We start from the raw sequence: 112885 nt of genomic DNA, 5'->3' as shown, positions 1-112885 counted from the left end.
TCGTCGCCGGCTTCTACGAGCTCTGGGGCGCGACGCCGGCCGTGGTCACGGCCTGGAGCCAGGGGGTCAACCAGTCGGCCCAGGGCACCGACAAGGTCGCCGCCATCCTGCACTGCCATCTGGCGACGGGCCGCATCGGCCAGCCGGGCTGCGGGCCCTTCTCGCTGACCGGCCAGCCCAACGCCATGGGCGGGCGCGAGGTCGGCGGCCTCGCCAACATGCTGGCGGCCCATATGGGCTATGCCCCGGCCGAGATCGACCGCGTCCGGCGCTTCTGGAATGCGCCGCGGATGGCGCAGGCCGAGGGCCTGAAGGCGGTCGCGATGATGGAGGCGGTCGAGGCCCGGCGCATCCGCGCGCTCTGGGTGATGGCCACCAACCCGGCCGTCTCGCTGCCGCGGGCCGACCGGGTGCGGGCGGCGCTCGGCCGTCTCGACCTCTTCATCGTCTCGGAGAACGTGCTCTCGAACGACACGCTCTCGGCCAAGCCGCATTTCATCCTGCCGGCGGCGGCCTGGGGCGAGAAGGACGGCACCGTCACCAATTCGGAGCGCCGCATCTCGCGCCAGCGCGCCTTTCTGCCGCTCCCCGGCGAGGTCAGGCCGGATTGGTGGATCCTCTGCGAGGTCGCCCGGCGCCTCGGCTTCGGCGACGCCTTCGCCTATGCCGGCTCCAATGACATCTACGCCGAGCATGCCGCGCTCTCGGCCTTCGAGAATGACGGCTCGCGCGATTTCGACATCGGCGCCCATGCCGGCCTGTCGAAGCGCGACTACGACGCGCTGGAACCGGTGCAGTGGCCGGTGCCGGCCGGCCGGCCGCTCGGCACGTCGCGCCTGTTCGCGCAGGGCGGGTTCTTCACCGCCGATGGTCGCGCACGGATGGTGCCGCTGGCCGTCCCGGCGCTCGCGAACGCCACGAGCGACGCCTTCCCGATGCTGCTGAACACCGGCCGCGTCCGCGATCACTGGCACACGATGACGCGCAGCGGCCTCAGCCCGCGCCTCAGCGCCCATATCGCCGAGCCGACGGTCCAGGTGAATCCGGCAGATGCGGCGCGCTTTGGCCTGTCGGACGGTGGCTTCGCCTGCATCGGCAACGCCTTCGGCACCGTCGTGCTCAAGGTCGCGCTCGACCCCGGCGTCCAGCCCGGGTCCCTCTTCGCGCCGATCCACTGGTCCGCCGAGACGGCCTCCCAGGCCCGCATCGGCGCCGCCGTCCAGGCGGACTGCGACCCCTTCTCCGGCCAGCCCGAGATGAAGGCGACGCCGTCTTCGATCGCGCCCGTCGCCTACGCATCGCAGGGCTTCGTGCTCTCGCGCGACGGCTTTGCCCTGCCGGAGGGAAGCTGGTGGGCGAAGCTCGCCGTCGCGGGCGGGCAAGGCCAGCTGTTTGCAACCGATTCCGGACCGGCCGAGCTGATGGGCGCGATCCGCAGTGCCTTCGGCGAGGACGGCCTGACCGAGATGGTCGATCTCGATGGCGGTACTTATCGCTGCGCCGTCCTGCGCGAGGGCCGGCTGGTCGCGGCGCTCTTCCTGGCCCCTTTCGGCCGCCTGCCGCTCTGGGACACCGTGAAGCGCGCCTTTGCCGATCACGCGGCGCTGCCGGACAACCGGCTGGCTCTGCTGGCCGGCCGCAGCCTCGACGGCGCGGCCGATCCCGGCCCGACCGTCTGCGCCTGTTTCGGCGTCGGGTTGAGCGCGATCCGGGCCGCCTTCGCGGGCGGCGCGACAAGCCCCGAAGAGATCGGCCAACAGCTCAAGGCGGGGACCAATTGTGGGTCCTGCCTCCCCGAAATCCGCCGCATCGGCGCGCAGGCGCGCGCCACGGTCGCGGCATGAAGCCCCTGCGATGCGACAACCAGAGGAGAATCTGATGGGTCGGGCCGTCCTGAAGGAAGTGGAGACGGGCGCGACGGTGGTCGCCCTGCCCGGTGCCAAGCCCGGCGTGGTGCCGCTGCCAGCGCCGGCCCGCAAGCCGCTCTCGTCCAGGCTGCTGCCCTGGCTGAGAGCGATCCTCGTCAATGTGCTGCCACCTTTGGTCACCGTCGCGCTGATCGCGCTGTTCTGGCAGATCGCCGCGTCGGGCCCGCAATCCTCGTTGCCGCCGCCGACCAAGATCTGGGAGGAGGCCAAGGATCTGATCGTCGAGCCGTTCTACTGGGCGGGCTCCCAGGACATCGGGCTGGGCTGGCGCATCCTGGTCTCGCTGCAGCGCGTCGCCATCGGCTTCAGCCTGGCGGCGATCGTCGGCGTGCTGCTGGGTGCGCTCGTCGGCCAGTCGGTCTGGGCGATGCGCGGGCTCGACCCGATCTTCCAGGTGCTGCGCACCGTGCCGCCGCTCGCCTGGCTGCCGCTCTCGCTGGCGGCGTTCCGCGACAGCCAGCCCTCGGCGATCTTCGTGATCTTCATCACCGCGATCTGGCCGGTGATCATCAACACCGCAGTGGGTATCCGCAACATCCCGCAGGACTACCGCAATGTCGCGCAGGTGCTGCGGCTGAACCAGGTCGAGTTCTTCTTCAAGATCATGGTGCCCTCGGCGGCGCCCTACATCTTCACCGGCCTTCGCATCGGCGTCGGCCTGTCCTGGCTCGCCATCGTCGCGGCGGAAATGCTCACCGGCGGCGTCGGCATCGGCTTCTTCATCTGGGATGCGTGGAACTCCTCGCGCCTGTCCGACATCATCGTGGCGCTCGTCTACATCGGCGTGGTCGGCTTCCTGCTCGACCGGCTGGTCGCCTTCGTCGGCGCGATCGTCACCCGCGGCACGATCGTGAACTGAAAGGGATCGACGATGAGCTATCTCAAGATCGACCATGTCGACAAAACCTTCCAGCGCGGCGCGACCTCGACCCCCGTTCTCAAGGACATCAGCCTCGACATCGAGAAGGGCGAATACGTCTCGGTGATCGGCCATTCCGGCTGCGGCAAGTCGACCCTGCTCAACATCATCGCGGGGCTGACGCCGATCACGAGCGGCGCGGTCCTGCTCGAAGGCCGGGAGGTCCGCGATCCCGGCCCCGAGCGCGCCGTGGTGTTCCAGAACCACTCGCTGCTGCCCTGGCTCACCGTCTACGACAATGTCGCGCTGGCCGTGAACAAGGTCTTCGGCGGGCGCAAGTCGAAGGCCGAGCGGCATGACTGGATCATGCATAATCTCGACCTCGTCCAGATGGGGCACGCCAGGGACAAGCGCCCGGCCGAGATCTCCGGCGGCATGAAGCAGCGCGTCGGCATCGCGCGCGGCCTGTCGATGGAACCGAAGATCCTGCTGCTCGACGAGCCTTTTGGGGCGCTCGACGCATTGACCCGCGCCCATCTGCAGGATTCGATCATGCAGATCCACGCCACGCTCGGAAACACGATGATCATGATCACCCATGACGTCGACGAGGCGGTGCTGCTCTCGGACCGCATCGTGATGATGACGAACGGCCCCTCGGCCCGCATCGGCGAGGTGCTCGACGTCCGGCTCGCCCGCCCGCGCAAGCGGCTCGATCTGGTCTCCGACCGCACCTACATCGCCGCGCGCGAGGCGGTGCTGAAATTCCTCTACGAGCGCCACCGCTTCGTCGAGGCGGCGTGAGCCCTTGATGCCACCCTCCGCGTCATCCCGGACGCAGCGAAGCGGAGCTCCGGGATCCATCATTGAGCGCCGTCGAGCCCTCCTATGGATCCCGGGTCAAGCCCGGGATGACGGTTCAGGTTGGGGAGATGGGTTCACCCCACGACCCGGAAAAGCGAAACCATGAGCGACGACTTCACCCCCGAGCAGAAGCGCTATCTCGAAGGCTTCATGTCCGGCATGCAGTCCGCCCGCACGGCGCGGGGCCTCGGCCCGCTCGGCGGCAAGGCGACGCCGTCGGCCGCGCCGTCAGGCCCCGATCGCGAGCATCTGGAGGCGCAGGCGCGCCAAGTCGCGGCCGGCGGCAAACTCGTCGACCAGGAGAAATGGAAGGCTGCCGAGCATCCTTTCGACGCCTATGCCCGCTTCAAGCAGCAGGCGGGGGCCGGCCTCTATCCCAAGCCGGACGACAATTTCCGCTGGCGCTATCACGGGCTGTTCTATGTGGCGCCCGCGCAGAACAGCTATATGTGCCGCCTGCGCATCCCCAATGGCATCCTGACCTCCTGGCAGTTCGAGGGCGTCGCCGATCTGGCCGAGCGCCTGGGTGGCGGCTACAGCCATGTCACCACCCGCGCCAATCTCCAGGTCCGCGAGATCACGGCCGAGAACGGGCCGGCCTTCCTCGAAGGGCTCGTCGATCTCGGCCTCACCGCGAAGGGCTCCGGCGCCGACAACATCCGCAACGTCACCGGTTCGGCCACCGCCGGCATCGACCCGCTCGAACTGCTCGACACGCGGCCCCATGCCCGCGCCTGGCACCACCATATCCTGAACGACCGCTCGCTCTACGGCCTGCCGCGCAAGTTCAACGTCGCCTTCGACGGCGCCGGATCGATCGCAACGCTGGAGGACACCAACGACATCGGCTTCCAGGCGATCGAAGTGCTGGAGGGCGCGAGCTTCGAGGGACAGCCCGTGGCGCCCGGTATCTGGTATCGCCTCGCGCTCGGCGGCATCACCGGCCACAAGGATCTCGCCCGCGACACCGGCGTCGTCGTCGCGCCCGCGGATGCGATCGCGGTCTCAGACGCGATCCTGCGCGTCTTCATCGCCAACGGTGACCGCACTGACCGCCATCGCTCGCGGCTGAAATATGTCCTCGACGCCTGGGGCTTCGAGCGCTTCCTCGCCGCGGTTGAGGAGAGGCTGGGTCGCCGCCTGATCCGGGTCGAGACCGCCTTCGTGGCGCCGCGGCCCGTCTATGACCGGCTCGCCCATGTCGGCGTGCATCGCCAGCTCCAGCCGGGCCTCAACTGGGTCGGCGTGGCGTTGCCCGTCGGCAAGCTCACCGTGGCGCAGATGCGGGTCATCGCCGCCCTCGCGCGCCAATGCGGCGATGGCGACATCCGCCTGACCGTCTGGCAGAACCTGCTGATCTCCGGCGTGCCGGATGAGAAGATCGAGGACGTGCTGGCGCATCTCCAGGCGGCCGGGCTCTCGGCCGAGACCTCGGCGCTGCGCGCCGGGCTGATCGCCTGCACCGGTGCCACCGGCTGCAAATTCGCCGGCGCCTATACCAAGGAGGATGCGCTCGCCATCGCCGCGCATTGCGAGCCGCGGCTCACACTCGACCAGCCGGTGAACATCCATCTCACCGGCTGCCACAACTCCTGCGCCCAGCACTATATCGGCGATCTCGGCCTGATCGGCGCCAAGGTCCCGGTCGGCGAGGACGGCGACACGGTGCCGGGCTACCATGTCTTCGTCGGCGGCGGCTTCGGCATCGAGGGCGGCATCGGCCGCGAGTTCCGCACGAATGTGAAGGCGGAGGAGGCGCCGGCTCTGGTCGAGGCGATCCTGCGCACCTGGCAGACGCACCGCGCCGCGCCCGACGAGAGCTTTGTCGCCTTCGCCCGCCGCCATGAGATCGCCGCGCTGCAGGCCCTCGTCGCGCAGACGGGAGATGCGGCATGACCATCCAGACCCTGTCCCCCATCGTCCAGGTCCTGCCGGAGACGGCCCCTTTCAGCGAGGCGCAGCGCTCCTGGCTCAACGGCTTCTTCGCCGGGCTGCTCTCGCTCGACAATGCCGGCGTGACCGCGCTCTCCCCGACCGAGAACGCCGCTGTCATGGCCGAGACCGATGATGGGGCCCCCTGGCACGACCCTTCGCTCGCGATCACCGAGCGCATGCAGCTCGCTGAGGGCAAACCGCTTCCCCGCCGGCTCTTCGCCGCCATGGCCCAGCAGGATTGCGGCCAGTGCGGCTATGTCTGCGAGACCTATTCGGCCGCGATCGCCTCGGGAGCCGAGGCGCGGCTCAATCTCTGCGCGCCCGGCGGCAAGGATACGCTGCGCCAGCTCAAGACGCTCATGGATGAGGGCGGACCGGCCGCTCCTGCCGCGCCTGCATCCCCCTCTGCGCCCGCGACGCTCGGCCCTCTCGGCCGCTGCCGCGAGAACCCGGCACTCGCCACCTTCCTGTCCCGCCGCAAGCTCAATGGCGAGGGCTCGCAGAAGGAGACCTGGCATGTCGAGTTCGATCTCTCCGGCTGCGGGCTCGACTATGTCGTGGGGGATGCCTTCGGCGTCATCGCCCGGAACGATCCGCGGCTGGCCGACGCCGTCATCGCTCTTCTGGGTGCGCGCCCCGATGCCGATGTCGGCGGCGTCCCGTTGCGCGACGCGCTGATCGCGCAGCGTGCACTCGGCCCCGCGCCCGACGCGCTGTTCCAGCTCATCTCCTATGTCACCGGCGGCGAGACGCGGGCCAAGGCGAAGCGGCTCGCCGCGGGCGAGGATCCCGATGGCGATCTCGACCGGCTCGACGTGCTCGGCACGCTGCACAAATTCGCGCAGGCGCGGCTCTCGCCGGAGGCCTTTGTCGAGGCGCTCGATCCCCTCCAGCCACGGCTCTACTCGATCTCGTCCTCGCACAACGCCACGCCGGGTCGCGTCTCGCTGACGGTGGATGCGGTGCGCTACCGCATCGGCACGCGCCCGCGCTGGGGCGTGGCCTCGACCTTCCTCGCCGAACGCGTCGCGCCCGGCGATACGGTGCCGGTCTATGTCCAGCGCGCGCATGGCTTCGGCCTGCCGGCAAATCCGGATACGCCGATCATCATGTGCGGGCCGGGCACTGGCATCGCGCCGTTCCGCGCCTTCCTGCACGACCGGCGGGCGACGAAGGCGCCGGGCCGCAACTGGCTGTTCTTCGGCCATCAGCGCCGCGCCAGCGATTTCTTCTACGAGGACGAGCTGGGCGCGATGAAGGAAGAGGGCCTGCTGACTAACCTCACCCTCGCCTGGTCGCGCGACGGCGACGAGAAGATCTACGTCCAGGACCGGATGCGCGAGCGCGGCGCGGAGCTCTTCGCCTGGCTGGAACAGGGCGCCCATTTCTATGTCTGTGGCGACGCCAAGCGCATGGCCAAGGATGTCGAGCTGGCGTTGGTCGACATCGTCGCCGCCCATGGCGGGCGCTCCGCGGAGGCGGCCCAAGCCTATCTCGCCGGACTTAAGAAAGCCGGCCGCTACCAGGCCGATGTGTACTGAACCGGCGTCGCCGGCCTTCGTTTCCGCGCGCCACGGGATCCAGGCTTCCAGACCTGCGTGAGCCTCGTCATCCGTGCGGATGGACGGCCCGTCATGCTAGCGGCCCAGATCCTGGGCCCGTGAGGCGGCCGCGGATTTCAAGCCAGCTTTCGGCGTCGGGCGCGCAGAGCAGCCCGGTCGAGGGCTTGCCTGGCCGGTAGAGGCTGCCATCGAGCATGCGGGCGTGGCCGCCGGCTTCGCCGAACAGCAGCACGCCGGGCGCATGGTCCCAGGGGTTCAGCCCGCCATAGAGCAGGAAGTCGCAGCGCCCCGCGGCGGCGAGGCGGTATTCCTGGCCGCAGCAGCGCAGCGATGCCACGCTGGCGAAGGCGGGGAAGCGGGCCGGCAGCGCGCTGCGCAGCGGCTCGGGGAAGTACTGCCAGCTCGCCATGCCGTTCATCGCCGCCAGGGCCACCGGCCTGCAGACGCGCAGATCGCGGGACGTGCCCGCTGAGCCCTCCAGCCATGCCCCCTCGCCCCGCAAAGCCAGCGCGCTGTCGTTCAGGACGGGGTCGTGGATCACCGCTCCCGCAGTCTCGCCCCTGACGATGGCGGCGGCCATGACGGCGAAGAGCGGCAGGTCGGAGGCGTAGTTCAGCGTGCCGTCGACCGGATCGATCACGAAGGCGAGTTCCGCCTCCGCCAGCCGCCCCAGCACGGCCGGGTCGCGCGTGGCAGCCTCTTCGCCGACGAGCAGCGCGCCGGGGAAGGCCCGCTCGAGCTCGGCGAAAATGAAACGCTCGGCCGCCTCGTCGGCCTCCGTCACGAGATCGCCCGGCGCCGCCTTCTCGCGCACCTCGCCGGCGGCGAGCTTGCGGAAGCGCGGCATGATCTCGCGCCGTGCCGCCTCGGCGAGGATGCCGTTCAGGCGATCGAGATCGCGCCGCGTGATCGTCACTGCCCTCTCCCGGTCCGGCCCTCAGCCGACATCGAACTCGACCAGGATCGGCTGGTGGTCGGAGGCACGCGTGTCGATATCGCAGACAATCCGTCGGGCGCGGGCCGCGAGATCGGGGGTCGCCAGCACATAGTCGAGGCAGCCCGGCGGGCCATAGGTCTGGTCGACGATGAAGGCGGTGGGCGGCGGCGGGGCATCGTCCATCAGTTCCGGCCAGAGATCGCGCAGCGGCGGCGTGCCGTCCTCGAAGGGCGCCATCAGCCGCGCCAAGGCGGAATCGTCCGGCCGCATGTTGAAATCCCCGGTCAGGATCGCGCTCGCCGTGCTCGGCGTCGGCGCATAGGTGTGCGGCCCCGGCGCGCGCGGCGTGCGGGCGCGCGACGCGGCCATGCGGTGCGCCTCCCGGATGCCTTCGACCTGCGCCGCCCGCAGCACCGGCGAGGAGTATTCGAGATGCGTCGTCATCAGCCGCACCGGCCCCAGCGGCGTCTCGGCGACCGCCTCGACCAGCACACGCGGCATGTTGCGCGTCGCCGCCGCCTCCCAGGGCAGGAGATGGCGCAGGGCCTGCGCGACGCGGTAGCGGGTCAGGATCAGGTTGCCGAAGCGCTTGCGCCCGCCCCGGCCGTCGTCGACATCGACGCCGATGCCCTCGATCGCGGTGAAGCCCGGCAGCATGTCGGCGAAGAGGGCGAACTGGTCGGTGTCGTCATTGCCGTCGAGGTCGGGGAAGTTCGCCGCAACCTCCTGCAGGCAGAGCACGTCGAAATCGGCCATCGCGCGGGCATGGTCGATGATGCGGCGGGGATCGACGCGATCGTCGGTGCCGCGCGCCCACTGGATGTTCCAGGTGATCAGCTTCATCGCAGCCGCGCCTTCGTCACTTGATGCCGGCGCGCATGAAGCTCTGCACGAACTGGCGCTGGAAGAGCAGGAAGCCGATCAGCAGCGGGGCCGAGGTCATCAGCGTCGCCGCGCAGATCACCGCCCAGTCGATGCCCTGGTCGCTCGACGAGAACACCTGCAGGCCCACCGTGAGCGGGCGCGACTCGACCGAGTTCGTCACCAGCAGCGGCCAGAGGAAGTTGTTCCAGTGATAGCTGACGGAGACCAGCCCATAGGCGATGTAGGTCGGCTTCGCGAGCGGGACATAGACCTTCATCAGCACCTGCAGCGGGCTCGCGCCCTCGACACGGGCGGCGTCGTCGAGTTCCTTCGGGACGGTCTTGAAGGTCTGCCGCAGCAGGAAGATGCCGAAGGCCGAGGCGATGTAGGGCAGCGCGATGGCGGGGATCGTGTCGATCAGATCGAGCCTGGCCAGCGTGCGGTAGTTCTCGACGATCAGCGCATCGGGCATGATCATCAGCTGCGCCAGGATGAGCGCGAAGGCGATGTCGCGGCCCCAGAAATCCTGCCGCGCCAGCGCATAGGCCGCCAGCGTCCCCAGCACGAGCTGGAAGGCCAGGATCATCGTCACCAGGATGAAGGTGTTGAGGAAGTAGCGGGCGAAGGGTGCCGCCGCCCAGGCCCGGGTGAAGTTGTCGAGCGTCAGCGGCGCCGTCAGCACGAAGCGGGTGGTGTACTCGGCCGGATGGATCGCCGCCCAGACGGCATAGGCCAGGGGCAGCACCCAGAGCAGCGCGAGCAGGATCGCCCCGGTCGATTCCAGCGTCAGAGCCAGGCCCTTGGGGGCGTAGGGGTCCGAGTGCGCCGCGGTGACGACCGGCTGGGGAGCGGGCGCGCTCATCGATAATGCGTCCTGCGCTCGAGAATGCCGTACTGGACGAAGGCGACCAGCGCCAGCAGCGCCAGCAGCACGCAGGTCAGCGTCGCCGCATAGGCCGTATCCCAGAAGCTGAAGCCGACCTGGTAGATGTAGAACAGCAGCAGCGTCGTCGCGTTGTCGGGCCCGCCCCGGGTCATGACGAAGATGTGGTCGACCATGCGGAAGGCGTTGATCACGGCATTGATCAGCACGAACAGCGTCGTCGGCATCAGCAGCGGAAACTGGATGCGCCGGAAATAGGTCCAGCGCGAGGCGCCCTCGATCGCTGCCGCTTCGCCGAGGCTGGGCGGCAGCGCCTGCAGGGCCGCCAGATAGAAGATCATGAAGAAGCCGGCTTCCTTCCAGATCGCGACGACCGTGATCGCCGCCAGCGCCGTGTCCTGCGAGCCCAGCCAGTTGGTGCTGCGCCCGCCGAACAGCCCGACGATCTGCTCCAGCAGCCCGTACTGCGGCGTGAAGAAGAACAGCCAGATATTGGCGACCGCGATCATCGGCAGGATCGTCGGCGTGAAGAACGCCATCCGCACCCAGGTCCGCCCGACGATCTTGTCGTTGACCCAGACCGCCATCAGGAGCGCGAGCGCGATCGAGGTGGGGATGGTGCCGAGCGCGAACCAGAGATTGTTCGACATCGCCTTCCAGAAGATCGGATCGGCGAGGAGCTGCTCGTAATTGTCGAGCCCGACGAAGCGCGCCGGGCGGCGCGCCTTGGGTGTCGAGTAGAAGCTCTCGACGAGAGTCGCGACCGCCGGCCAATGCGTGAAGAGAGCCAGGCAGGCCATGGCCGGCAGCAGAAGCAGCCAGCCATGGACCGTGGCGGTCGCGCGGGAGTTCATCGCGAGGCGGATCCCGTCTCTCAGCGATAGGGCTTCAGGATGCGTTCGGCCTCGGCCTGCGCATCCTCAAGCGCCTTCTGGGGCGGCTTCGTCCCGGTCAGCGCGGCCTGCAGCCCGTCATTGAGCGCCTTGGTGACGCGCTGGTTCTCATGGGTCGAGAGTTCGGCCACGGCATGCGGAAGCTGGTCGCGCGCCACCAGCGCCGGCGGGAAGCCCGCCGCATAGGTCTTCATCGCCGCCGTCTCATAAGCCGCCGGCGAGACCGCGACATAGCCGGTGTCGATGCCCCACTGGGCGGCGCGCTCGGGCGTCGTGATCCAGCGGATGAACTTGAAGGCGGCCTCCTGCTGGGCCGGCGTCGCCTTCTTCGAGAGGTAGAAGTTGCCACCACCGGTCGGGCTGCCGCGGCGCTTGCCGGCCGGCAGCATGGCGACGCCGAAGGGGAATTTGGCGTTGCTGCGGACATTGGTGAGGTTGCCCGTGGTGGTCCACATCATCGCGACCTTCTTCTCGAAGAAGTCCTTCGGCGTGGTGCCCCATTCGACGATGCCGGGGGGATGGACCTTGTGCTTCTGCGCGAGGTCGACCCAGTACTGCAGCGCCTCGACCACGGCGGGGTCGGCGTAACTGGTCGTGTTGCCGGCGGCATTGGCGAGGATCGCGCCGGCCTGCGTCGAGAGACCCTGGAACAGCCAGTAGGGGAAGCCCGAGGACGGGATCTGGATGCCCCATTGCGTGACGTTGCCCGACGCGTCCTTCTTGGTCAGCTTCTGGGCGAAGTCGAGCTGCTCGGCCCAGCTCGCCGGCGGCTTCTCGGGATCGAGCCCGGCTTCCTTGAACAGCTCCTTGTTCCAGTAGAGCACCACGGTCGAGCGCTGGAAGGGAATGCCCCAGGTCTTGCCGCCGGTCTGGCTGTTTTCCATGAAGGCCGGGAAGAAGGAGGCGAGCCACTTCTTGTCGTCCTCGGTCTTCACGAAGCTGTCGAAGGGGACGATCGCGTCCTCGTCGATCAGCGTGAACATGTCGGTGGAGAGCAGGACCGAGGTCACCGGCGGCGTGCCGCTCTTGTGCGCGGTCAGCGCCTTGACGATCGTCTCCTGATAGGTACCGGCATAGATCGGCTTCAGCTTGATCGACGGGTTCTCTTTCTCGAAATCCGCGGCGTAGGTGTCGATCAGCTTGGTGATCGGCCCGCCGACGGCGACCGGGTAAAAGAAGGAAACCTCCGTCGCCGCCTGCGCCCGGGCGAGGCCCGGCAGGGCCAAGGATCCCGCGAGCGCCGCAGCGCCGCTCAATACGTCACGCCTGTCCATTTTGTCTTCTCCCTGGTGAGGTGGCTTGCGCCCGACCCTTGTGAACGGATCTTAACCCGAAGCCACTTTGCGCTCGGACGCCTGGTCGAACCAGTGCAAGGCCGATTGTGACAATGTGATGTAGACGGTTTCGCCCGGCCTGGTGCGCACCTTGCCCGCCCGCCGGACGATGAAGCCGTGCCCCCCGATGCGGGTTTCGACCAGCGTGTCGGCACCGAGATATTCGACCGCCACGACCTCGGCGGCGATGCCGCTCTCGCCCAGTTCGGTCATCTCGGGGCGAATGCCGACGGCCAGAGTGGCCGGGTCATGCCCTTGCGGCGGCGTCAATTGACCGGCGCCGCCCGCCGCCAGGGCCGCCTGGAGCGGCAAGACGTTCATCGGCGGCGTGCCGACGAAACGCGCGACGAAGATGCTCGCCGGGTTCTCGTAGATCTCGTCGGGCGGGGCATCCTGCTCGATGCGGCCGTTGCGCATCAGCACGACCTGATCGGCCATCGTCATCGCCTCGACCTGATCATGCGTGACATAGACCATGGTGATCCCCAGACGCTGCTGGAGTTCGCGGATCTCGCGGCGCATCTCGACGCGCAGCTGCGCATCGAGATTCGAGAGCGGCTCGTCCATGAGGCAGACGGGAGCCTCCGCGACGACCGCCCGGCCCAGCGCCACACGCTGCTGCTGCCCGCCGGACAATTGCGAGGGCTTGCGGTCGAGCAGGCCCTCGAGACCGAGGATGTCGGCCGCACGCGCCAGCCGGGTGTCGCGCTCCGCCCGGGGCACTTTGCGCACCTCGAGACCGAAGGCGATGTTCTGTGCCACCGTCAGATGCGGGAACAGCGCATAGTTCTGGAAGACCATCGCGATCCCGCGCTGGGAGGGCTCGGCCCGGGTGACATCGCGGCCGCCGATCAGGATCGCGCCGCTGCTGGTGTCCTCGAGCCCGGCGATCAGGCGCAATGTCGTCGACTTGCCGCATCCGGACGGGCCGAGCAGCGCGACGAGCTTGCCGCCTTCCACGGTGAAACTGACCTCGTCGACCGCCGCCGCGCCGCCCCAGGTCTTCGAAACGGCTTTCAGCTCGACAGAAACCATGCGTCATCCGGACCGGCGCCCCTGATGCCAAACTGAGCCGGCACAGGGTCTGTGTTCTCTTTCGTCGATATGGCGCAAAATCATCCCGCAGCACAAGGCCGGTCCGACCGTCGCGCCGGCGCCTTTCGCTCAGCCCCGCGTTGCGACCAGCCGCTTGACGCGCACGACCTCCACCAGCGCCAGCAGCAGGTGGTAGAGCACGCGAACCGGAACCGCCGCCCGGTCGGGAGCACCGGCAGCGTCGATGCGGTTGATCCACAGGCCGCTGCCGCGATCGACGAAGCGCGCGAAGACCACGGCCAGATGCGGGTCGAGCCGTGCCCCCGCCCCTGCGTCATGCTCGAACTCGACGCGCGCCGCGAGGGCCTTGAGATACTCTGTCTGCGGCCAGAGCAGGCAGGCGCCGTCGAGCAGGCTGCCATCGGGCGCGATCTCGTTGACGACCGCGTGCGCCGGGCCCGGCCCATGGTGCCGGTCTGCGAAGCCGTAAAGCGCGCGCGCCGTCGCCTGCGCGCGAAGCCCGCCCGTGAGGCGGTCGTGGTGATGCAGCAGCCAGGTCCACTCGTAATGGTGTCCGGGCTCGCGGACCTGCCCCGCCCGTCCGGCGGCGGGCTGCCAGTCCTGCGTGAAGAACTCGCCGAGCGAACCGGAGCCGGCGTCGAGCATGCGCTCCTGCATCAGCCCGACCAGGCTCTCGGCCCGGGCGAGCCAGCGGTCGCCGCCCCCGCTTTCGGCCATGGCATGGCAGGCCTCGAGAAGGTGCATATGCGGGTTCTGCCGCCGCGACAGACTGCCCAGCGTGTCCTCGGCGAAGCCGCCCCCTGGATGGGCCAGCGTCGTCTCGATGAAACCCATCACCGCCTCGGCCCGCTCCAGCCAGACGGACTCGCCGCTCGCCCGCGCGAACCAGCCGCAGGCGAAAATGACGAAGGCGAGGTCGTAGAAATCCGACTTCGGATCGACCGGCTCGCCCCGGGTGGTGCAGCGATGGCTGAAACGCCCGTCCGGGCGGCGGCAGCAGCGCCAGAGGAAATCCATGCCGTGACGCGCCGCATCGAGCGCCCCTGGCACGCCGAGGAGGTGGGCATGGCTGAAGACATAGGCCAGCCGTGCCGTCACCAGCGTGCTGCGCGCGTCACTCTCGAGCGCGATGCCGTCGGGCGACACCATCTCGACATAGCCCGGCCTCTCGGCTGACCAAACCCGCCCGAGCCAGCCGGGGAGCAGCATCCCGACGAGCCAGTTCTCGATCGCATCCGCTCCGAAATCCTGCATGTCGCACTCCTCGTCTCGCGCTGTGTCCGAGCGCCCCGGGCGGAACGGGGTCTCGCGATCCCGCGCAGCGCTGCGGCATCATCGCCGATTCGGCGGCGCATCTCGCCCGGGCGAACGGCTGGCGATTTTTGGCCCCTAGCCGACCTCCGGAACGTCTGCTCCTGGCGGCCTGCTGAGGCCGGCGGGAAGCAGACGAAGGTGTCCCAAGCGAGCGTGGGTAGTCCCTCGTAACCGCCAAAGGGAGCCTAGCGGATCTTGATCACGCCTCCAGACGCGAGGCCGTATTTTGCCAGTGCATCTGCCGTCAGCTGTCGCTGGAGTTCGATCGTGGATCCCGCGGCCACCGATTGGTCGCGCTGAAGAATCCGCTCAGCGCTGGATTGCGTCGATGCCGCCACGACAAAAACCTGGACGCCGGGCTGCGTCCGGGACGTCACTGCAAACTGAAAACCCTGCACGGTCATCGCGGCCTCCTCGGTTTTCGCGCATATAACACTGCGGCGCTCCGCAACCCGGATAGGCACAAGCGATTGCCGATCCGAAATTCGGTGCGCCGAACAGCCATGTTCGGGCAGTTATCCTTACCGGGTCAGCGCGTCCTGGGTGACTGTTCGATTTCGCCCAGTGCGCTTGGCAGCCAAAAGTGCCTGGTCCGCGCGCTCGATCAACGAAGTTGGGGTGTCCCCCAGTTTATAGGCCGCGACACCAGACGAGATCGTGATGCGGCCGAGATTCTCGTTGGTGGAGCGTTTGATCAGTTCGCGCTTCAACAGAGCCTGCCGTACGGACTCAGCGTAGAGCTTCCCGTCATTCAGGTTTGTATCGGGCAGGATGATGGCAAATTCCTCGCCACCGAAGCGTGTGATGACAGCGCGATCGACCATGTGTTCCGTCATGGTGTGGGCGACCAGCCGCAGAACCTGATCGCCTGTGGCATGCCCGTGATCGTCGTTGAAGCGCTTGAAGTAATCAACGTCGGCAATGACCAAGGTGAGAGGAATGCCGTCCGAGGTCGCAACCTCTAAACACGCCTGCAGCCTCTCCTCGAAATGCCGCCGATTGGCGAGACCCGTGAGCGCGTCCGTCTGAGCCTCGATCCGGGTGGTTTCGAGGGCGTCTCGCAGGTGACTGATTTCGCGTGCACTGTCGCGCAGCTTCGATTCGAGCGTCGTTTTTCTGGCAACCTCGCTCTGGGTCGATAGCACGAGGGTCTCAACCCATTGGCGGAGCATGGTTCGATCCGCCGAAGCTGGGCCTTGTTGGGAGAGCGCAGAGATTTCGCTGTGGTAGAGTTCGCTGGCGTCCACGGCCTCGTTGATCTGGCGGGTCAGCCCAGCGATTTCCTCCAAGATTTGAGAACTTGTCCGGTTCGCTTCTTGAGCCAGGCGCTCGGTGGCCAGGTATCGATGGTACAGGCCGTCGATGACCGTCGCGCCAACGAAGCCGCCGTTGTCCACGCCCTGTTGCAGTTCTGCGCTCAGCGCCGGGATTGTGCCCGACAGATGCGCGTACCAGACCTCGAAGGTCCGAGGATGGGATGGCGATCTGTGAAGGCGCATCGCCGCAACGACGCGATCAGCAAGATCGTCTTGATCGATACGCTGCGCAACGACGTTGGTCATGCCACACCGCGATCTCAGAACTCTTCCCAGCCCGCATCACCGGCGCGGCTGTTGGCAACCTTCCTGGCGGGTGCCGGCGCCGGGCGCGGGGCGGGAGCCGCCATGCGGGGCGCCGGAGTCTTGTGAGCGAAGGCGACTTCCGCGAGCTGGCGCAGGCGGGCGGGCTCGCCGGCAGGGGCCGGCACCGCTGCGGCGCGGCCTGCGTCCGGCCCGGTCTTGAAGGCGGCGACGAGGTCGTTGAGCTGGGCGATCTTGCCCGAGAGCGAGCCGGCAGACGCCGCGCTCTGTTCCGACAGCGCCGCGTTCTGCTGGGTCATCTCGTCGAGATGGGCGACCGCCTGGCTCATCTCGTCGATTCCGCTCGCCTGTTCGCCCGAGGCGGCAGAGATTTCCGCGATGGTGGCCGCGACCTTCTCGGAGGCTGCCAGAATCTGGCTGAGCTGTTCGCCGGCCTGACGGACGAGCTTCACGCCCTCGCCGACCTCACTGTTCGACGAGGAGATCAGCGCCGAGATGTCCTTGGCGGCCTCGCTCGACCGCTGCGCCAGGGTGCGCACCTCCGAGGCCACGACGGCGAAGCCCTTGCCGGCATCGCCGGCACGGGCCGCCTCGACGGCGGCGTTCAGCGCCAGCAGATTGGTCTGGAAGGCGATGTCGTCGATCACGCGGATGATGTCGGAGATCTTGGTCGAGGCGCTCTCGATGCGCGACATCGCGTCGACCGCCTTCCCGGCGATGGCGCCACCGGTCTGCGCCGCCTGCATGGCCTCCGTGGCGACGCTCGCCGCCTGGCGCGAGGCGTGGGCGGTGGCCTTGACCGAAGCCGCAAGCTGCTCGGTCGTCGCCGCCGTCTCTTCCAGCGACGAGGCCTGATCCTCGGTGCGCTTGGAGAGGTCGTCGGCACCCATGTTGATCTCGCGCGCCGCCAGCCCGACATCGGCCGAGGTCAGCTGGATCGTGCGGACGGTCGAGGACAGGCGGTCGACGGTCTCGTTGATCGCCGTCTTCAGGGTCGCGAAGACGCCGTGATAGTCGCCCGAGACCGGGCGCGTCAGATCGGCGGCGGCAATGGCCTGCATCGCCTGGGCGAACTCGGTCGTCGACTGCTCGACCACCGCCGAGACCTGGTTCAGGCCCATGGCGATGTCGCGGACGAAGCCGTCCTTGTCGTCCAGCGACAACCGCGCCGAGAAGTCGCCATTGCGGGCGGCATCGACGACCGCCGCCACTTCGGCCTCGCTCTGCAGCTCGGCGGTGACGTTGCGCCAGATCAGGGTGTGGCCCATGATCCGCCCACCTTCGTCAGCGATATAGGCCATGTCGACCATGATCGCCTCGGACCCGACATCGTAGCGCACCTTGCGGACCTGGCCGTTGTCGAGGATGAGCTGGCGCTTCAGATTGGGGTTGCTGCGGTAGCAATCGATGTGCTGGCCCATCATCGCCTCGACGCGGAAGCCCGGCGTGGCCGCCTGGAAGGTCGGCTCCAGCTGCTTCAGCGTCCGCAGCAGCGACGCGCTGATGAAGGTGATCTTCTCGCCCGGATCGGTGATCATCAGCATGGTCGGCGACTGGTTCATCGCCGAGGCCGTCAGGGCGCTGCGCCCAGCCTCGACACGACCCTGGTCGATCGCGCGGGCGATCTCGCCGATCTCGTTGCGGAGCCCGGCATGGGGCACGGGCGCGTCGTAATCGTTCGCCTCGTGGCGGCGCAGTGTCGCGACCAGATCGGCGAGAGGATTGCGGATCGTCCGGACGAACAGCAGCGCGAAGGCGAGGGCGATCAGCGCCGCCACCGCGGCGATCACGAGATCGCGCCGGGCCTTGCTTTCGATACCGTCGATGCGGGCGTCGATGAGCCGGATCAGCTGCGCCTGTCCGGCGGTCCAGAGAGCGTCAGCCGCTGCAACGAAGGCGATGGCCGCCGCCTCGACATCGGGCGCGCGCAGCGACGGCGCACGCTCCAGCGCGTAGTCCTCGCGCAGGGCCGCGGCCTGCTTCGCCACGAGCGCGCTCGCGTTGTCGAAGCCGCCGCGGGCACTGGCCAGGCCGGTGCCGAGGCTGCCATCGGCGTTGCCGGCGATGGCGGAGGCGAGCGAGGACTGGACGGCGGCAAGCGCGATGTCGAAGCGGGTCGCAGCCTGGACGAGAAGATCGTGCTGGCGCGGAGCGACCTTGCCCTGCGCGGCGAGAACCGGCTGCATGGCGGCGGCGAGCCCGGCCCGCGCGACCATCAGCTCCGGCAGGCGGACGGCGACGACGTCCATGACGTAGTAGGAATCGACATCCGGATCGAGCGTGAGGTTCGAGCCGTCGGCGATCTTCTGGATCGCCACCTGCCCGGCATCCCCGATCCGCACCTTGTCCTTCTCCTCGGACAGGGCCCGGGAGAACGTGCTCAACGCCTCGCCGGCCTTCAGGGCGTCGGCCTCGGCTTGCCTTGCCTTGACCCGCTGAGCCGCGCCCGACAGGCGATCGGCCGCGGTGTTCGGCGCCGTGCCGGCCGAGAGCGCCGTCCAGACGTCACCCAGCAGGCGGGCGCCGGTAACTTCGAGCGACGAGAACGAGACATCCTTTTTGACCTGCTGCCCGAACAGCAGCGTCAGGTGCCCGACGGGCAGCATCATCAGCGCCATGATCACGGCGATTTTCGCGCCCACCGTCAGGGAAGCGATCCGGGTAGCCAGCATTTTCATGGGAGGGGGGTTCCACAGGTGTCGTCAGCCGGGCGAACCATGGGCCCCGAGCGTTAACGATGACCTAAGGTAACCTTTGAATTCGCAGGGCTTCCGGCGAATTTTCGAAAAAGGCGAACGATTTCGCTCGATTGAAGCGACGTCCGACTAAAGTCTTATGTTCCACCCCTGCTTCGGCCGCTTCGGTCGTGCGGCCGGCAGGCTCGCCGTCCCGCTTCAGAGCCGTGACAGATCCGGGAACGGGCGCACCGGCGCGGTGCCGTCCCACCCCTCCGACGCCTCGCGAATGAGGCGGAACATCTCGCCCTTGGGGCCCGCGACCTCGGACAACTCGATGACGGTGCCGGGGTGATAATGCGTGTCGAAATAGACGAAGCGGCCGCGCTCGCCGACCTCCCCGGACATCACCGGTTCGAAACCCTGCGCCGTCAGCCGGGCGAGATCGGCATCATAGTCGTCGGTCCAGTAGGCGACGTGCTGCAGGCCGCTGTGGCCGGCATCGGTGAAGTCCTTGTACATGGACGGCACGGCGTTGCGGCACTGAATCAATTCGATCTGGAGCGGCCCCGAATTCGCCAGCGCGACGGAGTTGTGCGGCTCGTAAGCCTCGCCCCGGTAACGGTAATTCCGGATCGGCACCTTCGGATTGTAGAAGAACGGACCGACCCCGAGCACGCGGCTCCAGTAGTCCATCGCGGCCTCGATATCGGGCACGACATAGCCGGCCTGGCGGATCTGGCCGAAGAAGCGGCTCATGCGGTTACCCTTGTCATCATCCGGTGGAAGCCCCCGGCCAGCCGGGGGCTGCTCGAGGCTGTGGGCCCTGGGGCCCGCAGCCGCTTTTGCTTCGCCGGCAAACAGGGCCGCCGGCCCCCGCCTCTCAGGCGAGCTTGCCCACGGCGTCCTCGAGCAGGCCCCAGGCCTCGGTGCCGAAGCGCTCCTGCCACTCCTTGTAGAACCCGGCCGCGCGCAGCTTGGCCCGGAAGCTGTCGGGGTCGGTCTTGTTGAAGGCGAGGCCCTTGGACTGGAGATCGGCCTGAACCGTCTCGTTGAGCGCCTTGATGTCGGCGCGCTGCTTGACGCCCGCATCGTTGATGGCATCGCCGACGATCTTCTGGAGATCGGCCGGCAGGCCGCGCCAGGCGCGGCCGTTGGCGATGAACCAGAACCCGTCCCAGATGTGGTTCGAGATCGCGCAGCTCTTCTGCACCTCGAAGAGCTTCGCCACCTGGATGATCGGCAGCGGGTTCTCCTGCGCGTCCACGACGCGGGTCTGCAGGGCGGTGTAGACTTCGCTGAACTGCAGGCTCGCCGGCGCGGCGTCGAGCGCCTTAAACATCGAGATCGAAAGCGGGCTGACCGGGACCCTGATCTTCAACCCGGTCATGTCCTTCGCCTGCTCGATCGGGCGGCCCGAGGTCGTCATCTGGCGGAAGCCGTTGTCCCACATCTTCTCGAAGGCGAAGAGGTTCACCTTGGCGATCGCCTCGCGGACATGGGCGCCGAGCTTGCCGTCCATCGCCTTCCAGACCTGGTCGTAGTCGGAGAAGGCGAAGCCGACGGCGTTGATCGCGGCGACCGGCACCAGCGTCGCGATCACCAGCGCCGAAGGCGTGAAGAAGGTGATACCGCCCGAGCGGACCTGGCTCAGCATGTCGGTGTCGCCGCCGAGCTGGTTGTTCGGGAAGATCTTGATCTCGACGCGGCCATTGCTCTCGCGCGCGACGCGCTCGGCAGCTTCCTGCGCGCGGATGTTGAGCGGGTGGCTGAGCGGCAGGTTGTTGCCGTATTTCAGCTCGAATTCGGCGGCCCGCGCGATGTGCGGGAAGCCGATCAGCGGCATGGCGGCGGGCGTGGCGGCAAGCGTCCGCAGAACCGCGCGGCGGGTCACAACAGTCATCTCTACCTCCCTGGGGTCGCTGGGCGATCCGATTGTTCGTGGTGTTCTTCCCTGGACGATAGGAAGCGGTCATGATGCCCGTCAAACTCAGTTTCTGATGGTTTTTGATGGATTTTGCGATGACGACGGATGTGCAGGACAAGCCGAAACGCAGCCGCTCGATGCGGATCGAGGATGTCGCCGAGCATGCCGGCGTCTCGACCGCCACGGTCGACCGCGTGCTCAACGGGCGCCCGGGCGTGCGCGCGCTCACCGTCCAGCGGGTGCTGAAGGCCGCCGGCGACATCGGCTACCTGATCGATGGGACGCAGCCGGCGAGCGCCCTGAAGCCGCTGCGCCTGGCCTTCCTGCTGCCGGCCGGAGGCAACCGCTTCCTCGGGATGCTCGGCCGGCTCATCGGCAGTTCGCAGGCGCAGCTCGCCTCGTTCAACATGCGGGCGCGGGTCGAGCATATCGAGAGCTTCCGGCCGGAACTGCTGGCGCAGCATCTCAAGGCGGTGGGCCGGGAGGTCGACGGCATCGCCTTCATGGCGCTGGAGCACCCGCTGGTGCGCGAGGCGGTCGACCGCCTGGCCGATCGCGGCATCCCGACCGTAACGCTCATTTCCGACATCGCGAATACGAGGCGCGTCGCCTATGTCGGGCTCGACAACCGCTCGGCCGGGCGCACGGCGGGTTACCTGATCGGCCGCTTCATCGGCCGCCGGCCGGCCAAGGTCGCGATGATCGCCGGCAGCCTGAGCTACCGCGCCCATGAGGAGCGGGAGATGGGCTTCCTCCATCTCTTCCAGGACCTGTTCCCGATGATCCAGGTGGTGGGCCTGCGCGAGGGCCATGACGAGGAGGCGCGCAACTACCGCCAGACCAAGACGCTGCTGGCACAGCATCCCGACCTCGCCGGGATCTACAACATCGGCGGCGGGCCCGAGGGGATCGCGCGGGCGCTGAAGGAGGCGGGCCGGCAGCAGGAGGTCGTCTTCGTCGGCCACGGGCTGACACCGGCGACGCGCAGCCTGCTGATCGAAGGCGCGATGGACGCCGTGATCACCCAGAACCCGCAGGCGGCGCTGATGGACTGCGTCTCGATCTTCGCCAATCTGCGCGCCGGCCTGCCCGCCACACAGGGCGTGGAGCGCCCGGGCACCGAGATCGTGCTGCGGGAGAACCTGCCCTGAGGAGGCGGGCAGCGGCGGGCCCTGCGCCTCAGAGGACGGCGATGGAGATGGCCGGGATCAGAGCGATCGCGAGCAGGCCGAGCAGCAGAGCGCCGAGATAGAACCACACCGTCTTCATCGCGGCGTCGGGATCGACCTTGCCAATCGAGCAGGCGATGTAGTGGCCGATGCCGATGGGCGGTGTGAACAGGCCGATGTTCATCGAGACCACCACGACCATGGCGTAATGCACCGGGTGGATGCCGAGATCCTTCGCGATCGGGAACATCAGCGGCGCCAGCAGCACGATCGCCGGCAGGCCCTCGAGCAGGCAGCCCAGCGTCAGGAAAACCGCGATCGTCACCGCCATGTAGACGATCCAGCCACCCGGCAGCCCCTTCATCACCGCGGCGAGATATTGCGCGAAGCCGGTCTGGGTCAGCACCCAGGCGGCGGCCGAGGCCGTGCCGAGGATGATCAGGATCGCGCCGGTCATCGCGGCCGTCTCGATCAGCATGCGGTACATCTGGGCGGCCTTGAGCCCGCCGTAGAGGATCATGCCCGCGATCAGGGCGTAGACGACGGCGATGGTCGAGACTTCGGTCGCCGTCGCGACGCCCTCCGTCACCGCGCCCCGGACGAGGAAGGGCAGCACGAGCGCAGGCGCCGCGATCATCAGCGCCTTGCCGATCATCGCCAGCGGCGCCCGGCGCACGCCCTCCAGCGCCTCGCCCCGCGCCTTCCAGCGCGCGGCCAGGGCGAGGATCAGCAGCAGGAAGAAGGCGACGACGAAGCCGCTGGCAAACAGCGCGGCGATCGAGATCCCGGCGACGGAGCCGATGACGATGAGCACGATCGAGGGCGGCACCGTGTCGGCCATGATCGCGCCCGTACCCAAGAGGGCGACCATCTCCTCGGGCTTGTTGCCGCGGCGCTTCATCTCGGGGAAGAGCGCCGGCGCGACCGTCGCCATATCCGAGACCTTGGAGCCGGATATGCCGGAAACGAGATAGAGCGAACCGAGCATGACATAGGACATGCCGGCCCGGACATGGCCGAACATCGAGGCGAGGAAATCGACGATCGCCTTGCCCATGCCCGTCGCGTCGAGAATGCAGCCGAGCAGCACGAAGACCGGCACCGAGAGCAGGATCAGGCTCGACATGCCCTCGTCCATGCGCCCGACGAGAACCGTCACCGGCAGCTTGGTCGAGAAGACGAGGAAGGCCATCGCGCCCGCGCCGAAGCAGAAGGCGATCGGCACGCCCATGGCGAGGCAGAGCGCGATGACACCGACGAGCAGGATCAGGATATTGGCCTTGCCGAGCCCGGCCAGCACCGGCGAGAGCAGCCAGAGCAGGCCGATGGTGGCCGCCACCAGCACAACCGCGGTCACGAGGTCGCGGCGCGGCGCCTCCGTCCAGAGCTTCACCGCCAGTACGAAGAGCATCAGCGCGATGCCGATCGGGATGCCGGCAACGCGCCAGGCGGTCGAGATGTTGAGCGCCGGTGAGGTCACCGGGAACTCGTCCATCCAGTGCTCGATCGCCGAGGGCAGCAGCGCGGCGAGGAAGGCCCCGATGACGACGAGGCCCGTCGTCTCCAGCAGCGCGCGGGCGCGCGGGCCGACCGCGTTGACCACCAGCGCGAGACGCAGATGCTCGCCGCGGTCGATGGCGATCACCGCGCCGAGCATCACGATCCAGAGGAACAGGAACGAGGCGATCTCGTCCGCCGCCGTGATCGGCGAGGACAGGACATAGCGCCAGAACACCGCGACCAGCACGAGCCCGATCAGCCCGACCAGGAGAAGCGCCACGAAGGCCTCCAGCGGCGCCATCAGGAAGCGCAGCCGCGCGCTCGGTCGCGGCGGGACCTGCTCCTCGATGGCGAAGGCCTGGGTTTCGCTGATCGGCGCTGCGTCGGACATCGCGGCCTCGCTGGGTGTTCGATGATGGATGGGCCGGCGGCACGCATCGCGCCTCCGGCAGAACTTGGCTCAGGTGAGGCCGCCGCCGGTGACCCGGGCGATCCCGCCGTCGCGCCTGCGCAGGCACAGCGCTGGAGATCGCGGCCCGGTCATGCGGCGCCGCCTCGGCGGACTGCGTCGAAGACATCGTCGCCGCCGACCTGGCCGCCCTTGAGCACCAGTTCGAGCCCGTCCCGCTCCGGCTCTGGCGCATGGGCGCGGCAGAGCGGCGCGCCGGGCGCAACCGGCGCGATCGCGGTCAGCGCGTCGATGCCGAGCTGGGCTGCCGCATGGCTCGAGGTGTCGCCGCCCGAGATCACCGCGCGCGTCAGCCGGGCCTCGCGCAGCACGCGGTCCAGGATGGTGCCGAGCGCCGCGCCGATCCGGTCGTTGACCGCCTCGATCGTGAGGCCTGCAACAGCCACCGCCTCGCGCAACCGCGCGACCGCCGGATCGTCGGGCCCTTGGGCGGAAAAGACGAGCGGGCTTTGGCCCTCCGCCAGCGCCGCCAGCGCGCGACGGGTCGCAGCCTCGATCTCGCTCTCCCAGGCACGAGCATCGACCGCGCGCTCGGCCGCGAGGCGGATCGGCGCGAAGCCCCGCTCCTGTGCCGTGGCGATCTGGCGGGCGGTGACGGGGGACACCGAACCGGACACGACCGCGATCTGCGTGACTGCCCCCGGCGAGGCCATAGCGGGCGCGGCCGGCAGCAGGCCGGCGGCGCGCCAATGCGCCACGAGCGCTGCCTCGACGCCCTGCGAGCCGATGGCGAAACAGGGCTGTCCGCCGCGCTGCCAGAGGAGACGGCCCGCCTCCTCCAGCGTCTGCGCATCCATGACGTCGATCGAGACGATGGCCGCGCCCTCCGCGAGCGCGGCGTCGAGCGCGGCATCGCCCGCGCCGCGCTTCATCGCGACGAAATCAACGAGGCCGATGGGCAGGTCGGTCTGGCGGGCGAGATGGCGGCCGAGATCGGCCTCGTCCATCGGCGTCACCGGGTGGCGGGCCATGACGGGATGCCGGTCGAGACGGTAGCCGCGGCCATGGGCGAGCGCGAAGAGATGGCCGAAGCTCTGGAAGCGGCCCATGCCGGGTTCACCAACGACGAGCGGGATCCAGCCTTCAAAGAGCCGCGCACCGATCTCCGCCGCCCGGCCGATCGAACCGATATGGGGCGCGGAATCAAAGGTCGAGCAGACCTTGTAGTGAAGGATGGGCGCACCGAGCGCCTTCAGCCCGGCGAAGATCGGCGGAAGGTGCTCATCCATCCAGGCCGGGCTGCGCGAGCGCGCGACGCCGGCGATGCCGATGCCGCGGCAATGCCGGAAGGCCGCCAGGCGCTCCGGCGTTGGCGGGGCGAGGAACAGCACCGCCTCCAGACCGGCGAAGGCGAGCGCCTCCATCGAGGCGGAGGAGCCGGTGAAATCATCGCCATAGAAGGCGACGAGCGGCCCCTCGGGGAGCGGGCGCGTCGCGCTCACGCCGCGATCTCCAGCGCCCGGCCGAGTTCAGGATGCGTAAGGGCGTGCTCGGCCAGCGGGATTCCGGCGATCGCCGCCGCCCAGGCCTCGCGCAGCGAGCGCACCCCCGCCGCGACCCCGTTGGGATGGGCCATCACGCCGCCACCGGCCGTCATGAGCAGGTCGGTGCTGCCGAGCGCGGCATAGGTGCCGTGCGCCTGCCGCACCGTCTGGCCCGAGGAGAACACCGGCATGACCGTGCAGGGCTTGTCGGCGAACATCGGCGTCAGGCATTCGCGCGCCGAGGCGATGACGCTGTCGTCGGTCTCCGAGAACTTGTTGGAGAGCCCGTTGACATGCATGTGGTCGGCCCCCGCCAGGCGCCAGAGCTTCTGCCAGGCGACATAGGACCAGCCCAGCATCGGGTGGCGCGAGAGATAGCCCCAGCCATTGCGATGGGCGTGGATCGGCAGTTGCGCGAAGCGCCCGAGCTCGATCATCCCGACGAGGCCGACCGAGTTCAGGCTCGCCATCAGGCAGGTGGCGCCATGGGCGAGCAGGGTGTCGTGGCGGCGGCGCATCTGGTCGAGATCGCCGGTCAGATTGAAGGCGAACATTGGCTTGCGGCCGGTGCGGTCGGCATGGCGCTCGATCACCGCCATCACCGCGGCGACGCGCTGGTCGAAGGGACAGGCCGGCCCGTCCGACTGCAATTCATCGTCCTTGATGAAGTCGATGCCGGCGCCGCAGAGCTCGTCGACGAGCGCGGCGGTCGCGGCCGCATCGAGCCCGACGCTCGGCTTGATGATGGTGCCGATCAGCGGGCGCCCCTCCACGCCAGCGAGGCGACGCGTGCCGGCGATGCCGAAACGCGGCCCGGGATAGGCCTCGCCGAAGGCTGCCGGCAGGCGGATGTCGAGGATCCGCAGACCGCTGGCGCATTTCAGCTCGAACAGGTTTCCGGCGACGGTGGCGAGCAGGTTGGGCAGGGACGGGCCGATATTCGCCAGCGGCCAGGACAGGGTGACGCGAGCCCGGGTGATGCGCTCGCCGGGGGCGCTCGCGACATTGGAGGGCAGAGAGCGGCCCGGAACGTCGCGCTCCAGGATCTCGAGCGCCACCACCCGTGCAGAGGCGCGCGCCTTCAGCTCCGGCGTCTCGCCGGGAATGGCCACGAAGGTGCCGCTCGACTGCTCGCCCGCCATGGTCTCGGCGGCGCGCGCGGGGTCGAGCGGTGTCTCCAGCAGATAGTCGGCCTCGAAGCGGTCTGTCAGCATCGATCGCGTCCTCTCAGGCCACGCGGCAGGTCAGGCCGCCATCGACCGGCAGCGCCACACCGTTGATGTAGGCGGCTTCGTCGGAGGCGAGGAACAGCGCCGCATGGGCGATGTCCCAAGCCGTGCCCATCTTGCCCGTCGGGCTGGCGGCGTCGCGCGCCGCGATCATCTCTTCGGTGCTGGCGTACTGCCCGGCGATCTGCTGGTGGATCAGCGGCGTGTTCATCATGCCCGGCATGATCGCATTCACGCGGATGCCCTCGCGGGCATATTGCAGCGCCAGTCCCATGGTGAAGTTGTTCACCGCCGCCTTGGCCGCGTAATAGGCGCTGTAGGGATAGCCGGTGTAGCGGATCGCGGCGACCGAGGAGACGTTGATGATCGCGCCCTTCTTCCGGGCGAGCATATGCGGCAGCACATGCTTGGCGGCGAGGAAGCAGGTTGTGACGTTGAGATCGAGCGTGCGGTGCCAGTCGGCCTCGTCGAGCTCGATCGGCCCGCCCATCCCGGCATAGCCGACATTGTTGTGCAGCACGTCGATCCGGCCATGGGCCGCGACGATCCCGGCGACCAGCGCCGCGACCTCGTCGGAGCGCGTGGCGTCGCAGGCATGAGCGCTGGCGCGGCCGCCCTCGGCGGCGATGAGGCCGGCCGTCTCTTCGGCCGCGGCGAGGTTGACGTCGACGCAGGCGACCTGGGCGCCCTCACGGGCGAAGACGACGGCCGTCGCCTTGCCGTTGCCCCAGCCGGGCCCGACCGAGCCCGCCCCGAAGACGATGGCGATCTTGTCCTGAAGCCGTCCAGCCATGCGCGCCTCCAACCGCAGCCCGCGCCGCCGGGGGGCGGGGCCTGGGCGTGCGGGCGTGTCCTCTTTGCGGGCGGATGGACGGTCTCAGCCGGGCGCCTCGCGGCCCCCGACTCCTCGCGTCTCCGACCCGGCTCGTTCTTGATCGTTGCGCACACGCTAGGCAGGGGCGAGCGAAAACGACATCCCAAATCGGCGCCGCCTGCTGTAAGATTTTCTCACAGCAGAAGGCCCTTCCCCCATGGCATCGCCCCGCCTCCCCCTCAACGCGCTGCGCGCCTTCGAAGCCACGGCGCGCCTCAACAGCATGTCCGCCGCCGCCGCCGAACTGGGCGTCACCCATGGTGCGATCAGCCGCCATGTCCGCAGTCTCGAGACCGAGTTCGGCGTGCCGCTGCTGAAGCGCCTGCCGAAATCGGTCGAGCCCACGGTACAGGGCGGGCAGCTCGCCGCGACGCTGGGAGACGCCTTCGCGCGGATGCAGCAGGGCGTGGCCGCGCTGGCGCCATTGCCGCTCACCCTCTCCTGCTCGGCCACGATCAGCATGCACTGGCTGATTCCCCGGCTGGGCGAATTCAAGCGCGCCAACCCGGACGTCGAGATCCGGCTCAACCTCAACTATGGCGAGGTCGATTTCCTGCGCGACGAGATCAGCCTCGCGATCCGCTCGACCATGTTCAAGGCGCCCCACGAGGTGATCATCCGGCCGCTGCTGCGCGAGCGCGTCGGTCCCGTCTGCCATCCCGACTACGCGCAGCGGCTCGGGCTGGCCCGGCCCGGCGACCTGGCGCGGGCGCGGCTGCTGGGCACGGCGACGCGGGTCCACGCGTGGCGGGAATGGATGGAGGCCTTCGGCTATCGCGGCGAGCCGCTGCAGCCGCAGGACAGCTTCGACCATTTCTACCTGCAGAACCAGGCGGCGGCCTGCGGACTGGGCGTCGCGATCGCGCCCGAGATCCTGGTCGCGGGCGAGATCGCGCGCGGCCATCTCGTCGCGCCCTTTGGCTTCGTCGACGGGCCGCACGAGCTCAATCTCTGGATCGCGCCGCATCTGCGCCACCGCTCCGACGTGAAGCGGCTGGCCGGCTGGATCGAGGCGGCGATGCACGCGCCGGGCGGCTGACCGCGAGCCTCTCCTCTCACGTCTTTCAAGCCGCGGCGTCCTTACGCGTGGTGGGTCGGGCTACCGGCGAGGCCGATCTCGTCGACGAGCCAGGCGGAGAAGAGGCCGATCAGCCCGCCCTGCCGGGTCTCGCGGGGGTAGACGAGGTGATGGCCGACATCGACGACATCGACCGTGCGGCCGCGCAGCGGCGCCACCAGCCGGCCGCTGGCGAGGTCGCGGCGGGCGAGAAGGGTCGATTCCAGCGCCAAACCGAGGCCGTCGGCCGCCACGCCGAGCGCGAGGAAGCTGCGGTCGAACCGCAGCGTGTGCTGCAGCGAGGGCGCCAGCCCGTTGGCCTCGAACCAGTGCGGCCAGCGCACCTGCTTGTTGTCGCTCAGGATCAGATTGCAGCGCAGCAGGTCCGCCGGGGTCTCGATGGCCGCGGCGAGTTCGGGGGAACAGAGCGGTGTCACCGTCTCGCTCCCCAGTGGCACCGCGATCACGCCGGCGGCATGGACCGGGCCGTAGACCACGTCGGCGTCGAAATCATCCGCGGTGAAGCGGGTGTAGTCGGTCCCGGCCGAGAGCCTGACCTCGATGCCGGGATGCCGGCCGAGAAAGTCCGACAGCCGCGGCGCCAGAATGGCGGACGCGATCGACGGTGCCGCATGCAGGCGCAGGACGCGCTGGCCCGAGCGGGCGGACACCGCCTCGACGCCGCGGCCGAGATGCGCGAACGCGGCAGAGACATGGCGCATCAGGAGATCGCCATTGACGGTGAGCCGGACATTGCGGCCGTCGCGTTCGATCAGCTGGACGCCCATCGCCCGTTCGAGGTTCTTGACCGCGTGCGAGACGGCGCTGGGCGAGAGCCGCAGTTCGTCCGCCGCGGCCTTCTGCGAGCCGCGACGCGCCACGGTCTCGAAGGCGCGAAGGGCCGACAGGGAGATCTGGTTCAGCACGGACGATTGATCTCGCTTCACGCCGGAACGCAGGGTTGCATCAGAATCACGCTCCAGGTGAGGAATCAGCGAGAACCGCGCGCTCAACGCCGCCTTCAGATGAATTTAATTCATGTTAGGTTGAAAAACGACCGTTTGTCCACGCTGGCTGCCTGCTGCTTCTCTGTCGCCAAGAAGACGCTCCGCCAGGGGCGCGGTTCAACGGAGGAAACAGCATGCTCCTCGAGGGCAAGACGGCCGCCATTTCGGGGGCGGCCAGCCTGCGCGGCATCGGGCTCGCGACCGCGAAGCTCTTCGCCCGCCACGGTGCGCGCGTCGCCATTCTCGACATCGATGCCGCGGCGGCGCACAGCGCGGCGGCCGCGCTCGGCCCCGGCCACCTCGGGGTCGCCTGCGATGTCGCCGACAAGGCCTCCTGCGAGGCGGCCGCCGCGACCGTCCTCGCCGCCTTCGGCCATCTCGACATCCTGATCAACAATGCCGGCGTGACCCAGCCGGTGAAGACGCTCGAGATCGACGAGCACAGCTGGAACCGCATCCTCGACATCAACACCAAGGGCGTGCTGTTCCTCAGCCAGGCCTTCCTGCCGAGCATGCAGGCCCGTCGCCGCGGCTCGATCGCCTGCATGTCGTCGGTCTCGGCGCAGCGCGGCGGGGGCATCTTCGGCGGGCCGCATTACTCCGCCGCCAAGGCCGGCGTCCTCGGCCTGGCCAAGGCGATGGCCCGGGAGTTCGGCCCCGACGGCATCCGCGTCAACTGCATCACGCCTGGCCTGATCCAGACCGACATCACCGAGGGCAAGCTGACCGACACGATGCGGGCCGACATCATCAAGGGTATTCCGCTCGGTCGCCTGGGCGATGCCTCGGACGTCGCCGGCTGCTACCTCTTCCTGGCCTCCGACCTGTCGGCCTATGTGACCGGGGCCGTGATCGACGTGAACGGAGGCATGCTGATCCATGGCTGATCTGCCGAACACTTCGCTGGCCGACCGCGCCTATCGCATCCGCCGCAACGCGGTGCTGATGGGCGAGGTGCAGGGCCAGGGCTACATCGCCCAGGCGCTCGACATCGCCGACGTTCTCTCGGTCGCCTATTTCCACGCCATGACCTACCGGCCGGAGGATCCGGATTGGGAGGGGCGGGACCGCTTCCTGCTCTCGAACGGCCACTACGCCATCGCGCTCTATGCGGCGCTGATCGAGGCCGGCGTGATTCCCGAGGAGGAGCTGGAGAGCTACGGCACCGACGACAGCCGCCTGCCGATGTCGGGCATGGCCCAGTACACGCCGGGCATGGAGATGTCCGGCGGGTCGCTCGGCATCGGCCTCTCGATCGCGGTCGGCAAATGCCTCGGCCTGAAGCGGAAGGGCTCGCCCAGCTTCGTCTACACCCTGTTCTCCGATGGCGAGCTCGACGAGGGCTCGGTCTGGGAGGCGATCATGGCGGCCGCGCACCACAAGCTCGACAACCTGATCGCCATCGTCGACATCAACAACATGCAGGCCGACGGGCCTTCCACCCAGATGATGGGCTTCGAGCCGCTGGTGCCAAAGCTCGAGGCCTTCGGCTGGTATGCGCAGCGCGTCGACGGCAACGACATCGAGGCGGTGCGCGAGGCCTTCGATCGGGCGCGCCAGCATCCGTTGCCGCAGCCGCGCATGATCGTGGCGGATACGCTGATGGGCAAGGGCGTGCCCTTCCTCGAGACGCGCGACAAGAGCCACTTCATCCGCATCGAAGCCCATGAGTGGCAGCTCGCCCTCGCGGCGCTGGACGCCGGGAGGAACGCATGAAGCCGGTCTTCTCACCACCGACGCCGGGCAAGCCGCGCCTGACCACCTCGGCCATGATCGCCTCGATCGCCGCCGAGGGTCAGGCGACGAAGCCCGCCCCCTTCGGCCATGCGCTCGTCGCGCTGGCCGAGGGCCGCCCCGACATCGTCGGCATGACGGCGGATCTGAGCAAATACACCGACCTGCACATCTTCGCGAAAGCCTATCCCGACCGCTTCTACCAGATGGGCATGGCGGAGCAGATCCTGTTCGGCGCGGCCTCCGGGCTGGCGAGCGAGGGCTTCACGCCGTTTGCCACGACCTATGCCGTCTTCGCATCGCGGCGGGCCTATGACTTCATTCACCAGACGATCGCCGAGGAAGATCGCGACGTGAAGATCGTCTGCGCGCTGCCCGGCCTGACCTCGGGCTACGGGCCGAGCCACCAGGCGGCAGAGGATCTCGCCCTGTTCCGGGCGATGCCGAACATGGTCGTGGTCGACCCCTGCGATGCGCTCGACACGGAGCAGGCGACCGCCGCGATCGCAGCCCATAAGGGGCCGGCCTATATGCGGCTGCTGCGCGGCAACGTCCCGCTCGTGCTCGACGCCTATGACTACCGCTTCGAGCTCGGCAAGGCGAAGCTCCTGCGCGAGGGGCGCGAGGTCCTCGTCATCGCCTCGGGCATCCTGACGATGCGGGCGCTGGAAGCCGCGAAGCTGCTGGAGGCCGACAAGATCGGCGTCGCGGTGCTGCATTGCCCGACGATCAAGCCGCTCGACGTCGCAACCATCGAGGCCGAGGCGCGCCGCTCGGGGCGGCTGGTCGTCGTCGCCGAGAACCACACCGAGATCGGCGGACTCGGCGAGGCCGTCGCGCGCCACCTGATGATGGCCGGCGTCCATCCGACCTTCCGCCACATCGCCCTGCCCGACGCCTTCATGGCCGCAGGCGCCCTGCCGACGCTGCATGACCGCTACGGCATCTCGGCCGAGGCGATCAGCGCCTCGATCAAGGGCTGGCTGGGCTAAAGCGGCGCAGCATCGGGACGGGGCGCTTCGCTGCCCGTCCCTGGCCTCGTTTCGAGGGCGCGGGCCGCATCGTGCATCGCGGCCAGCCCGGCCTCGCGGACCATGGCGGCGATCTCGGCGAGCTGCGCCGCCAGCGGGTTGGTCTTGCGCCAGACCATGCCGATCGTCCGGGAGGGCCGCGGTGCCTCGAGCCGGGCGACGGAGACGGCGGCGCTGCGGATCTCGACGGCCACCGCCATTTCCGGGATCAGGGTGACGCCGATGCCGGCGCCGACCATCTGCACGAGCGTCGAGAGCGAACTGCCCTCCATCAGGGCCCGCGGCGCCAGAGGCGAGAGGTCGCAGACCTCCAGCGCCTGCTCGCGGAAGCAATGGCCCTCCTCCAGCAGCAGAAGCCGCATTTCGCGCAGCATCGTCGTGCTCGGCACCGGCCGCGCCGCCTCGTCGCGCGAGCGGACGAGGACGAACTCCTCCTCGAAGAGCGGCGTCTCCGCCAGCGAGGGTTCGGAAGCCGGCAGCGCGACGATCGCCGCATCGAGCCGGCCGCCGACGAGATCCTCGATCAGGAGGCGGGTCAGGGCCTCGCGCGGGCTCAGCTCGACATCCGGGTAGCGCCCGACCAGCGCCTTGATGAAGCGGGGCAGGAGATAGGGCGCGACCGTGGGGATGACCCCGATGCGCAGGCGCCCGGCGAGGGGGCCGCGCGAGGCGCGGGCGAGATCGGCGAGTTCGTCGATCGCGCGCAGAATGTCGCGGCCGCGCAGGGCGAACTCCTCGCCCAGCGCCGTCAGCCGGATCTGCTTGGCGCTGCGCTCGACCAGCGTGACGCCGAGGCTGTCCTCGAGATCCTTGATCTGCAGGGAGAGGGCCGGCTGCGAGATCGCGCAATGCTCGGCGGCGCGGCCGAAATGGCCCTGGCGGGCGAGGGCATCGAAATAGCGCAGGTGCCGGATGGACAAGGCCGCCATAGGTTTTTCTCATCGCTCCAATTATAAATTCAAAATTAATTTTATCACAGTCGCGTGCTAAGCCCCACCCCAGCTGACCGGTCCGCGACGGATCGCGGATCACGGAACCGAGTGGGGAGACAGTGATGGACGGACTGAACACGGCGCCGCAGGGCAAATGCCCGGTGATGCACGGCGCGAACACCAAGGCCGAGGCCGCGGTGATGAACTGGTGGCCGAATGCGCTCAACCTCGACATCCTCCACCAGCACGACAGCAAGACCAACCCGCTGAAGGGCTTCAGCTACCGCGAGGCGCTGAAGACGCTCGATGTCGCCGCGCTGAAGCGCGACCTTCATGCGCTGATGACCGACAGCCAGGAGTGGTGGCCGGCGGATTGGGGCCATTACGGCGGCCTCTTCATCCGCATGGCCTGGCACGCGGCCGGCTCCTATCGCCTGGCCGACGGGCGTGGCGGCGGCGGCACCGGCAACCAGCGCTTCGCGCCGCTGAACTCCTGGCCGGACAATGCCAATCTCGACAAGGCCCGCCGACTGCTCTGGCCGATCAAGAAGAAGTACGGCAACCAGGTCAGCTGGGCCGACCTGCTGATCCTCGCCGGCAACATCGCCTATGAGTCGATGGGCCTGAAGACATTCGGCTTCGGCTTCGGCCGCGAGGACATCTGGCACCCCGAGAAGGACATCTACTGGGGCGCGGAGAAGGAGTGGCTGGCGCCGTCCGACAGCCGCTATGGCGACCTGATGGATGCGGCGACCATGGAAAACCCGCTCGCCGCGGTGCAGATGGGCCTGATCTACGTCAATCCGCAGGGCGTGAACGGCGTGCCCGATCCGCTGCGGACGGCGGCCCATGTGCGCGAGACCTTCGCCCGCATGGCGATGAACGACGAGGAGACGGCGGCGCTGACCGCCGGTGGCCATACGGTCGGCAAGACCCATGGCAATGGCGACGCCGCGCTGCTGGGTCCTTCGCCCGAGGGTGCCGACATCGCCGAGCAGGGCCTGGGTTGGATGAACCACACCACCCGTTCGGTCGGCCGTGACACGGTGACCTCGGGGCTGGAGGGGGCCTGGACCACCCATCCGACGAAGTGGGACAATGGCTATTTCGACCTGCTCTTCGGCTATGAGTGGGAGCTCAAGACGTCGCCGGCCGGCGCCTTCCAGTGGATGCCGATCAACATCCGCGAGGAGGACATGCCTGTTGATGTCGAGGATCCGTCGATCCGCGTCATGCCGATCATGACCGACGCCGACATGGCGATGAAGATGGACCCGGCCTACCGCGCGATCTGCGAGCGCTTCCACCGCGACCACGCCTATTTCTCGGAGACCTTCGCGCGGGCCTGGTTCAAGCTGACCCATCGCGATATGGGGCCGAAGATCCGCTATGTCGGGCCGGACGTGCCGGCCGAGGATTTGATCTGGCAGGATCCCGTTCCCGCCGGCCGGCGCGACTACGACGTCGCGGCCGTGAAGGCGAAGATCGCCGCCTGCGGCCTCTCCGCCGCCGACATGATCGCCACCGCCTGGGACAGCGCCCGCACCTATCGCGGCTCCGACATGCGCGGCGGCACGGACGGCGCCCGCATCCGCCTGGCTCCGCAGAAGGACTGGGAGGGCAACGAGCCGGCGCGGCTGGCGCGCGTCCTCAGCGTGCTGGAAGGCATCGCGGCCCAGACCGGCGCGAGCGTCGCCGACGTGATCGTGCTCGCCGGGTCCTATGCCGTCGAGCAGGCGGCCAAGGCGGCCGGCGTTGCGGTCGAGGTGCCCTTCGCGGCCGGCCGCGGTGACGCCACCGCGGAACAGACCGACGCGGACTCGTTCAAGGCGCTGGAGCCTCTGGCCGACGGTTTCCGCAACTGGGCGAAGACGGATTACATCGTCAGCCCCGAGGAAATGCTGCTCGATCGCGCCCAGCTTCTCGGCCTCACGGCCCAGGAGATGACCGTTCTGGTGGGCGGCCTGCGTGCGCTCGGCGTTAACCATGGCGGGACGAAGCACGGCGTCTTCACCGACCGCGCCGGCGCCCTGACGACGGACTTCTTCGTCGCCCTGACCGACATGGCTTATCGCTGGGAGCCCGTGGGCAAGAACTCCTACCACATCGTCGAGCGCAAGAGCGGCGCGGTGAAGTGGACGGCGACCCGTGTCGACCTCGTCTTCGGCTCGAACTCGATCCTGCGCGCCTATGCCGAGGTCTATGCCCAGGACGACGGCCAGGAGAAGTTCGTCAAGGACTTCGTCGCCGCCTGGACCAAGGTGATGAACGCCGGCCGCTTCGACCTGAACTGAGCCTGCATGGCGGCTGCGGCCGCCTTACGCCACCTCTATCCCCGCGCCTCACGGCGCGGGGTTTTTTGTTGGCGGGCGCGGTCTCGCAGCCTGCCCTGCCATCGCTCCTGCGGCATCGGCGCCCAGGGGCACCTCGCGCGCTTGCGGCGGCGGGGCGACAGGCCAATATCGGGGGCATGACAGCACTGATCGTCTGGTTTGATGGGGGATGCCCGCTCTGCCGCCGCGAGATCGCGGCGATGCAGCGGCTCGACCGCGCCGGCCGCATCACCTTCCTCGACGTCGTCTCGGACGCGACCGAGTGTCCGATCGACCGCGGCGCCCTGCTGGCCCGCTTCCATGCGCAGGAAAACGGCGTGCTGCTGTCGGGCGCCGCGGCTTTTGCCGCGATGTGGCGCGCCATCCCGTTGCTGCGCCCCTTCGGCCTCGCCGCGCGCAACCGCCATGTCGGGTCGGCGCTGGAATGGCTCTATGTGCGCTTCCTGCGCCATCGGCCGGCCCTGCAGCGCTGGGTCACGGCCCGCGCGGCGAGGCCCTGAACCGCCGCCCTTGACGAGCCACGGCCGGACGAACCTGTCTCAACATCGGGACCCTCGTCGCGCCCCTCGCCCACAGCCTCGTGCAGACAGGCGTCGCCACCATTCTCTTGCGGCATGGGATTGGTGCATACAGCATACGCGCTCGTCGGCATGGCGCCCGGCTCGCGGGCGCGTGATGATGTCATCTGCTCGCGACCACGCTGCGGGCGCGCGAAGAGGCCGGGTGGACGCGAAACGCTGTCCGCTAACCGGCCCGAACAGGGAGGACAGGACGGATGGCGTTGCCACTCGCGGGCATCAGGGTGCTCGATATCTCGCAGGTCATGGCCGGGCCGTTCTGCTGCATGCTGCTGGCCGACATGGGCGCGGACGTCATCAAGATCGAGCCGCCCGGCACGGGAGATTCGACCCGGCAGTCGATGGGCTTTCGCCTGAAGGGCGCCGACAGCCCCGGCTTCCTGGCGCTGAACCGCAACAAGCGCAGCATCGCGCTCGATCTCAAATCGGAGGCCGACCGCGCCGTCCTCTACGCGCTGGTCAAGACGGCCGACATCCTGATCGAGAATGCGCGACCCGGCGTCGCCAAGCGCCTGGGCATGGATTACGAGACGCTGAAGGCGCTCAATCCGCGCCTGATCTTCGCCAGCATTTCGGGCTTCGGCCAGACCGGCCCCTGGTCGCAGCGACCGGGCTTCGACCTGATCGCCCAGGCGGTCTCCGGCGTGCTCAGCGCGAACGGCCTGCCCGGCATGGAGCCGGCAAAGAACTCGATTCCCGTCGCCGATCTCGGGGCCGGACTGTTCACGACCTATGCCGTGCTCAGCGCGGTGATCGGGCGGCAGACCTCCGGCAAGGGGCAGTTCGTCGATGCCTCGCTGTTTGAGGCGGCGCTCGCGCTCTCCGTCTGGGAAACGACGGAGTTGTGGGGCACCGGCAGGACGCCGGAGCCGATCGGCTCGGCCAACCGCATGTCGGCGCCCTATCAGGCTGTGGCGGCTTCCGACGGCTGGTTCGTGATCGGCGCCGCCAATCAGGGCCTCTGGATGAAGCTGCTCAAGGTGCTCGGCCGCGAGGATCTCCAGGCGGATGAGCGCTTCGCGACCAATGCCGCGCGCATCGCCAACCGCCTCGAGCTCATCGACGCGATGGCGCCGACCTTCGCCTCGCGCACGCGCCAGATCTGGATCGACGGGCTGCTTGAGGCGGGCGTGCCGGCCGCGCCGATCCTTGACTATGCGCAGGCTGTCGTCAGCGAGCAGGCGGTGGCGCGCGAGATGGTGCAGATGGTGCCCCACCCGGTGGAAGGGGCCTTCAAGGCACTCGGATTCCCGGTGAAGCTCAGCGCCACGCCGCAGCAGATGCGCCTGCCACCACCGCTGCTCGACCAGCATGGCCCGGAGATCCGGCAGGAATTGGTCGCCCGCGGCCTGCTCGCGCCGGAGGCCGCGGGCCTCACGGCCGATGCGGTGGCCGCGCGCCCGCGCATCGGCTTCATCGGCATCGGCATCATGGGCGAGGCGATGGTGCGCCGCCTGCTCGATCTCGGCTACAGCGTGACCGTCTGGAACCTCGAGCCCGAGCGGCTGGCGACAGTCCTGCCGCATGGTGCCGTCGCAGCGGAGTCTCCTGCGGCTGTCGCGGCCGCGAGCGACATCGTCATGCTCTGCGTGCTGCACATGCAGGCCGTCGAGCGCTGCGTCCTGGCGCCGGATGGGATCGCCGCTGCGGCCTCGGCTCCGAAGCTCGTGATTGATTTCTCGACCGCCGATCCGGAGGGAACGCGCCGTGTCGCGGCGAAGCTGAAGGCGCTGACGGGCGCGGGCTGGATCGATGCGCCCGTCTCTGGCGGGCCGCAGCTCGCCCGCACGGGGCAAATGACGGTGATGGCCGGCGGCGACCCCGATGATTTCGAGGCGGCCAAGCCGCTTCTCGGGCAGATGGCCGGCAACGTCACCCTGATGGGGCCGGTCGGGGCCGGCCAGACGACCAAGGTCATCAACCAGGCGATCGTCGGCACGGGCTATGTCCTGATGGCGGAGGCGCTGATGCTGGCGGAGGCCGCGGGCATCGACGCCGCCCGGCTGCCGCAATGCCTGGCGGGCGGCCATGCCGACAGCAGCCTGCTGCAGCGGCTCTATCCGCAGATGCAGCAGCGCGCCTTCGAGCCACCTTCCAGCTATGCGCGGCAATTGCTGAAGGATCTGAAGGCCGTCTCCGCCTTCGCCCAGGGGCTGGGGCTCGATCTCCGTGTCATCGAGCAGGGCGTGCAGCGCTACAAGGACTATGTCGCGCTCGGTCACGAGATGTCGGATTCGGCGGCCGTGGTGAAGCTCTACGAGCACGAGGCCGCATCACGCGGAAAGGGCCGGCCATGAGCGCCGCGCCGAGCCCCCTGCCCGCCCGCCCACGCGCCGTGATCGACGCCCATCACCATATCTGGGACCTCGCCAACGACCTGCCCTGGCTGAAGGAGGAGCGCATTCCCTTCCGCTATGGCGACTATTCGCCGATCTGCCGAAACTACATGCCCACCGACTACCGCGCCGACACCAAGGGTTGGCCGGTCACCGGCTCGGTCTATGTCGAGGCCGAATGGGCGCGCGACAAGGCGGCGCTGGAAAGCCCCTGGGTCGCGGCGGTCGCCGCGCGTGACGGCGTGCCCTCCGTCATCGTGGCGTGGTGCGATTTCGCGGCGCCGGAGGCCGGCGCCCTGCTGGCGTCCCATGCCGCCGTGCCGATCGTGCGCGGCGTCCGGCACAAGCCGGCAGCGGCCGCGAAGCCCTCCGAGGCCCGCCGCGGCGCGCCGGGCTCGATGGACGATCCGCGCTGGCGCGAGGGCTACGGCCTGCTGGCGCGCCACGGCCTGTCCTATGATCTGCAGACGCCCTGGTGGCATCTCGATGCGGCGGCCGATCTGGCCAGGGATGTCCCGGCGACCCAGATCATCGTCAACCACACCGGCCTGCCGGCCGACCGCAGCCCGGAGGCGCTCGCCGCCTGGCGCCGCGCGCTGGAACTGGCCGCCGCGCAGCCCAACATCGCCCTCAAGATCTCAGGGATCGGCCTGCCGGGGCGGCCCTGGACCGTCGAGGGCAACGGGCCGGTGATCCGCGACGCGATCGCGATCTTCGGCAGCGACCGGGCGATGTTCGCCAGCAATTTCCCGGTCGACGGGATCGTGGGGGATTTCGACACGATTTTTTCGGGCTTCCTCGCCGCCACCACGGCGATGAGCGATGGCGAACGGGACCGGCTGTTCCACGACAATGCGCGGCGGATCTACCGGTTCTGACAGGGCGCAAGCGCCGCGGCGATTCATTTCGATAAAACCGGAAATATAGATTGACTGTGTTTGCGGCGTCGATCATGCTCGCAGCATGGACACGATCATCGCAGCATCGCGGCTGGAGGCACTGGGCAACCCGACCCGGCTTTCGCTCTACCGCGCCCTCGTCCGCGCCGGCCATGGCGGGTTGTCGGTCGGGGACTGCCAGAGCCGGCTGGGCATCGCGCAGTCGACCCTCTCCTTCCATCTGAAGGCGCTGATCGTCGCCGGGCTGGTGAGCCAGGAGCGGCAGGGCCGCACCCTCGTCTGCCGCGCGAATTTCGAGGTGATGAGCGGCCTCGTCGACTTCCTCGTGGCGGAATGCTGCCGCGACGAGTGCTGTGGGACGTCGGACGCTAGCGCCGCCTGACGGCGCGGGCGTTCATTCGGCAGAAGGAACGGACATGAACCAGACCATTGCCATCATCGGTGCAGGACCGGTGGGCCTCGCCGCCGCCGCGCATGCGCTCGAGCGCGGGCTCGATCCGGTCGTGCTGGAGACGGGGCCGGCGGTCGGCCATGCCGTCCGGCAATGGTCGCATGTGCCGATGTTCTCGCCCTGGGCCTTCAATGTCGATGCGGCGGCCGAGCGGCTGCTGAAGACGGCCGGCTGGGCGCGCCCGGACGGGGAGACCTATCCGACCGGCGGCGACCTCGTTTCGCGATACCTCGCCCCGCTGGCCGCCGTGCCCGCATTGCGCGAGCGCATCCGCCTGCACACCGAGGTGCTGGCCGTCTCGCGCCGCGGCTTCGACAAGGTCCGCACCGCCGGGCGCGAGACCGCGCCCTTCGCGCTGCGCTGCCGCGCCGGCGGCGAGGAGACGACGCTCTTCGCTAACGCCGTGATCGACACCTCCGGCACCTGGTTCTCACCCAATCCCGCCGGCTCGGGCGGGCTTCCCGCCATCGGTGAGGCGCAGAACGCCGGACGCATCCGCTACGGCATGCCTGATGTGCACGGCGCCGATCGCGGGCGCTATGCCGGCCGCAGGGTCGCCGTGCTCGGCGGAGGGCACAGCGCCATCGGGACGCTGACCGCCCTCGCCGCCCTTCCCGACGCCCCCACGCCGACGGCGGTCATCTGGCTCTATCGCGGCGCCGATGTCGCGAAGGCCTATGGCGGAGGGGCCGCCGATCAGCTGTCGGCGCGCGGCGAACTCGGTCTGCGCCTCGCGCAGCTCGTCGAGAGCGGGCGCCTGGCCGTCGAAACCGGCTACCGGCTCGAGCGGATTGAGAGCGATGCCGCCGGGTTGCGGCTGATCGCCGATGACGGCCGCACTGTCCTGGCCGACGAACTGATCGTCGCCACCGGCTTCAGGCCCGATCTCGGCCCGCTCAGGGAATTGCGGGTCGCGCTCGATCCGGCGCTGGAATGCCCGCCGGTGCTGGCGCCGCTGATCGACCCCAACGAACACTCCTGCGGCACGGTGCGTCCGCATGGCGCGGCCGAGCTCGCCCATCCCGAACCCGGCTTCTACATCGCCGGGATGAAGGCCTATGGCCGGGCCCCGACCTTCCTGCTCGCGACCGGGCATGAGCAGGTCCGCTCCATCGTCGCGGCGCTCGCGGGCGACCATGAAGCGGCGCGGCGGGTCGAGCTCGTGCTGCCGGAGACGGGCGTGTGCAGCGCCACGCCGGGCGGCAGCCGGGCGGGCGGTGCCAGGACGGCCGCTGCGGGCTGCTGTGGCGGGCCGGCGCCTGTGCCGAGCACCGCCTGCTGCGCGCAGGATCACGACGCGAAGGCCGCGGGCGAGCCCGGCTGCGGCTGCGGCGGCACCACGAAGACGCCGGAGCTCGCGACCGCCTGATGACGACGCTTTCTGCTCCGCCTGCGGGCTCCCCTGCCCGCGGCCATCTCGGCCTGATCGTGGCGCTCGGCGCCACCCAGGTCGCCGGCTATGGCACGCTCTACTACACCTTCGCGGTGCTCGCCCCGGAGATGACCAAGAGCTTCGGCTGGGCGCCGGAATGGACCTATGGCGCCTTCGCCGCCGGCCTTCTGGCGGGCGGTCTGGCTGCACCCTTTTCCGGCCTGCTGATCGACCGCTTCGGCACACGGGCGATGATGAGCCTGGGCAGCGTGCTGGCGGCGGCCGCGCTCTATGGCCTGTCGCAGGCGCGCGACCCGGTGAGCTACTACGTTGCGATGATCGCGGTGGAGACGGTGGCGACGCTGGTGCTCTACGACGCTGCCTTCACCGCGCTGACGCAGGCGGAGGGGGCGGGCGCACGACGCGCGATCAGCAAGCTCACCCTGATCGGCGGCTTCGCCTCGACGCTGTTCTGGCCGCTGACGACGGCCCTGCTCGCGCATTACGACTGGCGCAGCATCTATCAGCTCTACGCGATCGGCTATCTCGCCCTGTGCCTGCCGCTGCATGCGCTGCTGCTGCCGGCGCGTGGCGGCAAGGCAGCCTCGGTCACGGCGCCGAAGCCGGAGGGTGACGGCCAAGCCTATCTCCTTGGGCGGGATCGTACGCGCGCCTTCCTGCTGCTGGCACTGGCGTTCTCCCTGCAGGGTTTCGTGATGTCGGCGATGTCGGTGCATATGCTGACGATGCTGCAGGGACTGGGGCTCAGCGCGGCGCTCGCCGTCGGGATCGGCGCCATGGTCGGCCCCTCGCAGGTGACCGGCCGGCTGGTCGAGATGCTGTTCGGCACCAATCTGGAGCCGACAACGACGGCCTGGGTCTCGGCGACGCTGATGCCGATCGGCTTCGCGCTGCTGCTGGTCAGCGGCACCACGGCGACGCTCGCCGGGCTCTTCGCCATCGCCTATGGCGTCAGCATGGGGCTGAGCTCGATCGTGCGGGGAACGGTGCCGCTGCGGCTCTTCGGCCCGGCCGGATATGGCGCGATGCTGGGCAAGCTCTCGGCACCAGGGCTGGCCATCCGCGCGGCCGCGCCCGTCGCCTTCGCGGTCATGGTCGAGCGGGCCGGGCTGATGCCGAGCACGATTCTGCTGATCGTGCTCTCGGGGGCGGCGGCGGCGGCCCTGTTTGCGCTGTCGCGCTATACCGTCTCCGCGCCGGGTGCCGGCGGCAGATGAGTGCGGGCGGGAGCGGCCGGGGTCAGGCCAGCGCCGCCGCGATCTCCGCCACCGTCGACCGGGCGGTGCGCATGACGCCGATCAGGGTTGCGGAGGCCGCGCCGGTCCAGTCGCCATAGCCCACGAGCCAGAGCCCCGGCTCATCGATCGACCGGCTGCCGCTGGTCGCGACGCGGCCATCCGCCCCGACCACGCCGAGCGGCGCCAGATGCGACAAGGCGGGCCGAAAGCCGGTGCACCAGATCACCGCATCGACGGTCGAGCGCGTGCCGTCGGGCCAGACGACACCGTCTTCGGTAAAGCGGACGAAGGGCGCGACCGCGTGCAACACGCCGCGCTCGCGCGCCTCCCTGACCGGCGGCACCATGACGACGTCGCCGAAGCCGCCGATGGGCAGGTCGATCGTGCGGCCCTCCTGGGCGGCCCGCCAGCGCGCGGTCGCCCGTTCGAACAGGACACGGCCATCGACATCATCCGGCAGGAAGGCGGGCGGCGTCGCCGTCACCCAGGTGACGTCAGCCACCAGTGACAGCTCGGCCAGGATCTGCGCCCCGGAATTGCCGCCGCCGACGACGAGAACGCGTTGGCCGGCGAATGCGCTCGGTGTGCGGTAATGCGCCGAATGGATCTGGCGCCCCGCAAACAGCGCCTGATCCGGATAGTTCGGCCGGAACGGATGGCGCCACGTCCCGGTCGCGCTGACGACGAAGCGGGCGCGGCGGGTGCCGGCGCTGGTCGCGATGGAGAACCCGGCGCCGTCGCGGTTGACGGCCTCGACCTCGACCGGCCGCTCGACATTCAAGGCGTAGCGCGCCTCGTAGCGGACGAGATAGTCGATCACCGCATCGCGATCAGGGTACCCGTCCGGGCTTGCCGGCATCGGCCAGCCCGGCAGCGAGCTCCATTGCGCCGGCGAGAACAGCCGCAGCGAATCCCAGGCATGGAGCCAGGCGCCGCCGGGCTTCTCCTCGCCATCGAGAATAGCGAAGCGAAGCCCCGCCCGCTTCAGAAAATAGCCGCAGGCGAGCCCGGCCTGGCCGCCGCCGATGACCACCACATCCAGCAGCTCGTCCATGCCGGCTCTCCTCTGCGATGCGGCGGTCTGAGACCGACGATGCGCGCCTCTTCATGACACCACTGGCAGCCAGAGCCAAAGCGCCACCAGCGCGGCCAACAGCACCGGCGGCGTCAGGACGAGCCCGACCTTCATGTACTGGCCCCAGCCGATGGTCTGGCCCTTGCCGGCCAGGACATGCAGCCAGAGCAGGGTCGCGAGCGAACCGATCGGCGTGAATTTTGGGCCGAGATCGTTGCCGATGACATTGGCATAGATCATCAGCTCCTTCGTCAGCGGGTCGACCGCAGCCCGGTCGATCGCCAGCGCACCCACGAGCGTCGCCGGCATGTTGTTCATCACCGAGGCGAGGCCGGCGACGAGGAACCCCGTCCCCACTGTGGCGACGAAGCTGCCCTGGGCGGCGAGCCAGACGAGGATGCCTGCGGCGATGTCGGTCAGCCCCGCATTCCCGAGCCCGTAAACGACGAGATACATCCCGACCGAGAACAGCACGATCTGCCAGGGCGCCCCGCGCAAAACCTTGGATACGGAGACGACCGCCCCCGTGCCGCCTGCGAACCAGCGCCCGGCGATCGCCATCAGCAGCAACGCGGCGGCTCCCGTCACGAAGGCGATCGGGATGCCGAGGGGCGCCGTGGCGAAATAGGCGACGAGCAGGACGCCGAGCAGCGGGACGGCGGCGCGGAAGACGGCCCTGTCGCGGATCGCGGCGGCCGGCGCTTCCAGTTCTTCCACCGCATAGGCCGGCGGGATGTCGCGGCCGAACCAGAGCCAGAGCACCAGCAGTGTCGCAGCGAGCGACGCCAGGTCGACCGGCACCATCACCGCCGCATAGCGCGCGAAGGAGATGCCGAAGAAGTTCGCCGTGACGATGTTGACGAGGTTGGAGATCACCAGCGGCAGCGAGGTCGTGTCGGCGACGAAGCCGCAGGCGACGATGAAGGCCATGGCGCCGGCGGGTGGAAACTTCAGCCGCAGCAGGATGGCGAGAACGATCGGGGTCAAGAGCAGCGCCGCGCCATCATTGGCGAAAACGGCGGCGATGACCGCGCCCAGCAGGATCACCAGCGGAAACAGCCGCCGGCCGTTGCCGCCACCCCAGCGGGCGACATGCAGCGCCGCCCAGGCGAAGAAGCCGGCCTCGTCGAGGATCAGCGAGATGACGATCAGGCCGACGAAGGTGAAGGTCGCATCCCAGACGATCTGCCAGACCGTGCCGACATCGGCCCAGCCGACGACGCCCGCCAGGAGAGCAACAACTGCGCCGCCGAGCGCCGACCAGCCGATGCCCAGCCCGCGCGGCTGCCAGATGACGAGGACGAGCGTGGCCATGAAGATGGCGAGAGCGAGCATGACGGTGTCCGGCGTTGTGTCCTGGGCCGTCCGCGTCAGCGGTGCGAGCGGGACGGGAACGGAGGGAGCGGCTCAGCGGGGCGCGGCGAGCCAGGTGACGACCTCGCCGTCTTCCTTGGTGAAGCGCGCGACGGGGTCGTCGAGCAGGTCCAGTACGCGTTCGGAGGGGCGGCAGAGCCGCGTGCCCCGCCGGGTAATGACGATCGGGCGGTTGATCAGGATCGGGTGCGCCATCATCGCGTCGAGCAGGGCATCGTCGCTCAGCGCGGGATCGCCGAGGCCGAGTTCGGCATAGGGCGTGCCCCTCTCGCGGAGGATATCGCGGGGCCGCGCCCCCATCGCCGCGAGCAGCCCGACCAGCGTCTCCCGACTCGGCGGGGTCTTCAGATACTGGATGACGACCGGCGCCTCGCCCGAGGCCCGGATCATCGCCAGGGCGTTGCGCGAGGTGCCACAGGCGGGGTTGTGATAGATCGTGACGGTCATCGCGCGCGGCCTCAGGCTTCCGCGCAGCTGCGCGGGGCGAGCGCGAGGATGTCGCCGCAGAGCGCCGTGTTTCCGCCGCAGCAATCGGCGGTGAGGAAGGCGAGCAGCCGCCCCATTTCGACGAAGCGCGCAGCGTAGAGGATCCGCCGCCCCTCCCGCCGTGAGGCGACGAGGCCCGAGCGTTCCAGCGTGGACAGGTGGAAGCTCATGCGCGTCGGCGCGATCCCGAGGCGCTCCGCGATCTCGCCGGAGGGCAGGCCCTCGGGCCCGGCCCTCACCAGCAGGCGGAAGGCGGCGAGACGGTCGATCTGCGCGAGGGCGGAGAGTGCTTCGATGGCGGCTTCGTCATCCATCCTGCAACACTACAAGTATTGTTGCATGATTCAAGTCGAAGAGAGCCCGGCGCACCGCGGCGGCCGGGCTCGGTTCGGGAAGGCTGCGGCAAGGCGCAGCCGCTTCAGGCGGCCTTGCGGACGACGTCGAAGGGGATCTCGATGTCGACGGCCAGCGTCGAGACCTGGGCGCCGCGCTCCATCTTGACGGTGACCTTGTCGGCATCGATCTGCATGTGCTTGGAGATCGCTCGCAGGATTTCGTCCCTGAGCTTCGACACCAGATCGGAATCGCCGACGGCGGCGCGCTCATGCGCCAGCAGGACCTTGAGGCGTTCGCGGGCGGCCGGCGCCGACTGAACGCGCGAGAAGAAACGACGCAGGTTCATGCCGCCTTCCTTCCAAAGATCTTGCCGAAGAAGCCCCGCTTCTCGCCGGGGATCATGATCGGCAGATTCTCGCCCTGGAGCCGGCGCGCGGCCTCGAAATAGGCGATCGAGGGGGCGCTTCGGTCATCCGCCAGCGTCACCGGCGAGCCGAGATTGGAGGCGCGCAGGACATCCATGCTCTCGGGGATGATGCCGAGCAGCGGGATGGAGAGGATCTCCAGCACGTCGTCGACCTTGAGCATGTCGCCACGCTCGGCCCGGACGGGGTCGTAGCGGGTCAGCAGCAGGTGCTTTTCCATGTGCTCGCCGTTCTCGGCGCGCAGCGTCTTGGAATCGAGCAGGCCGATGATGCGGTCGGAATCGCGCACCGAGGAGACCTCCGGATTGGTCACCACGATGGCGACGTCGGCATGGCGCATGGCCAGCGTCGCGCCGCGCTCGATGCCCGCCGGGCTGTCGCAGATCACCCAGTCGAAGACGCTCTTGAGCGCGCCGATGACCTTCTCCACGCCCTCGGCGGTGAGGTTGTCCTTGTCGCGGGTCTGCGAGGCCGGCAGCAGATAGAGCGTCTCGACGCGCTTGTCGCGGATCAGCGCCTGGGTCAGCTTCGCCTCGCCCTGGATCACGTTGACGAGGTCGTAGACGACCCGCCGCTCGGCCCCCATGACGAGGTCGAGATTGCGCAGCCCGACGTCGAAATCCACTACCACGACCTTATCGCCACCCTTGGCGAGCGCCGCCCCCAGCGCGGCGGACGAGGTCGTCTTGCCGACGCCCCCCTTGCCCGAGGTGACCACGATGACCTTGCCCATAGACCTCTCCCGATTGTCCCGATGTCGCCCGGTCAGGCGATCGACCCGACCTTGAATGTTTCGCCTTCGAGCCAGATCTGCACGGCCTTGCCGCGCAGCTCCGGCTCCATGTCCTCGGCGGTCTTGTAGAAGCCGTCGATCGCCAGCAGCTCGGCCTCGAGCCGGCTGCAGAAGATGCGCGCCGACGCGTTGCCCATGGTGCCGGCGAGCGCCCGGCCCCGCAGCGTCCCGTAGACATGGATCGAGCCGCCCGCGACGACCTCGGCGCCCGAGGCGACCGAGCCGACGATGGTGACGTCGCCCTCCGGGAAGAACAGCGACTGGCCAGAGCGCACCGGCTGCGTGACGATGATCGACGGCACCGGCTTGCCCGGCGTCGGGTCGGAGCGGACGACGCTCTCCGGCGCCACTGCGTCCGGCACCGGAACCGCCTCGGCCGCCGGTTGCTCGACATCGGCGGTCGAGCGCCCGCCCGACATCGCCGGCGGCAGATCGGAGCCCAGCATGGAGGCCCTGGCCCCCTCGATGCCCATGATCCGGACGCCGCGACCGGAGAGCTTGCCGACGAGGTCGCGCAGCTCCGCCCGGTCCAGTTCGAGCCCCTCGATGTCGAGCACGACGGGCCGCCGCAGGAAGAAGCCGGCCGAGAGCGCGGCCAGTTCGTCGAGCCGGATCAGCCAGTCCTCGAGCGGCAGCTCGGGGGTCAGCGTCAAGGCAAGGTAGGAGCGCCCCTTGAGGCGGATGGGCCTGGGTTTGGTTAACACGGCGGTCATCTTGGTAAATTTTCGGTGTCTTCGGTGTATTCAGCCAATGGTTAACGGCTGGTAAATGCCGCCGCTCGGGAGGCCTTTCCGGCGGGCTGTGGCATGCGTGCCGCGGGCCATCCGAAGGGAGAGGCGCAGAGCCCTGAAACGTGCGATCCTCGCGGCCGGGCGATGTGCCTGCGGAGCCGACCATGGACATCATCGTAACGCCCAGCGGCCCGACCAGCTGGGCCCTGATCGACCTGCTCGGACGCAATATGGGGCGCGTCGAGCTGGCGGCGCCGGACGAATACCGAATCATTCCCGGAGAGCGCGTCGCCGAGAGCATGCGCGCGATGAAGCACGGCCCCTTCGCGACGCTCGATGCCGCCCTGTCGCAGATCGAGGTGTTCACCCGCTCGACCTGCCGGCTCGCTCCCGCGGCCGACTAGCGCGGGCGCGGCCTTAAGCGGCGGTCACCGGGCGGCGGGAGCGACCTGCCCTGTGCGCGCGCGCAATGTCTGCGCGACCGCGGTTCCCTGGTCGATCAGGAGGTTGATGTCGTTGGTGGCGACGATCAGCCGGGCGCCGAGATCGAGCGCATGCGACTGCAACAGCGCCGCGCCGACGCCGATGACCCCGAAGATCTTGCCCTGCGCGAGCGTCGCCGCCGCAACGGCCGCGAAAGCCGCCAGCACCTCGGGATGGTCGACCGCTCCCAGATGCCCCATGTCGGCGGCGAGGTCGTTGGCACCGATGATGACGGCGTCGACGCCGGGAACAGCCGCGATGGCACCGGCCTCAGCGACGCCGCCGGCGCTCTCGACCATGGCCACGATGACGGTGTCCGCCTCGATCCGCCTGACCATCTCGGCGGCCGGGGGCACCTGGAAGCCGAGCCGCGCCAGCGGGCTCGGCAGAGAGCGCTTGCCGAGCGGCTGGAAGCGGCATTTCTCGACGATCAGACGCGCCTCCGCGGCGGTCTCGACATGGGGCACCACCACGCCCTCGGCGCCGCAGTCGAGCACGCGCGCCAAGTCCGGCGCGTAAGGCCCGCCGACGCGGACCAGGCAGGGCAGCCCGGCCTCGAAGGCGGCAACACTGATCGAGGCGGCGTCACCGATCGCGATCGGCCCATGCTCCATGTCGACCAGCAGGAAATCGAAGCCGCAGCTGCGCGTGACGGTGACGATCTCGACCGTGCGGATGACGCAGGCCGCGAGCCCGATCGGCGTGCGCCCGTCGGCCAGCTGCCGGCGCAAGGTATTTCGCATGGCACGTCATCTCCCATCGCAGCCCAGCGACCGGCTACCACACGCATAGTGCGTGCACAATGTGCACAAGATGCGAACAATCGCGCTTGTCTTCCGCATGCATTTCAGGCGCTATCGTCCGGGAACGGCTTCGTTCGGCTGGCATGTCGCTTGCTGTGCCGACAGCCGGACGCGAGCGGCCGGATCGGGCGCCGACGCAAGCCCGAAGCCAAGGGGAGAGACGGGAATGACGGTGACCACCAAGGCCTCGATGCACCGCAGCCTGCTGGCGGCGTTCGCCGCGGCGGCGCTCTCCTTCATGGCCCTGCCCGCGCAGGCCCAGACCACGCTGAAATGGGCCTATGTCTACGAGCCGGCCGAGCCGCATCACAAGGGCGCGGTCAAGGCCGCCGAGCTGATCGAGCAGCGCACCGGCGGGCGCTACAAGATCCAGCTCTACCCCTCTGCCACGCTCGGCAAGGAATCGGATCTCAACCAGGGCCTCTCGCTCGGCACGGTCGACATCATCATCAGCGCCGCGAGCTTCCAGGCCCAGGTCTCGAAGCCGCTCGGCGTGACCTATTTCCCCTTCGCCTTCCGCGATTTCGACCATGTCCAGGCCTATGCGAAGAGCGACCTCTACCGGCGCCTCGCCGACGGCTACGAGAAGGCGACCGGCAACCGCATCGTCGCGCTGACCTATGCCGCCGAGCGGCACGTCACCTCCAGCCGGCCGATCCTGACGCCCGCCGACATGAAGGGCCTCAAGATCCGCGTGCCCGACGCCGCCGCCTACATGGCCTTCCCCAAGGCGCTCTCAGCCAACCCGACGCCGATCGCACTGGCCGAGGTCTACACCGCCCTGCAGAGCGGCGTCGTCGACGCACAGGAGAACGCCTTCAACACGATCTGGTCGAAGAAATTCCACGAGGTGCAGAAGCACATCATGCTCACCGGCCACGTCATCGACGTGCTCAACACGGTGATCGGCGGCGCCACCTGGAAGAAGCTCTCCGACGCGGACAAGGCGATCTTCGTCCAGGCGATGCAGGAGGGCAGCCTGCACGCCTCCACCCTGATCCGCGACGAGGACGACAAGCTGCGCCAGGAGATCGTCAAGGCCGGCACCAGCACGATCCATACGGTCGACAAGGCCGCCTTCCAGAAGGCCGTGCTGGCGAGCTCGAAGCCGGCGGATTTCGGCTTCGTCCAGGCCGATTTCGACGCGCTGGTGGCGTTGAAGTAGGCCGGCTGCGGACTCCCCCATGACCACGCCGGCCCGCCTCGACGATCAGCCCGCCGTCCTCAACGAGAAGGGGGAATTCCAGGTCGAGGACGAGGCGATCGACCTCTCGGTCTATGCGATCGAGGAGTGGCTCGGCTTCGGGGTGTTCTGCGTGCTCGGGGCGACGGTCTTCCACCAGTTCTTCACGCGCTATGCGCTGAACGATTCCGCCGCTTGGACCGAGGAGATCGCGCGCTATCTGCTGGTCTGCACGGTGTTCATCGGCATCGTCGGCTCGGTGCGCAAGAACAGCCACATCCATGTCGACTTCTTCTATCACTGGCTGCCGCGCTGGATCACGCGGCCGCTCTCGACGCTGGTGGATCTCGGGCGGATCGCCTTCTTCGGCTACGCCGTCTGGCTGACCTGGCAGCTGATCTCCCGCATCGGCAGCCAGCCCATGTCGGTCGCGCCGATCGCGATCGGCTGGGTCTATGGGGTGGTCATGCTGAGCTTCGCGGCGATGACGCTGCGGGCGATCCAGGTCGCGCGGCGCAACTGGGCGAACGGCTACAGCGTGCTGGAACGCCCGGAGACGGCGGGCGCGTCGTCATGAGCGCGCTGTCCTTCAAGCTGCTCTTCCTCGCCCTGATGGGCTCGGGCATCCCCGTCGCCATCGCGATGGCGGGCTCGTCGCTGATCTACATTCTCGCGACCGGCATCGCGCCCGATTTCGTCATCATCCACCGCATGTTCGCGGGGCTGGATTCGTTCCCGCTGCTGGCGGTACCCTTCTTCATCCTCGCCGGCAATCTGATGAACTCGGCCGGCATCACCAACCGGATCTACAATTTCGCGCTCGGCCTCGTCGGCTGGATGCGGGGCGGGCTCGGCCACGTCAATGTCGTCGGTTCGGTGATCTTCTCGGGCATGTCGGGCACGGCGGTCGCGGACGCCGCCGGTCTCGGCACCATCGAGATCAAGGCGATGCGCGAGCATGGCTACGATGTCGAATTCGCCGTCGGCATCACCGCCGCCTCGGCGACGCTCGGGCCTATCATCCCGCCCTCCCTGCCTTTCGTCGTCTACGGGATGATGGCGAATGTCTCGATCGGGAAGCTCTTCCTCGCCGGCATCGTGCCCGGCATGGTCATGGCCCTGCTGATGATGGCGACGGTCAGCTTCTATGCCCACCGCAACAAATGGGGCGGCGACGTGCCGTTCGAATGGCCGCGGATTCTGCGCGTGCTGGGCGAGCTCGCGATCGTGGCCGGTTTTCCCCTCGCGATCTGGCTTGCGGTCGATGCCGGCGTCTCGCCGCGCATCGCGGTGATCGCTGGGTTCGTGCTGCTGCTCGCGGCCGACAAGGTCTTCCGCTTCGCTGCCGTTCTGCCGCTGATGACGCCGGTGCTACTGATCGGCGGCATGACGTCGGGCCTGTTCACCGCGACGGAAGGCGCCATCGCGGCCTGCGTCTGGGCGGTTTTCCTGGGCACCGTCTGGTACCGGACGCTGAGCGGCCGGATGGTGATCAAGGCCTCGATGGAGACGGTCGAACTGACCGCCACCGTGCTCTTCATCGTCTCGGCGGCGTCCGTCTTCGGCTGGGTTCTGGCGGTGTCGCGCACCACGGAAATGATCGCGGGCTGGGTGCTCGCCTTCACCTCCGACCCGGCGATGTTCCTGCTTCTGGCGAATGCGCTGATGCTGTTCGTCGGATGCTTCCTCGAGCCCACCGCCGCGATCACCATCCTGACGCCGATCCTGCTGCCGATCGTGCTCAAGCTCGGCATCGACCCCGTCCATTTCGGGCTCGTCATGGTGCTGAACCTGATGATCGGCCTGCTGCATCCGCCGATGGGGCTCGTGCTCTTCGTTCTCGCCCGCGTCGCCAATCTCAGCTTCCAGCGAACGACGATGGCGATCCTGCCTTGGCTGGTTCCGCTGCTGCTGAGCCTGGCGCTGATCACCTATGTCCCTGCGATCAGCCTCTGGCTGCCGCGCCTGCTGCAGTAAGCGTCCGGGCGGCCCGACCCTTGAACCGGCCCCGCGTCGTCGCCACAAGGTGCGGCGAAGGCGCATCCCGGCGCCGCCCCATGGAGACGATGATGGCTTTGCCGCAGACGATGAAGCAGGTGCGCTTTTCCGGGCCCGGAGGGCCGGAGGTGATCGAGATCGAGACCGCCCCCGTGCCGCAGCCGGGAGCGGGCCAGGTCCTGATCGCAGTCGCTGCCGCCGGGATCAATCGGCCCGATTGCCTGCAGCGGGCCGGCGGTTATCCGCCGCCGCCCGGCGCGACCAAGGTCCCCGGGCTGGAAGTCTCCGGTCACATCGTCGCGGTCGGCGCGGGCGTGGCCGAGAGCCGCATCGGCGAGGCCGTCTGTGCGCTGCTGATCAGCGGCGGCTACGCGGAATATGCCGTCGCCGACGAGGTGCTCTGCCTGCCGGTGCCGAAGCCGCTTTCGCTGCTGGAGGCCGCCGGCCTGCCCGAGACCTATTTCACCGTCTACGACAACGTCTTCACCCGCGGGCGGCTGCGCGCCGGCGAGACCATCCTGATCCATGGCGGCTCGAGCGGCATCGGCTCGACCGCGATCCAGCTCGCCAAGCAGTTCGGCGCCACCGTCTATGCGACAGCGGGCTCGCCCGAGAAATGCGATTTCTGCCGCTCGCTGGGGGCCGATGAAGCGATCGATTACCGCGCGCAGGATTTCCTGGCGGAGGTCAAGCGCCTGACCGACGGCCAGGGCGTGAACGTCATCCTCGACATGGTCGGCGGGCCCTATATCCAGCGCAACATCGCAGCGCTGGCGGTGGAGGGGCGCATCGTGCAGATCGCCTTCCTGCAGGGCCCCAAGGCCGAACTCGACCTGACCGCGATGATGATCCGCCGGCTGACGCTGACCGGCTCGACGCTTCGGCCGCGCTCCGTGGCGCTCAAGGCGGACATCGCCGACAAGCTGCGGCAGGAGATCTGGCCGCTGCTGGAGGCCGGCACGGTGAAGCCGATCATCCATGCGACCTTCCCGCTGGAGCAGGCGCGGCAGGGCCACGCGCTGATGGAGTCCAGCGCCCATCTCGGCAAGATCATGCTGACCGTCGGCGGCTGAGCCGTCGACCCCATCTCGGCGCCGGAGCAGGCTCGCGGGCCTGCGCCCGGCGCCATGGCCCGGCCGCGATCATCGTGCTGTTATGTCGGCGATTCGCTCTGGCGTCGCCTCGGGCGGCCCGGGCGAAAAGCCGCTCCGAAGAGATCGCGAATGCCGCCAGCCCGATCCGCCGACCCGGTTCAGAGCGCACCCCGTTCGAAGCTGTCGATCGCGGCGCTGGCGAGGTCCCCGATCGACTGCGAGCCGTCCGCCATCAGGCGGACGACGATACCGCCGAGCCTGGCCCGGGCGGCCTCGTCATCGTCGCGGATGCGCCCCTTGCCGGCCAGGACCGCCCAGGCGCGGGCCTGCACGGCCTCGGCGACGAGCAGCTCCTTCGAGTTCAGGACTCCCGGAAAGCGGAAATCGGTGGTCTGCATCGGCGTAGCCTTCATCGTTGAGAGGGCGAGATATGCTGCGGGTCGTCCCGCGCAAGACCGCTCTCCCATGGTCATGTCCGGGTTTCGGCGCCCGCCCCCCGGTGTCGCCCCATGACGACGCAGAAGCCCGCGACGGGTTCCTTCGCCGCATTGGGCGCCATCGTCTCGGGAGCCCTGCTGCTGCAGCTCGCGGGCACCATCGTCAACACGGTGGTGCCGCTGCGCATGGCGATCGCCGGGCAGCCGCCGCTGCTGATCGGCCTCGTGGCCTCGGCCTATTCCGTCGGCTTTCTGATCGGCTGCTTCGCGATGCCGTCGCTGGTGCGCCGCATCGGGCATATCCGCGCCTTCGCCGTGTTCGCCGCGCTGCAGGCGGCCGCGACGCTGAGCTTCGCGCTGATCCCCGAGCCCTGGTGGGGCGGCCCGCGCCTCATGATGGGGCTGGCCGCGGCGGGACACGGCATCTGCATCGAGAGCTGGATCAGCGGGCAGGCCAGCGGAGCCCGGCGCGGGCGCATCTTCGGCGTCTATCAGCTGCTCAACCGAGTGGCGATGATCGGCTCCCAGCTCGGCGTCGGCTATGTCGCGATCCAGTCGCAGGATGTCTTCCTGCTCGCCAGCATGGTGTTCTCGTTCGCGCTGATCCCGGTGGCGCTGACGCGGGCGCGCGGGCCGGAGTCGAGCGACGTGGTCTCGGTGGGCCTGCGCGCGCTGTGGCGGCAGGCCCCCGCCGCCGTGGTGGGCTGCCTCTATGTCGGGCTGGTCAGCGGCCCGCTGACCAGCGTCATCCCGGCCTATGGCATCCTCGCCGGGCTCGACCAGCGCAACACGATCCTGCTGACGGCGGGAATCCAGGTCGGCGCGCTGCTGATGCAGTGGCCGATGAGCCTGCTGGCCGACCGCGTCGCCAGCCGTCTCATCATGCTCTGCGCGGTCAGCCTCGTCACCGCGACGGCCGCGACGCTGCTGGTGATCCAGGCAGCCGATGTGGCTCAGGCGCGTGTGTGGCTGTTTTCGCTGTTCGCGCTGATCGGCGGCTGCAGCATTCCGCTCTACACGGTGGCCGTCACCCATGCCTATCTGCGGATCGGCCGCGAGCAGGCGGTGGGGCTCTCGGCTCAGCTTCTCTTCCTGTGGGGCACGGGCGCGGCGGTCGGGCCTGTCGTCGCGACCGCCCTGATGCAGGCGATGGGCGCGCGCGGGATGCTGGTCTATCTGATGGCGCTGTCCGCCCTGGTCGCGATCTACATCACCCTTCGGATCACGCGGAAGCCGTCCCCCGTCTTCGTGGACGGCGAGCGGGCCTCGGGCGGACCGACCATCCCCGAGATCGAACTGACCAAGCGCTAGCCGCGCCGCCGCAGAGGAGCCATCCTTGTCCAGCACCCCCTATTACGACGGCGTCGTCATCGACCAGACCGACCGCAGCGCGCCGCTGGAGATCGAGTTCGGCCGCTCGAGCGACTGGCAGGACGAGAACCTGATCTATCTCGTCGTCGATGGCCGGCCGCTGATCATGGATGACGCGACGGGCCGCCAGATCTACACGGCGATGATGAAGCTCGGCGCCTATCTCGGCTACGATCAGGCGCCCTGAAGGCCCCGGGCGAAGCCCGGCAGGGTCGTCGTCCCCTCGCCCGCACCGATGTCGAGCACCTCGTCGGCGGTCGCCGCCAGCAGCGCCCGGTCATGGCTGATGAGGACGAGGCCGAGGCTCTCGCTGGCGACGATCTCCGCCAGCAGCGCGATGGCTTCGCGCTGGACCAGCGGGTCGAGGCGCGAGGTCGGCTCGTCCGCGACGATCAACGCCGGCTTGAGCAGGAGGATGCGCGCCAGCGCGAGGCGCTGGGCCTCTCCGCCCGAGACCTCGCCGGGGCGCCGCGCGAGCAGCTTGCGGTCGAGCCTCAGCCGCTCGAGCAGCGGCGGCAGCACTTCGTCGAGCGCGAGACCCGGCACGACCTCGGCGAGATCGGCGAACTGGCGCGCGAAGCTGCGTCCGGGCAGGAAGACGCTCGCCGGATCCTGATGAAGCTTCTGGTAGCGCTGACGCAGGCGGCGCGCGCCGGTGCGATCGCGATAGGGGTCGACGCCCTGCCAATTCACGGCTCCGGCCGACGGGGGCTGCAGGCCGAGCAGGATGTTGCCGAGCGTGGTCTTGCCGCAGCCGCTGCGCCCGGTGAGGCCGAGAATGCCGCCTGGCGGGATATGGACGTCGACACCGGAAAACAGCGGCTCCGCGCGGCTGAAGCCAAAGGACAGCCCATGCGCGGAGAGCACCGGCGCCTCGAGGTCGCAGCAACGCAGGCAGGGTCGCCAGGTCGAGGGGTCGGCAGCGAGCCAGGCGCGCGTATAGGGATGGTCCGGGGCGGCGAAGACGGTGTCCGCCGGGCCCTGCTCGACGATGCGCCCGTCGCGGAGCACCGCCAACTGACCGCCGAGCGCGCGCGCCAGCGCCACATCATGCGTGATCACGAGCAGCGCGCGTCCGGCGCCGCCGAGCGAGGCGAGCAGCGCGGCGGACTGGGCGACGCGCGCGGCATCGAGCCCCTTGGTCGGCTCGTCGGCGACGACCAGCGGCGCGCGGCCGACCAGCGCGGAGGCGACGAGGACACGCTGGGCCATGCCACCGGACAGCTCGGCCGGAAAGGCGCGCGAGACGCGCGGCGGCAGATCGACTGCGGCCAGCGCCTCCTGCGTCGTCAGCCCATGACCGGCCTCGCCGTGCCGCGCCGTGCCGTCGCGCGCCCCGGCATCCCAGAGCTGCGGCGCAATCCGCATCGTCGGGTCGAGCGCGGCGCGGGGCTCCTGCGGCAACAGCAGCGTCTCGCGCGACCAGAGCAGCCGCAGCAGCCCGGCCTGGCTGGCCTCGACCGGTGCATGCCCGTTGATGGCGATGCTGCCGCTGGCGGAGAAGCCGGCCGGCAGGAGGCCCATCACGGCCTGGGCGATCAAGCTTTTGCCGCTGCCGGTCTCGCCGATCAGGAGCAGCACGGAGCCGGCCTCGAGCGTCAGGTCGACATCGCAGACCAGAGCGGTGCCGCTCCGGTCCCGGATCGTCAGTCCCGAAAGGGCCAGTGCGGGCGCGGTCATCACATCTCCTCCGGCATGGTGGGCGGCTCGGCGAGGGCCTGGCCGAGCAGCGTCGCCCCGAGCACGGCGAGGAAGATCGCCAGGCAAGGCGCCGCCATCTGCACCGGCGCCTCCGCCAGATAGGGCAGAAGCTCGCTGATCATCGCGCCCCATTCGGGCGTCGGCGGCTGCAGGCCCAGCCCGAGGAAGCCGAGCGAGGAGATCGACATGATCGCGGCGCCGAGCCCCAGCGTCGCCAGTGTCACGGTCTGGCGCAGCACCGGCGGCAGGACATGCCGGCGAAGAATCGTGAGGGCCGGGAAGCCGGCGAGGCGCGCCGCCTCGACATGGGGCTGCGCCAGCTCGCCGATGGCAATCGCCCGGGCCATGCGCGCGAATTGCGGCCAGAGCGCGAGCTTGATGCCGATCAGCATGGGCAGGACGCCGCCGCCGAGGAAGCCGGAGATCAGCAGCGCCAGCAGGATGCCGGGGAAGGCGAGCATCAGGTCGGCCAGGCGCATGATCGCGATGTCGGCGACGCGGCCGGCATAGGCCGCCACGAGCCCGAGCGCGACACCGACCCCGGTGGCGAAGCCGACGCAGGCGACGGCGATGCCGAGCGAGCGCACGCCGCCATGGACGAGGCGGGCGGCGATGTCGCGGCCGAGATGGTCGGTGCCGAACCAGTGCTGCGCGCTCGGACCCTCCAGCGTGCGGACGAGGTCCTGCGCGGCCGGGTCATGCGGGATGACGAGCGGGCCGATCACGACCAGCGCCGCGAGCCCGCCGAGCAGCAGCAGCGGGGCGACGAGCGGACGGCGGATGCGGGTGGGCGGATGCGTCAGGGCGAGCGTCATGCGCTACGCCCAGCGAGACGGCGCGGATCGAGCCCGATGCAGGCGAGATCGGCGAGGAGATTGACCGCGGCATACATCAGGCCGACGACCATGCCCGCGCCCATGATCATCGGCACGTCGCGCGCCAGCAGCGACTTGACGAGCAGGTCGCCGAGGCCTGGATAGTTGAACAGCGTCTCGACCACGACGAAGCCGTCGACGACATAGGCGAATTGCAGGGCGGCGAAGGTCGCCACGGGAATCGCCGCGTTGCGCACGCCATGATGCAGGAAGGCGGAGCCGGCGCTGCGGCCGCGGATGCGCGCAAACGTCATGTAGAAGGCGCCGCGGACCTCGACCACCGCATTGCGGATGATCCGCACCGAGAAGGCGGCCAGCCCCAGCGCCAGCGTCAGCGCCGGCAGCACCATATGCGCGCCGGTGCGGAACCCCGCCGGCGGCAGCCAGCGCAGGGTGAGCGCGAAGAGCGAGATCAGGCCGATGCCGACGAGGAAGCTCGGCATCGAGGCGAGCGCCACCGCCAGCGCGTTGGTGCCCCGGTCGAGCCAGCCGCCGGGCCTGAAACCGCAGGCGATGCCGAGCGGCAGCGCGAGGGCATAGGAGAGCAGCCAGCCCAGCGCGCCGAGACCGAGCGTGAAGCGGCCATGCTCGGCCAGTTCGCTCCAGACGGGCTGGCGCGACACCAGCGAGTGACCGAGATCGCCCTGGGCGAGCCGGCCGATCCAGCTCGCATATTGCGCCAGGAGAGGCCGATCCAAGCCCTCCTGCTCGCGCACTCGCGCGACAGACTCCGCCGTGACCCGGTCGTCGCCGCTGCGGGCGGCGGCGATGCGCAGGGCCGCATCCCCCGGCAGCGCCTGGACAAAGGCGAAGCAGAGGCTGGCGAGGACGAGCGCCGTCAGCACCGCCTGCACCAGACGCGAGGCGACGATGCGCAGGACGGTGCCCGCGGCGCCGCCGGGCCAGAACGAAGACCGGGCTGCACTCACGACGCGATCGTGACCCTGTCGAGGAAGTAGCGCTGCTCGAGCGGGTCCGTGACGAAGCCGGAGACCCGCGGATGAACGGCGACGATCTGGTCGTACCAGGTCACGGGGATGATCGGCAGCTCCTCATGGATGATGCCGGCGATGGCGCGCCTTGCCGTGGCGCGGCGCTTGTCGTCCGCCTCGGCGAGATAGCGCGCCACCTCCTGCCTCAACCCATCATGGCGCCAGCCGGTGGTGCCCGTCGAGCCCGGCGCGATGCTGTCGGCGGCATAGTCCAGCGCGATGGTACCGATCGGGTCGGGCACGATGACGAGATTGCGCGAGCTGAGACCCAGTTCGAGCGAGCCGTCCTTCTGCGCCTCGAAGATCGCCTGCGCCTCGCCGACGCTGATGGCGAGATCGAAGCCGATCGCGCGCAGCTGCGCCTGCATCGCGGTGGCGATCACCGGCAGCTCAGGCCGGTTGGCGAAGGTGCGGACGGTGCCGGCGAAGCGCACGCCGCCCTTGGCGCGGATGCCGTCGGCGCCGCGCGGCCAGCCGGCGGCGTCGAGCAGGGCGTTGGCGGCCGTGACATCCTGCCGGAGCGGAGCCAGGTCGGTGAAGTGCCATTCGGCCAGCGTCGGCGGCAGGTACTGCGTCGCCGCCAGCGCCTTGTTGCGCATGATGCCCGCCGCGATGCCCTCGCGATCCAGCGCCATGCTGAGCGCCCGGCGCACCGGAGCTTCGGCGAATTGCGGCTTGGCGCAGTTCAGCATCAGGATGTGGGTGCGCGGAATGATCACCCGCTCGATCGTCATGCCGGCCGATCCCGCGCGGCCGACGCCCTGCGCCGCCAGGTTGAAGACGATGTCGGCATCCTTGGCGACGGCGATGTTGGTGCGGGTGTCGCCATTGCCGACCGCGTCGTAGCGAACGGCGGCGACGCGGGCCTTCTCGCCCCAATAGGCCTCGTGCCGGACGAGCGCCAGGCTGCGGGGCAGCTCAGCCGCGCCGATCTTGAACGGGCCCGTGCCGATGATAGCCCGCACGCGGCCCTCGCCGTCGAAGGCGCCGGGTGCCAGCAGCGCGGCGGAGTTGTCGACCAGATAGGACAGGAGCGGGCCGAACGGCTTATCGAGCTTCAGCACGAGGTCCTGCCCATCGGCTTCCACCGCGGCGATGCCGGCGCGCTTCAGATAGAGCGATTGCGGCAGCAGCCGGTCGAAGGACGCCTTGGCGGCGGCGGCATCGAGCCGCGTGCCGTCATGGAACACGGCGTCGCGCAGCCGGAAGCGCCACTGCAGCCCGTCGTCGCTGACGCTCCAGGACTGGGCCAGGCCCGGCGCGATGCGCCCGTCCGGCAGCGAGGCGACCAGCGTCTCCGTGATGCCGGCGCGGGTGAAGGTGAAGCCGGATTCGCCGAGCTGGAGGGTCTTGACCTCCCAGGGCTGGGCGATGCGCAGCTCGGCCGGGCCCGCAGCCTGGGCGATGGTCGGGCGCGCGGCGAGCGCGGCCGCGCCGGCGAGCGCGCCCGACAGGAGGGCGCGACGGTCGAGAGGCGTGGACATCATGGGGAGGCTCCGGGGGTGTTGGCGGCGAGCATCGGCTTGCGGGCCGAGAGGATGAAGGTGTCGTCATAGGTCGCGAGCAGCCGCAGCCGCTCGCTCCAGGAGGCAGAGGCGAACTGGCGGCGCCCGATTCCGGTCAGGGGTCCGGTGCGGATGGCAACGAAGCCGGCGGCCGACGCCATGGCGGCGAGGGCGGGCGCCTTGAGCCCGTCGCGGAAGAAGACGCCGCGCATGATCCGCCGATGCGCCGCCTCGTCCCAGAGACGCGGCGCGGCCGTCAGCCGGTCGACCCAGCCCGACAGGCGCTGCAACAGCCTTGCCCGCCGCGAGCGGTTGACCCAGTCGCCATCGACGACGACCAGCGCCCCGCCGGGCTTCAGCACGCGCAGCCAGTCCGCCAGGGCGGCCTGCGGATCGACCAGCGTCCAAACGAGATTCCGGCAGATCACCAGATCGTAGCGGGCGTCGGGCATCATCGTGTTCTCGGCATCGCCGAGATGAAAGCGCACGGCGGAGCCACGGTGCTTGCGCTTCGCGCGCTCGATCATCGGCTCGCAGAGGTCGAGCGCATCGACGCTGCAGCCGAAGCCGAGCAGCACGCGCGTGACCTCGCCCGTGCCGGAGGCGAGCTCGAGCACACGGTCGCCGGGGGCGATCGGGGCATGGTGCGCGATCAGTCTCGACCAGGCGTCGAACTCGCCGCGCGACCTGATCTTGTGGCCATAGGAGAGATCGAAGGTCTCGGCGCGCCTCGACCAATAGGCGCGGATCTCGTCCTTCAGGCCGAAATTCGCTCCCGATGGCCCAGCGTCCTGCGCGGCATCTAGGGTTGTTTCCTGCAGCATCCGTCACCGGGCTCCCACGGACGGGGAGCGGTCGGTGCTGTGGCGCCGTTGCGTTCCGGACGCGCGAAAAGCCCGCGCGGGAGAGCGACCGTCATCAGAGCTCCTTCCGGGGCACCCCGCCCGGTCGATTGGCTTCACGACGTCGGCAGGTCTCCTGGCTCGCGGGTCGATGCTCCGTTCGGCCTTCCCGGGCGAACCCAGTGGCATGATCGAACGTCGCTCGCCGCTGACAGTTGCGGGGGCAGCTCCGGATTTGCGCCCTGACGGGCCCGCACCGGATTCCCTTTTGATCCCTCTCGGGAACCGACGCGGCGAAAAGAGCACGCCGGATGCTGCGCCGCAAGACAGAATGTCGCAGCCCTTCGCAGGCGCGGCGCGGCGCCCGGTCTTTTCGAGATCGCGCATGGCTCAGGCCGCCTGCCGGTCCCAGGCGGGGAAGGGATCCTCGAGCATGAGCAGGCCCTGCGTCATGCCGGTCGCCGGGCTGCCGGTGAGGCAGGAATCGAGCAGGGCGCGAATGACCGCCTCGTCCATCGCCTGCGTGCCGATGAAGACCAGTTCCTGGCGCCGGTCGCCCCAGGTTTGCGACCAGTGCTTGCGCATCAGCGAGGCGAACTCCTCCGAGCGCGGCCAGCGTTCCTTGGGCACGGCGGCCCACCAGCTGCCCATGCCCTCGGTGCGGGTGATGCGACCGGCCAGCGAGTATTCGCCGACCCAGCGCGGCCGGGTCGCCAGCCAGAAATGGCCCTTGGCGCGGATCACGCCGGGCAGGCGTTGCTCCAGCAGATCGTAGAGCTTGCGCGGGTGGAAGGGGCGGCGCGCCCGGTAGACGAAGGAGCGGATGCCGTACTCCTCGGTCTCCGGGACATGGTCCTTGAAGCCGAAAAGCTCCTTGTGCCAGAGCGGATGTTCCTGCGAGCGCTCCTCGCTGTAGAGCCTGGTGTCGAGCACAGTGGCCAGCGGCACGCGGCCGAAATCGGCCTCGACGATCCGGGCGTCGGCATTCAGACCGCGCACGACCTGGCGAACCTTCTCGCGTTGCTCGGGAGTCGCCTCGCCGATCTTGTTGATGACGACGACGTCGGCGAACTCGATCTGCTCGACCAGGAGATCGACCAGCGTGCGGCCATCGCCCTCGCCGGCCGTCTCGCCCCGATCGGCCAGGAAGTCGCGGCTGTCATAATCGGCGAGCAGGTTGAGCGCATCGACGACCGTGACCATGGTGTCGAGCCGCGCGACATCGTCCAGCGACTGGTCGTTCTCGTCGCGGAAGGAGAAGGTCGCGGCGATCGGCAGCGGCTCGGCGATGCCGGTGCCCTCGATCAGCAGGTAGTCGAAGCGCTTCTCGGCGGCGAGCCGGCGCACCTCGCTCAGGAGATCGTCTCGGAGCGTGCAGCAGATGCAGCCATTGCTCATCTCGACGAGCTTCTCCTGCGTCTGCGACAGGTCCGCCCCGCCCTCGCGCACCAGGTCGGCGTCGATGTTGACCTCGCTCATGTCGTTGACGATCACCGCGACGCGCTTGCCCTCGCGGTTGTTGAGGATGTGGTTCAGCAGCGTCGTCTTGCCCGCGCCGAGAAAGCCGGACAGCACGGTCACGGGCAGGCGGCGGTCGATGAAGAGGGCCTCGGTCATGGCGGGCAGTCCCAGGAGAGATCGTTGGATTTTGTTACAGTATAACATTACTCGGTTGTCAACGGCCCGGACGGACAAGCCGCCGCAGCGTCCCCCCTTTGACAGGCCTCGTCCCGGTGCTAGGAAGCGAGCCGGGAGACCCGCCCTTGTCCGCATTTCGCAAAAACGCAGCATCTCGCCGTTGGGTCGCGATCATCGCGGCCTATCTGCTCGTGCTGCAGGCGGTCTTCACGGGGCTGGCCTCGGGCGCCCATGCCGCGAGCGTGAGCCTCGACCGGTCGCTGGCGCTGGCACTCTGCGCGCCGGGCGAGATGCCGGCGCCCGCGGCGTCCGACCAGGGCACGGCCCAGCATGACCGCACGAGCTGTTGCGTGATCGGCTGCGCCCTGTCGGGCGGTGGCCTGGCCACACCCGCCGCGAGCTTCGTGCCAGTCGTTCACCGCCCCGTCGATCTCATCGCCTTCGCGCGCCATCTCGACGCGCCGCAGGGCTATGTCGCAGGCCGTTCGCCGGCCAATCCGCGCGCCCCGCCGTCCCAGGCCTGATCCCGCCCGCGCGCATCCCGAGGATGCCCGCAGGCTCGCTCACGCCTACGGACCCGGGCCGGCACCAGGCTGATCTCCCGCGATCATGACCTGCGGCCGTGCCGAGCAGCACGGACACCCTCCATGCCCCTCCATCCGCTGACGCGCCTATGTGCGTGTTTCGCGACGGGCCTGCTGATCGCAGCCGTCGCGCTGATCACGGTTGATCGCGCCGTCCCGCTCGAACCGGCGCTGAAGGTCGCCTGGCTCTGGCTGGGCGGAAACGCCGCGATCGCACTGTCGCACATCCTGCCCGCACTGCTGCGCGGCTGATCCACAGCGGTGCCCGCGCGCCGTTGCCTCTCGCCCCCATCACACCGCCCCCTCGGGGCCTCGTCACTCGAAGGATAGTCCCATGTCGATCCGTATCGTGCTCGCCACCCTCGCTGCGCTCGTCGCCGGCCCCGCTTTCGCCCATGTCACGCTGGAGACGCAGACCGCGGCGGTCGGCTCGACCTACAAGGCCGTGGCGCGCGTGCCTCATGGCTGCAAGGGCGCCGCGACCATCAAGGTGCGCGTGCAGATCCCGGAAGGGGTGATCGCGGTCAAGCCGATGCCGAAGGCCGGCTGGACGCTGGAGACCGTCAAGGGCCCCTATGCGAAGGCCTATGACTACTACGGGACGCCGGTCTCGGACGGCGTCCGGGAAGTGGTCTGGAGCGGTGGCCGGCTGCTCGACGAGCATTATGACGAGTTCGTCTTCCGGGCCTTCCTGACGACCGACCTCAAGCCCGACACCACGCTCCATGTCCCGGTCGTGCAGGAATGCGAGGGCGGCGGCGTCGAGCGCTGGATCGAGATCCCCGCCGCAGGCAAGTCCGCCGACGATTACAAGTTCCCGGCCCCGGGTCTGAAGCTCACCCCGAAGAAGTGAACCGAGCCACGCGGCCGGGCCTCTGCGCCCGGCCGCGACTGACCGTCGTCTCCGGAACCATCATGGCCGCACTCCATCGCCTTGCCCTTGTGCTGACCGCCCTGCTGTTCGCGGCCTTTGCTGCGAGCGGCAGCGCGCTGGCGCATGCGGCGTTGAACGGCGCGAGCCCGGCGGATGGCAGCGTGCTTCCCGCCGCGCCGTCAGAGATGACGCTGAGCTTCAGCGAGCCGGTGTCACCGCTGGCGCTGCGGCTGATCGCACCCGATGGCACAGCCACACCGCTCGACCAGGTCCAGCTCAGGGACCGCACGCTGGTGATCGCGGCGCCGGCAGGGCTTTCGCCTGGCACGCATGTGATCAGCTGGCGCGTCGTCTCGGCGGACGGCCACCCGGTCGGCGGATCCGTGCTGTTCTCGATCGGCGCACCGAGCCCGACGGCCCCCATCGCCGAGACGCAGCCCTCCGGCGTGCGGCCCATGCTCTGGGCCGGCCGCGTCGCGCTCTATCTCGGCCTGTTCATCGGCTGCGGCGGCGCCGCCTTCGTGGCCTGGGTCGCGCCGCTTCCGGCGCGGGCGCGAGGCGCCGTCAGCGCCGCCCTTCTGCTGGGCCTGGTCGCACTGCCCCTGTCGCTGGCCGCGCAGGGGCTCGACGCGCTGGGGGGGGATCTCGGGGCGGTGTTCCAGCCGCCGGTCTGGCGAGCGGCCCTGGGCACCAGCCTGGCCTCGATGCTCGCGATCGCCGCCGGCGCGCTGGCGAGCGGCCTGCTGGCGCTGCGGCTGACAGGCTGCCTCGGTCAGATCGCCGGGCTGTGCGGCGTCGGCCTGGTGGGGCTTGCCCTGGCATCGAGCGGCCATGCCAGCGCCGCCAGCCCGCAAGCCCTGATGCGGCCGGCGGTGTTCCTGCACGCGGCGTCCATCGCGCTCTGGGCGGGCGCCCTGCTACCACTGATCCAGGCGCTGAGACGTGGCGATGCCGCCGCGACGCTGCGGGGCTTCTCCTCGCGCATCCCTGCCATCGTCGCAGTGCTGCTCGGCAGCGGGCTCGTGCTCGCGGTGGTGCAGGTCGAGCGGCCCGCCGCGCTGATCGAGACCAGTTATGGCCGCGTGCTGCTGGCCAAGCTGGCGCTGGTCGCGCTCGTCCTGGGGCTCGCCGGGTTCAACCGCTGGCGGCTGACGGCGCAGGTCGAGACCGGGCGGCTGGTCGCCGGTCGCGTTCTGGGGCGCATCGTCGCCGTCGAACTCGTGCTGATGCTCGCGATTGTCGGCACGGCGTCGCTCTGGCGTTTCACCCCGCCGCCGCGCGCGCTCGCGATCGCTGCCGCGCAGCCGGCCACCATCCATATACACACGCTGACCGCGATGGCCGACGTCACGCTGACGCCGGGGCGCGCCGGGCCTGTCCATGTCGCGGTCATGCTGATGAACGGTGAGTTCGGCCCGTTGCCGGCGAAGGAACTGACGCTTTCCTTCGCCAACCCCGCCGCCGGCATCGAGGCGATCGAACGCCGGGCCGTCCGTGGCGCGGACGGGCTCTGGCGGATCGACGCTCTCAGCCTGCCCGTGCCCGGCCGCTGGAGCGTCGAACTCGCCATCCTGATCTCGGATTTCGAGATGCTGCGCCTGACCGACACGGTCGAGATCCGGCCGTGACCGATACCCCCTCAACCCCAAGGAGAACCACGATGAACAAGCCCCTGCACTATCTCGCCGCCGCGATGCTGACCCTCACCAGCGTGGTTGCGCTGGCGCATGATTTCACCGTCGGTCCGCTCAAGATCGACCATCCCTGGACGCGCGCGACGCCCGCCGGCGCCAAGGTCGCCGGCGGCTATCTGACGATCCAGAACAGCGGCAGCGCGCCCGACCGGCTGATCGGCGGCGCCTCCGACGTCGCCGGCCGCATCGAGATCCACGAGATGGCGGTGAAGGACGGCATCATGACGATGCGCCCGCTGGATGCCGGTCTCGAGATCAAGCCCGGCGCCAAGGCCGAGCTGAAGCCCGGCGGCTACCACATCATGTTCATGGAGCTGAAGCGCCCGCTCAAGGAGGGCGAGGCGGTCAAGGGCACGCTGCAATTCGAGAAGGCTGGCACGGTCGCGGTCGAATTCGCCGTCCAGGGCGTCGGCGCGCGCGAGCCCGCCCACAAGCACTGAACCCTCCCCCGCGACGACGACCCCTTCAATCCAACGGAACCCACCATGACGCTCTCGTTCAAATCCCTCCTGGCCGGCGCGGCGCTGCTGGCCTCCTCGCTTGCGGCGCTCGCCGCGCCCACCGAGATCACCGACGCGCTCGGCCGCAAGGTCACGGTTGATCTGCCGGTGAAGCGTGTCGCGGTAAACTTCAATTTCGAGGAGTTCACCGCGGTCGCCGGCGTCGAAGGTTGGCAGAAAGTCGTCGGCATCTCGCGCGCGCCCTGGGAGGGCTGGCGGCCGGTGATCTTCAACCGCTACAAGGCGGTGATCCCCAACCTCGCCGCCATGCCCGATATCGGCCACAGCGACGACAACAGCTTCAGCGCCGAGAAGGTCATCGGGCTGAAGCCCGACGTGCTGCTGATGTCGGAATGGGGCTACAAGGCGCTCTCGACGCAGATGCAGCAGATCGAGGGCGCCGGCATCCCCGTCGTCATCATCGACTACAACGCCCAGCTGCTCGAGCGCCATCTCGCCTCGACGCGCGCACTCGGCAAGGTGATGGGGACGGAAGCCCGGGCCGAAGGTCTCGCGAGCCTCTACGAGCGCGAGTACAACGACGTGCTCGCCCGCGTCGCGAAGGCCAAGGCGGCCGGCGCCCCGACCAAGAAGGTCTATGTCGAGCTCGGCCAGGCCGGGGCCGAGACGATCGGCAACACCTACAACAACACGATGTGGGGCAAGATCATCACCACGCTGGGGGCGCAGAACATCGCCACCGGCAAGATCCCCGGCCCCTGGGGACCGCTCAATGCGGAAGCCGTCATCGCCGAGAACCCGGACCTGATCCTGATGGCATCGTCCTCCTGGGTGAACCGGCCCAAGGCGGTGCGCACCGGCTACGACATCCCGGAAACCGAGACCCGCGCCAGCCTGATGCCCTATGCACAGCGCGCCGGCTGGGCCGAGCTGAAGGCGATCAAGGCCGGCGACATCAACGCCATCGAGCACGGGCTCGCCCGCACGCTCTACGACTTCGTGGCGATGCAATACATCGCCAAGCGGCTCTATCCGGAGGCCTTCGCGGATGTCGACCCGGTCGCGTCCTTCCGGGCCTATCACAAGGCCTTCCTGCCGATCGCCTTCAGCGGCACCTGGATGCTGCCTTTGAAGCCCTGAGCCCGGCGCGCCTCACCCTGCGGAGCCGCGACCCCGGCCGCGGCTCCGCACAGGCCCCCGACCGTCATCCTTCGCCTCCCGGAGACTTCCATGATCGCCCCTCTCAGGGCCCTGCTCGTCGCAGCGGCGCTTCTCGCCAGCCCCTTCGCCGCGACTGCGGCCCCGACCGAGATTGTCGACGCGCTCGGCCGCAAGATCACCGTCGACCTGCCCGCCAAGCGCCTCGTGGTGAACTTCAATTTCGAGGAGTTCACCGCCGTCGCCGGCGTCGCGGGCTGGCAGACCGTCGTCGGCATGTCGCGCACCGCCTGGGAGGGCTGGCGACCGTCGATCTTCAAGCGCTACACGGCGGTCATTCCCAATCTCGCGGCGATGCCCGATGTCGGCCTGATCGAGGATGGCAGCTTCAGCGCCGAGAAGCTGATCGCGCTCAAGCCCGACGCCTTCCTGGTGGCGGACTGGATGTTCACCGCGCTCGGCAGCGAGCGGGAACGCATCGAGGCGGCAGGCATCCCGATCGTCGTCATCGACTACAACGCCCAGATCCTGGAACGCCACCTCGCCTCCACCCGCGCGCTCGGCAGGATCACGGGCAGCGACGCCCGCGCCGAGGAACTCGCAACCTACTATGAGAGCCAGTATCGCGACGTGCTGGCCCGGGTCGCGAAAGCCCATGTCACGCGCAAGCCGCGCACCTATGTCGAGACCGGGCCGGACGGCGCCGACACCATCGGCGTCAGCTACGCCACGACGATGTGGGGCAAGATCCTGACGCTGCTGGGCAGCGAGAACATTGCGGTCGGCAGGCTCGCCGGCGCGTCGGGACGGATGAACCCAGAAGCCGTCATCGCCGCCGATCCCGATGCGATCTTCATCGCCGGCTCGTCCTGGGCCAACAAGCCCAAGGCGGTGAAGACCGGCTATGAGATGAGCGAGGAGCAGACCCGCGCCTCGCTCGCGCCTTACGCGGCACGCGCCGGCTGGGCCGGACTGACGGCGGTCCGGACCGGCAACGTCAACGCGATCGAGCACGGCCTGAGCCGCTCGCTCTTCGACTTCGTGGCGATGCAGTATATCGGCAAGCGGCTCTATCCGGAGGCCTTCGCGGATGTCGACCCGGCCGCGTCCTTCAAGGCCTATCACGAGAAGTATCTGCCGGTGGCCTATGGCGGCACCTGGATGCTGCCTTTGAAGCCATGAGCGCGATCTCCCTCACCGCGACCTATGCCGCGATGGGTGCGCGCCGCGTCGCGGTGCTCGCCATCGGCTGCGTCGCCATCCTCGTCAGCCTCGTGCTCGACGTCGCGACCGGGCCGGCCTTCCTGCCGGTCGCGGCGGTGGCGAAGTCCGTCTTCGGCCTGGCGCAGGACCGGACCGTCGACGCCATCGTCTGGTCGATCCGGCTGCCGATCGCGTTTGTCGCGCTCGTGGTCGGCGCGGCGCTGGGCTTGTCCGGCGCGATCATGCAGACGATCCTGAACAACCCGCTGGCATCGAGCTATACGCTCGGCGTCTCGGCCGGGGCCGGCTTCGGGGCGGCGCTCGTCATCGTGCTCGGCGTCGCCATGCCGGTGCCCGAGGCCTGGGGCATCCCGCTGATGGCGTTCCTCTTCGCGGGCATCGCCTGCGCGGGAGTCTACGGCATCGGCCAGGCGCGGGAGTCCTCGCCCGAGATGCTGGTGCTGGCCGGGATCGCGCTGCTCTTCCTGTTCCAGGCGCTGCTGGCGCTCTTGCAGTTCGTCGCCTCGCCCGAGGCGCTGCAGCAGATCGTGTTCTGGCTGTTCGGCTCGCTGCAGAAGGCGAGCTGGAGCAAGCTCTGGATCATCACGGCGGTGCTGGTCGCCTGCATCCCCGTCCTCGTCGCCGATGTCTGGCGGCTGACCGCGCTGAAGCTCGGCGACGAGCGGGCGCGGGGGCTGGGCGTCGACGTTCGGCGGCTGCGGCTGCGCTCCTTCGTGCTGATCTCGGCGCTGACGGGCGTCGCGGTCGCCTTCGTCGGGACGATCGGGTTCGTGGGGCTGGTGGCGCCGCATATCGCGCGGATGCTGGTCGGCGAGGACCAGCGCAGCTTCCTGCCGGCCTCGGCGCTCTATGGCGCGCTTCTTCTCTCGCTCGCTTCGATCGCCAGCAAGACGGTTCTGCCGGGCGCGATCGTGCCGATCGGGATCGTCACCTCGCTGATCGGCGTGCCCTTCTTCGTCTGGCTGATCCTGCGCAACCGGAGGGCCTTCTGGTGAAGCTGACCGTCGCAGGATTGAGCGTCCGCTATGGCGCGACGCAGGCGATCGAAGGGGTGGACGTCGCGGCCCATCCTGGCGAGGTGCTCGCCGTCATCGGCCCCAACGGCTCGGGCAAGTCCTCGCTGGTCAAGGCCGTCGCCGGGCTGGTGAAGCATTACGGCGTGATCAGGTTCGACGGCTCGACGGTCAGGCCGGAGCGGATCGGCTACATGCCACAGGACATCGGCGCGCGCGCCGCGCTGACCGTACTGGAGGCCGTGCTGCTCGGCCGCCTCGGGCGGCTGGGCCTGCGGGTGCGGCCTGACGATCTCGCCGCTGTCGAGGCGGTGCTGGGCGAACTCGACCTGAAGCCGCTCGCCTCGCGCTATCTCGGCGAGCTCAGCGGCGGCCAGCGCCAGCTCGTGTTTCTCGCACAGGCGCTGGCCTCCGAGCCTTCACTGCTGCTGCTCGATGAGCCGATCAGCGCGCTCGACATCCGCCACCAGCTCGAGGTGATGGAGATCGTGCTGCGCATGACCCGCGCGCGCGGCCTCACCACGCTCGTCATCCTGCACGATCTCAACATCGCCGCGCGCTTCGCCGACGCGGTCATGGTGATGCGCAAGGGCCGGGTGGTGTGCTGCGGCAAGCCGGGCGACGTCATCGAGCTGGAGATGGTGGCGTCGGTCTTCGGCGTTCAGGCGGCGCTGTCGTCGGCGCCCGATGGACGGCTGATCGTCACGCCGCTGCGGGCCTTATGAGCAGCCGGCATGACCATCCGGCGGCTCGTTCGCAGCGTCGTGACAACCGCCCTTGCGAAGACGCGCAGCTTGCCGCCTCGTCGGTCGCCGTGGCTGCTGCGATGGGGCGTCGGAGCCGACACCTTTGACCGCCAACTGAGCGAAACGAGGCCCGAGATGCTGCTTCATGCCATCACGCGTCGGGAGCGCCATGCCGTCACCACCGAAGCCATGGATCTGATCGCCGCGTTGGGCGGATGGGTCGATGATGCACGCATGTTCTCCAACACCATGACGACGATCCGCTTTCACCTCGCGGAGAGTCGTCTCGAGGACCTGCGATCACGCCTGTGCGAAGGAGGGCTGCCGACGACCGTTGCTGGCGGTGAGCTTCGGCAATCGCCCTCCGCCGATAGCGAGCGCGCCGGATCGCTGCAGATCACCTTCGTCCATGACGAGGGTGATCTGCGACACGACGTGCCGTCCGTGCCCGGCTGAGCGGTCATCATCCAGGGCTCGTACGTCGTCAGGTGGCTTACGGGCGCGATCTCACCGGAAGGGCGGGCTGTATTGCAGGCCGCCATTGGTCCAGAGCGCATTGGGGCCACGGGCGAGCTTCAGCCGCGACTGGCTGCCGAGATAGCGGTCGAAGGATTCGCCGTAATTGCCGACAGTCGCGATGATGCGCACGACCCAGTCATTGGTCACGCCCATCGCCTCGCCGAATTTGCCGTCCAGACCGAGGAAACGCCGGATTTCCGGATTGGCCGATTTGGTCATCTCGCGGACATTGGCCTGGGTGACCCCCAGTTCCTCGGCATTGACCAGTGCCGCCACCGTCCAGCGCACGAGATTGAACCAGCCCTCGTCGCCGGTGCGGACCCAGGGGCCGAGCGGCTCCTTCGAGATGACCTCCGGCAGGACGACATGGGCATCGGGGTCCTGCAGCTTGAGCTTGACCGCCGCCAGTGCGGAGACGTCGGTGGTGTAGGCGTCGCAACGGCCGGCCTCATAGGCCTTCAGCGCCTCCTCCGAGGTCGAGAAGGCCGCGGGCTCGTATTTCATGCCGAGCTTGCGGAAATAGTCGGCGAGATTGAGCTCGCTGGTCGTGCCCTGCGCGACGCATATCGAGGCGCCGTCGAGCTTGGTGGCACTGGCGACGCCGAGCTTCTTCGCCACCATGAAGCCCTGGCCGTCATAGTAGTTCACCGCCGTGAAGGTGACGCCCTGGCCGAGATTGCGCGAGAGCGTCCAGGTCGTGGTGCGCGGGAGAACGTCGATCTCGCCGCCCTGCAGCGCGATCAGCCGGTCCTTCGAGGTCAGCGGCACGAACTTCGCCCTGTCGGGGTCGTTGAAGATCGCGACCGCCAGCGCCCGGCAGATGTCGATGTCGAAGCCGTTCCAGCGCCCCGCCGCATCCTGGATCGAAAAGCCGGCGACGCCGGGGCTGGTGCCGCAGATGATGTGGCCCCGCTCCTTGATCTTGGCGAGCGTCGGGCCTGTCTGGGCTGAGGCCGGCAGGGTGGCGGCCGCCAGAGCGGCCAGGCCGAGAATCCAGTGCTTCATTGTCTTTCCCCTTGTCGTTGTCGGTCAAAAACGGGCGCAGCTCTCCCCGCGCAGCGAATGCATGTCCGCCGCGTCGTCGGTCCGGAATGTCGTCTTCTCGCTCGTCTGACGGCCGCGGGCCCGTGCCCGTCAGGCCGCCGCGGCTCCGGCCCTGCCCTCCAGCGCGACGAGCAACGCGTCGAGGTCGGCCCAGAGATCGCCCTCGTCCTCGAGGCCGATGCTGATGCGCAGCACCGGACCTTCCTTCGTCCAGGGCACGACGCTGCGGTCGCCCTTCACCGCCATCGGCGCGATCAGGCTGCGCGTGCCGCCCCAGGAGGCGCCGATGGCGAAGACCTGGAGCGCCGTCAGCGCGGCCTCCAGCACGTCGTCGGCCACCGGCTTCAGCACGAGGCTGAAGACGCCCGAGGAGCGGCCCATGTCGCGCTGCCAGATCTCATGGCCGGGGCAGGAGGGCAGCGCCGGGTGCAGCACGGTCTCGACCGCCGGCGAAAGCGCCAGGCGCCTGGCGAAATCCTCCGAGACCCGGCCCATATGGGCGACGCGCAGCCCCATCGTCTCGATGCCGCGCAGCGCCAACTGACATTCGTCGGGCGAGACACCGACGCCATAGCCGCGCAGCAGCTCCTTCAGCTTCTGACGAAGCGCCATGTCGGCGACGGTGATCGAGCCGAGCAGCAGGTCGGAATGGCCGCCGACATATTTTGTCAGGGCCTCGCAGGCGAAATCGGCGCCATGGGCCAGCGGCTTGAAGATCAGCGGCGTCGCCCAGGTGTTGTCGCAGCCGACGAGGCAGCCCTTCGCCTTGGCGGCCCTGACGATGGCGGGCACGTCCTGCACCTCCATCGTGCCCGAGCCCGGCGACTCAACCCAGACCAGTTTTGTCGCGTCGTCGATCAGCTCGGCGATGCCGGCCCCGATCAGCGGGTCGTAGACGCCGTAATCGATGCCGCGTGGCTTCAGGTAATCCTCGCAGAAGCTGCGCACCGGCGGGTAGACATGGTCGGGGATCAGCACCTTGTCGCCGGGCATCAGCACGGCGAGCATGACCATGGTCACAGCCGCCTGGCCGGACGGCACCAGCACGGTGCGCACGCCACCATGCAGGGCGGTCAGCTGTGCCTCCAGCGTGCGGGTCGTCGGCGTGCCGTGCAGCCCGTAGGTGTAGCCGTCGAAGCCGCGGTCCTTGCGCGCCGCGAAGCTCGCCGCATCCTTGTAGACGATGGTCGAGGCGCGGTGCGTCGGCACGGCGAGCGAGGCATAGCCCTCCTCGTTGACGGCCGGATGGTGAACGCAGCGGGTGGAGTCATGCATGGTGGGAATCCCTTCGTGGGACCATGCGTAAGCGATCGCCGGAGTGCCGCAATCAGGTGGAAGGCATAAGACGATGCCCTGATGTTATGGCCGCGACCGGTCCGTCCTGCGGCTCAGCGCTCGGCCATCAGGCAGTCGATGAAATCGCGCACCAGCTGTGATTTCGGCCGGTCGGCGGGCAGCAGCAGCACGCTCTTGCTGTGCACCGCAGGCTCGAAGGGCCGCAGCACGACCCTGGACTGGTCGAACCCCGCGATCGCATAGGGGCTGATCAGGCCGACGCCGACGCCTTCCGAAATCAGCGCGAAGACGGTGGCGGCGTAGATCGTCTCGACGACGATGCGCGGCGGCGCAGCGCCCGACTCGGCGATGGCCAGGTCGAGCCGCTGGCGCGCCCGGTCCTCCGGCACATAGGCGACGAAGTCCAGCCCGGCGAGGTCGTGCGGCGTGATCACGCTGCGCTCCGACAGGGGGTGCCCGACGGGCATCGCGCAAAAGGCCCGCGGCGAGACGAAGGGCTGGTGGACAAGCCCGCTGACATCGACCTCGTCGGCGGCCAGACCGAGATCGAACTCGCCAGCGACGATGCCGTTGCGGACGTCCCGCGAGGGCAGAACCATCAGCGTCACCGCCGTGTCGGGGCGCCGGTCGCGAAAGCGCCGGACCGCCCTGGGCACCAGCGAGGACCCCAGCGCCGACAGCGAGGCGACCCGGATCTGGCCGGCGCCATGGTCGCGGATGCGGGCGGCGGCGGAACGGATCTTGTCCATGCCGCGAAAGGCGGCCTGGACCTCGTCATAGAGCAGGCGCCCCTCCGGCGTCGGCACGATTCGGTTGCGCACGCGATCGAAGAGCAGGAAGCCGACCGAGGTCTCCAGATCGGCGATGGTGCGGCTGACGCCGGGCTGGGTGACGCCGAGCAGCTCGGCCGCGCGCGAGACCGTGCCGGCCTTCATGACGGCGACGAAGATCTCGATTTGGCGGCTGTTCACGGCAGCATTGCTCCGGCTGGTCCGCTCGCGCGGCTGGCGCAAGGCAAATCACAGCCCGCGCCGCGCCGCAAACCCGCGACGCTCGCGCTGTCACGAGACGGTCATCGACGCGGCGGTATCTGCGGCGCCATGACAGCCCTTCCGCCAACGCCTCCCTTTTCCGCGCCATCGGGCATCCAGCCGGGCGCCCGGGACGACGACCCGGTACCCGTGTTGCGTGGTGCCCCCGCCAACTCGCCCGCCATTGCCGCAGTGGCCTGATCCAGCTTCTATCGAACCCCGCCCCCGGAACCCTGCCGATGACCGATCACGATACTCCCCTCGCCGACCGCGTCGTCATCGCGGTCTTCGACGGGCTTCGCCCCGATATGCTGAGCGCCGAGGTGACGCCGAACCTGCTGCGGCTGGCCGCGCGCGGCACCTGGTTCCGCCGGGCACGCAGCGTTTTCCCCTCGGTCACGCGGGTCGCCACCACCTCGATCGCCACGGGCGCACCGCCCGGGGTGCACGGCATCGTCGGCAATGCCTTCCATCACCGCGAAGCGATTCCGGACCGGATCTTCGACACCAGCGACGCCGCGATGCTGCGCCGTGCGGAGGCCCATCATGAGGGGCGGCTGGTCGATGTCGAGACCATGGGCGACCGGCTGGCACAGGCCGGCAAGCGGCTGGCCGTCGTCCATGTCGGCTCGCCCGGCTCGGCGCATTTCATCAACCCCCGCGCCCGCGCCAACGGGCACTGGACGTTTTCCGTCCATGGCACCGAGGCCACCCAGACGCCGGAAGCGGTCGAGCAGGCGCTGGCCCTGCTCGGCCCGCTGCCGCCGCGAGAGACGCCCCGGATTTCCGAACTCGCCTATGGCGGCCGGCTGATGACGGAGCATGTCCTGCCCGTGCTGGCGCCCGATGTCGCGCTGATCTGGTTCAACGAGCCGGACACCACCTTCCATTATCGCGGACTCGGCTCTCCCGAGGCGAAGGCCGGGCTGAAGGAGGCGGACCGCGCCTTCGGAGCGATCCTGGACTGGGTCGAGGCGCAGCCGGATGCGGAGCGCATCACGGTGATCGCGGCCTCCGACCATGGCCAGATCTCGACGGGCTCCATCGAGCCGCTGTTCGATGCCGCCGTGGCCGCGGGCTTCAGCCTCAGCGCCCAGAAGGAGATCGGAGAGGCCGACCTCACCGCGACCGGCGGCATCAGCGGCGAGATCCGGCTGCGCGACCCCGCCGATCGCGCGACGCTCGCCCGCATCGCCGCCTGGCTGATGGAGCAGCCCGCCATCGGCCATGTCCTGTCGGCAGACCGCAACGGCGTCGAGGGCCAGGTCGACGGCACGCTCTCGCTCGCACTGATGGGCGTTGGCCATGCGCGCCAGCCGGAGCTGATGTTCATCCTGAAATCCGGGCTCGAAGCAGACCCTTACGGCCTGCCGGGCCTGGGCGCGATGACGCCCGGCGACGTGCCGCTCGGCGGCGGCATGCATGGCGGCATCAACCCGCACGAGCTCAACACGGTGCTGATTCTCGCCCGCGGCGACGGGGAGGAGTCCGGCGCCGTATCGCAGGAGCCGGCCGGCATCATCGACATCGCCCCGACAGTGCTGGGACTGCTCGGGGTCGCGCCGGCCCCGACCATGATCGGTCGCAATCTGGCGCGGCCGGCGCACAGCGAGGCGCAGATCCAGCGCCATGCAGCCGGAACCGGCGCCTTCAGCCAGACGGTCGAGATCGTCGAGCAGGACGGCCGCCGCTTCATCCTCGGCGGCGGGCATTAGCGCCCGCCACCTCCCGGAAGAGGCGCCGCCGTCACGCAGGTCACGCCGTCAGCGGCGCATGGCCGGCGTTTCGACGGGAAGCCCCCTGGCGCGGGCGGCGAGAAAGAGCTCCAGCGCCAGGTATTCCGGCCCGCCCGCCTCGAACTGCGTGGCGCGCACGCCGAGCGAGCAGGCGCGCAGGCGCCGGTGCAGCGAGCCGACCTCGTTCCATTCGAGCCGGTAGGCGGGATAGCCGGTGCCGGCGCCATGGCTGATCGTGTCGCCCCGCAGCTTCTGGCCGACGAGCCCGTCATGGCATTGCTGGCAGGAGAGGTTGAGCTGGCCCTGCCTGCGCTCGAAGAAGGCCCGGCCCGCCTCGTAGAAAGGCTTCGCCGGCCCCTCGGTCGTGACCTGCATCGGCAGGCCGCGCGAGAGCGAGGCGAGATAGGCGGTCAGCGAGAGCAGGTCCGGCGTCTCGTAGCCGAAGGCGGGCTGCGCCTGCCGCTCGACCCGGCATTGCTCGATCCGGCCCTCGAGGTTCATCAACCGACCGGTGGCGGCATCGACCTGCGGGTAGCGGGTGGCGGCGCCGCGCAGGCTCTGCTGCGGCTCGACATGGCAGCCGATGCAGGCCCGCCCGTCGCCGACCGGCTTGCGGGTAAACAGCTCCCGCCCCTGCTCGACCCAGAAGAAGCCGGGATTGCGCGTCTCGTCCGCCTGCTGCCGGCGCAGTTCGGGCGAGAGGAAATCGGAGCCGGATTTGATCTCGGCCAGCGCTGAACCGGCTGGAAGGACAACGACGGCCAGCGCGACGATGAGCGCGATCGCGCTCCTGGAGCCACAGCCCTCATCCTGAGGAGCAAGTGGAGCTTGCGTCTCGAAGGATGCTCCAGCGCGCTCTGGACCATCCTTCGCGACGCCGCTGGCGCGGCTCCTCAGGATGAGGGCCGAGAACAATCGCAAGCCGACGAAGCTCACGTCACGGTCAGCCGGGCGGTGCGGGTGTAGGTCGCGCCGCCGTCCTCGCGCCACTCGAAGACGATGTCGCCGGTCTCGATGGCCCGCGTCGTAAAGGAGACGAAGGGATTGGCCGAGACGCCGGTGTGCATGTCGAAGCGGAAGATCGGCTCGCCGGCATAGGTCGCGGTGAGCCGGTTCAGGATCTTGCGTGGCACGGTGCCGCCCTTGCCGTCGGACTGGCCGCCGCGGTCCATCGGGTGGCGGGTCAGCACCCGGATCTCGACGATCTCGCCGGCCTTCGCCTGGGCGGGCAGGGTGATGCGGGCGTTGAAGCTCATCGGATCTCTCCTCAGCCGCCGTCGATGCAGGCGCTCAGCGTCACGACGATGTCGGCATCCGTCATGACGAAGCGCCCGTCGCTGAGCGACGCCAGTGCCACGACCTTCTGGGATTGCGCGATCCGCAGCGTGGTCGCGACCTCGGCGCGCCCGGCGCGGGGGCCGAGATGGAAGCGCGCCATGTCGGGAAACGGGTTCTTCTCGGCGATGAGATGAATCCAGCGAACATGGTCGGCCGGCGTCATCGGGCTGTCGACGACGATCCGGGTGTCGACGGAGTTGCCATTCTCGGCGAGCGCCGGGATCTCGAGCCTGATGCGCGCGCGCTCTGGCACAGCGCCCTCGGTGACGCGGGCAATGAGCTGTGCGAGCTCCGGCGGCGTGTCGGCGGCAGCCTCGGCCGGAAGCCCGGCAGCCAGCAGGCCGGCCGCCGCGCCCGCCATGAGGCTGCGGCGGTCGATCCCGGCATCACTGCGCGCGGAGCGTGGCGAGATAGCTGACGACATCCTCGATCTCCTGGGCCGAGAGGGCGGGCTTTCCCCGGAACGCCGGGGCGACATCCTGCAGGTTTTCCGTGCGGAAATAGGGCGGCATCACGGTTTGAGGGTTCAAAAGCGAGGCATCGACGAGCCGCAGCCGGATCTGGCCGGCGTCGAGCCGCGCACCGACGCCCGCGAGCGGCGGCCCGATCGAGCCCTGGAAGGGCTCGGACGGGTCCGCGCCCTGGTGGCAGATCAGGCAGTTGCCGCGCTCGCGGTCCCGGACCAGGGCCGCGCCGCGCTGCCCATCGCCGGCGAGGCCGCCGAGCGGCGCGGGGATCGCATCGCCGACGACCGCGAAGGGTTCGAGCGCGGTCGCGGGTGAGACAGCCAGCAGGGCTGCGCCCAACCCGATCCGCGCCCGCATGCCGGCCCTGCTCACGCCTTCTTCAGGTCGGCGTTCTTGAGCGGCAGGTTGCGGATGCGCTTGCCGGTGGCGGCGAAGATCGCGTTCAGCACGGCGGGCGCCGCGACCGCGATCGTCGGCTCGCCGACACCGCCCCAGAAGCCGCCGGACGGCACCAGCACGGTCTCGACCGCCGGCATCGCCTCCAGCCGCATCACCTCGTAGGTGTCGAAGTTCTCCTGCTCGACGCGGCCGTCCTTGATGGTGATCTCGCCGTAGAGCGCCGCCGAGAGGCCGTAGACGAAGGAGCCCTCGATCTGGCGCTCGACCTGCGCGGGATTGACGACATGGCCCGGATCGGTCGCCGCGACGATGCGGTGGATCTTGAGCTTGCCCTCGGGGCTGACCGAGACCTCGGCAACCGCGGCGACATAGGCACCGAAGCCCATGGTCTGGCAGATGCCGCGGAAGACGCCCGCCGGCAGCGGCTTGCCCCAGCCCGCCTTCTCGGCCGCGGCATTCAGCACGGCGAGATGCTTGGGGTGGTTCTTCATCAGGGCCCGGCGGAACTCGAGCGGGTCCTTGCCGGCGGCATTGGCCAGTTCGTCGATGAAGGATTCGAGATAGATCGCGTTCTGGTTCAGGTTGACGCCGCGCCAGAAGCCAGGCGGCACATGCGGGTTGCGCATGGCGTGGTCGATCAGGAGGTTGGGGATCGAATAGCCGATCGAGGCCTCCGGACCCGAGGCGTTCAACCCCTGGAAGACGACCGGATCGCGGCCGTTCTGGATGTTCTGCGGGAAGATGCCGGCGACGATGGACTGGCCGGAGATGCGCATGTGAAGGCCGGTCAGATTGCCGTCCTTGTCGAGCGCGCCGGTCATCTTGCACTGGGTCAGCGGGTGGAAGCGGCCATGCAGCATGTCCTCCTCGCGCGACCAGATCAGCTTCACCGGCGTGCCGGGGATCTGCTTGGCGATGGCGACGACCTGGCGGACCCAGTCATGCACCGCGCCGCGCCGGCCGAAGCCGCCACCGAGATCGATCTTGTAGGCCTCGCATTTGGCGATCGGCAGGCCCGAGGCTTCGGCGGTCGCAGCGAGCGCCGCCTCGCCATTCTGCGTCGGCGTCCAGACCTCGCATTTCTCGGGCGTGTAGAGCGCCGTCGCGTTCATCGTCTCCATGCAGGCATGGTTCTGGAACGGGTAGGAATAGACCGCTTCGATGGTGCGGGCGGCGCCGGCGATCGCGGCCTTCACGTCGCCGTTCTGGTTGCCGACGACGGCGCCGGGGGCATCGAGCCCCTCCTTCAGCCACTCGGCCAGGCTCGCGCTGGAGACCTTGGCGTGCGGGCCCTCGTCCCAGACGATCGGCAGCGCGTCGAGCGCGGTCTTGGCCTGCCACCAGGTGTCGGCCACAACCGTCACGGCGCTGTCGCCGACGGGAAGCACATGCTTCACCCCGGGCATTGCCTTGATCTTGGCGGCGTCGAAGCTCTTCACCTTGCCGCCGAAGACGGGGCAGTCCTTGATCGCGGCGTTGAGCATGCCCGGCAGCTTGAAATCCATGCCGTAGATCTTGGCGCCGGTGGTCTTGTCGGCCGTATCGAGCCGGGCCAGCGGCTTGCCGGCGATGATCCAGTCCTTGGGATCCTTCAGCGCGACGTCCTTGGGCGCCTCGAGCTTGGCGGCCGCAGCGGCGACCTGCCCGTAGCGCAGCGAGCGGCCGGAGGCCTTGTGCGTGATGACGCTCTTCTCGGCGGTGCACTCGGCTGCCGGAACGTTCCACTCGCTGGCCGCCGCCTGGATCAGCATGGTGCGGGCCGCAGCGCCGCCCTTGCGGACATATTCATGCGATTCGCGGATGCCGCGGCTGCCGCCGGTCGAGAAATTGCCCCAGATGCGGTTGCGGGCGACGTTCTGGCCCGGCGTCGGATATTCGGTCGTGACCTTCGACCAGTCGCAGTTCAGCTCCTCGGCGACGAGCTGGGCGAGGCCGGTCAGGGTGCCCTGCCCCATTTCGGAGCGGGCGATGCGGATCACCACCTTGTCGTCGGGATGGATCACGACCCAGGCGTTGATCTCGGGCACGGCGCCCTGCGCCTGGGCCTCGCCGAAGGGGATGGCGAAGCCGAAGCTGAAGGCGCCTGCTGCTGCCGCAGAGCCGGCGAGCATCCCGCGGCGGGACAGGCCTTTGCGGGTGGAAGCGGGGGTCTCAGGGGTGGTCGAGGCGGATGTCATGTCGTCCTCCGGATCGGTTGGTCGCGAGGGAAGCGGCGGTCTTGTCCAGATCCGGCCGCGCTCGACCCCGCGCTTGGGGAGTCAGGTTCAGGCGAGACCTCAGCCGCGGCCGAGCGTCCCGCCCGCGACGACATCGAGGATCGCGGTCTTGACCCGCGCATAGGTCCCGCAGCGGCAGATATTGGTGATCTCGGCGGCGATGTCGGCCTCGGTCGCCTTCGGATTGGCCTGCAGCAGGGCGGCGGTCGCCATGATCATGCCGCTCTGGCAGAAGCCGCACTGCGGCACCTCGTGCTTGATCCAGGCCTGCTGGATCGGATGCTTGCCGTCGGGGGAGAGCCCCTCGATCGTGACGATCTTCTGCTCCGCGGTGACCGCGCTCAGCGGCAGCGTGCAGGCGCGCGTCGCGACACCGTCGATGTGGACCGTGCAGGCGCCGCACTGGGCGACGCCGCAGCCATATTTCGTGCCGGTCAGGCCGATCTGCTCGCGGATCACCCAGAGCAGCGGCGTATCGCCGGCTGCTTCGACATCGAGCATCTTGCCGTTCACATTGAGCTTCGCCACCGCAGACCTCCCGGTTTTTGGTCAAGAAGGACAGCGGGAGAGCCATCGCGCCCCGCCGTAAAGCCGGCACGCCCCGTGGCGGACCGGCCAGACTTGAATTGGAACAGAGTGAAGCTCAGTTGCGCGCGCAAGCCAACCGGCCGCGGCGTGCCGACCCGACCGCGCGAGGGGATGATTTTCTCCCCGCAAGCCGCCCCGATGCGTGGTTTCTGTCAAAGGGAGGCGGGCTTGCGGGCCGAAATGCGCGCTGGCGTCCCGATGCTGCCGGGCGCGGAATCACGGCAACGTGATGCCGGCCGCGTCGCGGCGGTAGACCATGGGCCGCGCCGTTCAGGGTTCGGCGGAGGCCAGGGGCTCGACCGGCAGGGTGACGATGCGGATGGCGGTGTCGTCGGGATCATTGGCGATGCCGAAGCCGAGCTGGCGGCAGAGCGCGAGCATGCGCGTGTTCTCGGCCAGCACCTGGCTGCGGATGGTCTTCAGCCCCTCGGCACGCGCCCATTCGATGATCAGCGTCATCAGGGTCCAGCCGAGACCCAGCCCCTTCATGTCAGAGCGCAGCAGAATGGCGTATTCGGCCTCCTCATGGGCGATGTCGGCGTGGAGACGCACGACGCCCGCGACCTCGCCCGCCTCGTCGAGCGCCACGAAGGCCATGGCACGGGCATAGTCGAGCTGCGTCAGATGGGCGAGGAAGGCGTGGCTGAACGCCTTCACCGGCGCAAAGAAGCGCAGCCTCAGATCCTCCGGCGTCACCTTCTTCAGCATCTCCGCAATGGCCCCCTCGTCGTCCGGGCGGATCGGCCTGACCTCGAATTCGCGCCCGCCCCGCAGGGCGATCCGCTTCGCCCAGCCGCCGGGATAGGGCCGGATCGCCGGGCGGCGGCGGCGCTCGGGACGGCGCTCCAGCATGATGCGGGCATCGACCGCGATGACACCGGTCTCGTCGGCGAGCAGTGGGTTCAGGTCGAGCTCGCGGATCTCGGGCAGATCGACCGCCATCTGGCCGACGGCCACGATCGCGGCGGCGACCGCCTCGAGATTCGCCGCCGGCACGTCGCGATAGGCCGCGAGCACGCGCGAGACCCGGGTTCGCGCGATCAGCCGGCCGGCGAGGCCGAGATCGAGCGGCGGCAGCGCGACATGGCTGTCGTCGATCAGCTCGGCCGCGGTCCCGCCCCGACCGAAGACGACGACCGGGCCGAAGCAGGGATCGGTGGCGAAGCCGACGATGAGTTCGCGCGCCTTGGCGCGCTGGGCCATCGGCTGCACGGCGAGACCGGTGATGCGCGCACCGGGCCGCTCATGGGCCACCCGCGCCAGCATGCGCTGGGCCGCGTCACGGATGGCGGCCTCGGTCGCGAGATCGAGCGCGACGCCGCCGACATCGGATTTGTGGACGATGTCGGGCGAGACGATCTTCAGCGCCACCGGCCGGCCGGTCGACAGGAAGGGCCGGGCCGCGACCAGCGCCGCCTCGAGGTCCGGCGCCACCACGGGCTTGAGTTCCGGAACGCGATAGATCGCCAGCAGCGCGGAGACCTCGCCGGCATCGAGCCAGTCGCGCTCCTGCGCCAGCGCGCGGGCGACGATCGCCCGCGCCTGGGCCAGATCGGGCGGGGGAACGTCGTCGGCCGAGGGCGGCGTCGCCATCAGCTCCGCCTGCAGGCGGGCATGGCGCAGCAGGTGCTGGAAGCCGAGCACCGCCTCGGCGCCCGTGGCGAAGGAAGGCAGCCCGGCCGCGGCAAAGCGCGCAGCGACGGCCTCGTCGCCGCCGATCCAGGCGGCCAGGACGGGCTTGGCCTGCCCCGCCGCCTGAGCGGAGGCGAGCACCGCATCGGCACAGGCTTCGGCCTGCGCGAGACGATGCGGCGCATGGACCGCCAGCACGGCGTCGACACCGGCATCGGCGAGCAGCTCCGCGACGGTACCGGCATATTGAGCCGGCGTCGCGACCTCGATCACCGCCTCCCGCGACGCTGCCGCCGCGCCGCCGCCGAGCCTGGCCAGGCTGCCGCCGAGCTGGCGCAGCCGCCCGGCCGCGAGAGCGGCGAGGCCGGCGCCGTTGCTGACGATCGCCAGCCGGCCGCCGACGAGCTGACGCATGCGCCCGAGCGTCTCGGCGGCCGCGAAGAGCTCGTCGAGATCGTTCACGCGCAGCAGGCCGGCCCGATGGAAGGCGGCGTCATGGGCCCGGTCCGGGGTGACGATCAGGCCCGCATGGGTCAGCCCCCCGGTCTCGCCAGCGGGCTGCCAGGGCTTGAGCACGAGCACGGGCTTCAGCCGGGCCGCCGCGCGCGCCGAGGAGAGGAAGCGCGCCGCATCCTCGACCTCGTCCAGCGCCAGCAGGATCGCGCGGGTTCGTCCGTCCTGCCCGAAATGGTCGAGGCAGTCGGCGAGATCGACATCCGCGGCGGCGCCGAGCGTCACGGCGCCGGAGAAACCGACCTCGCGCCGCGCCGCCCAGGCCAGGACGCCGGCGGCGATCGAACTCGACTGCGCCACGAGGGCGACGCCCCCGGCTTCCGGCACGAAGGGCGCGAAGCTGGCGTTGAGGCGCAGGCGCGGCGCGACGAGTCCGATCGAATCGGGGCCGAGCAGGCGGATGCCGGCCAGGCGCGCCGCCGCGCCCAGCGCCTGCGCATCGGACCGCTCGCCATCGGCGACGAGCACGCCCGCGCAGCCGCGTCGGCCGGCAGCGGCGATGACCTGCGCCGCCCCGGAGGCCGGCGCGATCACGAGATCGACCGGCTGCGCCAGCGCGTCGAAGCCGGGCACGGCCTCGAACCCCTCCGCGCTGCCGCCGCCGAGCACGAAGGCGCGCCCGGCATAGCCTCCGCTGCGGATGCCCTCGAGCAGCGGGATGGTGGAGGCCCCCGGCGGCGCCCACACCGCCAGCGAGGCCGGTTCGAGCATGCGTTTCAGTCGGTCCATGGTCATGATGTCATCGTAGCAGATCGCGACGCGCGGATGTGTGGCGGCGGGGGCCGCGCGCGGAACCCTTGCTCGCGCCGCTGCTTTCGCCCAGAGGGGATGAGACGCCCCGACGACAGGACGCGCCATGCCCATCGCCTTCGACAACTCCTATGCCAGGCTGCCGGAGCGCTTCTTTGCGCTGACCCCGCCGACGCCGGTTCCCGAGCCGCGGCTGGTGCGGCTCAACCCGGCGCAGGCCGAAGAGCTTGGGCTCGATCCCGCCTGGCTCTCCGGCCCCGAAGGCCTCGCCATGCTGTCGGGCAACGCGATCACCGAGGGCTCGACGCCGATCGCAACCGCCTATGCCGGCCACCAGTTCGGGAACTTCGTGCCGCAGCTCGGCGACGGCCGGGCGATTCTGCTCGGCGAGGTGATCGACCGCTTCGGACGGCGCCGCGACATCCAGCTCAAGGGCGCCGGCCGCACGCGCTTCTCGCGCGGCGGCGATGGGCGGGCGGCGCTGGGGCCGGTGATGCGCGAATACATCGTCAGCGAGGCGATGGCGGCGCTCGGCATCCCGACGACGCGGGCGCTGGCCTTCGTGCTGACGGGCGCCCGCGTGATGCGCGACGCGATCCTGCCCGGCGCGGTGCTCACCCGCGTGGCGTCCAGCCATATCCGCGTCGGCACCTTCCAGTTCTTCGCGGCCCGGCAGGACACCGAAGCCCTGCGGACGCTGGCCGACCATGTCATCGCGCGCCATCACCCGCAGGCGGCGCAGGCTCCCGACCGCTATCTCGGCCTGCTCGAGGCGGTGATCGCGGTGCAGGCGGACCTGATGGTGCGCTGGCTCCTGGTCGGCTTCATCCATGGCGTGATGAACACCGACAACGTCTCGGTCGCCGGCGAGACGATCGACTACGGACCCTGTGCCTTCCTCGACGGTTATGATCCCGCCACCGTGTTCAGCGCGATCGATACCGGCAGGCGCTACGCCTATGGCAACCAGCCGAGCATTGCGCTGTGGAACCTGACCCGTTTCGCCGAGGCGTTGCTGCCGCTACTGGCGGAGACGGTCGACGGAGCGGTCGAGGTCGCGCAGGCAGCACTCGCCGGCTTCGCCCCGCGCTTCCAGGCCGGCTACGATGCCGGCATCGCGCGCAAACTCGGCCTGCCCGGCGACAGCGAGGGCGACACCATCCTCGGCGCCGAATTCCTCAGCCTGCTCGGTGCGGCGCAGGCCGATTTCACGCTGAGCTTCCGCCACCTCGCGAGACTGCAGGCGGGCGAGGCGGACGAGGCCCCGCTGCGCGCCACCCTGGCGCACCCCCCCGCACTCGACGGCTGGCTGGAGCGCTGGCGCGCGCGCAGCGCGGGGACCGCGCCTGGTGCGCTGCTGGCGATCAACCCGGCCTATATCCCGCGCAACCACCGCATCGAGGCCGCGATCGCGGCGGCGCAGGAGCGGGATGATTTCGGCCCCTTCGAGGAACTGCTGGCGGTGCTCGCCGAGCCCTTCGTCGAGCGTCCCGGCTATGCGGATTACGAGAATCCGCCGCAGCCGGAGGAGCGCGTGCTGCGGACCTTCTGCGGAACTTGAGGCGACAGAGCAGAGGCTCAGGCCGCGCGCGCCCCGCGGCGCCGCCGCCTCAGTGCCCCGCGAACTGGCCGGGGGTCGGCCCCTCGGCGATCTTGCCCATCAGCCAGCCGACGAAGGCCTGGATCTCGGGATTGTCCCGCTCCTCGCGCCGGTAGATCAGGCGGTGGGCCACGACCCCGATGCCGGTGGGGCCGAGCGGCATGACGAGCCGGCCGGCGGCGAGCAGGTCGCGCGCCTGCAGCGTCGATTCGAGCGCGAGGCCCAGGCCGTCCACCGCGGCGGCCAGAGCGAGATGGGCGCGGTCGAACTGCAGGCCGCGCGCGCTCAGGGGCACGAAGGGGGCGTGACGCGCGGTCCACTGGTCCCAGGGCACGACGCAGCGCAGCGAGTGAATCAGCGGCACCCGGGCGATGTCGCTCGGCGCCTCCAGCCCGTGCGCAGCCACGAAGGCGGGGCTGGCGAGCGGGAGGATCAGCTCCTCGCCCAGCGCCACCGCCTCGCAATCCTCGGGGACCGGCCGCGCATACTGGATGTCGATGAGGATGCCGTCCTTGCCGAGGCGGGCCGGCTCGTGGCTGGCGAAGAGCGCGACGTCGATGCTGGGATGCTCGCGCAGGAACTGGCCGAGCCGCGGCATCAGCCAGAGCGTGGCAAAGCTGGGCGAGGCATGGATCGGCAGGCGTCGCACGCCCGCTCCCGACGCGACCCGAATCGTCGCCGTCATCAGCCGCGCGAAGCTCTCGCCGATCGAGGCGGAATAGGTCAGCGCCTCCTCGGTCGGGACGACGCTGCGCCGCACGCGCAGGAACAGGGGCCGCCCCAGCATGCCCTCCAGCGCGCGCATCTGATGGCTGATCGCCGAGGGCGTCAGGTTCATCAGTTTCGCCGCGCCCGCGAAGCTTCCGGCCTCCATCACGGCCCGGAAGGTCTGCAGCCATTGCAGCGGTGGCATGCCTCCGATCATCAGTGAATCCTATTCGTCGATCATGCCAAACTTATTCGTTTTTCCAACGAACTGACCCCATGTTACGCCTATGACATGAGGAATGCAGCTCACCAAACGAAGCTGCGGCCCGCAGGGAGGACAGACGCGCCGGCAACCGGCGCCAGGCGACGCGAAGCCCGCGTTCGCCGCCCTTTTTCCTGCGTCGCCTCCTCGCATGACGAGACGTCCGACCTCCGCGGTCGGCCTGATGAGGAAAGAACCGGCGCATGAACCTGCACAGACTGCTTCTCGAACGGAAGGCCGCCGGCAAGCCGGTCACCGTCGCCATCATCGGCGCCGGCAAGTTCGGCACCATGTTCCTCTCCCAGGCCCGCAGCACGGACGGGATGCACATCGTCGGCGTCGCCGATCTCAACACCGCCCGCGCGCGCTCGCAGCTGAAGCTGGCCTGCTGGCCGCAGGAGCAGTACGCGGCCGCTTCGATCGACGATGCGCTGAAGAACGGCGCGACTGTCGTCACCGAGGATGGGGACGCGCTGATCGACCATCCCGGCGTCGAGGTCATCATCGAGGCGACGGGCGATCCGGGCGCCGGCATCCGCTTCGCGATGCGCGCCATCGCCAACGGCAAGCACATCGTCATGGTCAATGTCGAGGCCGACGCCTGCGCCGGGCCGCTGCTGGCGCGCAAGGCGCGCGAGGCCGGCGTGGTCTATTCGCTGGCCTGGGGCGACCAGCCGGCCCTGATCGCCGACCACGTCGACTGGGCCCGCGCCTCGGGCTTCCGGGTCGTCAGCGCCGGCAAGGGCACGCGCTACCACCCGACCTACCACCAGTCGACGCCCGACACGGTCTGGGACATCCTCGACAAGTACATGAAGATCAAGGATCGCAACTCGATCAACCCGAAGATGTTCAACTCCTTCGTCGACGGCACCAAGTCGGGCATCGAGATGACCGCCGTCTGCAACGCGACGGGGCTGGAATCGCAGACGGAAGGCCTGTCCTTCCCGCCGGCGACGCGGTTCGAGCATGCCGAGATCTGCAAGCCCAAGGCCGATGGCGGCGTGCTGGAGCGGGCCGGTGTCACCGAGGTCACCTCCTCGGTCTATCGCGACGGCACGGATGTGCCCCATAGTCTTGTCATGGGCACCTATGTCGTCTTCGAATCCGACAGCGCCTACAGCGAGGAGTGCTTCCGGGAGTATTCGATGCTGCCCGACAAGAGCGGCCGCTACTCCTGCCTGTACCGGCCGATCCACATGATCGGGCTGGAACTCGGCATCTCGGTCGCCTCCGCCGCGCTGCGCCACGAGCCGACGGGCGCGCCGATCTGCTTCAATTCCGACGTCGTCGCCACGGCCAAGCGCGACCTCAAGGCCGGCGAAATGCTGGATGGTGAGGGCGGCTTCTGCGTCTGGGGCAAGCAGACGCCGGCCAAGACCTCGCTGGCGGAAGGCTATCTGCCGCTCGGCCTCGCCCATCGCGTCAAGCTCAAGCACGACATCGCGCTGGGCCAGCGGCTGAAATGGTCGGACGTCGCCTTCGACGCCGACGATGCCGCGGTCAAGGTTCGCCGCGAGATGGAGGATCTCTTCCGGGGCTGACGTCGCCCCGGCCTAGCAGTGCAGACCGGCGAGAGCCCGAGATAACGGGCCGGCCCAACGTCCAGGGAGGACATCATGACCAAGAGCAGAACAGACCAGCCGACCCGCCGGACCGTCCTCGCAGGAGCCGCGCTCGGCGCCGGCCTCATTGCCATGCCCGGCATTCTGAGGGCCCAGCAACTGAAATGGATCGGAGCTTCGGCGACGCCGCAGACCGACTTCATCTCTCAGAGCCTCGACGTCTTCGCCGCGCGCGTGAAGGAGCTGACCAAGGGCCAGATCGACATCGCCTCGCACCATGCCGGAGCACTCGGTGGCGAGCGCGAGAATGTCGAGGGGCTGCTGCAGGGCTCGATCCATGTCGCGACGCCGGGCGCGGCCCTGCTCGCCGGCTGGTACAAGCCGGCCGAGGTCTTCACCTATCCCTATCTGTTCAAGAACGTCGCCCACAAGGACAAGGTCATGACCGCGATCATGGCCGAATATGGCGACGACGTCGCGGCGCAGGCCAAGCTGCGTCCGCTCGGCGCGATTCCGCGCATGCCGCGCCAGCTCTCCTCCAGCCGCGTCGTCAAAACGCCGGCTGATCTCAAGGGCTTCAAGATCCGCGTGCCGGAGACCACGATGTGGCGCCGGACCTTCGAGCGCTTCGGCGCCTCGCCGACGCCGCTTCCCTGGCCGGAGGTGTTCCAGGCCCTCAAGTCGGGGGTGATCGAGGGCCAAGAAAACCCGATGGCGCTGACCTTCAACGGCGGCATCTTCGACGTGAACAAGAACCTCGCGCTGACCGAGCACATGATGCAGGACAACATGATCGTGATCTCGGAAGCGAGCTTCCGCGCGGTCAACGAGGACCAGCGCAAGGCCCTCGTCCAGGCCGCCCGCGACATGGAGGACTCGCTGCGTCCGAAGGTGATCGCCGACGACGACCGCATCCTCGCTCTGGTCAAGGCGAAGAACATCGCGATCAACGATGTCGACAAGGACGCCTTCCGCAAGACGCTCGAAGGCATGGAGACCGAGTTCGTCCATGTGAAGAAGTGGGTCGACCGGATCAAGACGATCGCCTGATCGTCTTGATCATCTGACCGCCACCGCAGCCGGGCCCACAGCGGGCCCGGCAACCTTCCCCCGCGTGACAGGATTGCCATGCAGCCCCTGACCGGCCTGCCAGCGCTTTGGCGCCGGCTCTGCGACCTTTGTGAATGGACAGCGCGCGCCATCGTCGGCGGCTCCATCGCGGCCATCGTGCTGATCACGATCGCGGCGGTCTGGTATCGCTACGGGCTCGAACGCCCGCTGTCCTGGACCGAGCAGGTCTGCCGGATCCTGTTCGTCTGGTCGGTCTTCGCCGGCGCGGCGGTGCTCTACCGCAACATGCTGCACATCGCGATCGACATGTTCGTGCTGATGCTGCCGCAGCGGCTGCAGACGATTGTGCTCTGGCTCAACCAGGGACTGATCCTGCTGCTGTCCGTGCTGATGCTCTGGTTCGGGCTGCAGATCTCGATCGGCACGCTCGGCCAGACCTTCGGGGCGCTGGAGATCAGCCCCGCCTCCTTCTATTTCGCCGCGCCGTTCTGCGCCGCGCTGATGATCGTGTTCTGGATCGAGAAGCTGTTCGATCCGGCCCGGCGCGATCCGCTCGGCGACGTTCATCTCTAAGGAGACGATCCCCATGGCCGGCGTGCTGATGCTCTCCTTCGGCGTGATGATGCTGCTGGGCCTGCCGATCGCCTTCGCGATGGCGCTTGCCGCCGTCATGACGATCGCCAACCACCCGACGCTGCCCTTCTCGGTCTTCGTGCAGCGGGCGCTGATCGGGGCGGATTCCTATTCGCTGCTGGCGATCCCGTTCTTCATCCTGGCCGGCAACATCATGAATGTCGGCGGCATCACCGCCCGCATCATCAGCTTTGCCAATGCCTGCGTCGGCCGGTTCAGTGGCGGGCTCGGCCTCACCACCGTGATGTCCTGCATGGTCTTCTCCGGCGTCTCCGGCTCGGCGGTCGCCGATGCGACCGCATTGGGCAAGGTGCTGATCCCCGGCATGAAGCGCTCGGGCTACGATCCCGGCTTCGCCGCCTCGATCACGGCCTCGGCCTCGGTGATGGGGCCGATCATCCCGCCCTCGATCCCGCTCGTGATCTACGCCCTTTCGGTCGGCAAGGGCGTCTCGGTCGCCGCCCTGTTTCTCGGCGGCGTCATCCCCGGCCTGCTGCTCGGCGGCGGGCTCGCCGTCGTCGTCTACCTGATCTCGCGCGCCCGGAAATACCCGGTCCACGAGGCGGTGCCGATGCGCGAGGTGCTGCGCTCCGGCAGCAAGGCGATCTGGGCGTTGATGATGCCCTTCGTGATCCTGTTCGGCGTCACCGGCGGCGTCGTCACCGTCACCGAGAGCGCTGCGGTCGCGGTTCTCTATGCGCTCTTCGTCGCGATGGTGATCCACCGCGAACTGTCCTGGCGCCAGCTCTGGAGCATCTGCGTCCAGAGCGGGCTCGATTCCGCCGTGGTCATGATCATCATCGCCTTTGCCGCCGGCTTCGGCTGGCTGATGGCGGTGAGCGGCCTGCCGCGCGAGATCGCCGCGTGGATCGGTGCCTTCTCGAACAATCCCTGGGTCATCCTGATCCTGATCAACGTGCTGCTGCTGATCGTCGGCTGCTTCATGGAAGCCATCGCGGCCATGATCATTCTGATCCCGGTGCTGATCCCGATCGTCGAGGCGGTCGGCATCGATCTGGTGCATTTCGGGCTGGTCATCGTCTTCAACCTGATGCTCGGCCTGCTGACGCCGCCGGTCGGCATTCTCCTCTACATCTGCGGCAACTTCGCCCAGGTGAAGATCGAGCGGGTCGTGCGTGAGGTGCTGCCCTTCCTCGGTGTCGGGTTCGGCGTGCTGGTGATCATCACCTTCATCCCCGAGGTCGTGCTCTGGCTGCCGCGGCTCGTGCTGAACTGAGCCGGGCGGCGGCGCCATGCGCGCCGCGCCGGCCCCGGCCCGCGCAGCGCAGGCCCGGGGGTCTGTCGCGCCCCGCCCCCGTCATGCTCTGATCGCGCGCCGGCCACTCAAGAGCCGCTGCGAGGAGACCGACGATGGATGGCCGCCGCCCGACGATCCAGTCCCGCCACGGCATGGTCGCCGCGGCCCATCCGCTCGCGGCCCAGGCGGGCGCGCGGCTGCTGATCCAGGGTGGCAACGCGTTCGACGCCATCGCCGCGACGGCGGCGGCGCTCACCGTGGTCGAGCCCTTCATGTCGAGCCTGTCGGGCATGGGTTCGGCGACGCTCTGGTCGGCGGCGGAGGGGCGCGTCAGCGTGCTCGACTTCGTCCCTCCGATCCAGAAGAGCTTCCCGGCGGAGCGCTTCACGCAGCGCAGCGACCTCGAGCGCGGCCCCCATGCCGTGGCGATGCCGGGCAACCTCGCCGGCTGGTGCGAACTCGTCTCGCGCCATGGCCGCAAGACACTGGCCGAGGTTTTCGCGCCCGCGATCGCGCTCGCCCGGGACGGCTTCGCCCTGTCTGAATTCGGCGTCGCCGAGTTCAACGAGCAGGCGCCGCTGCTGCAGGCCTGGACCGAGCTCTACCCCGGTTTCGCGGCCAATTATCTGCCCGAGGGCGGCCCCGTCCGCGTCGGCCAGGTGCTGCGCCAGCCCGATCTCGCGACGACATTCGCCGCCATCGCCGCGGAAGGGCCGGACCATCTCTATCGCGGGGCGCTGGGGCAGCGCATCATCGCCCATCTGCGTTCGCTCGGCGGGCTGATGACGATGGAGGATCTCGCGGCGGTCAAGCCGCGCTGGCGCGAGCCCTTCGCGGCCTCCTATCGCGGCCTGACCGTCCATGTGCCGCCGCCGCCCTGCGAGGCCTTCCAGTTCCTGCTCAGCCTGAAGATCCTCGAGGGCTGCGATCTCGGCGCCCTCGTCAAGGACGGGCCGGAGCATCTCGACCTCGTCTTCCGCGCGATCCGGCTGGCGGCGGGCGTCCGCATCGCCGCCAACAATCCCTCGCCCGAGCGGCTGGCCGCAATCTTCGCGGAGGATGCGCTCGCCGTGCTGCGCCGGCGCCTGACCGACGGTGCGCCGGTGGAGGGGCCGACGGAGCAATGGACACCGCAGCAAGGCGAGGACCCCGCGCACACCACCTCCTTCTCGGCGGCGGATGCGGAGGGCAATCTGGTGTGCATCACCAACAGCCTCGGCAGCCCCTTCGGCAGCGGGATCGTGGTCCCCGGCACCGGCGTCTGCCTCAACAATTTCCTGTACTGGTCGGACGTCCAGACCGGCAGCCCGAACCGCTCCAAGCCCGGCGACGAACTGCCGATGTGCATGTCGCCCAGCCTGTCGACACGGGACGGCCGCCCCGTGCTCGCGCTCGGCACGCCGGGCAGCTATGGCATCATGCAGACGCAGACCCAGGCGATGGTGCAGCATCTCGATTTCGGCCTGCCGCTGCAGGACGCGATCGAGGCGCCGCGCGCCCGGCTCTGGGACGGGCGGGCGATCGAGGCCGAGAACCGGATTGCAGCCGAAACGCTGGCCGAGCTGCGCCGGCGCGGCCACGCCATCACCGCCTTCGACACCGGCTGGACGATGCGCTGCGGCGGCATGCAGGCGGTGGCGGTCGATCCCGTCACCGGGGTGATGACCGGCGCGGCTGATCCGCGCCGGGATGGGTATGTCGTGGCGGTGTGAGGGGCCGCCCTCAGCCGCGGCTGGCGGTGCAGACGATCTCGATCAGCGCGCCGCCGAGATCGGCGACGCCGACGGTGGCGCGGGTCGGCAGGGCGTCTCCGAAGAACGCGGTCCAGACCGGGTCCATTTCCTTCTTGGCGGGCAGATCGGTGACGAAGATCGTCGCGGCGACGATCGCCTTGCGGTCGAGCCCGACCTCACCGAGATAGCCCTCGATCTTGGTCAGGATGTTCTGCGTCTGCGGGCCCATCGACTGCGTGATGTCGTCGGCGATGCAGCCGCCGACGAAGACGATGTTGCCGGCCTCGACGACGCGGTTCTGGATCGGGGTCTTGATGTGGCGCTTGATGGTCATGGTCTTCTCTCCTGGGGTGAAAGGCTGTGGTCGTCATTGCAAGCGCAGCGAAGCAATCCAGGGCCGCGGCGCTCGACGATCTGGATTGCTTCGCTCCGCTCGGAATGACGGGTGGATGTCATGAGGGCGCGGCAAACCGCGCGATGCCGAGGCCGTCGATCGGGACGTTGCTCGAGCCGGTGGCGATGATCTCGGCCATCACGGCCCCGGCGCCCGGACCGAGCTGGAAGCCATGGGCCGAGAAGCCGAACTGGTGGTAGACGCCCTCGTGCCGGGTACTCTTGCCGAAGACCGGCAAATCGTCGGGCATGCGCGCCTCGATGCCCGCCCAGGCGCGCAGGATCGGCGCGCCACGCATGATCGGGAAGAGGTCCCAGACCGTCTTGGCGTTGGTCGCGAGCTTGCCCCAATCGAGCACAGTGCGGTTCTCGTCGCGGATGGCGCGGCCGAGATAGCCGCCGCCGATCAGCACCGTGCCGTTGCCGAACTGCTTGAAGGAGAGCTTGCGCTTGCGCAGGATCACCACCGGCTTGATGAAGGCCGGCATCGCGGCCGTGATCATCAGCATCGGCGCGATGACCTCGAGCGGCACCGGCTCAGCCAGATCGGCGGCGATGCGATCGGCCCAGGCGCCGGCAGCGTTGACGATGCGTGGCGCCAGGAAGGCGCCGTGATCGGTCTCGACGCGCCAGTCGGACCCATCGCGGGCGACGCGGGTGACGCGCACGCCCTCGCGAATATCGGCGCCGAGGCTCTGGGCCTTGCGCTTGAAGGCCTGGGTCGCCCGCAGTGGGATCGCCGCGCCGTCGCGGCGCGAGACGACGCCACCGGGGCAGGTGTCCGAGACGGCCGGCACGAGGCGGCGCAGTTCGGCCGCGTCGATCAGCTCCTCATGGTGGAAGCCGCGGAGCGTCAGGTCGTCGACGCGGGCGCGGCAGTTGCCGAGGTCTTCCTCGTCCTCGGCGACGAGCACCTGACCGTCGGAGGTGAAGCCGCAATCATCGTCGACGAGATCCTCGATGCGGTGCCAGAGCGCCATCGACGTGTTGGAGAGCGGGATCTCCGCGACATGGCGCGCGAGCTGGCGCACACCGCCGGCATTTACGCCGGAGGCATGGCGGCCGGCATGGTCTTTCTCGATCAGGATGACCGAGAGCCCGCGCAGGGCGCAGTGCAACGCGGTCGAGCAGCCATGGATGCCGCCGCCGATGACGATGACGTCGGCGCTGCGGCGCCCTTCGCTCACCGCACCACCGCTTTGATGGCGGCATCGGTCGGCGGCAGGGCCGCGAGCTCGGAGAGCGTCACTGGCTTCACCGGCGGGCGCAGCCGGTAATAGCCGGTCTCCTCGGCCGAGACGCCGCGCTCCTGTGCGATCAGCTCGACCACGGTCGGGCCGCAGAGGCGGCCCTGGCAGGGGCCCATGCCGCAGCGCAGGAAGGCCTTCATCTGGTTGGGGCCGGTGACGCCGAGGCGGCTCGCGGCATCGCGGATCTGGCCGGCGGTGACCTCCTCGCAACGGCAGACGATGGTCTCGTCTGCCGGAGGGGCCAGGAATTGCGGGGCCGGACGATAGAGCAGGTCGAGGAAGCGCCGCCCCCGCAGGCTGCGCGCGAGTTCGGCCCGGATCGGCGCGGCATGGGCGTCGCGCTCCGCCTCGGCGAGCCGCCCGAGCCGGCGGGCGGCGTCGAGCGCCGCGACCTCGCCACGCAGCGCCGCGCTTTCGGCGCCGCCGATCCCCGCCCCGTCGCCGGCAATCGCGATGCCAGGGATCGAGGAGGCGAACCAGCCGTCCACGGTTGGCGTCCAGCAATGCTGGACCGCATCGAAATGCTGTGCGCAACCGGCGGCATTGGCGAGGTTGATGCCGGGGATGACGCCCTGGTGCAGCAGCAGCGCGTCGCAGGGGATGGTCTCGGCCGCCCCTCCTCGCGTCACCGTCACGCCCGTGAGCTTGCCGGAGCCTTCGGCCGCCAGCGCGGTGACGCCGGTTTTGAACGGCAGCTTGCCGCGGGCGGCCGCCATCAGCTTCAGGCCCTTGGCGAGATAGGGCGAGCGCAGGAAATCGGGAAACGCGGCGATGGCGGCGAGCCAGTTGCGGCGCGGCGTGGTGTCGAGCACCGCAACGATGTTGGCGCCGGCCGCCGCGAGCTGCCCGGCGAGCAGATAGAGCAAGGGGCCGCAGCCGGCGATCACCGTGCGGCCGCTCGGCACCAGGCCCGAGGCCTTCAGCGCGATCTGGGCGGCGCCCGCGGTCATCACGCCCGGCAGGGTCCAGCCCGGAATCGGGAAGGGCCGCTCCTGCGCGCCCGTCGCCAGGATGACCTGGCCGGCGGCGATCAGCCGGGCCTGTCCGCCCAGCGAGAGCCCGAGTTCGAAACCGCCGGCCTCGTCGGGCGCGACCGACCAGATTGTGCAGCCCGGCGCATAGGCGGCGTTCGTCGGCCTGAGCCGGTCGACCAGCGCCCCGCCCTTCCAGTAATCCTCGCCCAGCACGGCGCGCTTCGTGACCGGCGTCGTGGTGATGGCGCGGTAGATCTGGCCGCCGGGTGCCGGGTTCTCGTCAGCCAGCAGCACGGAGAGGCCGAGTTCGGCTGCGCGCGCGGCGGCTGCGAGCCCGGCCGGGCCGGCACCGACCACGGCGATGTCGTAATGCTCGGCGACCTGGCCGATGCTGGTGATCGCGATCATGACTGGGCCCCGTCGGGATGGCGGCGCCCGGCCTGGGTTTCGATCCGCATGCCCTCGCGCAGCGGAACGAGACAGCCCTGGCGGTTGCCGACGCCGTCGATGACGACGAGGCAGTCGAAGCAGACGCCCATCATGCAATAGGGCCCGCGATCCGCGCCCGAGACCGGCGTCTGGCGGCAGGCCTGGACGCCGTTGGCGAGCAGCGCGGCCGCGACCGTGTCGCCGGCGCGCGCCGTCAGCGCACGCCCGTCGAAGGTGAAGCCGAGCGCCTCGGCCGGCTTCACCTCATGCATGGGCCGGAACATGGAACCTCCGTGCGGAAAAGGCATCGAGCGTGTCCGGCAGCCCACCCGAGAGAATCGCCGGGGCAAGCGTCAGGACATGGTTGGCGGCGAGCGTCACACCGGAATGGCAGGTGACGACGAACGCGCCGGGATGGCTGAGCGACTGGTCGTAGATCGGGAAGCCGTCCGGGCTCATCACCCGCAGCGCCGACCAGGAGCGCACCACGTTCAGCCCCGCCAGCCGCGGGAACATCCGCACCGCGCGCTCGGCCATGACCGAGAGGATCGGCTGGCGCACGACGGTGTCGAAGCCGCGATCCTCCTGGCTGTCGCCGATCATGATGCCGCCCTCGTCGGTCTGGCGGATGGTCACCATCGGGTTGTGCAGGAAGGCGTCCGTCTTCTCGGTAACGATGATCTGGCCCTTGCTCGGCTTCACCGGCGCCTCGAGCCCGACCATGGGCGCGAGCCGCGCATTGCCGAGGCCGGCCGCGAGCACGACCTTGCCCGCCGTGATCTCGCCGAAGGCGCCCTTCAGCCGGAAGCCGCCCGCGTCCGAGGCGATGCTGTCGACCGTGCAATTGGGGCGATAGTCGACGCCGCGGCGCGCGCTGGCGTCGCGCAGCGCCCGGAACAGCTTGAGCGAATTCACATGGCCGTCGAGCGGGCTGTAGACCGAGCCGACCACATCCTTCCCGATGTCGGGCAGGCGGCGCTTGGTCTCGTCGTGGTCGAGGATCTCATAGGGGAAATCACTCAGCGACATCTGGTTGTGCAGCCGCTGCATGGTCTGGCGGCGCTGCTCCAGCTCCGTTTCCGAGAGGCAGAGCATGAAGCCACCGGGTTGGCTGTGGGCGACGTCGATGCCGGTGTCCTCGTGCAGCACGTCCGCGAGCTCGTGCCATTGCTCGGCCGAACGGCGCGACCACATCGCATAGTCGGGCATGCCCAGCCCCTTGGACTGAACCCAGACCAGCGCGAAATTCCCGCGCGAGGCGCGGAAGGCGACGTCGCCCTCGTCGAGGACGGTGACGCGGGCGCCGCCGCGCGCCAGGCCGAGCGCCATGGCGCCGCCGACGACGCCACCGCCGACGACGACGATATCGGCTTCCGATGACAATGCTGAGGTCGTCACGTCTGTCAGCCCTTTCCGGATCCGACGAAGAGGCGGTCGAGCCCGAACAGCCGGTCGAGCGCGAAGAGCAGGATCGCCGTCATGGCGATCAGGCAGGCGGAGACCGCCGCGATCAGCGGGTCGATGTTGTCCTGGATGTAGAGGAACATGCGCACCGGCAGCGTCACGGTCGCCGGCGAGGCGATGAACACGGTCATCGTGACCTCGTCGAAGGAGTTGATCGCGGCCAAGAGCCAGCCGGAGACGACGCCGGGCAGGATCAGCGGCAGCGTCACCCGGCGGAAGACCGTGGCCGTGCCGGCGCCGAGCGAGATCGCGGCATGCTCGATGCGCCGGTCGATGCCATAGGAGGCCGCCAGCACGAGCCGCAACGCGAAGGGGATGACCACGATGATGTGGCTCAGCACCAGGCCGACGAAGGTGCCGGAGATGCCGATCTGCGTGAAGAAGCGCAGGAAGGCGATGCCGAGCACGACATGCGGCACCATCAGCGGCGACATGAACAGCGCCGTGATCGCCTCGCGTCCGGGGAAGCGGTAGCGCGCGATGGCGAGTGCAGCCGGCACCGCCAGCATGATCGCGATGGTCGAGGACAAGGCCGCCAGCCAGAGCGAGTCGCGGAAGGCGCGGATGAACTCGGGATAGTCGAAGATCGCCCGGAACCAGCGCAGGCTCGGGCCGCGCGTCGGCAGCGAGAGATAGCCCTCGGGCGTGAAGGCGACGACGCAGACGATCAGCAGCGGCGCCAGCATGAAGACGACGAAGAGCCCGTGGAAAATCAGCGCGGGGATGCCGTTGCGTCTCATTCGAACACCTGTGCGTAGCGGCGCTCGATCAGGCGGTTGGAGCCGACGGTGATCAGCACGAGCGCGACGAGCAGCAGCGTCGCCACCGCGGCGCCCAGCGGCCAGTTCAGCGTGTTCAGGAACTCGTCATAGGCCAGCGTCGAGGCGACCTTCAGGCGGCGCCCGCCGATGATCGCCGGCGAGGCGAAGGCGCTCGCCGCCAGCGCGAAGACGATGATCGAGCCCGAGAGAATGCCCGGCACGATCTGCGGCAGGATCACACGGCGCCAGATCGTCAAGCGGCCGGCGCCGAGCGAGAGCGCCGCGTTCTCGATCTGGGGGTCGAGCCGCTGCAGCGAGGCCCAAACCGCGAGGATCATGAAGGGGATCAGCACATGGATCAGCGCGATCACGACGCCGGTCTCGGTGAACATGAATTCGAGCGGCGTGTTGATCAGGCCGAGCGCGATCAGCCCCTGGTTGACGAGGCCGGTCGAGCCCAGGAGCAGCGCCCAGCCGAGCGTGCGCGCCACGACCGATACCAAAAGCGGGCCGATGATCACGAGCAGGAAGGCGCTGCGCCAGGCCGGCGACATCCGGTTGAGGATATAGGCCTCGGGCACGCCGATGACGATCGCCGCCAGCGTGACCAGGAAGGCGATGCGGAAGGTCCGCATGAAGATCTCGAAGAAGTAGGAATCGGTGAATACCTCGATCCAGTTCTTCAGCGTGAAGTCGGGAACGATGCCCTTGTACTGCCCCCAGTCGTAGAAGGAGAGCAGCACGGTCATGCCGAGCGGGATGATCACCAGCCCGAGGAAGACCAGCAGCGCCGGCCCGGTCAGCCAGTACGGCGCATTGCGCTGCGTGACGACGCCGCTCATGCCGCCGCTCCGGCGGACAGGACGGCCGCGTCGGCAGCCGAGAACCGCAGCCGCACCGTCTCGCCCTCGCCCGGCACGGCGGCGCCGTCATTGCCGCGCATCAGGGTGAGAGGCCCCGCCGCGCTCTCGGCGGTGAGCAGCCAATGCGTCCCCTGGAAGACGCGCCCCGTGATGCGGGCCTCGAGACCGGGCCCGCCGGCCGGCGCGAAGGTCAGGCGCTCGGGCCGGACGGCGAGCTGCAGCGGCCCCTTTCCGGCGCCCGGCAGGGCGATGGCAAGCCCCCCGACGGTGACCGCGCCCTGCCCGTCGCCGGTGGCGGCGAGCACATTGGTCTTGCCGAGGAAGCTCGCGACGAAGGCGCTGGCCGGCCGGTCATAGACCTCGTGCGGCGCGCCGATCTGCTCGATGCGGCCCTGGTTCATCAGCACGATGCGGTCCGACAGCGCCATCGCCTCGTGCTGGTCGTGGGTGACGAGGATCGTGGTGGTGCCGATCGAGCGCTGGATCTGGCGCAGTTCGCCCTGCATCTCCTCGCGCAGCTTGGCGTCGAGGTTGGAGAGCGGCTCGTCGAGGAGAAGCAGCGCCGGCTTGATCACCAGCGCGCGGGCCAGCGCCACGCGCTGCTGCTGGCCGCCCGACATGCGGCGCGGATAGCGATCGGCGAAGCCCTTGAGGCCGACCAGTTCCATCGCCTCCTGCGTGCGCCTGTCGCGATCGGCCTTGGGCACGTCGCGCATCTCGAGCCCGAAGGCGATGTTCTCCGCGACCGTCATGTGCGGAAACAGCGCATAGCTCTGGAAGACGATGCCGAGACCGCGCTTGTTGGGCGCCACCGAGACCAGATCGGCGCCGTCGAGCCGGATGCCGCCGTGGTCGACATCGACGAAGCCGGCGATCATCTGCAGCGTGGTCGTCTTGCCGCAGCCGGAGGGACCGAGCAGCGAGACGAATTCGCCGCGCTCGACGGAGAGGTTCATGGCGTCGACGGCGGTGAAGCCGCCGAAGCGCTTGGTCAGGCCATCGAGAACGAGATGGGACATGGGGCTTTCGAGCGTTTCAGTCAAAGTTCGGCATCATGGTCGGGCTTGACCCGACCACCTCAGGACGCCTGTGACGACAGGCCCGGGTCAAGCCCGTGCCTGTCAGTTGCAACGTGATCGTCACCTCGTTCCCGGGTCGCCGCCTGGCGGCGCCCGGGAAGGACGGGTGGAGCCTTACCGCTCGATCTCGCGGTTCCAGCGCCGGGTCCATTCCTCGCGCTTGGCGTTGGCGATGTCCCAGTCGACGGCCTTCAGCGCCTTGACCTCGTCGCCATAGGGCAGGCCCTTCTGCTCGTCCTTGGTCAGGGTCACGGTCGTGTTGGCGGGGCCGAAGCCGGCGCCGGTGGCCATGATCTTCTGGATCGCGGGCGAGAGCATGAACTGGATGAAGGCGTTCGCCTCGGCCGGGTTCTTGGCGCCCTCGACCGGGCAGGCGGCGACGCCGAGCGCGAAGCTGCCTTCCTTCGGGTAGACAAAGGCGACCGGGAAGCCGGTGTCGGCGAAGGCCTTGACGCGGCCCGAGCCCCAGACGCCGAGCACGGCCTGGCCGTTCTGGAACAGCTCCGTCATCTTCGCCGGGGACGGCTCATAGGCGACGATGTTGGGGTTGATCTCGTCCTTGAAGGTCTTGAAGCCCGGCTCGATGTTGGCTTCGCCGCCGCCGCCAATCTGCGCCATTGCGATCAGGGCATGCAGGCCGTAGGTGTTGTTGATCGGCGGGGTGACGATCTTCTTGCCGTAGGTCTTCGACTTGAGATCGTTCCAGGAGGTCGGCGCCGGCCAGTTGTTCTCGGCGAAGATCTTGGTGTTGTAGAACAGCCCCGTCGCGACGAGGCCGAGGCCGACGCCCTTGTTGGACTTGAACTTCATCACCGGGGCGACGTCCTTGTAGACGGGGCCGTCGGTCAGCGTGCCGCAGAAGCCCAGCGCGACCGCCTGATAGGCCGGGCCGTCATCGACGATGGCGACGTCGATCTGCTGGTTGCCCTTCTGGGCCTGGAGCTTGGCGAGGGTGTCGGTCGAATTGCCGGCGACGTACTCGATCTTGACGTTGGCCTGCTTCTCGAAGACCGGCAGAATCTCCTTGCGCATGGTCTGTTCGAAGGAGCCGCCATAGCCGGCGACATACATCGTCTTCTGCTGCGCCATGGCCGCACCGGACGTCGCCAGCGCGGTGGTCGTCAGCAGCAGTCCAACCCAAGAGAACTTCATGAACCCCTCCTCATTTTTGCGAGTGATGGGTGAAGGTTCTGCGACAGATTGTAACGGGTCAAATCGAATGATTCGCGCAATCCATACGCTAATGTTATGAATTGGCTTCGCGCCCAGGGAAGCCATGCTGAATCCCCGCCAGATCGAAGCCTTTCGGACCGTGATCGTCACCGGAGGGGTGACTTCGGCGGCAAGGGCGCTGAATATCAGCCAGCCGGCCGTGACGCGATTGATCCATGATCTGCAATATGTGCTCGGGCTGACGCTGTTCGAGCGGCGCGGAACGCGGCTGGTGCCCACCAACGAGGCGCTTTCGTTATATCGCGAGGTCGAGCGGCAGTTCGTCGGGCTCGAGCAGATCCAGAACGCGGCGCGCAATCTGCGCGACGGGCTGGCCGGCAGCCTGCGCATCGCCGCCCTGCCGACCTTCAATGTCGGCTTCCTGCCCCGGCTGATCGCGGCCTACATGAAGGACAAGCCGGACCTCGAGGTCGCCGTCTATGGCAGCATCTCGTCGCAGGTGGTCGACTGGGTGGCGACCGGCTTCTGCGACATCGGCTTCGCGCAGTATCCGCTCGACTTTCCCCATATCGACGTCGAACAGCTGCCGTCCGTGCCCGCCGTGGCCGTGCTGCCCGAGGGCCACCGCCTCGCCGGCAAACCCTATCTCGAGCCGCAGGATTTCGTCGGCGAGCCCTTCGTCTCGCTCGCGGGATCGACGCAATGGCGCTACCGCACCGACGCGCTGTTTTCAGCCGCCCGGGTGACCCGGCAGATCAGAGTCGAGACGCCGTTGTCGATGATCGCCTGCTCGCTGGTCGCATCAGGCGCCGGCATCGGCATCGTCGATCCCTATACCGCGGCCGAGTATGGCGGCCGGGGCATCGTGGCGCGGCCGTTCCGGCCCGACGTGCTCTACGAGATCGGAGTGGTCTGGCCGGCTGGGCGCTTCCGGTCGCCGCTGGCGCTGGGCTTCGTCGAGACGGTGGTCGCCGCCATCCAGGACCTCGCCGAACGCGCGCAGGCCGGCCTGCCTCAGTAGGCGGCGCGCGGATGCGGGCCGGTGTTCGTGTCGACGACACGCGGCTGCAAGACGTCGACCGGCTTGTCCCAGCCGCCACCGAGCGCCTTGTTCAGCGCGACGAAGTTGGAGGTCACGGCGACACGGCTCTGCAGCAGCGTATCCTCGGCGCTGTAGAGCGAACGCTCGGCGTCGAGCACGTCGAGGAAGCTCGCCGCGCCGGACTGGTAGAGCGTGCGCGAGAGCCTGGCCGCCTCGCGGAAGGAGTTGGTGGCCGCCGACAGTTTGCCGGCGCGCTGCCGCTCCTTGGCGAGGTTCACCAGCGAGTTCTCGACATCCTGCAGCGCGGTCAGCACCGCGAGCCGCAGCGCGGCATCCGACTGGTCGCGCTGGGCTTCCGCGACCTCGACGGCCGCCCGCAACTCGCCGCCATTGAAGATCGGCACGCTCAGCGTCGGCCCGAAGGACCAGCCGATCGACGAGTTCTTGGCGAGGTCGCCGGTCTTCAGGGCGGTGGTGCTGATCTTCCCGGTCAGGCTGACGCTGGGATAGAGCGCCGCTTCGGCCTGGCCGATCTTGGCCGTCGCCTGGGCGAGCTGGCGCTCGGCGCGGCGCACATCGGGCCGGTTGACCAGCACATCGGCGGGAATGCCAGCCGGCGGCGTGCCGCGCGCGGCGGGGATCGGGCCACCCGAGCCGAGCAGGCCGGCCAGCGCGGTCGGCGCCTCGCCGGTGAGAATGCCGAGCTGGTGCAGGCTCTGGGCATAGGACGCTTCCAGCGTCGGGATCGCGGCCTCGGTCGTCGCGGCCTGTGCGGCGGCGCGCTCGACGTCCAGCGCCGACGACGACCCCGCGTTGAACTTGTTGCGGGTAAGCTTCTCGGTCTCGCGCTGCGAGGCAGCGGTGCGGCGGGCGAGCGCGACCCGGGCCTGGAAGCCTCTCGCCTCGATGTAGTTGGTCGCGACATCCCCGATCAGGGTCAGAAGCGTGGCGCGCAGATCCTCGTCGGCGGCATCGACGCCATAGGTCGTCGCCTCGACATTGCGGTAGTTCGCGCCGAAGAGATCGAGCTCGAAGCTCGCATCGAAGCCGGCCTGATACAGGCTCGACGTGATGTTGGAGCCGCTCGACGAGGTCGCGGCGGAGGAGCGCGAGCGCGTCGCGGAGCCCTGCCCATCGACCTGCGGCAGGAGCGCGCCGATCGCCTGGCGACGGGTGGCGCGGGCCTCGCGGATCCGGGCCTTGGCGGAGGCGACGTCGAGATTGCCCGCCACCGCGCGCTCGACGATGTCGTTCAGACGACGGTCATCGAGCTTCTTCCACCAGGCGCCGAGCCTGGCCACGTCGAGTGGCTTGGCCGTCTTGCGCGCATTGCCCCACTGGCCGGGCAGGAACTGGCCGGGGGTGGCGTAGTCCGGCCCGACGGCGCAGCCGGCGAGCGCAGCCGCGACGAGACCGAGGCCGGCCCAGCGGGCGAGGCCGGCGCGGCGTAGGAACTGCGGCGCAGGGCCCGTCATGGCGAGAGGCGTCTTCGTCATCCCCATCATGTCCTCAATGCGCCTCGAGCTTTGCCTCGGCCGGCTCGGCGGCCGGGGCCTTGCGCCAGCGCCGCACCGTTCCGGCGACGATGACATAGAGCAGCGGCACGAAGAACACGCCGAGCACGGTGGCGGCGATCATGCCGCCCATGACGCCGATGCCGATCGCGTTCTGGCTGCCGGAGCCCGCGCCGGTCGCGATCGCCAGCGGCAGAACGCCGAGGATGAAGGCGAAGGACGTCATCAGGATCGGCCGCAGCCGCTGGCGGGCCGCATCGACGGTGGCCTCGACCAGGCTCTTGCCAGCCGCCTCCTGCTCGATCGCGAACTCGACGATCAGGATCGCGTTCTTGGCGGCGAGGCCGATGGTGGTGAGCAGGCCGACCTTGAAATAGACGTCGTTCGTCTGGCCGAAGAGGGTCGCCGCGGCGAGTGCCCCGAAGATGCCGATCGGCACCGAGAGCATCACCGCGAACGGCACCGACCAGCTCTCGTAGAGCGCCGCGAGGCAGAGGAACACGACCAGCATGGCGAGCGCGTAGAGCGCCGTCGCCTGGCTGCCCGAGAGCCGCTCCTGATAGGACAGGCCGGTCCATTCATGGTTGAAACCGGGCGGCAGCTTCCGGGCGATGGCGTCGATCTGGTCCATCGCCGCGCCGGAGCTGATGCCGGCGGCGGCCGCGCCCTGGATGTTGACCGCGGAGGCACCGTTGTAGCGCTCGAGCCGCGGCGAGCCATAGGTCCAGTGGCCCGTGGCGAAGGCCGAGAACGGCACCATCGATCCGCCGCTGTTGCGGACATACCAGCGGCCGATATCCTCCGGCTGCATCCGGAACGGCGCGTCGGACTGGACATAGACCGATTTCACGCGGCCGCGGTCGATGAAGTCGTTGACATAGGCGGAGCCCCAGGCGGTCGAGAGCGTGGTGTTGATGTCGCCCAGCGAGAGGGTGAGCGCGCTCGCCTTCTCCTGGTCGATCTCGACGGCGTATTGCGGCGTGTCCTCCTGGCCATTGGGCCGCGTGCCGGTGAGGACCGGATTCTGCGCCGCCATGCCCAGCAGCTGGTTGCGCACCTCCATCAGCCGGGCATGGCCGGCGCCGGCGACGTCCTGCAGATAGAACTCGAAGCCGGCGCTGTTGCCGAAGCCCTGGATCGAGGGCGGCGCGAGCGCGAAGACCATGCCGTCCTTGATGCCGCGGAAGACGCCCATGGCGCGCCCCGCCACGGCCTGGGCCGAGGCCTGCTTGCCGACGCGCTCCTCGAAGGGCTTGAGCCGCACGAAGGCGATGCCGACATTCTGGCCTGCGCCGCTGAAGCTGAAGCCGCTGACGGTCAGCACGCCCTCGACGAGGTCCTTTTCCTTCTCCTGATAATGCTGCCGGACCTGGTCGAGCACGGCGAGCGTGCGGTCCTGCGTCGCGCCCGCGGGCAGCTGGACGATGGTGAAGAGGACGCCCTGGTCCTCGTCCGGCAGGAAGGAGTTGGGCAGTCGCGCGAACAGATAGGCCATGCCGCCGCCGATCAGCAGGAAGACCAGCATGAAGCGCAGCGGCCGCGCGATCATGCCGGCGACGCCGGCGGTATAGCCGTTCAGCGTCTTGTCGAAGCCGCGGTTGAACCAGCCGAAGGGGCCGGTGCGCGCGGCATGCTCGCCGGCGGGCTTGAGCATGGTGGCGCAGAGCGCCGGCGTCAGGATCAGGGCCGTCACCACGGACAGTGCCATGGCCGTGACGATCGTGATCGAGAACTGCCGGTAGATGATGCCGACGGAGCCGCCGAAGAAGGCCATCGGCACGAAGACCGCCGCGAGCACGGTGGCGATGCCGACCAGCGCGCCGGTGATCTCGCCCATCGACTTGATCGTCGCCTCCTTGGGCGAGAGCTTCTCCTCCTGCATCACACGCTCGACGTTCTCGACCACGACGATGGCGTCGTCGACGAGCAGGCCGATGGCGAGCACCATCGCGAACATGGTCAGCGTGTTGACCGAGTAGCCGGCGACCGCGAGCACGCCGAAGGTGCCCAGCAGCACGACCGGGACGGTGATCATCGGGATCAGCGTCGCGCGGAAGTTCTGCAGGAAGACGTACATCACGATGAAGACGAGGATGATCGCCTCGAACAACGTGTGGACGACCTTCTCGATCGAGACCTGCACGAAGGGCGTGGTGTCGAAGGGATAGACGACGTCGATGCCCTCCGGCAGCGTCGGCTTGAGGCGGTCGATGGTCGCCTTGACCGCCGCGGCGGTGTTGAGCGCATTGGCGCCGGTGGCGAGGCTGACGGCGAGACCGGTCGCGGGCGCGCCGTTGTAGCGGGTGGCGGTGGTGTAGTCCTTGGCGCCGAGTTCGACGCGCGCGACGTCGTTCAGCCGCACGATCGAGCCGGACGAGCCACTCTTGAGGATGATGTTCTCGAACTGGCCGACCGTCTGGAGGCGGCTGACGGCGGTGACCGTGGCGTTGAGCTGCTGGCCCTTGACCTGGGGCAGGCCGCCGAGCTGGCCGGCCGAGACCTGGACGTTCTGGGCCTGGATCGCCGTGACCACGTCGCTCGGCATCAGCGCATATTTCTGCAGCCGGTCCGGATCCAGCCAGATCCGCATCGCGTAGCCCGCACCGAAGAGCTGGGTCGAGCCGACGCCCGGCACGCGCTTGAGCGTGTCGTTGAGGGTCGAATCGACATAGTCGGCGAGGTCGTTGGTCGACATCCGCCCGTCGCGTGAGACGAAGGCCGCGACCATCAGAAAGCCCGTTGAGGCCTTGGCGACGGTGATGCCGGTGTTCTGAACCGTCTGTGGCAATTGCGCGGTGACGAGCTGCAGCTTGTTCTGCACCTGCATCTGCGCGACGTCGGGATCGGCCCCGCTGGTGAAGGTCAGCGTGATCGTCGCCTGGCCCGAGGAGGTCGAGGTCGCCGACATGTATTGCAGATTGTCGACGCCGGTCATGCCCTGCTCGATGACCTTGGTCACCGAGTTCTCGACCGTCTGCGCGTCGGCGCCGGGATAGCTGGCGCTGATGCTGACCGTGGTTGGCGCGATCTGCGGATATTGCGAGACCGGCAGGGTGCGCAAAGCGAGCAGGCCCGCCAGCATGATGACGATGGCCACGACCCATGCAAAGATCGGGCGCTCGATGAAGAAGCGGGACATGGCGCTCAGTTCTTCGCGGTCTGGCCGGGAGCCTGGCCGGCGGGCAGCGCGGCCTGTCGGTTGGCGGCCTTGAGCTCGCCGCTGGCCTCGTCGATCGTGACCTCGTTGCCGGTGACGGTCTGGCCGGCGCGCACGAGCTGGGCGCCCTCGACGATGACGCGGTCGCCATCCTTCACGCCCTGCTCGACCAGCCAGTTGTTGCCGACATTGCGCGAGGCCACGAGCACGCGTTCCTCGACCTTTCCATCAGCGCCGACGAACTTCGCCGTCGCCTCGCCCTTGGTGTTGCGGCCGACGGCGCGCTGCGGCACGAGGAAGCTGTTCTCGGCGACGCCCTCCTGGATGACGGCGCGCACGAACATGCCGGGCAGCAGCAGGCGGTCGGGATTGGGGAACTCGGCCCGCACCGTGAAGGTGCCGGTGGTCTCGTCGACATTCGCCTCGGCGAATTCGAGCTTGCCGGTCTGGGCGTATTCGGTGCCGGTATCGAGCTTGAGCTTCACGGCGACGTTGGGCCCGCTCAGCCGCAGGCGGCCTTCGGCCACGGCGCTGCGGAACTTCAGCAGGTTGGTGCTGGACTGGATGACGTCGACATTGATCGGGTCGAGCTGGCGGATCGTCGTGAGGGCCGTGGTCTGGTTGGCGGTGACGAGTGCGCCGGGCGTCAAGGTCGAGCGGTCGACGCGGCCGCCGATCGGGGCCGTGACCCGGGTGAAGCCGAGATTGATCCGGGCCGTGTCGAGGTTCGCACGGGCGGAGGCGACATCCGCCTGGGCCTGGGCGAGCGCCGCGACGGCGTCGTCATTGTCCTGCTTGCTGATCGCGTTCTGGCGGATGAGGTCCCGGTAGCGGTCGACCTTGGCCTGGGCGTTGGGCACCGAGGCCTCCGCCTTGGCGAGAGCCGCGACGGCGCTGTCGAGCGCGGCCTGATAGGTCGCGGGATCGATCTCGTAGAGCAGATCGCCCGCCTTGACCTCGCTGCCCTCGCGAAACAGGCGCGACTTGACCAGGCCGCCGACCTGCGGGCGCACCTCGGCGACGAGGCTGGCGGCGACGCGGCCCGGCAGCTCCGCGCTGATGGCGACGGGCTTCGAGCGCAGCACCACGACGCTGACCTGGGCCTGGGGCTGGGGCGGCGGCGCGGCGGCCTTCTCGCTGTTGCAGCCGGCCAGGGCGATGCCGAGAACGGCGGCCCCTGCGAGGAGCATCGGCCGGACTGTGACGGAGCGATAACGGGACATGCAGCGTCTCTTTTTGGAAACTCTCGAGTTTCTTAACGCTTGATTTCTCGGCCTGTCAAACCCAAAGATGTTTCCGGGGAGTGACGGGTCATGAACGACAACGAGATGCCGACGGCCGGAACCGCCCCGTCACGAGCGCGCGGGCGGCCCAAGCAGAGACCCGATTCCGAGGAGCGCCAGCGCATCCTCGCCATCGCCTGCGAGCTGTTTCTCGATGTCGGCTATGGCGGCACGACGATGGATGGGGTGGCGTCGCGCTGCGGCATTTCCAAGAAGACGCTCTACCGGCTGTTCCCGGCCAAGACCGACCTGTTCAAGGCGATGGTCGCCGATCACCGGCGCACCATGCTCGCCCTGCCGCGCGCCGAAGACGGCCTGGCCACGGCCGAGGCGCTGGCGGCGATCTTCCGGCTCGACATCGACGAGAGCGAGAACCGCGAGCGCCTGGCCTTCATCCGCCTCGCCCTCGCCGATGCTGACCGTTATCCGGAAATCGGCGAGGCGATCGCGCTCGAAGGCGCGCAGGCGGCGCTGCATCTGCTCGCGGACTGGCTCGGCGAGCAGCAGGCCCGCGGCGCCCTCCGCCCCTTCCCGCCGCAAGCCGCGGCCCGCATGCTGATGGACATGGTGTTCAGCGTGCTGGTGAAGCGCTACCCGGGCGATTCCCTGCTGACCAGCGCGCAGCGGACCGACCATGCGCGGCGCTGCATCGAGGTCTTCCTGACCGGGCTAACGGAACGGCCGGCGGCCGCCTGACAGACCCGCCGCCTCAGCAGCAGCCGAGGCGCGCGACGTAGTGCCGGGTGACGGCGCTCTCCAGCGCCGGGAGCGCCGCGGCGAGGCCGGCGCGATCGGCGATGCCGGCGCGGTAGATGCCGCGCAGCTCGTCATGGACCGCATCGAGATCGACGCCCAGCACGCGGCCATGGGCGACGATGCTGCGGCCGTCGACGATCAGCTCGCGGATCTGGCGGCGGGTGGCGCGCGCGAACATCAGCTCGAGCGGATCGACCGGCATCAGCGCATCCTCGTCGAGCGCGGCGCGGTCGAGGATCAGGAGATCGGCCGCCTGGCCTTCCGCGAGCTGGCCGCCCGCGGGCGCGCCGAGCGCGATGCGCCCGGTCTCCAGCGCCATGGCAAGCGCGTCGCGGGCACTGAGTGTCTGATCGAAGCCCCAGCCGCCATGCAGCGACCAGAGCAGGCGCAGTTCGCGCAGTGCGTCGTCATCCTCGTCGAAGGCCTGGCCGTCGACGCCGAGCGCGACCTTGCAGCCGCGCGCCGCCATCTCCGCGACCGGCGCCAGCCCCGAGCGCAGCGCCAGGTTGGAGGAGGTGTTGGTGGCTATGACGCAGCCGGCTTCCGCGATCATCTCCAGCTCGTCGGGGCGGGCCCAGACGCAATGCGCCAGCGTCAGCCGCGGCGAGAGCAGGCCGATCTCCTTCCAGCGCTTGACCAGCCCGCCCGGATAGGTCCGGTCGGCCCAGTCGCGCTGGTATTTCGTCTCGAAGAGATGGGTGGTGACGCGCCGCCCGGTGCGCGCGGAGGCCTCGGCGATCGCCTCCCAGAGCGCGTCCGAGCCCCATTGCGGGCCGTTGGGCGCATATTGGACATCGACCATCGGGCCGGCGATGGCGGCGGCCACCGCATCGACGCGGGCGATCTGCTCGGCGATCGGCAGCATCGGCGCCAGATAGCGCGCCTCGATCTCGGCGCGGGCGACGGGGTCGAGATCGTCCAGCACGGGGGCGTGGTCGCCATAGACCAGCGGGTTCTGGTCGCGCATGCCGACGCCGAAGGCGATGCGCACGCCGATGTCGCGGGCGGCGCGGGCCATGGCCGCGGCCTCGGTCGGAAGATCGGTCAGGCCCATCGGCCGGACATGGTGGATCATCACGGCGCCCTGGCCGCCGAGCGCGGCGCGCCCCAGCGGCGCCAGCGTCGCGAGATAGGGGTCGACGGGGCAAAACAGCGCCAGCCGGTGCAGCCAGAGTTCGAGCGGCCGGGCGAAGCCGCCGACCGAGCTGGTGCGGATCGGGCGGGCATGGTCATGGGCGTTGACCAGCGCCGGCAGCACGACGACGTCGTCCGCGGTTCCGGCCGGCCCCCCCTTGATCGCGGCGATGGTGCCGCCCTCCAGCGTCAGCGCCGCATCCTGCAGGCTGCGGCGGGCATCGAAGGCGTGGCCGGCGTTGATCTGGCGCACAATCGGTCTCCGTCGCGAAAGGGGCCCGGCCCCGGCCTCAGGCCGAGGCGACGTCAGTCTTGCGGTGGGCCCAGCCGGTGACGCGCCGCTCGATCAGAGAAAACAGCACGTAGAGCGTGACGCCAAGCCCGGCCAGGACGAAGAGCCCGGCGAAGACCAGCGGTACGTTGAAGCTCGACGAGGCGATCATCATCATGTTGCCGATGCCGCGGTTGGAGGCGACGGTCTCGGCGACCACCGAGCCGACGAAGGCCAGCGTGATCGCGACCTTCAGCGCCGCGAAGAAATAGGGCATCGCGCGCGGCAGGCTGACGTTCCAGAGGATGTCGGTCTTCGAGGCCTTGAGCGTCTTCATCACGTCTTCCAGCTCGGGCTCGACGGTGGCGATGCCGGTCGCGACGTTCACGACGATCGGGAAGATGCAGATGATCATCGCGGTCAGGATCGCCGGCACCGTGCCGGCGCCGTACCAGAGCACGAAGATCGGCACCACCGCGACCTTGGGGATCGAGGAGAAGCCGACGAGCAGCGGATAGGCGGTGTCGTAGGCGAGCTTGGACGAGCCGATCAGGATGCCCAGCAAGAGCCCTATCACGACGCCGATGCCGAAGCCGACAATGGTGGTGTAGAGCGTCTGCCAGGTGTGCGGCCAGATCGCCGGCCAGTACTGGATCAGCGCCTTGATGATCTGCGACGGACGCGGCAGCAGGATGTCGGAGATGCCCGCCATCAGGCAAAACAGCTCCCAGAACACGAAGACGCCGATGATGAGCGCCGTTGAGGCGCCCTTCTCGCGGATGATCTCACTGACGCGTTCCATCAGAGTCCCTTCCTCACGCCGCGCCGGGCGCGTGGTTGACGATGCCGGTGCCGCCACGGGCGCCGACGATCATCGCCCGCAGGCGCTGGTTCAGCGCCACGAAATCCGGTTCGAAGGTCATGTCGATGGTGCGTGGCCGCGCCAGCGCGACAGGTGAATCGTCGAGGATGCGGCCGGGCCTCGCGCTCATCACGCAGATGCGGTCGGCGAGATAGGCGGCTTCCTTCAGGTCGTGCGTGACCAGCAGCACCGTCAACTTCTTGGAGAGCCAGAGATCCTGCATGATCGCCCAGAGCTCCTCGCGGGTGAACTGGTCGAGCGCGCCGAAGGGCTCGTCCAGCAGCAGAAGGTCGGGATCGTGGATCAGGGCGCGGCAGAGATTGGCGCGCTGCATCATGCCGCCGGAGAGCTGCCAGGGATATTTGTCGCCGAAGCCGCCGAGGCCGACCTGGGCCAGCAGCGCCTCGACCCGGTCGCGATACTCGCCCTTGCGCTTGGACCGGTAGCCCTGCCGGAAGGGCGGCACGATCTTGAGCGGCAGCATGACGTTGTCGCGGATGTTGAGCCAGGGCAGCAGGGTCGGGTTCTGATAGGCCATGCCGATGCGAATCGGCGTTGCGCCGATCTCGCGGCCGGCGACGAAGACATGGCCGGTCGAGGGCTTCAGCAACTCGCCGACCATCTTCAGGATTGTCGACTTGCCGCAGCCGGAGGGGCCGACGAGGGCGACGAACTCCCCCTCGGCGATCTTGAGCGAGGTCGGCGCTAAAGCCTGCACCGCCTTGGCGCCGCGGCCATAGGTGATCGAGGCCTCCTCGAACTCGATGAAGGTCGTGGCCTGGCCGGTTTCGACCGGCCGGATGTCACTGATGCCCGCGTTCACGATGCCGCTCCCTTGGCGCTGCCGGCCGGCCCTTGCAAACAGGCGGCCAGCGTCTGGTCGGCGTTGCGGATGGTGGGCTTGGGCATGGCCTGAATGGCGGTGACCTGCCGGCCCCAGCCGCTCGTCTCGGGCACGAGTTGGCGGTCGCGCTGGACGAAGCGGCCGCGCACCAGCGTGTGGACGGGGATGCCGGTGACGGAGACGCCCTCGAAGGGGGTGATCTTGCCGCGCGACTGGAGGGTCTCCGCGCGGATCGTCTCGGTCCGGTTCATGTCGACGACGGCGATGTCGGCTTCCGCGCCGGCCTCGATGCGCCCCTTATGGGGCCAGAGGCCGAAGGCCTTGGCCGGCTTCTCGGCCGAGATCGCGACGTAGTGCTCCAGCGTGATGCGCCCTTTCGAGACCTCGTTCAGCATCAGCGGCATCTGCGTCTCGACGCCGGGGAAGCCGCAATCGGCCTGCCAGATCACGTCCTTGGTCTTCTCCTCGACCGTATGGGGCGCGTGGTCGGTCGCGATCATGTCGACGACGCCCGATTGCAGCGCCGCCCAGATGGCCTCCGAGTCCGAGGCCTCCCGCACCGGGGGGTTGACGCGGATGATCGAGCCGAGCCGCGCATAGTCGCGGGAGTCGAGCAGGAGATAGCAGGGACAGGTCTCGCCGGTGATCTCGACGCCGCGCGCCTTGGCCTCGGCCAGCGGGCGCAGTTCGGCGGCCGAGGAGATGTGCAGGATGTGGATGCGCGCGCCGGTCCACTCCGCCAGTTCCGCCGCGCGGCTGACGGCTTCCGAGGCGACGATGGCCGGGCGCGCCGCGATATGGGCGAGCGGGTCGTTGCGGCCGGCCTCCATCAGGCGCTTCTGGCGCCAGGCCATGATCGAGGCCGTCTCGGCATGCAGCGAGATGCGCAGGCCCGAGGGCGCGATGATCTCGAAGCCCTCCAGCATCGCCCCCGTCGAGGGCGAGGGCAGGTTGCCGAAGGTGTTGCCCATGAAGCATTTGAAGGCGTTGACGCCGCCCTCGATCAGGCCCTGGAGCTCGTCGATGTTGTCCTCGGCGAGCAGGCCATAGATGCCG

General features: G+C 69.2%; 103 protein-coding genes, 1 pseudogene and 1 riboswitch (2 of these 105 running past the window's edge). Of the genes and pseudogenes, 44 read left to right on the top strand and 60 right to left on the bottom strand.

The window, feature by feature from the left end; all coding sequences use genetic code 11:
* The 5 genes from BSY19_RS08565 to BSY19_RS08545 all read left to right on the top strand — a co-directional run.
* Positions 1 to 1844: the 3' portion of a nitrate reductase gene (locus tag BSY19_RS08565; RefSeq protein WP_069053791.1), read on the top strand. It extends 862 nt beyond the left edge of the window; 1844 of the gene's 2706 nt are visible here — the last part of the coding sequence; the start codon falls outside the window, past its left edge; it ends in the stop codon at positions 1842 to 1844.
* A 34-nt stretch (positions 1845 to 1878) separates the two neighbouring features.
* Positions 1879 to 2787 carry a nitrate ABC transporter permease gene (gene ntrB, locus BSY19_RS08560; protein ID WP_083247489.1) on the top strand — a complete coding sequence of 303 codons (909 nt, stop codon included), beginning with the start codon at positions 1879 to 1881 and terminating at the stop codon, positions 2785 to 2787.
* A gap of 12 nt (positions 2788 to 2799) precedes the next feature.
* Positions 2800 to 3591, top strand: coding sequence for an ABC transporter ATP-binding protein (locus BSY19_RS08555; RefSeq protein ID WP_069053790.1), 792 nt, complete (start codon positions 2800 to 2802; stop codon positions 3589 to 3591).
* 162 nt (positions 3592 to 3753) lie between these two features.
* Positions 3754 to 5547, top strand: a complete 1794-nt coding sequence (locus BSY19_RS08550; RefSeq protein WP_069053789.1) for a NirA family protein — start codon at positions 3754 to 3756, stop codon at positions 5545 to 5547.
* Entirely contained in the window at positions 5544 to 7127 is a 1584-nt protein-coding gene (locus BSY19_RS08545) for a sulfite reductase subunit alpha (protein ID WP_069053788.1), read from the top strand. The genes BSY19_RS08550 and BSY19_RS08545 overlap by 4 nt, the downstream gene beginning before the upstream one ends.
* A gap of 91 nt (positions 7128 to 7218) precedes the next feature.
* On the opposite strand, the gene BSY19_RS08540 is transcribed toward BSY19_RS08545, so the two are convergent.
* The 12 genes from BSY19_RS08540 to BSY19_RS08485 all read right to left on the bottom strand — a co-directional run bounded on the left by BSY19_RS08540 (position 7219) and on the right by BSY19_RS08485 (position 20587).
* Positions 7219 to 8064: an inositol monophosphatase family protein gene (locus BSY19_RS08540; protein ID WP_069053787.1), complete on the bottom strand. Its 846-nt coding sequence runs from the start codon at positions 8062 to 8064 to the stop codon at positions 7219 to 7221.
* Between the two features lie 21 nt (positions 8065 to 8085).
* On the bottom strand, positions 8086 to 8928 hold the full coding sequence (locus BSY19_RS08535; protein ID WP_069053786.1) for an endonuclease/exonuclease/phosphatase family protein: 843 nt from the start codon (positions 8926 to 8928) through the stop codon (positions 8086 to 8088).
* A 16-nt stretch (positions 8929 to 8944) separates the two neighbouring features.
* The gene (locus BSY19_RS08530; protein ID WP_069053785.1) at positions 8945 to 9811 is read right to left on the bottom strand and encodes a carbohydrate ABC transporter permease; all 867 of its coding nucleotides are present in this window, start codon (positions 9809 to 9811) and stop codon (positions 8945 to 8947) included.
* Positions 9808 to 10686 carry a carbohydrate ABC transporter permease gene (locus BSY19_RS08525; RefSeq protein WP_069053784.1) on the bottom strand — a complete coding sequence of 293 codons (879 nt, stop codon included), beginning with the start codon at positions 10684 to 10686 and terminating at the stop codon, positions 9808 to 9810. The genes BSY19_RS08530 and BSY19_RS08525 overlap by 4 nt, the downstream gene beginning before the upstream one ends.
* A 20-nt stretch (positions 10687 to 10706) precedes the next feature.
* Positions 10707 to 11999 (bottom strand): ABC transporter substrate-binding protein, encoded by a 1293-nt coding sequence (locus BSY19_RS08520; RefSeq protein ID WP_069053783.1) that lies wholly within the window; start codon positions 11997 to 11999, stop codon positions 10707 to 10709.
* A gap of 51 nt (positions 12000 to 12050) precedes the next feature.
* Positions 12051 to 13094, bottom strand: coding sequence for an ABC transporter ATP-binding protein (locus BSY19_RS08515; RefSeq protein ID WP_069053782.1), 1044 nt, complete (start codon positions 13092 to 13094; stop codon positions 12051 to 12053).
* A gap of 129 nt (positions 13095 to 13223) precedes the next feature.
* A complete protein-coding gene (locus tag BSY19_RS08510; protein ID WP_069053781.1) occupies positions 13224 to 14369 on the bottom strand; it encodes an AGE family epimerase/isomerase in 1146 nt (381 codons plus the stop codon).
* Positions 14370 to 14614: 245 nt separating this feature from the next.
* Positions 14615 to 14833: a hypothetical protein gene (locus BSY19_RS08505; RefSeq protein WP_067255050.1), complete on the bottom strand. Its 219-nt coding sequence runs from the start codon at positions 14831 to 14833 to the stop codon at positions 14615 to 14617.
* 117 nt (positions 14834 to 14950) lie between these two features.
* Positions 14951 to 15991, bottom strand: a complete 1041-nt coding sequence (locus BSY19_RS08500) for a GGDEF domain-containing protein (protein WP_069053780.1) — start codon at positions 15989 to 15991, stop codon at positions 14951 to 14953.
* Between the two features lie 14 nt (positions 15992 to 16005).
* Complete coding sequence (locus BSY19_RS08495) at positions 16006 to 18687, bottom strand: methyl-accepting chemotaxis protein (RefSeq protein WP_069053779.1); 2682 nt, start codon at positions 18685 to 18687, stop codon at positions 16006 to 16008.
* A 216-nt stretch (positions 18688 to 18903) separates the two neighbouring features.
* A complete protein-coding gene (locus BSY19_RS08490; protein ID WP_069053778.1) occupies positions 18904 to 19443 on the bottom strand; it encodes a VOC family protein in 540 nt (179 codons plus the stop codon).
* 124 nt (positions 19444 to 19567) lie between these two features.
* Positions 19568 to 20587 carry a TRAP transporter substrate-binding protein gene (locus BSY19_RS08485; RefSeq protein ID WP_069053777.1) on the bottom strand — a complete coding sequence of 340 codons (1020 nt, stop codon included), beginning with the start codon at positions 20585 to 20587 and terminating at the stop codon, positions 19568 to 19570.
* 119 nt (positions 20588 to 20706) lie between these two features.
* Here BSY19_RS08485 and BSY19_RS08480 point away from each other — a divergent pair, with 119 nt between their 5' ends.
* Positions 20707 to 21762: a LacI family DNA-binding transcriptional regulator gene (locus BSY19_RS08480; RefSeq protein WP_069056950.1), complete on the top strand. Its 1056-nt coding sequence runs from the start codon at positions 20707 to 20709 to the stop codon at positions 21760 to 21762.
* Positions 21763 to 21790: 28 nt separating this feature from the next.
* On the opposite strand, the gene BSY19_RS08475 is transcribed toward BSY19_RS08480, so the two are convergent.
* The 4 genes from BSY19_RS08475 to BSY19_RS08460 form a co-directional block, all read right to left on the bottom strand.
* Complete coding sequence (locus BSY19_RS08475) at positions 21791 to 23671, bottom strand: TRAP transporter large permease (protein WP_069053776.1); 1881 nt, start codon at positions 23669 to 23671, stop codon at positions 21791 to 21793.
* A 149-nt stretch (positions 23672 to 23820) separates the two neighbouring features.
* Positions 23821 to 25191, bottom strand: coding sequence for a four-carbon acid sugar kinase family protein (locus BSY19_RS08470; protein ID WP_069053775.1), 1371 nt, complete (start codon positions 25189 to 25191; stop codon positions 23821 to 23823).
* Positions 25188 to 26447, bottom strand: a complete 1260-nt coding sequence (locus BSY19_RS08465) for a ribulose-bisphosphate carboxylase large subunit family protein (protein ID WP_069053774.1) — start codon at positions 26445 to 26447, stop codon at positions 25188 to 25190. Before BSY19_RS08465 ends, BSY19_RS08470 begins: the two co-directional genes overlap by 4 nt.
* Positions 26448 to 26460: 13 nt before the next feature.
* Positions 26461 to 27255 carry an SDR family NAD(P)-dependent oxidoreductase gene (locus BSY19_RS08460; protein ID WP_069053773.1) on the bottom strand — a complete coding sequence of 265 codons (795 nt, stop codon included), beginning with the start codon at positions 27253 to 27255 and terminating at the stop codon, positions 26461 to 26463.
* 238 nt (positions 27256 to 27493) lie between these two features.
* On the opposite strand from BSY19_RS08460, the gene BSY19_RS08455 reads away from it, so the two are divergent.
* Complete coding sequence (locus BSY19_RS08455) at positions 27494 to 28375, top strand: LysR substrate-binding domain-containing protein (protein ID WP_069053772.1); 882 nt, start codon at positions 27494 to 27496, stop codon at positions 28373 to 28375.
* A gap of 41 nt (positions 28376 to 28416) precedes the next feature.
* Here the strand turns inward: BSY19_RS08455 and BSY19_RS08450 are convergent, their stop codons facing one another.
* Positions 28417 to 29319 (bottom strand): LysR substrate-binding domain-containing protein, encoded by a 903-nt coding sequence (locus BSY19_RS08450; protein WP_069053771.1) that lies wholly within the window; start codon positions 29317 to 29319, stop codon positions 28417 to 28419.
* A 215-nt stretch (positions 29320 to 29534) separates the two neighbouring features.
* Here BSY19_RS08450 and BSY19_RS08445 point away from each other — a divergent pair, with 215 nt between their 5' ends.
* The 3 genes from BSY19_RS08445 to BSY19_RS08435 are packed head-to-tail and all read left to right on the top strand — an operon-like array spanning position 29535 to position 32126.
* Entirely contained in the window at positions 29535 to 30287 is a 753-nt protein-coding gene (locus BSY19_RS08445; RefSeq protein ID WP_069053770.1) for an SDR family NAD(P)-dependent oxidoreductase, read from the top strand.
* Positions 30280 to 31116 (top strand): transketolase, encoded by an 837-nt coding sequence (locus BSY19_RS08440; RefSeq protein WP_069053769.1) that lies wholly within the window; start codon positions 30280 to 30282, stop codon positions 31114 to 31116. The genes BSY19_RS08445 and BSY19_RS08440 overlap by 8 nt, the downstream gene beginning before the upstream one ends.
* A complete protein-coding gene (locus tag BSY19_RS08435) occupies positions 31113 to 32126 on the top strand; it encodes a transketolase family protein (protein ID WP_069053768.1) in 1014 nt (337 codons plus the stop codon). The genes BSY19_RS08440 and BSY19_RS08435 overlap by 4 nt, the downstream gene beginning before the upstream one ends.
* Here the strand turns inward: BSY19_RS08435 and BSY19_RS08430 are convergent.
* Complete coding sequence (locus BSY19_RS08430) at positions 32123 to 33094, bottom strand: hydrogen peroxide-inducible genes activator (protein ID WP_083247488.1); 972 nt, start codon at positions 33092 to 33094, stop codon at positions 32123 to 32125. The two genes, BSY19_RS08435 and BSY19_RS08430, sit on opposite strands and share 4 nt — an antisense overlap.
* 125 nt (positions 33095 to 33219) lie before the next feature.
* On the opposite strand from BSY19_RS08430, the gene katG reads away from it, so the two are divergent.
* From katG to BSY19_RS08395, 8 genes and pseudogenes are all read left to right on the top strand, one after another.
* Positions 33220 to 35391: a catalase/peroxidase HPI gene (gene katG / locus BSY19_RS08425; protein ID WP_069053767.1), complete on the top strand. Its 2172-nt coding sequence runs from the start codon at positions 33220 to 33222 to the stop codon at positions 35389 to 35391.
* 176 nt (positions 35392 to 35567) lie between these two features.
* Entirely contained in the window at positions 35568 to 35930 is a 363-nt protein-coding gene (locus BSY19_RS08420) for a thiol-disulfide oxidoreductase DCC family protein (RefSeq protein WP_069053766.1), read from the top strand.
* Positions 35931 to 36205: 275 nt separating this feature from the next.
* A pseudogene (locus BSY19_RS08415) lies at positions 36206 to 37369 on the top strand (CaiB/BaiF CoA transferase family protein); the annotation flags it as partial.
* 27 nt (positions 37370 to 37396) lie between these two features.
* Positions 37397 to 38305 carry an NAD(P)-dependent oxidoreductase gene (locus tag BSY19_RS28300; RefSeq protein ID WP_257785743.1) on the top strand — a complete coding sequence of 303 codons (909 nt, stop codon included), beginning with the start codon at positions 37397 to 37399 and terminating at the stop codon, positions 38303 to 38305.
* Entirely contained in the window at positions 38302 to 39222 is a 921-nt protein-coding gene (locus BSY19_RS08410) for an amidohydrolase family protein (RefSeq protein ID WP_069053765.1), read from the top strand. Before BSY19_RS28300 ends, BSY19_RS08410 begins: the two co-directional genes overlap by 4 nt.
* Positions 39223 to 39307: 85 nt before the next feature.
* Positions 39308 to 39625, top strand: a complete 318-nt coding sequence (locus BSY19_RS08405; protein WP_069053764.1) for an ArsR/SmtB family transcription factor — start codon at positions 39308 to 39310, stop codon at positions 39623 to 39625.
* Between the two features lie 34 nt (positions 39626 to 39659).
* Positions 39660 to 41063, top strand: coding sequence for an NAD(P)-binding domain-containing protein (locus tag BSY19_RS08400; RefSeq protein WP_069053763.1), 1404 nt, complete (start codon positions 39660 to 39662; stop codon positions 41061 to 41063).
* Positions 41063 to 42304 (top strand): MFS transporter, encoded by a 1242-nt coding sequence (locus tag BSY19_RS08395; RefSeq protein WP_069053762.1) that lies wholly within the window; start codon positions 41063 to 41065, stop codon positions 42302 to 42304. Before BSY19_RS08400 ends, BSY19_RS08395 begins: the two co-directional genes overlap by 1 nt.
* Before the next feature lie 22 nt (positions 42305 to 42326).
* On the opposite strand, the gene BSY19_RS08390 is transcribed toward BSY19_RS08395, so the two are convergent.
* From BSY19_RS08390 to minC, 7 genes are all read right to left on the bottom strand, one after another.
* Positions 42327 to 43379 carry an ArsO family NAD(P)H-dependent flavin-containing monooxygenase gene (locus tag BSY19_RS08390; protein ID WP_069053761.1) on the bottom strand — a complete coding sequence of 351 codons (1053 nt, stop codon included), beginning with the start codon at positions 43377 to 43379 and terminating at the stop codon, positions 42327 to 42329.
* A 51-nt stretch (positions 43380 to 43430) separates the two neighbouring features.
* On the bottom strand, positions 43431 to 44735 hold the full coding sequence (locus BSY19_RS08385; RefSeq protein ID WP_069053760.1) for an arsenic transporter: 1305 nt from the start codon (positions 44733 to 44735) through the stop codon (positions 43431 to 43433).
* 72 nt (positions 44736 to 44807) lie between these two features.
* A complete protein-coding gene (gene arsC, locus BSY19_RS08380; RefSeq protein WP_069053759.1) occupies positions 44808 to 45221 on the bottom strand; it encodes an arsenate reductase (glutaredoxin) in 414 nt (137 codons plus the stop codon).
* An 11-nt stretch (positions 45222 to 45232) separates the two neighbouring features.
* Positions 45233 to 45574 carry an ArsR/SmtB family transcription factor gene (locus BSY19_RS08375; RefSeq protein WP_069053758.1) on the bottom strand — a complete coding sequence of 114 codons (342 nt, stop codon included), beginning with the start codon at positions 45572 to 45574 and terminating at the stop codon, positions 45233 to 45235.
* 104 nt (positions 45575 to 45678) lie between these two features.
* Positions 45679 to 45942 (bottom strand): cell division topological specificity factor MinE, encoded by a 264-nt coding sequence (gene minE / locus BSY19_RS08370; RefSeq protein ID WP_069053757.1) that lies wholly within the window; start codon positions 45940 to 45942, stop codon positions 45679 to 45681.
* A complete protein-coding gene (minD, locus tag BSY19_RS08365; RefSeq protein WP_069053756.1) occupies positions 45939 to 46754 on the bottom strand; it encodes a septum site-determining protein MinD in 816 nt (271 codons plus the stop codon). The genes minE and minD overlap by 4 nt, the downstream gene beginning before the upstream one ends.
* Before the next feature lie 32 nt (positions 46755 to 46786).
* On the bottom strand, positions 46787 to 47527 hold the full coding sequence (gene minC / locus BSY19_RS08360) for a septum site-determining protein MinC (protein WP_069053755.1): 741 nt from the start codon (positions 47525 to 47527) through the stop codon (positions 46787 to 46789).
* A 182-nt stretch (positions 47528 to 47709) separates the two neighbouring features.
* Between minC and BSY19_RS08355 the strand changes: the two genes are divergently transcribed.
* The gene (locus BSY19_RS08355) at positions 47710 to 47949 is read left to right on the top strand and encodes a hypothetical protein (protein WP_069053754.1); all 240 of its coding nucleotides are present in this window, start codon (positions 47710 to 47712) and stop codon (positions 47947 to 47949) included.
* A 24-nt stretch (positions 47950 to 47973) separates the two neighbouring features.
* On the opposite strand, the gene BSY19_RS08350 is transcribed toward BSY19_RS08355, so the two are convergent.
* On the bottom strand, positions 47974 to 48771 hold the full coding sequence (locus BSY19_RS08350) for an HpcH/HpaI aldolase family protein (protein ID WP_069053753.1): 798 nt from the start codon (positions 48769 to 48771) through the stop codon (positions 47974 to 47976).
* Positions 48772 to 48997: 226 nt separating this feature from the next.
* Between BSY19_RS08350 and BSY19_RS08345 the strand changes: the two genes are divergently transcribed.
* From BSY19_RS08345 to BSY19_RS08330, 4 genes are all read left to right on the top strand, one after another.
* On the top strand, positions 48998 to 49996 hold the full coding sequence (locus BSY19_RS08345; protein WP_442856691.1) for a sialic acid TRAP transporter substrate-binding protein SiaP: 999 nt from the start codon (positions 48998 to 49000) through the stop codon (positions 49994 to 49996).
* 19 nt (positions 49997 to 50015) lie between these two features.
* The gene (locus tag BSY19_RS08340) at positions 50016 to 50591 is read left to right on the top strand and encodes a TRAP transporter small permease (RefSeq protein ID WP_069053752.1); all 576 of its coding nucleotides are present in this window, start codon (positions 50016 to 50018) and stop codon (positions 50589 to 50591) included.
* Positions 50588 to 51991 carry a TRAP transporter large permease gene (locus tag BSY19_RS08335; protein ID WP_069053751.1) on the top strand — a complete coding sequence of 468 codons (1404 nt, stop codon included), beginning with the start codon at positions 50588 to 50590 and terminating at the stop codon, positions 51989 to 51991. Before BSY19_RS08340 ends, BSY19_RS08335 begins: the two co-directional genes overlap by 4 nt.
* Before the next feature lie 89 nt (positions 51992 to 52080).
* Positions 52081 to 53085, top strand: a complete 1005-nt coding sequence (locus BSY19_RS08330) for an NAD(P)H-quinone oxidoreductase (protein WP_083247885.1) — start codon at positions 52081 to 52083, stop codon at positions 53083 to 53085.
* A gap of 179 nt (positions 53086 to 53264) precedes the next feature.
* On the opposite strand, the gene BSY19_RS08325 is transcribed toward BSY19_RS08330, so the two are convergent.
* The gene (locus tag BSY19_RS08325) at positions 53265 to 53504 is read right to left on the bottom strand and encodes a hypothetical protein (RefSeq protein ID WP_069053750.1); all 240 of its coding nucleotides are present in this window, start codon (positions 53502 to 53504) and stop codon (positions 53265 to 53267) included.
* A gap of 111 nt (positions 53505 to 53615) precedes the next feature.
* On the opposite strand from BSY19_RS08325, the gene BSY19_RS08320 reads away from it, so the two are divergent.
* Both BSY19_RS08320 and BSY19_RS08315 read left to right on the top strand, forming a co-directional pair.
* The gene (locus BSY19_RS08320; RefSeq protein WP_083247487.1) at positions 53616 to 54854 is read left to right on the top strand and encodes an MFS transporter; all 1239 of its coding nucleotides are present in this window, start codon (positions 53616 to 53618) and stop codon (positions 54852 to 54854) included.
* A 25-nt stretch (positions 54855 to 54879) separates the two neighbouring features.
* Entirely contained in the window at positions 54880 to 55101 is a 222-nt protein-coding gene (locus BSY19_RS08315) for a hypothetical protein (protein ID WP_069053748.1), read from the top strand.
* Here BSY19_RS08315 and BSY19_RS08310 read toward each other — a convergent pair.
* From BSY19_RS08310 to BSY19_RS08285, 6 genes are all read right to left on the bottom strand, one after another.
* Positions 55089 to 56594, bottom strand: coding sequence for an ABC transporter ATP-binding protein (locus BSY19_RS08310; protein WP_069053747.1), 1506 nt, complete (start codon positions 56592 to 56594; stop codon positions 55089 to 55091). The genes BSY19_RS08315 and BSY19_RS08310 overlap by 13 nt on opposite strands.
* Positions 56594 to 57430 carry an ABC transporter permease gene (locus BSY19_RS08305; RefSeq protein WP_069053746.1) on the bottom strand — a complete coding sequence of 279 codons (837 nt, stop codon included), beginning with the start codon at positions 57428 to 57430 and terminating at the stop codon, positions 56594 to 56596. The genes BSY19_RS08310 and BSY19_RS08305 overlap by 1 nt, the downstream gene beginning before the upstream one ends.
* Positions 57427 to 58419, bottom strand: coding sequence for an ABC transporter permease (locus BSY19_RS08300; protein WP_083247486.1), 993 nt, complete (start codon positions 58417 to 58419; stop codon positions 57427 to 57429). The genes BSY19_RS08305 and BSY19_RS08300 overlap by 4 nt, the downstream gene beginning before the upstream one ends.
* Positions 58416 to 59969 (bottom strand): ABC transporter substrate-binding protein, encoded by a 1554-nt coding sequence (locus BSY19_RS08295; protein WP_069053745.1) that lies wholly within the window; start codon positions 59967 to 59969, stop codon positions 58416 to 58418. The genes BSY19_RS08300 and BSY19_RS08295 overlap by 4 nt, the downstream gene beginning before the upstream one ends.
* Positions 59966 to 60811 carry a class I SAM-dependent methyltransferase gene (locus tag BSY19_RS08290; protein WP_069053744.1) on the bottom strand — a complete coding sequence of 282 codons (846 nt, stop codon included), beginning with the start codon at positions 60809 to 60811 and terminating at the stop codon, positions 59966 to 59968. The genes BSY19_RS08295 and BSY19_RS08290 overlap by 4 nt, the downstream gene beginning before the upstream one ends.
* 127 nt (positions 60812 to 60938) lie before the next feature.
* A riboswitch (cobalamin riboswitch) is annotated at positions 60939 to 61134 on the bottom strand.
* An 85-nt stretch (positions 61135 to 61219) separates the two neighbouring features.
* Positions 61220 to 62446 carry a GTP-binding protein gene (locus tag BSY19_RS08285; protein ID WP_069053743.1) on the bottom strand — a complete coding sequence of 409 codons (1227 nt, stop codon included), beginning with the start codon at positions 62444 to 62446 and terminating at the stop codon, positions 61220 to 61222.
* Positions 62447 to 62592: 146 nt separating this feature from the next.
* Here BSY19_RS08285 and BSY19_RS08280 point away from each other — a divergent pair, with 146 nt between their 5' ends.
* The 10 genes from BSY19_RS08280 (at position 62593) to BSY19_RS08235 (ending at position 70677) form a co-directional block, all read left to right on the top strand.
* Complete coding sequence (locus BSY19_RS08280; RefSeq protein WP_069053742.1) at positions 62593 to 62991, top strand: DUF2946 family protein; 399 nt, start codon at positions 62593 to 62595, stop codon at positions 62989 to 62991.
* A gap of 123 nt (positions 62992 to 63114) precedes the next feature.
* The gene (locus BSY19_RS08275; protein WP_069053741.1) at positions 63115 to 63303 is read left to right on the top strand and encodes a hypothetical protein; all 189 of its coding nucleotides are present in this window, start codon (positions 63115 to 63117) and stop codon (positions 63301 to 63303) included.
* An 82-nt stretch (positions 63304 to 63385) separates the two neighbouring features.
* The gene (locus BSY19_RS08270) at positions 63386 to 63904 is read left to right on the top strand and encodes a YcnI family copper-binding membrane protein (RefSeq protein WP_069053740.1); all 519 of its coding nucleotides are present in this window, start codon (positions 63386 to 63388) and stop codon (positions 63902 to 63904) included.
* A 62-nt stretch (positions 63905 to 63966) separates the two neighbouring features.
* On the top strand, positions 63967 to 65553 hold the full coding sequence (locus tag BSY19_RS08265; RefSeq protein ID WP_069053739.1) for a copper resistance CopC/CopD family protein: 1587 nt from the start codon (positions 63967 to 63969) through the stop codon (positions 65551 to 65553).
* A 32-nt stretch (positions 65554 to 65585) separates the two neighbouring features.
* Complete coding sequence (locus BSY19_RS08260; RefSeq protein WP_069053738.1) at positions 65586 to 66059, top strand: copper chaperone PCu(A)C; 474 nt, start codon at positions 65586 to 65588, stop codon at positions 66057 to 66059.
* 45 nt (positions 66060 to 66104) lie between these two features.
* A complete protein-coding gene (locus BSY19_RS08255) occupies positions 66105 to 67220 on the top strand; it encodes an ABC transporter substrate-binding protein (RefSeq protein WP_069053737.1) in 1116 nt (371 codons plus the stop codon).
* Between the two features lie 90 nt (positions 67221 to 67310).
* Positions 67311 to 68420 (top strand): ABC transporter substrate-binding protein, encoded by a 1110-nt coding sequence (locus BSY19_RS08250; protein ID WP_069053736.1) that lies wholly within the window; start codon positions 67311 to 67313, stop codon positions 68418 to 68420.
* Positions 68417 to 69457 (top strand): FecCD family ABC transporter permease, encoded by a 1041-nt coding sequence (locus BSY19_RS08245; protein ID WP_069053735.1) that lies wholly within the window; start codon positions 68417 to 68419, stop codon positions 69455 to 69457. The genes BSY19_RS08250 and BSY19_RS08245 overlap by 4 nt, the downstream gene beginning before the upstream one ends.
* Entirely contained in the window at positions 69454 to 70200 is a 747-nt protein-coding gene (locus BSY19_RS08240) for an ABC transporter ATP-binding protein (RefSeq protein WP_069053734.1), read from the top strand. Before BSY19_RS08245 ends, BSY19_RS08240 begins: the two co-directional genes overlap by 4 nt.
* Before the next feature lie 9 nt (positions 70201 to 70209).
* The gene (locus BSY19_RS08235; protein WP_069053733.1) at positions 70210 to 70677 is read left to right on the top strand and encodes a hypothetical protein; all 468 of its coding nucleotides are present in this window, start codon (positions 70210 to 70212) and stop codon (positions 70675 to 70677) included.
* Positions 70678 to 70728: 51 nt separating this feature from the next.
* On the opposite strand, the gene BSY19_RS08230 is transcribed toward BSY19_RS08235, so the two are convergent.
* The 3 genes from BSY19_RS08230 to BSY19_RS08220 all read right to left on the bottom strand — a co-directional run bounded on the left by BSY19_RS08230 (position 70729) and on the right by BSY19_RS08220 (position 74051).
* The gene (locus BSY19_RS08230) at positions 70729 to 71745 is read right to left on the bottom strand and encodes an amino acid ABC transporter substrate-binding protein (RefSeq protein WP_069053732.1); all 1017 of its coding nucleotides are present in this window, start codon (positions 71743 to 71745) and stop codon (positions 70729 to 70731) included.
* Positions 71746 to 71874: 129 nt separating this feature from the next.
* Positions 71875 to 73059 carry a cystathionine beta-lyase gene (gene metC, locus BSY19_RS08225; protein WP_069053731.1) on the bottom strand — a complete coding sequence of 395 codons (1185 nt, stop codon included), beginning with the start codon at positions 73057 to 73059 and terminating at the stop codon, positions 71875 to 71877.
* Positions 73060 to 73172: 113 nt separating this feature from the next.
* Entirely contained in the window at positions 73173 to 74051 is an 879-nt protein-coding gene (locus BSY19_RS08220) for a LysR substrate-binding domain-containing protein (RefSeq protein WP_069056946.1), read from the bottom strand.
* A gap of 299 nt (positions 74052 to 74350) precedes the next feature.
* On the opposite strand from BSY19_RS08220, the gene BSY19_RS08215 reads away from it, so the two are divergent.
* On the top strand, positions 74351 to 75826 hold the full coding sequence (locus BSY19_RS08215; protein WP_069053730.1) for an alkaline phosphatase family protein: 1476 nt from the start codon (positions 74351 to 74353) through the stop codon (positions 75824 to 75826).
* Positions 75827 to 75874: 48 nt separating this feature from the next.
* Here the strand turns inward: BSY19_RS08215 and soxA are convergent, their stop codons facing one another.
* The 7 genes from soxA to BSY19_RS08180 form a co-directional block, all read right to left on the bottom strand.
* A complete protein-coding gene (gene soxA, locus BSY19_RS08210; protein ID WP_210184414.1) occupies positions 75875 to 76783 on the bottom strand; it encodes a sulfur oxidation c-type cytochrome SoxA in 909 nt (302 codons plus the stop codon).
* Positions 76780 to 77103, bottom strand: coding sequence for a thiosulfate oxidation carrier complex protein SoxZ (gene soxZ, locus BSY19_RS08205; protein ID WP_069053729.1), 324 nt, complete (start codon positions 77101 to 77103; stop codon positions 76780 to 76782). The genes soxA and soxZ overlap by 4 nt, the downstream gene beginning before the upstream one ends.
* 11 nt (positions 77104 to 77114) lie before the next feature.
* Positions 77115 to 77609, bottom strand: coding sequence for a thiosulfate oxidation carrier protein SoxY (locus BSY19_RS08200; protein ID WP_069053728.1), 495 nt, complete (start codon positions 77607 to 77609; stop codon positions 77115 to 77117).
* Positions 77572 to 78024, bottom strand: coding sequence for a sulfur oxidation c-type cytochrome SoxX (soxX, locus tag BSY19_RS08195; RefSeq protein WP_236840492.1), 453 nt, complete (start codon positions 78022 to 78024; stop codon positions 77572 to 77574). The genes BSY19_RS08200 and soxX overlap by 38 nt, the downstream gene beginning before the upstream one ends.
* Complete coding sequence (locus tag BSY19_RS08190; RefSeq protein ID WP_069053727.1) at positions 78021 to 80228, bottom strand: xanthine dehydrogenase family protein molybdopterin-binding subunit; 2208 nt, start codon at positions 80226 to 80228, stop codon at positions 78021 to 78023. Before BSY19_RS08190 ends, soxX begins: the two co-directional genes overlap by 4 nt.
* 99 nt (positions 80229 to 80327) lie before the next feature.
* Complete coding sequence (locus tag BSY19_RS08185) at positions 80328 to 80795, bottom strand: (2Fe-2S)-binding protein (protein WP_069053726.1); 468 nt, start codon at positions 80793 to 80795, stop codon at positions 80328 to 80330.
* Positions 80796 to 81125: 330 nt separating this feature from the next.
* The gene (locus tag BSY19_RS08180; protein ID WP_069053725.1) at positions 81126 to 83735 is read right to left on the bottom strand and encodes a bifunctional acetate--CoA ligase family protein/GNAT family N-acetyltransferase; all 2610 of its coding nucleotides are present in this window, start codon (positions 83733 to 83735) and stop codon (positions 81126 to 81128) included.
* Positions 83736 to 83856: 121 nt separating this feature from the next.
* Here BSY19_RS08180 and BSY19_RS08175 point away from each other — a divergent pair, with 121 nt between their 5' ends.
* Positions 83857 to 85311: a protein adenylyltransferase SelO gene (locus BSY19_RS08175; RefSeq protein WP_069053724.1), complete on the top strand. Its 1455-nt coding sequence runs from the start codon at positions 83857 to 83859 to the stop codon at positions 85309 to 85311.
* Positions 85312 to 85360: 49 nt separating this feature from the next.
* On the opposite strand, the gene BSY19_RS08170 is transcribed toward BSY19_RS08175, so the two are convergent.
* Positions 85361 to 86275, bottom strand: coding sequence for a LysR substrate-binding domain-containing protein (locus BSY19_RS08170; RefSeq protein ID WP_083247484.1), 915 nt, complete (start codon positions 86273 to 86275; stop codon positions 85361 to 85363).
* A gap of 248 nt (positions 86276 to 86523) precedes the next feature.
* On the opposite strand from BSY19_RS08170, the gene BSY19_RS08165 reads away from it, so the two are divergent.
* The 5 genes from BSY19_RS08165 (at position 86524) to BSY19_RS08145 (ending at position 92559) form a co-directional block, all read left to right on the top strand.
* Positions 86524 to 87864 (top strand): NAD(P)H-dependent oxidoreductase, encoded by a 1341-nt coding sequence (locus BSY19_RS08165; protein WP_069053723.1) that lies wholly within the window; start codon positions 86524 to 86526, stop codon positions 87862 to 87864.
* Positions 87865 to 87939: 75 nt separating this feature from the next.
* A complete protein-coding gene (locus BSY19_RS08160) occupies positions 87940 to 88935 on the top strand; it encodes a TRAP transporter substrate-binding protein (protein ID WP_069053722.1) in 996 nt (331 codons plus the stop codon).
* 78 nt (positions 88936 to 89013) lie between these two features.
* Positions 89014 to 89529, top strand: a complete 516-nt coding sequence (locus BSY19_RS08155) for a TRAP transporter small permease (RefSeq protein WP_069053721.1) — start codon at positions 89014 to 89016, stop codon at positions 89527 to 89529.
* Between the two features lie 13 nt (positions 89530 to 89542).
* Positions 89543 to 90826: a TRAP transporter large permease gene (locus BSY19_RS08150; RefSeq protein ID WP_069053720.1), complete on the top strand. Its 1284-nt coding sequence runs from the start codon at positions 89543 to 89545 to the stop codon at positions 90824 to 90826.
* A 134-nt stretch (positions 90827 to 90960) separates the two neighbouring features.
* Positions 90961 to 92559: a gamma-glutamyltransferase family protein gene (locus BSY19_RS08145; protein WP_069053719.1), complete on the top strand. Its 1599-nt coding sequence runs from the start codon at positions 90961 to 90963 to the stop codon at positions 92557 to 92559.
* Positions 92560 to 92569: 10 nt separating this feature from the next.
* Here the strand turns inward: BSY19_RS08145 and BSY19_RS08140 are convergent, their stop codons facing one another.
* The 9 genes from BSY19_RS08140 to BSY19_RS08100 all read right to left on the bottom strand — a co-directional run bounded on the left by BSY19_RS08140 (position 92570) and on the right by BSY19_RS08100 (position 100945).
* Entirely contained in the window at positions 92570 to 92914 is a 345-nt protein-coding gene (locus BSY19_RS08140; RefSeq protein WP_069053718.1) for a Rid family hydrolase, read from the bottom strand.
* Between the two features lie 118 nt (positions 92915 to 93032).
* Positions 93033 to 94160: an NAD(P)/FAD-dependent oxidoreductase gene (locus BSY19_RS08135; RefSeq protein WP_069053717.1), complete on the bottom strand. Its 1128-nt coding sequence runs from the start codon at positions 94158 to 94160 to the stop codon at positions 93033 to 93035.
* Entirely contained in the window at positions 94157 to 95605 is a 1449-nt protein-coding gene (locus BSY19_RS08130; RefSeq protein WP_069053716.1) for a (2Fe-2S)-binding protein, read from the bottom strand. Before BSY19_RS08130 ends, BSY19_RS08135 begins: the two co-directional genes overlap by 4 nt.
* Entirely contained in the window at positions 95602 to 95898 is a 297-nt protein-coding gene (locus tag BSY19_RS08125; protein ID WP_371126575.1) for a (2Fe-2S)-binding protein, read from the bottom strand. The genes BSY19_RS08130 and BSY19_RS08125 overlap by 4 nt, the downstream gene beginning before the upstream one ends.
* Positions 95891 to 97024: an NAD(P)/FAD-dependent oxidoreductase gene (locus BSY19_RS08120; RefSeq protein WP_083247483.1), complete on the bottom strand. Its 1134-nt coding sequence runs from the start codon at positions 97022 to 97024 to the stop codon at positions 95891 to 95893. Before BSY19_RS08120 ends, BSY19_RS08125 begins: the two co-directional genes overlap by 8 nt.
* 5 nt (positions 97025 to 97029) lie before the next feature.
* On the bottom strand, positions 97030 to 97830 hold the full coding sequence (locus BSY19_RS08115) for an ABC transporter permease (protein WP_069053713.1): 801 nt from the start codon (positions 97828 to 97830) through the stop codon (positions 97030 to 97032).
* Complete coding sequence (locus tag BSY19_RS08110; protein ID WP_069053712.1) at positions 97827 to 98693, bottom strand: ABC transporter permease; 867 nt, start codon at positions 98691 to 98693, stop codon at positions 97827 to 97829. The genes BSY19_RS08115 and BSY19_RS08110 overlap by 4 nt, the downstream gene beginning before the upstream one ends.
* Positions 98690 to 99733 (bottom strand): ABC transporter ATP-binding protein, encoded by a 1044-nt coding sequence (locus BSY19_RS08105; RefSeq protein WP_069053711.1) that lies wholly within the window; start codon positions 99731 to 99733, stop codon positions 98690 to 98692. Before BSY19_RS08105 ends, BSY19_RS08110 begins: the two co-directional genes overlap by 4 nt.
* Before the next feature lie 174 nt (positions 99734 to 99907).
* On the bottom strand, positions 99908 to 100945 hold the full coding sequence (locus tag BSY19_RS08100) for an ABC transporter substrate-binding protein (RefSeq protein ID WP_069053710.1): 1038 nt from the start codon (positions 100943 to 100945) through the stop codon (positions 99908 to 99910).
* Between the two features lie 124 nt (positions 100946 to 101069).
* Here BSY19_RS08100 and BSY19_RS08095 point away from each other — a divergent pair, with 124 nt between their 5' ends.
* Positions 101070 to 101987 (top strand): LysR family transcriptional regulator, encoded by a 918-nt coding sequence (locus tag BSY19_RS08095; RefSeq protein WP_069053709.1) that lies wholly within the window; start codon positions 101070 to 101072, stop codon positions 101985 to 101987.
* Here BSY19_RS08095 and BSY19_RS08090 read toward each other — a convergent pair.
* From BSY19_RS08090 to BSY19_RS08080, 3 genes are read right to left on the bottom strand one after another with little or no spacing between them, the layout of a single operon-like run.
* Positions 101981 to 103504 carry an efflux transporter outer membrane subunit gene (locus BSY19_RS08090; protein ID WP_236840491.1) on the bottom strand — a complete coding sequence of 508 codons (1524 nt, stop codon included), beginning with the start codon at positions 103502 to 103504 and terminating at the stop codon, positions 101981 to 101983. The two genes, BSY19_RS08095 and BSY19_RS08090, sit on opposite strands and share 7 nt — an antisense overlap.
* A gap of 13 nt (positions 103505 to 103517) precedes the next feature.
* Entirely contained in the window at positions 103518 to 106661 is a 3144-nt protein-coding gene (locus tag BSY19_RS08085; RefSeq protein WP_069053708.1) for an efflux RND transporter permease subunit, read from the bottom strand.
* Positions 106662 to 106666: 5 nt separating this feature from the next.
* The gene (locus BSY19_RS08080; RefSeq protein ID WP_069053707.1) at positions 106667 to 107902 is read right to left on the bottom strand and encodes an efflux RND transporter periplasmic adaptor subunit; all 1236 of its coding nucleotides are present in this window, start codon (positions 107900 to 107902) and stop codon (positions 106667 to 106669) included.
* 90 nt (positions 107903 to 107992) lie between these two features.
* On the opposite strand from BSY19_RS08080, the gene BSY19_RS08075 reads away from it, so the two are divergent.
* Positions 107993 to 108658, top strand: coding sequence for a TetR/AcrR family transcriptional regulator (locus BSY19_RS08075; protein ID WP_069053706.1), 666 nt, complete (start codon positions 107993 to 107995; stop codon positions 108656 to 108658).
* Positions 108659 to 108671: 13 nt separating this feature from the next.
* Here BSY19_RS08075 and BSY19_RS08070 read toward each other — a convergent pair whose 3' ends face one another.
* The 4 genes in view from BSY19_RS08070 to allB are tightly spaced (at most 37 nt apart) and all read right to left on the bottom strand, a layout consistent with a single transcriptional unit that may run on beyond the window.
* On the bottom strand, positions 108672 to 110105 hold the full coding sequence (locus BSY19_RS08070; protein ID WP_171905106.1) for an amidohydrolase family protein: 1434 nt from the start codon (positions 110103 to 110105) through the stop codon (positions 108672 to 108674).
* A gap of 37 nt (positions 110106 to 110142) precedes the next feature.
* Positions 110143 to 110925 (bottom strand): ABC transporter permease, encoded by a 783-nt coding sequence (locus BSY19_RS08065; protein WP_069053704.1) that lies wholly within the window; start codon positions 110923 to 110925, stop codon positions 110143 to 110145.
* Positions 110926 to 110938: 13 nt separating this feature from the next.
* On the bottom strand, positions 110939 to 111808 hold the full coding sequence (locus tag BSY19_RS08060) for an ABC transporter ATP-binding protein (RefSeq protein WP_439494414.1): 870 nt from the start codon (positions 111806 to 111808) through the stop codon (positions 110939 to 110941).
* Positions 111805 to 112885, bottom strand: partial view of an allantoinase AllB gene (gene allB, locus BSY19_RS08055; protein WP_069053703.1) — the 3' portion only. 374 nt of this gene lie beyond the right edge of the window; 1081 of the gene's 1455 nt are visible here — the last part of the coding sequence; the start codon falls outside the window, past its right edge — the gene reads right to left on this strand; the stop codon is at positions 111805 to 111807. The genes BSY19_RS08060 and allB overlap by 4 nt, the downstream gene beginning before the upstream one ends.

It is taken from the genome of Bosea sp. RAC05, from assembly GCF_001713455.1.
Classification (GTDB): Bacteria; Pseudomonadota; Alphaproteobacteria; order Rhizobiales; family Beijerinckiaceae; genus Allobosea.
The sequence above is the reverse complement of the archived record's forward strand: the minus strand, read 5'-3'. Positions and strand labels throughout refer to the sequence as shown.

What these genes read in the sequence shown, in the direction of transcription:
- BSY19_RS08440 (WP_069053769.1), top strand. Translation starts at nt 30,280, where the DNA reads ATGGCTGATCTGCCGAACACTTCGCTGGCCGACCGCGCCTATCGCATC.
- BSY19_RS08155 (WP_069053721.1), top strand. Translation starts at nt 89,014, where the DNA reads ATGCAGCCCCTGACCGGCCTGCCAGCGCTTTGGCGCCGGCTCTGCGAC.
- BSY19_RS08170 (WP_083247484.1), bottom strand. Translation starts at nt 86,275, where the DNA reads ATGATCGGAGGCATGCCACCGCTGCAATGGCTGCAGACCTTCCGGGCC.
- ntrB (WP_083247489.1), top strand. Translation starts at nt 1,879, where the DNA reads ATGGGTCGGGCCGTCCTGAAGGAAGTGGAGACGGGCGCGACGGTGGTC.
- BSY19_RS08285 (WP_069053743.1), bottom strand. Translation starts at nt 62,446, where the DNA reads ATGACCGAGGCCCTCTTCATCGACCGCCGCCTGCCCGTGACCGTGCTG.
- BSY19_RS08275 (WP_069053741.1), top strand. Translation starts at nt 63,115, where the DNA reads ATGCCCCTCCATCCGCTGACGCGCCTATGTGCGTGTTTCGCGACGGGC.
- BSY19_RS08535 (WP_069053786.1), bottom strand. Translation starts at nt 8,928, where the DNA reads ATGAAGCTGATCACCTGGAACATCCAGTGGGCGCGCGGCACCGACGAT.
- metC (WP_069053731.1), bottom strand. Translation starts at nt 73,059, where the DNA reads ATGCATGACTCCACCCGCTGCGTTCACCATCCGGCCGTCAACGAGGAG.
- BSY19_RS08265 (WP_069053739.1), top strand. Translation starts at nt 63,967, where the DNA reads ATGGCCGCACTCCATCGCCTTGCCCTTGTGCTGACCGCCCTGCTGTTC.
- BSY19_RS08465 (WP_069053774.1), bottom strand. Translation starts at nt 26,447, where the DNA reads ATGCTGACAGACCGCTTCGAGGCCGACTATCTGCTGGAGACACCGCTC.
- BSY19_RS08095 (WP_069053709.1), top strand. Translation starts at nt 101,070, where the DNA reads ATGCTGAATCCCCGCCAGATCGAAGCCTTTCGGACCGTGATCGTCACC.
- BSY19_RS08250 (WP_069053736.1), top strand. Translation starts at nt 67,311, where the DNA reads ATGATCGCCCCTCTCAGGGCCCTGCTCGTCGCAGCGGCGCTTCTCGCC.
- BSY19_RS08500 (WP_069053780.1), bottom strand. Translation starts at nt 15,991, where the DNA reads ATGACCAACGTCGTTGCGCAGCGTATCGATCAAGACGATCTTGCTGAT.
- BSY19_RS08530 (WP_069053785.1), bottom strand. Translation starts at nt 9,811, where the DNA reads ATGAGCGCGCCCGCTCCCCAGCCGGTCGTCACCGCGGCGCACTCGGAC.
- BSY19_RS08160 (WP_069053722.1), top strand. Translation starts at nt 87,940, where the DNA reads ATGACCAAGAGCAGAACAGACCAGCCGACCCGCCGGACCGTCCTCGCA.
- minE (WP_069053757.1), bottom strand. Translation starts at nt 45,942, where the DNA reads ATGAACCTGCGTCGTTTCTTCTCGCGCGTTCAGTCGGCGCCGGCCGCC.
- BSY19_RS08125 (WP_371126575.1), bottom strand. Translation starts at nt 95,898, where the DNA reads ATGCATGAGGTGAAGCCGGCCGAGGCGCTCGGCTTCACCTTCGACGGG.
- BSY19_RS08435 (WP_069053768.1), top strand. Translation starts at nt 31,113, where the DNA reads ATGAAGCCGGTCTTCTCACCACCGACGCCGGGCAAGCCGCGCCTGACC.
- minC (WP_069053755.1), bottom strand. Translation starts at nt 47,527, where the DNA reads ATGACCGCCGTGTTAACCAAACCCAGGCCCATCCGCCTCAAGGGGCGC.
- BSY19_RS08345 (WP_442856691.1), top strand. Translation starts at nt 48,998, where the DNA reads ATGACGGTGACCACCAAGGCCTCGATGCACCGCAGCCTGCTGGCGGCG.
- BSY19_RS08485 (WP_069053777.1), bottom strand. Translation starts at nt 20,587, where the DNA reads ATGACTGTTGTGACCCGCCGCGCGGTTCTGCGGACGCTTGCCGCCACG.
- BSY19_RS08460 (WP_069053773.1), bottom strand. Translation starts at nt 27,255, where the DNA reads ATGGCTGGACGGCTTCAGGACAAGATCGCCATCGTCTTCGGGGCGGGC.
- minD (WP_069053756.1), bottom strand. Translation starts at nt 46,754, where the DNA reads ATGGGCAAGGTCATCGTGGTCACCTCGGGCAAGGGGGGCGTCGGCAAG.
- BSY19_RS08515 (WP_069053782.1), bottom strand. Translation starts at nt 13,094, where the DNA reads ATGGTTTCTGTCGAGCTGAAAGCCGTTTCGAAGACCTGGGGCGGCGCG.
- BSY19_RS08445 (WP_069053770.1), top strand. Translation starts at nt 29,535, where the DNA reads ATGCTCCTCGAGGGCAAGACGGCCGCCATTTCGGGGGCGGCCAGCCTG.
- BSY19_RS08130 (WP_069053716.1), bottom strand. Translation starts at nt 95,605, where the DNA reads ATGATCGCGATCACCAGCATCGGCCAGGTCGCCGAGCATTACGACATC.
- BSY19_RS08325 (WP_069053750.1), bottom strand. Translation starts at nt 53,504, where the DNA reads ATGCAGACCACCGATTTCCGCTTTCCGGGAGTCCTGAACTCGAAGGAG.
- BSY19_RS08430 (WP_083247488.1), bottom strand. Translation starts at nt 33,094, where the DNA reads ATGGCGGCCTTGTCCATCCGGCACCTGCGCTATTTCGATGCCCTCGCC.
- BSY19_RS08145 (WP_069053719.1), top strand. Translation starts at nt 90,961, where the DNA reads ATGGATGGCCGCCGCCCGACGATCCAGTCCCGCCACGGCATGGTCGCC.
- BSY19_RS08520 (WP_069053783.1), bottom strand. Translation starts at nt 11,999, where the DNA reads ATGGACAGGCGTGACGTATTGAGCGGCGCTGCGGCGCTCGCGGGATCC.
- BSY19_RS08255 (WP_069053737.1), top strand. Translation starts at nt 66,105, where the DNA reads ATGACGCTCTCGTTCAAATCCCTCCTGGCCGGCGCGGCGCTGCTGGCC.
- arsC (WP_069053759.1), bottom strand. Translation starts at nt 45,221, where the DNA reads ATGACCGTCACGATCTATCACAACCCCGCCTGTGGCACCTCGCGCAAC.
- BSY19_RS08405 (WP_069053764.1), top strand. Translation starts at nt 39,308, where the DNA reads ATGGACACGATCATCGCAGCATCGCGGCTGGAGGCACTGGGCAACCCG.
- BSY19_RS08505 (WP_067255050.1), bottom strand. Translation starts at nt 14,833, where the DNA reads ATGACCGTGCAGGGTTTTCAGTTTGCAGTGACGTCCCGGACGCAGCCC.
- BSY19_RS08230 (WP_069053732.1), bottom strand. Translation starts at nt 71,745, where the DNA reads ATGAAGCACTGGATTCTCGGCCTGGCCGCTCTGGCGGCCGCCACCCTG.
- BSY19_RS08305 (WP_069053746.1), bottom strand. Translation starts at nt 57,430, where the DNA reads ATGACGCTCGCCCTGACGCATCCGCCCACCCGCATCCGCCGTCCGCTC.
- BSY19_RS08100 (WP_069053710.1), bottom strand. Translation starts at nt 100,945, where the DNA reads ATGAAGTTCTCTTGGGTTGGACTGCTGCTGACGACCACCGCGCTGGCG.
- BSY19_RS08110 (WP_069053712.1), bottom strand. Translation starts at nt 98,693, where the DNA reads ATGAGCGGCGTCGTCACGCAGCGCAATGCGCCGTACTGGCTGACCGGG.
- BSY19_RS08545 (WP_069053788.1), top strand. Translation starts at nt 5,544, where the DNA reads ATGACCATCCAGACCCTGTCCCCCATCGTCCAGGTCCTGCCGGAGACG.
- BSY19_RS08330 (WP_083247885.1), top strand. Translation starts at nt 52,081, where the DNA reads ATGATGGCTTTGCCGCAGACGATGAAGCAGGTGCGCTTTTCCGGGCCC.
- BSY19_RS08065 (WP_069053704.1), bottom strand. Translation starts at nt 110,925, where the DNA reads ATGGAACGCGTCAGTGAGATCATCCGCGAGAAGGGCGCCTCAACGGCG.
- BSY19_RS08165 (WP_069053723.1), top strand. Translation starts at nt 86,524, where the DNA reads ATGAACCTGCACAGACTGCTTCTCGAACGGAAGGCCGCCGGCAAGCCG.
- BSY19_RS08375 (WP_069053758.1), bottom strand. Translation starts at nt 45,574, where the DNA reads ATGGATGACGAAGCCGCCATCGAAGCACTCTCCGCCCTCGCGCAGATC.
- BSY19_RS08555 (WP_069053790.1), top strand. Translation starts at nt 2,800, where the DNA reads ATGAGCTATCTCAAGATCGACCATGTCGACAAAACCTTCCAGCGCGGC.
- BSY19_RS08480 (WP_069056950.1), top strand. Translation starts at nt 20,707, where the DNA reads ATGACGACGGATGTGCAGGACAAGCCGAAACGCAGCCGCTCGATGCGG.
- BSY19_RS08150 (WP_069053720.1), top strand. Translation starts at nt 89,543, where the DNA reads ATGGCCGGCGTGCTGATGCTCTCCTTCGGCGTGATGATGCTGCTGGGC.
- BSY19_RS08115 (WP_069053713.1), bottom strand. Translation starts at nt 97,830, where the DNA reads ATGAGACGCAACGGCATCCCCGCGCTGATTTTCCACGGGCTCTTCGTC.
- BSY19_RS08475 (WP_069053776.1), bottom strand. Translation starts at nt 23,671, where the DNA reads ATGTCCGACGCAGCGCCGATCAGCGAAACCCAGGCCTTCGCCATCGAG.
- BSY19_RS08105 (WP_069053711.1), bottom strand. Translation starts at nt 99,733, where the DNA reads ATGTCCCATCTCGTTCTCGATGGCCTGACCAAGCGCTTCGGCGGCTTC.
- BSY19_RS08180 (WP_069053725.1), bottom strand. Translation starts at nt 83,735, where the DNA reads ATGACCATGGACCGACTGAAACGCATGCTCGAACCGGCCTCGCTGGCG.
- BSY19_RS08270 (WP_069053740.1), top strand. Translation starts at nt 63,386, where the DNA reads ATGTCGATCCGTATCGTGCTCGCCACCCTCGCTGCGCTCGTCGCCGGC.
- BSY19_RS08350 (WP_069053753.1), bottom strand. Translation starts at nt 48,771, where the DNA reads ATGCGAAATACCTTGCGCCGGCAGCTGGCCGACGGGCGCACGCCGATC.
- BSY19_RS08400 (WP_069053763.1), top strand. Translation starts at nt 39,660, where the DNA reads ATGAACCAGACCATTGCCATCATCGGTGCAGGACCGGTGGGCCTCGCC.
- BSY19_RS08310 (WP_069053747.1), bottom strand. Translation starts at nt 56,594, where the DNA reads ATGACCGCGCCCGCACTGGCCCTTTCGGGACTGACGATCCGGGACCGG.
- BSY19_RS08395 (WP_069053762.1), top strand. Translation starts at nt 41,063, where the DNA reads ATGACGACGCTTTCTGCTCCGCCTGCGGGCTCCCCTGCCCGCGGCCAT.
- BSY19_RS08455 (WP_069053772.1), top strand. Translation starts at nt 27,494, where the DNA reads ATGGCATCGCCCCGCCTCCCCCTCAACGCGCTGCGCGCCTTCGAAGCC.
- BSY19_RS08140 (WP_069053718.1), bottom strand. Translation starts at nt 92,914, where the DNA reads ATGACCATCAAGCGCCACATCAAGACCCCGATCCAGAACCGCGTCGTC.
- soxZ (WP_069053729.1), bottom strand. Translation starts at nt 77,103, where the DNA reads ATGAGCTTCAACGCCCGCATCACCCTGCCCGCCCAGGCGAAGGCCGGC.
- BSY19_RS08295 (WP_069053745.1), bottom strand. Translation starts at nt 59,969, where the DNA reads ATGATGTCCACGCCTCTCGACCGTCGCGCCCTCCTGTCGGGCGCGCTC.
- BSY19_RS08420 (WP_069053766.1), top strand. Translation starts at nt 35,568, where the DNA reads ATGACAGCACTGATCGTCTGGTTTGATGGGGGATGCCCGCTCTGCCGC.
- BSY19_RS08495 (WP_069053779.1), bottom strand. Translation starts at nt 18,687, where the DNA reads ATGAAAATGCTGGCTACCCGGATCGCTTCCCTGACGGTGGGCGCGAAA.
- BSY19_RS08410 (WP_069053765.1), top strand. Translation starts at nt 38,302, where the DNA reads ATGAGCGCCGCGCCGAGCCCCCTGCCCGCCCGCCCACGCGCCGTGATC.
- BSY19_RS08355 (WP_069053754.1), top strand. Translation starts at nt 47,710, where the DNA reads ATGGACATCATCGTAACGCCCAGCGGCCCGACCAGCTGGGCCCTGATC.
- BSY19_RS08235 (WP_069053733.1), top strand. Translation starts at nt 70,210, where the DNA reads ATGACCATCCGGCGGCTCGTTCGCAGCGTCGTGACAACCGCCCTTGCG.
- BSY19_RS08550 (WP_069053789.1), top strand. Translation starts at nt 3,754, where the DNA reads ATGAGCGACGACTTCACCCCCGAGCAGAAGCGCTATCTCGAAGGCTTC.
- BSY19_RS08215 (WP_069053730.1), top strand. Translation starts at nt 74,351, where the DNA reads ATGACCGATCACGATACTCCCCTCGCCGACCGCGTCGTCATCGCGGTC.
- BSY19_RS08175 (WP_069053724.1), top strand. Translation starts at nt 83,857, where the DNA reads ATGCCCATCGCCTTCGACAACTCCTATGCCAGGCTGCCGGAGCGCTTC.
- BSY19_RS08320 (WP_083247487.1), top strand. Translation starts at nt 53,616, where the DNA reads ATGACGACGCAGAAGCCCGCGACGGGTTCCTTCGCCGCATTGGGCGCC.
- BSY19_RS08290 (WP_069053744.1), bottom strand. Translation starts at nt 60,811, where the DNA reads ATGCTGCAGGAAACAACCCTAGATGCCGCGCAGGACGCTGGGCCATCG.
- BSY19_RS08245 (WP_069053735.1), top strand. Translation starts at nt 68,417, where the DNA reads ATGAGCGCGATCTCCCTCACCGCGACCTATGCCGCGATGGGTGCGCGC.
- BSY19_RS08080 (WP_069053707.1), bottom strand. Translation starts at nt 107,902, where the DNA reads ATGTCCCGTTATCGCTCCGTCACAGTCCGGCCGATGCTCCTCGCAGGG.
- BSY19_RS08490 (WP_069053778.1), bottom strand. Translation starts at nt 19,443, where the DNA reads ATGAGCCGCTTCTTCGGCCAGATCCGCCAGGCCGGCTATGTCGTGCCC.
- BSY19_RS08340 (WP_069053752.1), top strand. Translation starts at nt 50,016, where the DNA reads ATGACCACGCCGGCCCGCCTCGACGATCAGCCCGCCGTCCTCAACGAG.
- BSY19_RS08200 (WP_069053728.1), bottom strand. Translation starts at nt 77,609, where the DNA reads ATGTCGTCAGCTATCTCGCCACGCTCCGCGCGCAGTGATGCCGGGATC.
- BSY19_RS08390 (WP_069053761.1), bottom strand. Translation starts at nt 43,379, where the DNA reads ATGGACGAGCTGCTGGATGTGGTGGTCATCGGCGGCGGCCAGGCCGGG.
- BSY19_RS08335 (WP_069053751.1), top strand. Translation starts at nt 50,588, where the DNA reads ATGAGCGCGCTGTCCTTCAAGCTGCTCTTCCTCGCCCTGATGGGCTCG.
- BSY19_RS08260 (WP_069053738.1), top strand. Translation starts at nt 65,586, where the DNA reads ATGAACAAGCCCCTGCACTATCTCGCCGCCGCGATGCTGACCCTCACC.
- BSY19_RS08075 (WP_069053706.1), top strand. Translation starts at nt 107,993, where the DNA reads ATGAACGACAACGAGATGCCGACGGCCGGAACCGCCCCGTCACGAGCG.
- BSY19_RS08085 (WP_069053708.1), bottom strand. Translation starts at nt 106,661, where the DNA reads ATGTCCCGCTTCTTCATCGAGCGCCCGATCTTTGCATGGGTCGTGGCC.
- BSY19_RS08385 (WP_069053760.1), bottom strand. Translation starts at nt 44,735, where the DNA reads ATGCTCGCTCTCGCCATCTTCATGGCCACGCTCGTCCTCGTCATCTGG.
- katG (WP_069053767.1), top strand. Translation starts at nt 33,220, where the DNA reads ATGGACGGACTGAACACGGCGCCGCAGGGCAAATGCCCGGTGATGCAC.
- BSY19_RS08525 (WP_069053784.1), bottom strand. Translation starts at nt 10,686, where the DNA reads ATGAACTCCCGCGCGACCGCCACGGTCCATGGCTGGCTGCTTCTGCTG.
- BSY19_RS08190 (WP_069053727.1), bottom strand. Translation starts at nt 80,228, where the DNA reads ATGACATCCGCCTCGACCACCCCTGAGACCCCCGCTTCCACCCGCAAA.
- BSY19_RS08090 (WP_236840491.1), bottom strand. Translation starts at nt 103,504, where the DNA reads ATGACGAAGACGCCTCTCGCCATGACGGGCCCTGCGCCGCAGTTCCTA.
- BSY19_RS08510 (WP_069053781.1), bottom strand. Translation starts at nt 14,369, where the DNA reads ATGCAGGATTTCGGAGCGGATGCGATCGAGAACTGGCTCGTCGGGATG.